The organism is Desulfonatronum lacustre DSM 10312, from assembly GCF_000519265.1.
GTDB classification, from domain to species: domain Bacteria; phylum Desulfobacterota; class Desulfovibrionia; order Desulfovibrionales; family Desulfonatronaceae; genus Desulfonatronum; species Desulfonatronum lacustre.
On sequence record NZ_KI912608.1, the window covers coordinates 3,324,770 to 3,440,112 of the forward strand.

Genomic DNA, 115,343 nt, shown 5'->3' on the forward strand with positions numbered 1-115,343 from the left:
CGTTCAAGGCCCAGAACATGGCCCTGAACTCCGGGGTCACTCCGGACGGCGGGGAGATCGGTCGGGCTCAGATCCTTCAGGCCCAGGCTTGCGCCCTGGAACCGGACCGACGGATGAACCCGATTCTGCTCAAGCCCAACTCCGAAACCGGTTCCCAGGTCATCGTCCTGGGCGAACCACGGGGCAACATGACCGTGGGGGCCTACATCCGGGCCAAGGAGGAACTGCGGGGCCTGGTCCACGATGGTTATGACAGTCTGGCCGCGGAGCACGACGTGATGGTTCTGGAGGGGGCCGGCAGTCCGGCGGAGATCAACCTCAGGCATCACGACCTGGTGAACATGGCCATGGCCCGCCATGCCCGGGCCGCGGTCTATCTGGTGGGGGACATCGACCGGGGCGGGGTGTTCGCGGCCCTGAGCGGAACCATGGACATGCTGGAGGAGTGGGAGCGGGATTTGGTCCGCGGGCTGGTGATCAACAAGTTTCGCGGTCAACGCTCTTTGCTGGACCCGGCCCTGGACTGGGTCGCTCGACGCACGGCCCGGCCCGTGCTGGGGGTGGTTCCTTATCTGGCGGACCTGGGGCTGCCCGAGGAAGACTCCGTGAACTTCAAGCAGGGGGCGCTGTTTCGCCCGGACCGGACGCGCGGGGCAGGCGGACAGGCCCAGGGTGAGGTCCAGGGTCTGGCCCAGGGTCTGACCCAGGGTGTGGCCCAGGGTGAGGCCCTGGACGTGGCCTGTCTGGACCTGCCGCATATCTCCAATTTCACGGATCTGGACCCCCTGGCCGCTGAACCGGGCGTGATCGTCCGCCTGGTCCGCCATGCCGGGGAACTGGGCGCGCCGGACCTGCTGATCCTGCCCGGAAGCAAGAACGTGATGGCGGATATGGCCTTTGTCCGCGAGCGGGGCCTGGCCGGGGCCGTCGTCAGGCTGGCCGAGAGGGGTACGACGCATATCCTGGGCATTTGCGGCGGATACCAGATGCTCGGCTCGCGGATCGAGGATCCTCACGGCCTGGAGTCCCCGGCCCGGGCGTCCATCCCCGGCCTGGGGCTGCTTCCGCTGACCACCCGCCTGGAACCGGACAAGACGCTGCGCCGGACTGTGGCCGAACATCGCGCCTCGGGACTGACGGTCGCGGGGTATGAGATCCATCATGGGCAGTCCATTCCGGAGCCCGGACGCGACGATCCGGCAGTCGCCCTGAAGACGGCCGATGGGCGGGTCATCGGCCTGGAGCTGCACGACAAGCCAGTCTGGGGCTCATATCTGCACGGCATCTTCGATGATGCGCCGTTTCGACGCTGGCTGTTGAACACGATCCTGACCGCCAAGGGCGAATCGCCCCTGACCGCCCTCGGAGTCTGGGATACGGAGGCGGCCCTGGACCGCCTGGCGGACCATGTTCGTCGGCACCTGGATATTGCGAGGATTTACAAAACCCTGGAGGTGCGTTGACATGGAACAGAATCTGTTGCTGGCCTTCGCTTTGACCACCTTTGCCGGACTGTCCACCGGGTTCGGCAGTTTTCTGGCCTTTTTCGCCAAACGGGAGAGCAAGCTCTTTCTGTCCACGGCCCTGGGATTTTCCGCCGGGGTGATGATCTACGTCTCCTTTGCGGAAATGCTACCGGAATCGCTGAAACTGCTGGAACCGGTCCATGGTGAGCCCGGGGCGGCCTGGCTGATGACCGCGGGGTTCTTTGGCGGAATTTTCTTCATCGGGATCATCGACCGTCTGGTCCCGGAATACGAGAATCCGCACCACGTGCGTTCAGCGGATGAAATCACGTCCCCGCCGGATCCCTCCAAAAAGAAGTTGCACAGGATGGGGATCTTCGCTGCCCTGGCCATTGCCATCCACAACTTTCCTGAAGGCATGGCCACCTTTTTCGCCACCCTGCACGATCCGGCCCTGGGCGTGGCTATTGCCGTGGCCGTGGCCCTGCACAACATCCCCGAAGGCATCGCCGTGGCCGTGCCCATCTACTATGCCACGGGCAGCCGGATGAAGGCCTTCTGGCTCTCCATGCTCTCCGGGCTGGCCGAGCCCTTGGGCGCGGTGATCGGCTATCTGATCCTGCGCCCGTACTTCTCGGACACCGTGTTCGGGCTGGTCTTCGCCGGGGTGGCCGGGATCATGGTCTTCATCTCCATCGACGAGCTGTTCCCAGCGGCCAAGGAGTACGACCAGGGCCACGCCCCGGTGTACGCCTTGATCGTCGGCATGGCGGTGATGGCATTGAGTTTGCTTTTGTTGATGTGATGATGACGTGAGGTTGATGTAAACATTGCCAACCGGTCTTTTCGCCTTACAGTAGACTTTACATCTCCGTGCGAACGGGGCATGGTAACGTCAACCTCATCGAAAAGTCGGGTCGGCATTGACGATCCCCGACTCAAGCCATAAGGAGAGGGCATGGAAAAAAACAGATGCAATCGAGACGTCAGCTGTAAGAGCAACCCCCCTGTTGCCGGCTTGAATCGTCAGCATTCCCCGAAGAACGGCTTTGATCCGGAATTGATGTTCGTGGAATGTCATCGTTGCGGTCGCCCGTTGGTCTGGAACCAGGGTGAAGCCAGTCAGATTATTGAACAGTCCGGAATCGACACTAAAAAGCTGGATGCCCAGTGTCTGATTCTGGCCGAGGGATGCCCGCAGTGCGCTCCCGGCGAAGGGGGCTATATGGTGCGCGTGGTCCGGCTCCGGGAAGACGGGTATCGCGACGTCAAGGAACAGGGCCATTAGCAGGCCGGTCACGGCATATTTTCCCACCAATCCCTGACTTCCTCTCAGCCGCACGGGGCGAACCAACGTTCGTCCCGTGTATTTTTTCCACCCATGCAAACCACCACGTCGTCAACCGTCGCAACGCCGATCGCCCAGCGTAAACCGCCGTGGCTGCGTCGGCCGCTGCCCCAGGACCGGCGTTTTTCCCAACTGAGCGAGGATCTTCGCGGCCTGGGTCTAGCCACGGTCTGCCGGAGCGCCCGGTGTCCGAACATCGGGGAATGCTTTTCCAGCGGGACGGCTACGTTTTTGATCCTGGGCGACGTCTGCACCCGGTCCTGTGCGTTTTGCAACATCCCCTCCGGCCAGCCCGGCCCGGTGGCCGGGGACGAGCCGTTCCGGGTCAGCCGGGCCGTGGCCCGGATGGGCCTGCGCTACGCGGTGATCACCTCCGTGACCCGCGACGACCTGCCTGACGGCGGAGCCGATCACTTTGCGCGGGTGGTCCGGCAACTCAAGGCCGAACTTCCCGGACTGGCCGTGGAAGTGCTGATCCCGGATTTTCAGGGCAGCCGGGCCGCTTTGGAAACCGTGCTGGAATCCGGGGTGGACGTGCTCAACCACAACCTGGAAACCGTGCCGGATCTGTACCCCCTGGTTCGTCCCCAAGCCGGATACGCCCGCAGCCTGGAACTCTTGGCCCGGAGCCGGGATTGGGCTAAAATCCGAAACCAGGTCGTGCACACCAAGAGCGGCCTGATGCTCGGGCTGGGCGAGACCCGTGAGCAGCTGCGTCGGGTTTTCGCCGACCTGGCCGCCGCGGGATGCGCCATCCTGACCATGGGCCAGTACTTGGCCCCGTCCGTGGCTCATCACCCGGTGATCCGCTATCTGCCCCCCGAGGAGTTCACCGAGTTGGCCGAACTGGCCAGGGCCGAGGGCATCGGTACGGTCTTTTCCGCTCCGCTGGTGCGCAGCAGCTACCACGCCTCGGAGGTGGCCCACGCGACATGCGCTTCAATGGCCAAATCGTGACCTCAGCTTCAATCCCAGCTTCAACCTCAGCCTGAATCCGGAACGCCGCTCCATGAAAACACACGCCGTTTCCCCGTTCCTTGTCGGTCTGCCCCAGATTTCCATTCCCACCGATCCGGCCCAGAGCCTGGCCAAGGCCGAAGAGTTCGTGCATCAGGCCGCCCGCCAGGGTGCGCAAGTGGTCTGCCTGCCGGAGTTGTTCCGGTCGCCGTATTTCTGCCAGCACGAGGATCCGGAGTTCTTCGCCCTGGCCGAATCCATCCCCGGCCCATCCACCGAGGCCTTGGGCCGCGCGGCCAGGGAGGAAGGGGTCGTGGTCCTGGCCTCCCTGTTTGAGCGCCGCGGGCCCGGGGTCTATCACAACACCCTGGCGATCATCGACGCGGACGGGTCGCTGCTCGGCGTGTACCGCAAGATGCACATCCCGGACGATCCGGGCTATTACGAAAAATATTTCTTCGCTCCCGGCGACACCGGGTTCAGGGCCTTCGACACCCGCTTCGGCCGTATCGGCGGTCTGGTCTGCTGGGACCAGTGGTACCCGGAAGCGGCCCGGCTCACGGCCTTGCGCGGGGCCCTGGCCCTGTTCTACCCCACGGCCATCGGCTGGCATCCCGAGGAAAAGGACCGCTTCGGAGCGGAACAGCAGGATGCCTGGGTCACGGTGCAGCGGGGGCACGCCGTGGCCAACGGCGTCTACGTGGCCGTGGTCAACCGCGTCGGGCACGAAATCCCGCCCGGCGGTGGACCGGGCATCGAGTTCTGGGGCAACTCCTTCGTCGCCGGTCCCATGGGCGAGCTGCTCTGCCGGGCCTCGACGGACAAGGAGGAAATCCTGCTGGCCGAAATCGACCCCGCCCGCCTGGAAACCGTCCGCCAACACTGGCCCTTTTTCCGCGACCGCCGCATCGACGCCTACGGCGGGATCGCGAGCCGCTATTTGGGGGATGAGGCATGACCGTCCGATATCGCCTGCCCGCCGAGTGGGAGCCCCATGCGGCTACCTGGCTGGCCTGGCCGCACAATGCCCGGGACTGGCCGGGCAAATTCGCGCCCATTCGATGGGTGTACGCGGAAATCGTTCGCCATCTGGCCCTGTCCGAGCCGGTGCGGATTCTGGTCCGCTCCCCGGAGCAGGAGCGGGAAGTCCGCAATTTGCTGGAACGCTCCCATGCGGACCTGGGCCAGGTGACGTTTTTCCCCATACCCACGAACCGCGTCTGGACCCGTGACTATTGTCCGGCTTTTGTTCATGTCCACGACGGCCAGAACAAACGGACGCACGCCGTGCGTTTCGGCTTCAACGGCTGGGCCAAGTATCCGGACCATGAACTGGATGCCGCAGTGCCGGAACACATCGCCCGGGCCTTGGACATCCCCCTGACTCCGCTCCGCCACGGCGACCGGACGGTGGTCCTGGAGGGCGGAGCCATCGACGGCAACGGGCGGGGCTCGCTGCTGACCACCGAGGAATGCCTGTTGGACCAGCAAACCCAGGTCCGTAATCTCGGCCTGAGCCGCGAAGACCTGGAAGCGACCCTGCTTGAGTATCTGGGCGTGACCAACGTGATCTGGCTGGGGGACGGGATTGCCGGGGACGACACCCACGGCCACGTGGACGATCTGTGCCGGTTCGTGAATCCGACCACCGTGGTCCTGGTCCAGGAGGACGACCCCAAGGACGCCAACTACCGTGCCCTGCGGGAAAACCGCGAACGCCTGGAGTCGGCCCGGCTGGAAGACGGCTCCCGGCCCGAGGTCGTGGCCCTGCCCATGCCCGCGCCCCTGTACTTCGAGAACACCCGCCTCCCGGCCAGTTACGCCAATTTCTACATCAGCAACACCACGGTCATCGTGCCCACGTTCAACGACCCGCAGGACCGGATCGCTCTGGGCATCCTGGCCGACCTGTTCCCGGACCGGAAAGTGGTGGGCGTCCATGCCGTGGATCTGGTCTGGGGCTTCGGGACACTGCATTGCCTGACCCACGAACAAGCCGCGGAGTAACCTCCGGGCGAGATCATCCCGCCGTGGTCACCGGCAATCCGACGGGCGCCGTTCCTTCCGCCGTTTACCGGGCGGACCGGAGCCTGATCGTCCAGGAATTGGGCATCAGGCCCTATGACCAAGCCCTGGACATCCAGGCCGAGGCCGTGCGGGACGTGGCGATCGGAGGAGCGGAGCGGCTCTTGGTGCTGGAGCATTCGCCGGTAATCACCCTGGGTCGCAACAGCGGCGCGGAACACCTGCTCGTTTCCCCGAAAATTCTGGCCCAGCGCGGCATCCAACTCGTCCACGCGGCCCGCGGAGGCAGTGTGACCTGCCACTTCCCCGGCCAACTCGTGATCTACCCCATCCTGCGCCTGAACCAGCGCCCCGGAGGACTGCGCCGTCTCGTCTTCGACCTGGAGGAAGCCGTGATCCGGACCCTGACGCCCTACGGCCTGCCCGCCGTCCGCCAGTCCGGCCGCCCCGGAGTCTGGATCCGGGACCGCAAAATCGCCTCCATCGGCCTGGCCCTCAAACACTGGGTCACGTTCCACGGCCTGGCCCTGAACGTGACCCGGAACACCAGCCTGTTCGACCTGATCACCCCCTGCGGCCTGTCCGGGGTCCGGGTCACCTCGGTCCATGGCGAGTTGGGACGCGAGAAACCGAAGATGGCCGAGGTGAAGGAAGCCCTGGTCGCCGCTTTGCGGGAAAAGCTTGCATAGACGTGGAGAATGGGGGATGTTTGACGAAGGTTGTTGAGCAGGAAGGGGCTGTGAGGGAATTGTCATGGTGATGGGTACAAAATCAAAGGAAGGTGCGGCATGACGACGGTCACTGTCACGGATCATGATTTTTCCAACAATTTTTCGATGTTTCTTGAAGACGTTCAGAAAGGAAAAGAGATTGTGATTTCCGTCTCAGGGAAGCCAATGGCTCGACTGGTTCCGTTTGCCAGTGACGAGAATACGATCCGCTTTGGTGTGTTGCGCGGCAAGGTTCGTATCGCCGAAGATTTTGACGCCCCCTTGCCGGACGAGGTTCTCGACGCATTCGAAGGTCGAGTATGCGGCTCTTGATCGATACCCAGATATTCATCTGGACGGTAATTGGAAGTGGGTTCTTGTGCGATCAGGCGCGTCGGACCATGCTTGAAGCGGAAAGAGTTTGCGTGTCTGCGGCATCAATCTGGGAAATCGCGATCAAAACGAAAATCGGCAAGTTAGAGGGCAACCCTCATGATTTTTGCAAGGCCATCCGGCAAAGTGGATTTCAAGAGCTTTTCGTAACCGCTCGCCATGCTGCAACCGTGCATGACTTGCCACTTTATCACCGGGATCCGTTTGACCGTATTCTTGTCGCACAAGCGATTTGTGAAGAATTGTGGTTGCTGACTGCCGATAAATTGCTGAAACAGTATTCAACGCGGATTATAACCGTTCCCGGATAGATTATAACGCAGCCAAATTGATACCATTGCATCGAGGTGAACCATGTCGCGAATGATGAGCGTTCAGGTCCAGACCGGGCAGCTCCGGTCTTCCCCGTCCTTTTTGGCCGGGATTGTCGGGGAGGTGGCGTATGCCCGGCAGGTTCAGGTGTTGGAAGAGCGGGCCGGATGGGCGCGGGTGGCTGTTTCCGGTACGTCGCTGTCCGGCTGGATGCACGGCTCGGCCTTGAGCAGCAAGCGGATCGTGCTCCAGGCCGGGGCCGAGGACGTGGAGCGGGCGGCCACCACCGGCGAGATCGCCCTGGCCGGGAAAGGATTCAATGAGGAGGTGGAACGGGAGTTCCGTTCCCGGAATCCGAACCTGGATTTTCGCAGGATCGATCAAATGCAGGCTTCAAGCCCGACCATGGCCCAGATCCGGCGATTCGCCCAGGAAGGGCAATTGCGCTTGGCCTAGAGGAGGTTCTGTTTATGAATTCTTGGTCCAGACGAGATTTTTTGGCGTGGTCGGGCAAGGCGGGATTGGCCGGGGCGTGCGCCGGGCCATTGCTGGCAGGGTTGCTGTCCGGGTGCAAGACTGCGGAAATTGCCGCGGATCTGGGGCGCGCGGCGGGGGTGTTGGACGAGCAGCAGGCTCAGTCCGTGGCCCGGGTGGGCACGGCCATCGGCCGGAGCTTCGAGGACATCACCCCGGAGCAGGAATACTACATCGGCCGGACCGTGGGGGCCACGATCCTGGAATCCTACAAGCCCTACGCCGACCAAGGGGCCAACGCCTACGTCAATCTGGTGGGCACCCTGGTCAGTCTGTCCTCGGACATGCCGGAGACCTTCGGCGGCTATCATTTCCTGATCCTGGACTCCGACGAGATCAACGCTTTTGCCGCGCCGGGCGGGCTGATCTTCATCACCCGGGGCATGCTGCGCGGCTGCGCCACCGAGGACGCGGTGGCCGCGGTCCTGGCCCATGAGGTCGGCCATATTCAGTACCGCCACGGCATTCAGTCCATTCAGCGGGCCCGCCTGACGTCGGCCTTTACCATCCTGGCCGCCGAAGGGGCGCGAACCCTGGGCGGCGCGGACCTGGCCCAGCTGACGGATATTTTCGAGGAATCCGTGTCGGACGTGGTGAACACCCTGGCGGTCAACGGCTACTCCCGATCCGCCGAGCGCGAAGCGGACCGGGCCGCGGCGGTGATTCTCGACCGCGCCGGATACGACAGCGCGGCCCTGGTGAGCATGCTGGAGGTCATGGACACGAGGCTGACTCCCGGCGGTCCGGACTTCGCCCGCACCCATCCCTCGCCCGCAAGCCGGATCCGGGACATCCGTCCGTCTCTGCCCGCGGCTCGGGCCTCGGACCCGGCCCTGCGGCAGCAGCGCTTTCTGGCCGCTCTGCATCGGATTTAGCTGTCCCCTCATGGCCTTCCCAGCCGCCAAGGTTCTCCGTCAGGCCGCGATCACCGGCCTGGCCGCCGCGTTTCTGGCGCTTCTGCCCTGGAGCCTGGGGTTTTGGGAGCAATGGGAGGCCAAGACCTGGGACATGCGCGTGGCCTGGCTGGCCGCTCCGGGGTCGGCCACGGAGGACATCGCCCTGATCCTCCTGGATCAGCAGAGCCTGGATTGGGGGCACGAGCAAGGCGGTCTGGGCTGGCCCTGGCCCCGGGAGGTCTACACGGCGGTGGTGGATTTTTGCCGCCGGGGCGGGGCGGCCTCACTGACCTTCGACGTACTCTTCCTGGAGCCCTCGGCCTACGGGGTTGAGGACGACGCCGTGCTGGCCGAATCTCTGGCCTCCTTCGGCCCCACGACCCTGGCCCTGTTTCTGAGCCGTGCCGCCACCGGCGGCCTGCCCGCCTGGCCCGAAGGACTGCCCGAACCCGGCTGGGCCGTGGTCGGCCTGGATGAGTGGTCCGGCGCGGCCCCCCATCTTCAACCCACCCGGATCAGCCCGCCGCGCCCCGAACTGGCCGCGGCGGCGCGCACCCTGGGCAACGTGCAGGTTCAGCCGGACCTGGACGGCGTGTTCCGTCGGATGCGGCCCCTGGATATCTTCGACGGCCGGGCCGTCCCTTCCCTGGGCCTGGCCGCGTTCCTCGCCGCCACTGACACAGCTTCTGGCACAGCCACTGACATAGCTTCTGACACAGCTCCTGACGCCGTCATTGATGCCACTTTGGGTTCGGACCACTCACCCCCTGCCGCGAAGCTGGACCGTCGCGGTCTGACCCTGTCCGACCGATTCGTGCTCCTGGACGCCGACGGCGCGGCCATTTTGCGCTTTCGCGGACCTTCGGGCACCCATGCTGCCTTCAGCGCGGCGGCCGTGATCCAGTCCGAGCTGCGACTGCTGGAGGGCCTGCCCGGCGTGGTCGCTCCGGACGAACTGCGGGACAAGCACGTGTTTTTCGGCTTTTCCGCGCCCGGGCTGTTCGACCTGCGACCCACGCCGGTCAGCGGGGTCTATCCCGGGGTGGAGATCCAGGCCACGTTTCTGGACAATCTGTTGTCCGGGGATTTTTTGCGCGACCTGCCCGGCCCGGTCACGGTGGGCCTGGTCCTCGGCCTCTGCCTGCTCGCCGGTCTGGCCCTGGCCGTCTGGCGCTCGCCGCTGGCCGGAGCGCTGGCATACCTGGCGCTGCTCGCCGTGCCCGCGGTCCTGGCCTGGATTGCGTACCTGAACGGCTGGTGGGCGCCATTGGTGGTGACCGAGGTCGGCGTGGGCATGGCCGGGGTTTTGGGCCTGCTTTTCAATTACGCCACCGAAGGCCGACAGCGGCGGTTTATCAAGAACGCCTTTCAACAGTATCTCAGCCCTCAGGTCATCGAACAACTCATCGCCGATCCGAGCAAGCTCAAGCTGGGCGGAGAGCGCAAGGTGCTGAGCATTTTCTTTTCCGACCTGCAAGGCTTCACCACAATTTCCGAAAACCTGGACCCCGAGGCCCTGACCGCCCTGCTCAACGACTACCTCACGGCCATGACCGAGATCATCCATGAGGAGGGCGGCACGGTGGACAAGTTCGAGGGCGACGCGATCATCGCCTTCTGGAACGCGCCTCTTGACGTGCCGGACCATGCCTGGCGCGCGGTCCGGGCCGCCTTGCGCTGTCAGGCCCGGCTGGCCGAACTGCGGCCGGGGTTTCGGGAGCGCACCGGCCATGATCTGTACATGCGCATCGGCATCAACACCGGCGCCGCCGTGGTGGGCAACATGGGTTCCCATTCCCGCTTCGACTACTCCATGCTCGGCGACGCCGTGAACCTGGCCGCCCGCCTGGAGGGCGTGAACAAGCAGTTCGGCACCTTCTCCATGATTTCAGAGGCCACCCGCCTGGCGGCTTTGGAACAGTCCGGCGACGCGACGCCCATGCGCGAACTGGGCCGGGTGGCCGTGGTCGGTCGGGCGGAACCAGTGACCGTGTACGAGCCCCTGGATGAAGACTTCGTCCGTGCCAACGCCTCGATGCTGGAGCGCTTCGATGCCGGTCTGCGGGCTTTTTACAGGGCCGACTTCATCGAGGCCGCGCGAATCTTCGCCGACCTGGCCGAGGTCGATCCCGCCGCGGCCGGATACCTGGAAATCTGCCGCGACCATCCTCCGGTCGCGGCTGAGGATTGGGACGGGGTGCGCCGAATGCGGACGAAATGACGGGTTGGTTCAGAGCCTGTAGGCGATTTGAAAAGTGAACCGCCCGCTTCGCTCAGGACGCCAAGGTCGCAAAGAAGAGGTTTTTGAAAGCAGCTTTTTCCCTGCTTTCAAAAATGTTTTTCTTGGCGACCCCCGTGCCTTGAGCGAAGCGGGCGGTTGATTCGGACGAGACTATTTCGACGTCACGGTCACCAGGGAAGGCTCGTAGCCTTCAGGCGGAACGAGGCCCAGCAGGGTGCAGAGGGTCGCGGCGACGTTGGCCAGGCCGGGGTCCGGGACCTGGGAGAGGCGAATGGCGTTGCGGCCGCAAAAATCCTTGACGATGAACGGTACCGGGCTCAAGGTGTGGGCGACCATGGGGGAGCGGTTACCGCTTTTTTCGGTCCACATGCAGTCCGCGTTGCCGTGGTCCGCGGTGACCACGGCGATCCCGCCGGCCTGGGCCACCGCGTCCAGGATCCGCTCCAGGCAGGTATCCACGGTGGCCACGGCGATCCGGATCGCCGGCTCCACCCCGGTGTGGCCGACCATGTCGCCGTTGGCCAGATTCAGGCGAATGAAGCGGTGCCTGCCCTGGGCAATGACCTCCACGACCCGGTCCGTGATCTCGGCGGCCTTCATCCAGGGCCGCAGGTCAAAGGCGATCCTGTCCGAGGGGATCTCCTCGTAGGATTCGAGATTTTTATTGATGTATCCGGACTTGTTGCCGTTCCAGAAGTAGGTCACGTGGCCGAATTTCTGGGTTTCCGAAATGGCGAAGGACGTGATCCCGGTGGCGCAGAGGTGCTCGCTGACGGTTCCGATGATGGTCGGCGGTTCCACGAGGAAGTTCTTGGGGATCAAGGCGTCCCCGTCGTACTGCATCATCCCGGCGTAAAACACGTTCGGACGGCGGACCCGGTCGAACTCAGCAAAGTCCGCCTCTTCGAATGCCCGGGAAATCTCGATGGCCCGGTCCCCGCGGAAGTTGAAGAAGACCACGGCGTCGCCGTCCTCGATGGTTCCCACCGGCCCGTCGGAATCCACGATCACGAAGCTGTCCATGTATTGGTCGGTCATCTTCGGGTCTTCCTTGTAATAGGCTGAAATGGCCTCCGAAGCCGACCCAAATGCCCGTCCCCGGCCCAGGACATGGGCCTGCCAGCCCTTTTCCACCACCTGCCAGTTGGCGTTGTAGCGGTCCATGGTCGTGACCATTCTGCCCCCGCCCGAGGCGATCCGGTAGTCCCTTCCCTCCGTTGACAGCCCGGCCAGGCGGGCTTCCAGGGGTTCGATATAGCGCAGCGCGCTCTTCTGATCCACGTCCCGGCCGTCCAGCAGGGCATGCACCCGGACCCGGCGCACTCCGGCCCTGACGCAGCCGTCCAGCAGGGCGTGGAGTTGGTCGATATGGCTGTGCACGTTGCCGTCGGAAACCATGCCGATGAAATGCACCGTTCCTCCGTCCAAGCCAGCCCGGATCACACGCCGCCACGCCTCGCCCTCAAAGACCCGGCCCGAGACGATGGCCTCGTTGACCAGTCGGGCACCCTGGGGAAATATCTGCCCCGCGCCCAGGGCGTTGTGCCCTACCTCGGAATTGCCCATATCCTCGTCCGAAGGCAGCCCCACCGCGGTTCCATGCGCTTTGAGCCGGACCATCAGCGGTTCGCCCAGCAGCGCATCCAAAACCGGCGTGTAGGAAACGAAGACGCCGTCGCTGGCGTCCCGAGGGCCAAGGCCGACTCCATCCATGATCACGAGGACCACGGGGCCGGAACAGTGTTGAACTCCGGGAAGGGGAGCGAGAGGTGTCTTGATCATGGTTATGTTCCTTTGCTTGAAGTTTTGTATCTACTCAGCACATTTTATATCCGCCCTTGCACCGGCAATCGGTGTCGGGGTTGGTATCGGAATCGGAATCGGAACAGGAAGAACTTAGAACGCATCCCAGCGTTTTCGATCCCGATACCGACCCCGATTCCGATTCCGACAACGGCATTACTCTATGCTGAATAGTTACGAAGTTTTTTCGAGAAGACCGCGAATTGCGGTTTCACGTTCCAGGAAGAGCGTATCAGCGGAACTGGCCGGATGCAAAACAGGGAGGGCTGGCCCGTGCGGGTCATCTCCCGCGCCAGATATTCCAGTAATACCGAAGTCTCGGTTTCCAGAGCGCCCCCAGGGGGCCGCGCTCGTCGTGCAGTCCGTCGCCCTGGAGCCGGTAGAGCGGGCCGCCGCCGGGGTTGCGCCAGCCGTGGTTCAGGGCCGCGCCGATGCGCATCCGGTAGGGGTAGTGGCGGGCCGTGAGGCGGTCGATCCGGCGGTTCACCAGGCCCGAGGGGTAGACATAGGTGTTCGGGAATCGGCCCAGATGGTCGGCGATAATTTGTCCGGCGCTACGGATTTCCCGGTCCAGGTCCACGCCCGGGCCGGTCAGATCCTGGTGCCCGGCGGAGTGGCAAGCTGCCAGGGCCGTTCCGCTGTCCTGCATTTCCCGCAGCTCCCTCCACGTGCAGAAACAGGCCGTGTTCCCTTTGCGTCCGGCTTGGGAAGAGACGCGCAGGCGGTCGTGTATCGGGGCGGTGGTTTCCTCCCGGATCACGTCCGTGGACACGCCGACCACCGCCCTCAGCCCCAACTCCCGCAACAGCGGATAGGCGAAATGAAAGAAGCCGACGTGGGCGTCGTCAAAGGTCAGGCAGACGTTCAGCTTGCCCGGCTGGAGCGGCTCCCCCGGAAGGACAACGGGGTGGTTGGCCCGCACGTATTCGAGATGAGCGCGGAGCAGGTCCGGGTCGTTGGCGTACTTGCCGCCGCCGGGGACCACGTCATGGTACATCAGGACGGCGAGCACGCTGGTTGGCCTCGTACAGCTTGAGATACTTGTAAAACGCGGTGTGGCCGTTGTAGGCCGAGATGAGCAGGCCTTCGTAGCCTTGGAGAAACCCGCGCTGGAGCAGGTAGGACTTGAAAAAGGCGAAACCGCCGCGAAGCGCGGCCTTCAGGGGGCTGGAGGATTTTTTTCCGGCATGCTGGGCCGCGAACTGGTCGGTGTAGCGCTGCATCTTGGTCAGGAAGTCCGCGACGCGGGCGTAGGAGTAGTGCCGGACCGGATGATTGAGACGGATCTCGCGCAGGCTGGCGGTGATCACGCCTTCATGTACTGCCGCGTCCGTGAACCGGGTCCGCCGGCGATGGAACAGCCGGACGTGGCGGTCCGGATGCCAGCCGCAGGTGGTGATGCGCTTGCCGTTGAAGTAGTTTTCCATGGAAAAGGAGTAGACGCAGCCCGGGTCCAGGGCTTGAGACGTGATCTCGGCGAAGAGTTCCGGGGTGACGATCTCGTCGCTGTCGATGGACAGAATCCAGTCGTGGGCGGCCAGTTCCGAGGCCCGGTTGTGCAGGGGGCCGAAGCCCGTGAAGGGCTCCTGGAAAACGCGGACATTGGCGAAGGTCGCGGCGATGTCCAGGGTGGCGTCGGTGGAGCCGTTGTCCAGGACGACTACGTCCGGAAAGCCGGAAACGGCCCGCAGGCATTCGGCGAGCAGGCGCTGGGCGTCCCTGGTCAGGATGGTGACGCTGATGGGCGGGGCGAGGGGAGTGGTCATGACAACTTGGCTGGGGGTGACCGGTGAGGGCGAGGGCTGAAAAACGTCCTTCCAACGCTGGACGCGGCGCGCTGCATCCGGCAAAAAACTCCCTTGCCCAAGCAAGCCGTGAAGTCAACTCCAACCCGACCACAAACATGCAGCACACCAACTCTTCCGCTTCCCTGCCGACACACCTTCGCGACCTGAAGGGCGTTCTTGTGGATCGTTCCGTTTTGGATGCGCCCATGACCAGGCGGGTGTTGGGGCGGCTGGCTCATCTGCCCGTGGAGGTCCGCGACCATGATGAAGGGGCGGCAGGTTCGCTTCGGATCGGGCGGCACGGGAGAGGCGCCGGGCACGACGCGGACGAAGCCGAGGCCGGACAGGGTGTGGTGTACCTGAAGCACTACAAAGGCCGATTCCTGCGCTCCTGCCCGGGCACGCGGCACTACCATTGCTGCGGCTACCGGATCGTGCACATTGGCGAGAACTGCCCCTTGTCCTGCTCCTATTGCATTCTTCAGGCCTACTTTCAGGACCGGGTGCTGAAGGTCTGGGCCAATCAGGCGGATTTGTTCGCCGAGCTGGAGTCGGCCTTTAGGGAGCGAACCGGGCGGCGTTGGCGACTGGGTACCGGGGAATTCACCGACTCTCTGACCCTGGAACCGCTGACCGGCTACAGCCGCGATCTGGTCGGGTTCCTGGGCGCATATCCGCAAGCCTGTCTGGAGCTGAAATCCAAGGTCGTGGATCTGAGCTGGATGGACCGGGTGGCCAGGCCGGACCGGGTCCTTCCGGCCTGGTCCATGAACGCGCCGGAGATTCAGGCCGACCAGGAGGGCGGCAGCGCGTCCCTGGAGGATCGCCTGCGCGCCGCCCGGACCTGCGCCCAGGCAGGCTTCCGCGTTTGCCTGCACTTCGACCCGGTGATCCCCTTTCCTGGTTGGGAGCGCGGCTACGCGCGAACCGTAGAGATGATCGCGGACCATCTCCGACCCGAAGACGTGGCCTACATCAGCCTGGGATCGCTGCGCTTCATGCCGGAACTCAAGCAGCGCATCGAGCAAAACCACCCCCAGGCCCGCTACATCTACGCCGAATTCATAACCGGTCTGGACGGCAAGCAACGCCTGCTCCGCCCCCTGCGGGTCCGCCAACTGCGCCATGTGGCCGAGGCGCTGCGCCGCGCCGGATTCCAGGGCCTGTATCTATGCATGGAGTCCGACGAGGTCTGGAACGCGGTGTTTGGAACCGCGCCGAAGGAACTGGGCGGGCTGGGTCGGTATTTGATGCAACGGGCGTTCGGAGAGTGAGAGAAACGCGACGAAAGCGCTCTTTTGATCCCCATGCCTCACGAATCACGACGCCTCGAACAGCTCCCGTCGGCCCTCGCACATGCAACGCAACGTGTTATCCAGAACCGTCATTTTCCGCTTTCCATTCGCTCACATTGCGCTTCCGCGTGTCAAAGTTGATCCCCAGCAGGATGATCTGTTTACCCAGGCCTCGATAAGCCTGGGCGTACCCCTTGTCCTTGATCTGGGCCAGGGCCGCGTCCGCGCTCTGGTTGCACTTGAATTCGATGATGTAGATCCGCCGCCCCACATGCACCACCAGGTCGATCCGTCCGTCGCAGGTCAGCACCTCGCTGCGGGCGTCCACGCCTGAGGCGCTGACCATCAGGTAGAACACGGTGTGGAAATAGGCCTCGTCACGTTTGGTTTCAAGGGTGTAGGCGATGTCCTTGAAGATGGCCGTGACCGTGTCCATGAAGGCGGTCAGATTGTCGGCAAGCAGGTGCTCCGCCAGCAGCACGAACCTGGACTGGTCGCGGAGGTTCTGGGCGTAGGCGTGGAGCAGTTTCTCTAAAAAAGCGGTTTTCACTTCCTGATTGGGGTAGTCAAAGGTATACAACCGACCGGAAACATCCTTGATGGTCACGTACCCTGTCTGGAACATCAGGGCTTCGGGTTGCAGGCGCTCCAGTTCATAACTGCTGAACATGGCCTCCGTGGCTTGCATGTTCTCGATCTCCGGCAGATACCAGTTCTTTTCCCGAAGCAGGTTGATCAGGAATGTGGGTGTTCCGGTCTCGAACCAATAGTTGCGGAAATTCTGTTCCTGGAGAGAACTCAAGACGGAAAAGGGGTTGTAGACCCGGACATCCTTTTCGGAAAAGCGGTATCCATTGTACATCAACCGCAGCTTGTCCAACACCTCTTGGGCCGTCTGGTCAGTCTCCCGGGCGAAATGGGTCACGTACTCCACGAAGCGGGTTTCCAGTTCCTCCTGGGTGTAACCAAGCATCTCCGAGTAATGGCGGCTCATGGTCAGGTCCGTGAGGTTGTTCAATTCCGAAAAGATGGACACCCGGCTGAACTTGGACACCCCGGTGATGAACACGAAACGCAGAACGTCGGCCACGTTGTTTTCCTTGATCACCCCGAAAAACTGTTTCAGTTTGTCACGGTTGCCCTTGGCAATGTCCAGTTCCACCTCGCCCCTGCCCAGGTGATCAATGAGCGGCTTGTCGTATTCATCGACAAGGATCGCGACTTTTTGGCCGGTCTTTTGATGCAGGGCGATGATCAACTCCATGAACTGCCCTTTGAGCATCGTTGTCTGAATCGATATCTCGTTGGCCCCCGCGACCAGGCCGATGTGCTCTTGCAGGCTGGCCATCAATATTTCCGGCGTCTCGTGGCTGATCCCGTTGAAATCCAGCAGGATCACCGGATGCTCGCGCCACTCCCACTCCCCGTGTTCCGCGATCCACAAGCCCTCGAACAACTCCCGTCGGCCCTCGAACAGACAGCGCAACGTGGACACGGTCAGGGACTTGCCGAAACGCCGGGGCCGGGACAGGAAGTAGTATTCGCCCCGGCTGGCCATCTGGTGGATCCATCGGGTCTTGTCCACGTACAGATCCTTGTTTTCGCGGATGCTTTCAAAGGAAGATTTGCCGACGGGCAGATTGGGCAGTCTGGACATGAAGGGCTCCTGTGACGTTTCGGGGCACCACGATGGACAGTTCGTTTTTCGAATGGGCCGTGAAGAGGACGATACCATCGTTTTCGAGTCAATCATTGATCTCCGTGCGTGAACATGCCAGATTTGAGCGTCATTGTGAACGTCGGCATTCCGGTCGAAAATGGCTGATCACGCCAGGAGGGAGGTGTCCATGGAACCGGAACAGACCATCGAATCCTTGCGCGCGGAGTTGGAGGCGGCGCGGGCGCGGATCGTGGAGTTGGAGGAGAAAATTGGAGGGTGCGCGACCGGTGGGAAATGCCGAGCGTTGCTCCTTGAGAGTCCCGCGCTGGCCTACCAATCCCTGGACGAGGACGGCAGGGTTGTGGATGTGAATGCGGCTTGGCTCAATTTGTTGGGGCATGAGCGCCGGGATGTCCTCGGGCGGTTGTTCAGCGATTTTCTGGCCGAGGAACACCGAGCCGTGTTTCAGGAGAATTTTGTCCGGCTCAAGGCTTCCGGCGCAACGCGCAACATCGAATACGACCTGGTCCACAAGGACGGATCGTTGCGGCACGTTTTTCTGGACGGCTGCATTTCCAGCGATGAACGGCAGCGATTCCAATGCACGCACTGCCTCCTGCGGGACATCACCGGCCAGAAAAGGATCGAAAGCGAATTGCTGTCCGTGGATCAGCAGCGTCGGATTATTCTGGACTCGGTTCCGGCTCTCATCTGGGCCAAAGATATGAAGGGGCGCATTCTGATGGCCAACAAGGCCCTCCTGGCGGCCATCGGGCTGGAGGAAGACGAGGTTGTCGGCAGGACAACCCACGACATATTCCCCCGTGAAATCGCGGATGCGCATGTCCTTGTGGACCGGCGGATCCTGGCCAGCGGAAAGCCTGATCTGGGTGTGGAGGAGCCATTCGTCACCAGTACCGGTGAAATGGGCTGGTGCATTTCAGACAAAATGCCTCTGCGCGACCTTCAGGGAAAAATCGTTGGAACTCTGGGCTTTTCCAGGGATATTACGAATCTGAAAATCTCTCAGCAAGCGCACATCAAAAGCGAGACGATCCGCAGCGGCCTGTTCGAGAACATGTCCAGCGGCGCGGTTATCTATTCTGTGTGGGGCGACGGGACCAGGGCCGCGGACTACGTCATCATCGACTACAATGCCGCCGGGCTGCGAATGGAGAACAAACCCAAGGAAAAGGTGATCGGTAAATCCCTCGAAGAGCTGTATCCGGGCATAGACGCCTCCCCCCTGGTGGGTAGGTTGCACCATGTCTGGAGCACGGGGGAGACCGCTTTTGTCCCCGCCTTCCTGTACCGGCGTGAACAGGAACCCAGCGGCTTCTGGTACGAAATCCGGATTTTCAGGCTGCCTTCCGGTGAAATCGTGGCCATCTACGACAACGTGACCGCCAGGGTCGAGGCGGAGCAGGCCTTACGGGAACGGGAAAAGCTGCTGCGCATGGTCGTGGAGAATGTCCGGGACGGCATCAACGTGTTGGACCTGAAAACCCGACGGTATATCCTGATGAGTCCCTCCCAGATAGCGCTAACCGGATACACCAGCGAGGAATTCCTAAATATTTCCGCTAATGAAGGCTATGCGAGGGTGCACCCCGAGGACCGGTATATTGCGATCAACCTGCATCGGCTGATTGCCGCCGGCGAGAACGACCTTGGCCTTGTGGAGTACCGCTGGAAGGTCAAGAGCGGGGAATACCGGTGGTTCAACGACAGCCGCAGGCTGATTCGGGACGAGCACGGCCGCCCCGTGGCCCTGGTCGGAGTCAGCCGGGACATTACCGATCGCAAGCAGATGGAGCTGGAACTGGAACGGACACGGCAGGAGTTGCGGAAGCTCTCCGAGCAGTTGATCCTGGCCCAGGAGGAGGAACGCAAACGGATCAGCCAGGAACTGCACGACGGCGTCCTGACCGACATCCTGGCCTTGAAGGTAAACCTGGAGACTGCCCGGATCGCCCTGAAGCGCCGGGGCGACGTCCCTGACGTGCCCGGGCTCAATGCCGCGGTACATTCCCTAGCCGCAATCGCGGAGGAGGTCCGACGGATCGTGCAGGGCATGCGGCCCATGGCCCTGGATGAACTGGGGCTGAAGGATGCCCTGGAGGGACTGACCAGCTTTTTTCAGAAGCGTCTGCCTGATGTGGGTGTGGAGTTCCGGTTTGAAAAATGGGCAACTCTGACTGTGCCTGAGGCCCAGTCCGTGGTCGCCTTTCGATTGATCCAGCAAGCCCTGGACAATATCGCTTCCCATGCCCAGGGGGCGCGGAGGGTCGGCGTTATAGTCCTGGCTGACGCCGATGGACTGAGGGTTGAGGTGTCCGATGACGGGTGTGGGTTTGACGTGGGCCGACTCCGGTTCTCGCCGGACCATGACGGGGGGCTCGGACTGCGGGGAATGCGCAAGCGGGTGGAAATGGTCGGCGGGAAACTGGGCATCGAGTCCGCGGCCGGGCAGGGCACGACAATCAGGGCATGGCTGCCGCTGTCGGATTAAGGGACAAAATTGGAAGCGAGATCAACCTCCTAAAGCACCAACTCCGAAGCCATCTCCGCCTTGATCACCTGCAACATGGCCCGCATTTTGGCCCGATCATCCGCGCCGAGCTTTCTCATGGCGTTGTGGCGATGCTTTTCCACGGTTTTGATGTGTAGGTCCATTTTTTTGGCGATTTCCGAATTCTTCAACCCATTGACGGCAAACCCAAGCACCTCCTGCTCCCGATCCGACAGTGCATCTCGCCATGAAGGGACGCTCCGCACCGACGAGTTGCTCAGAATCATGCGTTTGACCAGCACGTGGAGCATGGACGTGCTGAGGTAAAACTTGCCGTCCAGCACGTTGCGCAAGGCAAAAAGCATTTCCTCGGCCGGGTCCGCCTTGACCACATAGCCATTGGCCCCGAAACGAATAGCCTTGAGCACGTATTCCTCCACGCGATGCACGGTCAGGACCATGATCCTGGCCTGCTCGTCCTTCCTCAGAAGTTTCTGGATCAAAACAAAGCCATTCACTTCCTGCAAGGACAGGTCCACAATCACCGCACCGAACTTCCGGCGCTGATAGACGTCCAGGGCATCCTGGACCCCGCGGGTCTGGACCACGGAAAAGCCGTCCTGCTCCAAAAGCCCCGTCATTCCTATCCGAAAAACGTCGTGGTCGTCGACAATGAGGATGGGCTTGGTGGGCGTGTTCACTGACTGGAATTGTCCGTCCGAAAAGAGAGGTTCCATTTGGTACTTCTAACCCAAATACTTGCACCTCGTAAATCTTATCTTCATCATCACAAAAACCCTACACAGGTGAAAAACAAGGTGCCGTGAAGTCAATGTTTTCAGGGTCGATCCGCACTGCAAACCCTACCACAACCCCTATTGCGATTCTGATTTTGCGGGTTTTTCCGTCTCTTTTTGCGACGGCCAAGGGTTGAAATATGCCGCTCATGTGGGAATACCATAGATATAGAGGTGCCGCGTGTTCGTCGTCTTTCCGGTGTCCGGATGGACCGACGATGCCCGGGACAACACTCCTTGCCGATACGATCTGGAATGAATCGACAAAGCAACGGCTCGGATATCATGCGCAATATTACCATTCGACACAAGCTGTTGATCCTGATCACCCTGCTGACCATTGTGCTGGTGTATTTCGGGACCAGGGAACTGCAAACAAAGACGGCCCTGAACCGGGAAGTGGCCACGTTGCGGGTCTTGATCGAGCTGCAATCCCTGGCCGGGCTGGTGATTCACGAGTTGCAGCGTGAGCGAGGCATGAGTTCCGGGTATTTGGGGGCCAGGGGAGTGCTGTTCACCGAGCAATTGGCGCTTCAACACGCAAGAACGGACAGACAGCGGGCCCAACTGGCTCACTGGTTCATGGAGGTCTATCCAGGAGCGATTCCGTCTGAAATTGACGAGCACCTGGAACAGATTCGAGAGAAGATCATTGGGTTGGAGGATATTCGAGCCAAAGTTTTGGCATTGGAAACGAATGTTGACACCGTTGTCCAGTACTACTCCCAGTTGATCGAGATCCTCATCCAGGCTTCCTATTCCTTCAACGGATTCAGTTCCGACGCCCGATTGGCCTTGCTGGGGCGAGCCTACTCGGTGTTTCTGAGCACCAAAGAGCTGGCCGGTCTGGAGCGGGCTTTGGGATCCAACGCCCTGGCCGAAGGGCGATTTCTTCCAGGCAGGAAGACGCATTTCACCACGTTGATCGAACAGCAGAAATACGGCTTTGCGCTTTTTCTGAGCATGGTTCCGGAGGACGCCCGCCGGCTGTACCTGGAAACGGAACAGTCTCCCGCCGCCCTGGCTGTAGACGCCCTGCGGGCGCAACTGCTCAACCCTTCGGTGCATGGCATGGGGTTTTCACCGCTGCGCTGGTTCGACATCATCACCGACAAAATTGACCACTTGCAACGGGTGGAACTGGAGCTGTCCGTCAAAATGGACGAACGGGTCTGCAAGCTCCAAGAAGAAACCCAGGCAGCGCTGAAACAGTTATGGACCCTGTTGGCCGCGGCTTTGTTCGCCTACCTGTTGCTGACCCTGACCATCTTCCGGAGCATAGTCCGTCCGCTCTCCCTCCTGGTCGACTATGCCCGTGATATTTCCGCCGGTCGACTGGATCGAAAGCTCAATCTCCAAGGCCAGGACGAGATCGGTCAATTGGGGGAGGCCATGCAGCAACTGGTCGCGGATCTGCAAACGAACATCCAGAAGGCTGAAAGCCGCGGGCAAGAGGCGCACAGGCTTTCCGAAGCCCGCCTGGAAGCCGCCCGGCAGCTTGAAACAGCCCTGGCCCTGGCCGAAGACGCACGGGACAACCTTTCGGCCATCCTCGCTTCGGTCAACGACGGCATCGTGGTCACGGACAGGGAAAACCGGATTCTGTTGATGAACAGGGCTGCGGAAGAGGTTCTGGGCGTCGAATACGAAAAAGTCAGGAATCAGCCCATCCATTACGCCATCCAGGACGGAACCCTGCGCGACAGCTTCAAGAACTGCCTGGTCAAGGCTCAAAGGCTGGCCTCCTATACGTTCGACTTTTCGTGCGCCCAATCTGAACACTCGACCTGCGAACAAGTTTTCCAGGCTCGGACCTCCGTAAACCACGACACCCAGGGCAATCAGACCGGAATCGTGACCATTATCCAGGACGTGACCAGAGAACGAGCCTTGGATCAGATAAAGAACGACTTCATCTCAACCGCGGCCCACGAGCTGCGGACCCCGCTGACCTCCATTCAAGGTTTTTCGGAAATTCTGCTTGCCCGCAAGCACTTGTCCGAGGCGGAGCGTAAGGAGTTTCTCATCTATATCAACGACCAGGCCGTATTACTGGGCCGATTGATCAGCGACCTGATGGACATTTCCCGCATCGAGTCCGGTCTGAGTTTTTCCCTGAACAAGAAGGAACAAGACCTTCGTCAGCTTTTGCGGCAAAAGCTGAAGGCATTTCGCGCCGGCCTGTCCAGACATGAACTTTCCGCCGCTATTCCGGATGAACCCTGCATCACGTCGGTGGATGGGGACAAATTTCTTCAAGTATTGGAAAATATTCTGAGCAATGCCTCAAAATACTCTCCGGATGGCGGAACCATCCACGTTGCCATGCAGTGCTCGGAAACCGAAGTGGCCATCACCGTCACGGACCAGGGTCTAGGCATGACTCCGGAACAAGTCTCCCGAATTTTCGAAAAATTCTATCGGGCCGACACTTCGGATTCCGGCATTCCCGGGACCGGCTTGGGCATGGGCATTGCCAAGCACATCATGGACGCCCATGACGGTGAAATCCATATCCAAAGCGAAATCGGACAGGGCACCACGGTGCGGCTGACTCTGCCCCGCCCGAAGCAGCGCAAGAAAGGCTCGTGAACTGTGACGCGCTTGTCGTGTTCACCAGGAAGGATAGGCAAGGAGATGGAAATGTTGCAAAAATCCTCCGACGACCGTGAGCAGCTCTTGCGATATGCCCAGGATCTGGCCGTAATCGTCAGACGGGAGAAGGAAAAGAACGCGGCGTTGCTGAAGATTGTTGGTGATCTGGAGGAAGCCAGGCAAAAACTGCTTCTGGAAATCGAACAGCGCACGGCCTTGCAGCGAGAGTTGGAGCAGGCCAAGGAGGCGGCAGAAGAGGCCAGTCAGTTCAAGACGGACTTTATGAACAACATGAGCCATGAGCTGCGCACACCTTTGAACGGGATCATGGGCATGTGCTCGCTTCTGGAAATGACCTCGTTGGACGCTGAACAGCGCGATTTTCTGGCCTTGCTGAAAAAGTCGGCCCGGCGACAGCTCCGGCTGGTGGACGCTCTGCTCAACGTCGATCTCCTTAACAGCGACGCCCTACAACTTGAGCTGGAAGAGTTCGACCTGGCCCAGGCCGTCAGGACGACGCTGGCTCCCTTGCGGGACATTGCCGATTCCAAGGGCTTGAACTTCAAAATAGACCTGGACAAGGCCCTTCCGAAAATCGTGAGTCAGGACAGGACCTATCTGATGCAGGCCGTGTTCAATCTGGTGGACAACGCGGTCAAGTTCACGGCCCAAGGCGAAATCCGCGTGGCTGTAGAGGTTGAAAGTCGTTCCAATGGCCACTGCTTGATACGGTTCACGGTGCGGGATACGGGGATCGGGATATCTGAAGCGTCCGTAGGTAAAATATTTCGAAGTTTCGTCCAAGCGGAGCGCTCCTATACGAGATCCTTTGAAGGGGCCGGACTGGGCCTGTCCATTGCTCGGAAAATTTTGGAGAAAATGGGCTCGGAAATCCAGGTCGATTCCGAGCCCGGACGGGGAAGCACCTTCTCTTTCTCCCTGAACGTTCCGCTTGGAAAGGCGGACCGAAGTGATCGCCCCCCATGTGACGCCCAACTCCTCCCGTCTCTGCGTATCCTCGTGGTTGAGGACGAAGCCGTGAACCGATTCCTGGCCTCCCACTTTTTGACCAATAAAGGACATGCGGTCACCCAGGCGATCAATGGCCGGGAAGCTGTAACCTTCTGCCAGGAGCAGGGCTTCGACCTGATCCTGATGGACATCTCCATGCCGGTCATGGACGGGCTGCAAGCCACCCAGGCCATCCGCGAATCCCGTGACTTCATGGTCCGTCCGGACATTCCGATCATCGCCCTGACCGGGCATGTCTTGCCCGGGGATCGCGAACGCTTCCTGGCCTCGGGCATGGACGGTTACCTGGGAAAGCCCATCGACGTGCCGCTCCTGTTTGAGGAAATCAATGCCGTGATGCGCAAATGCTTTTCCATGGCGCGAGCTTGACCCGCGGATGTCGTCTCAACACTCGAAACCAGTCTTTATCGTACCAAATGCCGCCATGCTCATCTTCTGAAACCATCTTTTTCGCCACCGGGCTGAGCATGAGCATTGATCGCCACACCATGGAAATCCACTGCGGGCGGATTGCCGTGCAAAGCCAACCGGACCTGGGGATATCGGCCATCCCGCAGCTGCAGAAGATGTAACCGAGAGCAATAGCAAACCAAACGGAGCAACCATGAAAAAAATCCTCATCGTGGACGACCAGCCCGAGGTCCGTCGACTCGTGGACGTCACCTTGCGGTTTGACGAATACCAGATTTTGCAAGCCGCAAATGGCGAAGCGGGCGTGGCCATGGCCCAGGAACACAAGCCGAATTTGATCATCATGGACGTGATGATGCCCGGCGAAATCGATGGACTGGAAGCTACCCGCCGGATCAAGACCAATCCGAAAACAAGTGGGTGCACCGTGATAATGCTCACGGCCAAGGGACAACAGGCGGACCAAGATGCCGGACGTAAGGCCGGGGCGGACGACTACTTCATCAAGCCATTCAGTCCGTTGGACTTGATCCGCAAGGTGGAGGACGCCTTGTCATGAGAACGTTCGGGGTTGAGTGCGCTGATGGGCAACAGGGAGAATCCGTTGACTGCGCTGACCCGCAACTTTTCCGCTACGCCGAAGACCTAGCCCAAATGGCCCGGGTCGAGCGCTTCACCACCGGTGAACTGCGGCTGGCCATGGACCAACTGGCCACCTACGCCCAGGAGCTGAACGTCACGGTGCGTGAACTGAAGGATTCCAAGCGCGAACTGGAGGAATCCTATCTGGAGACCATGCACATGCTGGCCACGGCCGCGGAGTTCAAGGACGAGAACACCGGGAACCACATTTTGCGAATCGGCCGATACAGCGCTTTTCTGGCCGATAAATACGGGCTGAGCGACCATGACACGCACATTCTGCTCAACGCCGCACCCATGCATGACGTGGGCAAAATCGGCATCCCGGACCAGATACTGAACAAACCGGCCCGACTGACCGCGGAAGAGTTCGCCGTGATCACGACCCATACCCGGATCGGGGCGCGCATCCTGGGCGGCTCCAAGGCCAGGATTCTTCAGGAAGCCTCGACCATCGCCCTGCGGCATCATGAAAATTGGGACGGCAGCGGATACCCCGACGGACTGCAAGGCGAGGCCATTCCCTTATCCGGGCGGATCGTCAAGCTGGTGGACGTGTTCGACGCCCTGACCACGGACCGTCCATATAAGAACGCCTATCCGGTGGACGCAGCCCTGGAGATCATCCGCAAGGGCACGGGCACGGAGTTCGACCCGTCCCTCGTGGAACTGTTCCTGGCCCATCTGCCGGACATCCTGGCCATCAAAACCGACATGCTCCGCGACGAGACGCAAACGGATCGGCCTTATGTACCGAGCCAGAGGGACGGAGGGTGACCAGAATGGAGACATCATCCACCGCCCACCAGCAATCCATGAAATACGCCGAGGATATCTCCCGGCTCTATCACCTGGAACGCCAACGGGCCGAGGATCTGCGTCTGGGCGCACTGATGCAGAAACGTTTCCTGACTCCCGTGGAACAGGTTCCCGGTTTTTTTGCCCCTACGGCCTACGAGGCCCTGGTCTACAATGCCGCGCCCATGTCGGTTTCCGGGGATTTTTTCTGCCTCAAGCCCATGGGCGGGCAGTTGCCGGAAGATGAGGGGCCTCGGACAGAGACTGAAGCTGCCACAGGGCTGAAATCCGAAGCGGACTTGGGACATAACTTCCGGCCAGCGGGTTTTTTGCTGGCCGACAGTTGCGGACACGGTCTTTCCGCCGCGCTCATTTCCATGCGCATTTCCAGCCTGGTCCAAACCTGCCCCGCGCCCCTGTCCGCGCCGGAAGAACTGATCCGGAGCATCGACCAGGATATCTGCGGCCTGATGCCCCCGGGTCGCTTCGTGGCCGCCAGCTACGCCATCCTGCACCCGGATCGCTGCCTGCTTTCCAATGCCGGATTGCCGTTCCCCATCCATGTTCAAAACGATCGTGTCGAGGAAATCGCCGTGTCCGGGCCACCCATGGGCATGGCCTGCGGAAATGTGTTTCGATCCGTGGAGCGGGAAATCCGGCCCGGCGACCTGCTGGTGATGTTCACGGACGGCCTGACCGAAGCCGGCAACGGGGAGGATGCCCCCTACGGCGTTGACCGCCTGAAAATCTGCCTCGCCCAGCACGGACGACATCCCCTGCACGAACTCATGGCCGCCATCCTGACCGATCTGCGGGCCTATATCGGCAATCTGCCCCTGGACGACGACGTGACCGTGGCCCTCTTCCGGGCAAAAACAGATTAGCCGAACCGGTGGACAACGATGGGGGATGCATGACGATCATCTTTCGAGACAAACGGATAACCGGGGGCGATGCGGAACGCGACGTGCTGTTTGAGGACTTTGCCCGGGACATGGAAACCGGCCAATACCGAAATGAATTCCAGGACCTGTTGCTTCTGGCGCTGGTGGAGGCCGTGAACAATGCCGTGGAGCACGGCAACGGCAATGACCCGCGCAAACAGGTCCATATCCGGTATCTGGTGCGACCGGAGTTGGTTTTGGCCTCGGTCGGGGACCAGGGGGCCGGCTTTGAGCCGCGTTTTCCTGATTTACGGCGTGTGACTGGAGCACGCGGCAGGGGACTGGGCCTGATCAGGGCCAACGTTGATCACGTTTTTTTCAATCTTTCAGGAAATCACATCTTTTTTTGCAAGGGAGATCAATCAATGACCGAACACCTCGTTCAAGAGCAATGGCGAATCAGCACCTACCCCAACGGAGTCGTCCTGGTCACGGACCTGGACTTCGGCCCGGCCAAACTCTCCATCGTCAAAGGCATCGCCGAAATCCTGGACAAGGTCGGAGCTGTTCCGGACCGAACCGTCTTTCTGGATCTGAAAGGAGTCCGCATCCTGAGCAGCCTGACCTGGGGCAGCATCTTTGCCGAGGTCCAGAAGGACGCCGTTCGCCAAGTAATTCTGTTCAACGCCGGCGAGGCCATCCTCCAGACCGCGAACCAGATGGGGCTGACCACGCGCGAAGAAGAAACCTATAAAAAGATCGTCCTGCTGCCGGATGCTTCCCAGGCCATGCACCTTTTGGCGGAAAAACTGACGGAATAGTTTTCATCCGAAACGATCCGCGACATGAACCGAATCCACACAAGAGACGCAGATGCACAACAATTTCGATGACGACGAGGAACTGTTTCAGGGGTTTTTCCTGGATGTGGAGGAGAGCTTTTCGCCCCAGGTGGCCGAGGCCTTGAGTCTGGTGCGCTCCGGTCAGGTTGAGGCGGGCATCGATATGATGTTCCGGCCGCTGCACACCATCAAAGGCACCTCGACCTTCATCAATTTGAGCGACATCTCCACCTACACCCACAAGGTGGAAGACTACATGAAAGCCATCCAGTCCGGGCGTATCCCGCGTACAGACCAGGCGGTTGACTTGCTGATCCAGGCAGTGGACATGGTCTTTTCACTGTTGGACAAGGCCAAAGTCCGGGCGTCGTTGGACCAGGACGAAATCCGCCGCATGGAGGCCAGGCTGGCCGGAAACGCCTCATCTCCCGTAGAGTCAAGCGGGCCCGTCGGCTCCGAACACCTGATGGTCGAGCATGGGGAAGACAACGTTCTGATCCGGCTGCTTCTACCCCGCATCCATCTTCCCGGACATTCCGAACCGCTTTTGGCCGCTCTTCGCCAGTTGCCCAAGGGCCAGCGGGTAGTCCTGGACCTGTCAAAGGTGCGCACCATGAACTCCACCACCTGGGGCGCGATTTTCGCGGCCTCCCAGATCCTGGACATTTCGGTCACGGGCTTGACCGGGGCCTGCCGGACCACGTTCTACGCCTGGGGCTTTGAACAGCGAATCAGAGAAATTCCGCCATCCCCCCCAACCACCGGGTAAAGTGCATGCCAGCCATTGATCCGTTCACGCAAATCAATCGATGCATGGAAGAGGTCGAGGCCTCCATCCTCGAACTGGAAAAGTCCACGGGAAACAGCGCCCTGATCGAGCGCATCTGGAACGCCCTGGGCCTGAACGCGCTGCGGCTTTCCTCCCCCATGCCCGCTTCCCTGCTGGATCTGCTCAAGGACGGGGTCGTGCAGCCGGACCAGAAAACCGTGGATGTCCTTCTGGAACTCAGCGACGTGGTTCAGAGGCTGCTGCACCATGTAGCCGAGACCGTGCACGGCCCGCGTAGCCCCGAACCCTCGGCCTCCACTCGATCCGCCACGGAGGAACCGCTTGAGGAACGGTTTGAGAGTTCTCGGGAGGAAGAGGTATCCCCGGACATCCATCCAACACCGGATTCATCCCAGGCAGAAGCGACCGAAAACTCTATCGTCTCCGTCCCGGCCACGGCACCCGCCAGGCAGGAAACCGCGGTCCAGACCATGAAAGTCAGCACCGGCAAGCTGGACCGGGTAATGCAGCTCGTTTCGGAACTGGCGGTCTCCCGCACCGTTTTGTCCCAGCACCCGCATATCCACTGCGCCGGAGGGAAGGACGTGGAAGTCGGCCTGTTGGAGATGGCCGGTTTTTTGGACAATCTGCTGGTGGAACTGACGGATATCCGCAGGGTCCCGCTGCACTCCACGTTCGTGCGCATGACGCGACTGGTCAGGGAGCTGGCCGGGCAGACCGGCAAGCAGGTTGAACTGACCTGCTTGGGCGGGGAGGTGGAACTGGATAAGACCATTGTGGACGAACTTAACGATCCTTTGCTCCACCTGCTTCGCAACGCCGTGGATCACGGCATTGACCCTCCGGAACAGCGTCGAGCCCTGAACAAGCCCGAACAGGGACGCATTGTGCTGCGAGCCACCTATCAGGACGACGCGGCGATCATCGAGATCCAAGATGACGGCAAAGGCATTGATGCGGACAAGGTGCTCCAGAAAGCCAGGGAAAATGGGCTCATCGACGAGCGCAAAAACTACTCCTCCAGAGATATTTTTAGCCTGATCCTTCTGCCTGGCTTCTCCACCGCCGGCACGGTCAGCAACATCTCCGGCCGCGGCGTGGGCATGGACGTGGTGGCCCAGGGACTCAAGGCCATGGACGGGGAACTGGAAATTTCCAGCGAAAAGAACCAGGGAACCACCTTTAAAATCCGGATTCCCAAACGGCGCAACCTGACCGGCATTTTCAAGGGCATGGAGGTCAAGGTCGGCGGACACCTTCTGCTCATCCCCTCCCAGGTGGTCTCCGAAATCCAACATATCGACGCTGGCAAGGTGTCGACCATGGCCGGGGGGCGGGAAGTGGCTACGATCCGGGGCCATGTCTATTCCCTGGTGCGCCTGGATGTTGTCCTCGGCTGTGACGCAATATGCGGTGATGCTCAGGATGTGTACGTGGTTCTCGTGGAGGTCGGCGGGGAACGGGTAGCCTTCGTGGTGGACGAAGTCCTCGGCGAAGGCCAGGCCGTGGTCCGATCACTGGTCGGCTATCGGCGGATTTTCGACATTCCTTTGTTTTCCGGAGTGGCCCTGATGGGGGACAGAATGGGGCTGGTGCTGGACGTGGACCACTTGATGGCCGAGGCTTTCAAGAGACCTCCGGTGCGGTGCCGCATGACATGCTGATGAGCCTGGTCCGTGTCGGATCGGCGTTCTCTTGGTGAATCCGCTAACCCTGGAGGGACATTTCGACGGTCCCATCAAGGCGAGCTGAGTGAAAAGATCGGGTCGTTGGCCTGCCTGCGGTTACGGGATATTCCTGGCTGGCGTGTTGTTGTTGGTGATGGAGGCCAAGGGCGTAGAAGGTCAGATGTAGCTTCGCAAGAAGATCGGGCCAAACAAGCGCCATTGTGCTTTGAATGCCGATATTGCCGCTGGATGTGCTTCGCTTGTTCAGCCTACATCAAATGTGTGGCCAGTAATCGCTATGTAGGCCGGATAAGGCGACAGTCTCATCCGGCACTGTGAATCGACATAGTGAATCGGCACGTCAACTCAGTTTTTTTGTCACCGGCTATGATCCCGAAACCACTGTTCCAGTGTGGTGCAGTGGCGGCAAACGCCGCGTTTTTGGAAAACCCGGACCAAGGCCATGCCCATGATGAACCCCCCGATGTGCGCCCACCAGGCGATGCCGCCGCCGATGCCTTGGAATACCAGGGAGAAGAGGCCGGAGACGATCTGGATCAGGAACCAGATGCCCAGGAAGATCACCGCCGGGATTTCGAAAAAGAAGGGCAGAAAGAAGATGGGGACGAAGGCCACCACCCGGGCGTGGGGGTAGAGCAGGAGGTACGCGCCCATGACCCCGGCGATGGCCCCGGATGCGCCGACAACGGGAACCGTGGAGTCCAGGTTGAAGAGTAAATGGGCCAGGATCGCCCCCAGTCCGCAGAGCAGGTAGAACAGGATGAACCGGACCGTGCCCATCACGTCTTCCACGTTGTCCCCGAAAATCCAGAGCATCCACATGTTCAGCAGATAGTGCAGCCATCCGCCGTGCAGGAACATGTGCGTGACCAGGGTCATGGTCCAGTCCGGAGAATAGCCGACCCACTGGGCCCAGGCCGGGTCCGTGGCCCGTGCCGGGACCATGCCGAAGATGTGGGTGAAGCGGAGCAGCTCCCGGTCGGTCATGGTCAACTGGAGGATGAAGACCAGAGTGTTGGCGATGATGATCAGCCACATGCCGTAGGATGGGCTTCGGCTGGGGATGTTGTCGCGAAGTGGGAACATGCTCTCCTCTTAGTATCTACTCAGCACATTTTGTATCCGCCCTTGCTCCGACAATCGGAGTCGGGGTCGCTATCGGAATCGGAATCGGAATCTGAACAGGAAAAATTTGAACGCTTCCCAGCGTTTTCGATCCCGATCCCGATCCCCACTCCGACCCCGACAACGGCATTACTCTATGCTGAATAGTTACTCCCCTTATTCCATTATCTATTTCAAAGCATCTCTTTCGGTGTCGGAATCGGTATCGGGATCGAATTAGGGTTACAGGCGATCAAACATAATCGATCCCGATACTGATTCCGACGCCGACCGATACCTGCATGTTTTGGCGAATAATGTGTTGCCGAGGGAGAGTCGACGTTATGCGGGGTTGCTGTCAGAAGCCTGTTCCGGAGTGACCAAGGCGGTGATCCGGGCCAGAACGCGGCGGACGGCTTGGCGGCGCAGCCATTGCAGGACATCGACCAGGCCGCGTGCTCTCCTGGCGAGTTCGTCTCGCGTGCCCGGGTTGGCCACGACGAGGTGGCAGGCCCGGATTTTTTTTGCTTCGGGCCACTGCCAGGACTCCACATCCGCCAACAGATTCGCGTCCCATCCCCGGTTGGTCAGCAGCCAGTTTCGGCGGCGGTCCGGGTCGCAGGCCAAGCCGACGATCAAGTCGAAGTCCGAAGGCCAGCCGGTTTCCAGCAGCAGGGGCACTTCGGCCGCGGCGACCCTGTGTGTGCGGTGGGTTTGCCAGAAGCTTTCCAGATGGTGCCTGGCCAAAGGATGGATCAGGGCTTCCAGCTCCCGGCGCAGGCGTGGCGTCTCCCGCAAAGCGTTCAGCAGGGCGTGCTTGTCCACCGGGCCTTCGGGATCCGGAATAAAGCGGTCCCCGAAGTTTCTTCGCAAGAGTTCCCAACCATCCCTCCTCGGCTGATACAATTCCGCCACGGCCTTGTCCGCGCTCCAGGTCTGTAAGCCCAGGGCCGCCAATTCGGCCAGGAACAGGCTTTTGCCGCAACCGGGCATCCCGGTCAGGCCGACGCGCTGGGTGGTTCGGGAGCCGGCCAGGATCACCCGGAGCATGTCCTTGGGCGGAGGGAGCACGAAGGATAGAGGCTGGTGGGTGCGCGGATGGGGCAGGCCGAGTTTCCAGGCGTGCAGCATGGGGCGACGGAGCAGGGCGCTCAAACCGGGAACTTCGTCCTGCCAGCCCGTGAACGACGCCGGGCAGTAGGTCGGGTCGCCGAGCAGCGGGTGGCCCACATGGCGCATATGCACCCGGATCTGGTGCGTCCGACCGCTGGCAATGCGCACCTGGACCAGGCTGAAACGGTCTTCGGGCGCGGTCCAGAGCACCCTGTACGCGCTGTGCGCCGGTTTGCCGCCCTTTTCGGTCACGGCCATGCGGGTCTTGGAGGTCGGGTGCCGACCGATGGGAGCGTCCACGACGCCTTCGGCACGAGGGCGGCCATGAACCAGTGCCAGATAGACCTTTTCCACCTCCCGCGCCGCAAAGGCCGAGGCCAGGCGCAGCCGGGCCGGTTCGTTCAGGGCCACGGCCAAGAGGCCCGTGGTGTCCTTGTCCAGACGATGCACGATGCCGGGCCGGGCCGTGTCCATTCCCCCGGCTTGTTTTCCGGCGAGTTCCGGAAAATGATGCAGCAGACGGTGGACCAGGGTGCCTCGGTTTAGCCCGGGCGCGGGATGGACTACCAGATCAGCGGGCTTGTTCAGGATTGCCAGGTCGTCGTCGTGGTAGAGAACGCGCAGTTCGCGATTTTCGGGGGTCAGGCCGGGGCTCGGGACGGCGGCCCGCAGCTCCAACCGGTCCCCGGGGGCCAAGCGGCGACCGGGTCGCAGGCAAGGACTGCCGTTGATTAGGGCCAGGCCGTTCTTGATCCAGGATTGAATGCGGGAGCGGGCCACGCCCAGATCCTCTGCTTGGCCCATCCAGAACTGGTCCAGCCTGACGCCGCCCTGATCCTGAGCGACTATGGCGGTCAGAGGGGCGGCCTGAGCGGCGACCAGAGGAGACGTGCTCGTGGTTGGGTCGGCGGACGAGGACACAAGTGGGGGGAGGGCGAAAGGATCAGCGAGGGGAAAGTCCGCTGGATGTCTCACATGAGACGTCCAGCGAACCTGAAAACTCACCTGTTCGCTACTGGTCCAGGTAGTATTCCACCGTGGTCACCACACGCAGGGTCTTGTTGATCTGCTTGTGTTCCTGCATGTCCGGCGCATTGTCCCGGGGCAGGATCTGGAACAAGCCCTGGTTGGCCCGGCGGATGCCGCCGAGCCGGCTGCCGGAGTCCGCGGCGAACTGTTCCGCGGCCAAGCGAGCGTTCACCGTGGCCTCGGCGATCATTTCCGGTTTGACGTTGTTGAGCCCGGTGAACAGGTAGACCGGACCGCTGGCACCGTATTCCGCGCTGAGCACCACCCCGGCGTCCACCAGTTCGCTGACTCTCTGGCTGGCCGAGGCGATGAGGTCCACGTTTTCGGTGCGGGCCACAAGGATCTGGGTCAGGATGAATCTGGAGTCCACAGGGCCGGAGCGATAGGCCTGGGCCAGCAGGTCGGTGACCTCCAGGGATTGCATTTCCACGGCCTCCCTGGGCAGGCCGTTGCGGACCAGGAATTGGACGACTTTTTCCGCGTCAGCGGCCAGTTGGGCGTGGACCCTGGTCAGGTCGTCGCCCGTGGCCACGAAGCGCATCGGCCAGATGGCCAGATCAGCCTTGACCTCGGTTTCGGCCAGGCCCCGGACCGTCACGAATCGGTCGCCAAGCCGCCCTTCCACGAATCCCTTCCCGATGAAAAAGCCTCCCAAGGTCAATCCAACGGCGACAAGCAGCGCGGCGACGAACAACTTGAGCGGGGAATCGGACATGGTCAACCTCCTTGGGATGACGGGACGAGGGAATTGGTCGCGGCGACGGTGAAAGAGCGTCAGCGCGGCGCGGGCCGCAGGACGTCCTGGCGCAGGATTCGAATTTCAGCCTTGCTTTGCAACTCGGCCACAAAGGCCTGCGTGAACTCGCGTTGCCGGGATTGGAGCAGGGCTTCGCGCCACTCGTCCTGCTCGTCGAGCCACTGCTCTTCCGGGGGGGCGATGCGTTCCTGGACTCGGGCGACGATGAACGCGTCCTGCATCTCGTAGACCTGGGGGAGCCAGTCGCCCACCGGTGCGGCAAAGGCGTCCGCACCCAGGTTCGGATGAAAGCCCAGGCCGGGAATGAAGCCCTGGCGACCGAAGGGAGCGCTGGTTCGCAGCTCTTCGGAGATCTCCGCGGCTTCGGCGGTGATCGACTCCAGGGCCTGTTCGGCCTTGGTCCGGGCGGCTTCCTTGGCCTTTTCCAGGCGCAGTTGGGCCACGACGCGGTCCCGGACCTCTTCCAGAGGACGAACGCGCTGGGGTTCGAAGTCGATGCGCTGAGCCAGCAGATATCCTTCGGCCATGAGGATCGGGGTCTGGGTGATGGCCCCGTCCTGGAGTCCGAAGAGCACGGCCACGGCTTCCGGGGACAAGTCCAATCCGGAGGGGGATTGACCCATGGGAAAGAATTCCGAGGTCCGGAGTTCAAGGTCGAGCTTTTCAGCGGCCTGTTCCAGGGATTCCCCGACAATAATCTGTTCCATGGCCAGGTCCAGGGTTTCGGGCAGTTGCTCCAGAGCGTGCTCCTCAGCCAATCTGATCCGGATGGTCGCGGCCACTTCTTCCAGGGGCACGACGCCGTTATCCCGGCGATCCTCGACCTGAATCAGATGCCACCCGAACGGGCTGCGCACCGGCTCACTGAGCTGACCGGGTTCCAGGGCAAAGGCCGCGTCCTCGAACTCGGCGACCATCTCTCCGCGCCCGAACCAACCCAGGCTTCCGCCCTGAGCCGCCGTGGCGTCCTGGGAGTACTCCCGTGCCATGTCGGCGAAGGACTCCCCGGCCTGAATCCGGACCAGTATTTCCAACAATTCCTCTCGAGCCCTCGCCTGGGCCTCCTCCGTATCGTCCTCGGGCGTGACCAGGATATGCCGGGCGTTGACCTGCTCCGGCAGGGCGTATTCATGGGCCATGGCGGTGTAGTAGGCCACGATCTCTTCCTGGGTGACGCGGGTGGGGTCGGCCAGTTCGGACGGGCTGATGTTCAGGTAGGCGATGCGAATCCGGGCCGGCACCTGAAAGGTGTTCAGTTGCGACTGGTAACTGGCTTCCACGGTTTCCTCGTCGACATCGAAGCCGTCAAGCTCCGTGGTCCAGGGGAACGAAAGATATTCCAGCACGGTTTCTTCTTGCGCGAAGGTGAAAATATCCCGGACCTCCTGGTCGGAAACCGCGGCCGGCAGGGCGATGAAGTCCTGAAGACGCTGGATGATTAGGTCGCCCCGGAAGTCGCGCTCGAACTGGGAAGGAGTCAGGTTGTGGGCCCGCAGAACCGCCTGGTACTGGGCCGGGTCGAAGCGATCCTCCAGGTCGAGGAATACCTGCATGCCGGTAATGGCCTGACGCAGTTCCTGGGCGGAAATATTCAGGCCCAACCGGGCGGCCTCTTGCTCCATGAGCTTGGCATTGACCATCTGGCCGAAAATTTGTCCCCGAAAATCCATCCGCTCCAGTTCGTCCACGCTGACATTGGGGTTTTCCTGGCGTAGGTTGTCCAGCGTCTGCCGGTAAACCCGTTGAAAATCCTCCAGAAACAGAGGACTCCCGTTGATTTCGGCCAGGACGTCGCCCCGCTCGCTACGGAAGCTGCCGACCCCCCAGAAGACGAACACCAGGATGATGATCCCGAATATGACCTTTACGCCCCAGGACTGGGCGTTGCGACGAATGGCGTCAAGCATTGCTGCTCCTTGCGTGATGCCCCGCGGCGAGAGCGCGGGAATAAAGTTTGATTCTATTTCTTGCGGGCTTTGATCAGGTTCAAGAGACCGCCGAATTTGATAATCTCAAGTTCCTTGGGGGTCAAATCATGCCGGACCGGGATGCCCGTGCCGTCTTGCGTTTGCAAGGTTGTTTCCGGGCCCGCGATCAAGGAAGCGCCGGTCAACTCGATCTCCTGCCCCAGGAGCATCCGTCCGTGGTCCTCCGGGTTGGAGAAAACCAAAGGTAAGATGCCGAAGTTGATCAGGTTGGCTTTGTGAATCCGGGCAAAGGATTTGGCCAGGACGACCCGGACCCCCAGGTGGCGGGGGCCGAGGGCCGCGTGTTCACGGCTGGAGCCCTGCCCGTAATTCTCGCCGCCGACAATGATCCCGACCTGGGTCTTTTTGGCCCGGGCCACGAATTCCGGGTCCACGCGGTTGAAGATGTACGCGCTGATGGCCGGGAGGTTGGAGCGCAGGGCCGTGACCGCCGCGCCGCCGGGCAGGATGTGGTCCGTGGTGATGTTGTCCCCGAGAACGATCAGCACCTGGGCCCGGATCGTTTCCGGCAGAGGCGGGAATTCCTCCAGAGGGACGATGTTCGGGCCGCGGAGGATCTCCACGGACGCCGCCTTCTCGGGAGAATCCGGCGGCATGATGAACTGGCGGCGGATGGAGGGCACGTCCGGAGGGAGAAGCGGCTTGTCCGGAGCCGGGCCCCAGGTGGAAGGGGCGGTGATTCGACCGTGCAGGGCGGCCTGAGCCGCGGTTGCCGGTCCGACGAGATAGACTTGGCCGTCCTGGGTGCCGCTGCGACCTTCGAAGTTACGGTTGAAGGTCCGCAGGCTGACCCCTTCGGACGTGGGCGAGCCGCCCATGCCGATGCACGGGCCGCAGGCGCACTCCAGGAGACGGGCCCCACTGTCCAGCAGGGCATCCAGTAGGCCTTCGCGGTTCAACAGTTTGAGAACCTGCTTGGAGCCGGGCGCGATGAGCAGGTCGGTGGTCCGTGCGGCATGCTTGTCTTGCAGCACCAAGGCCGCGGTCTTGAGATCCGTATAGGATGAGTTGGTGCAAGAGCCGATGGCCACCTGATCCACGACCAGTCCATCCAACTCCCGGATAGGAACGACCAAGTCGGGCATGTGCGGCCTGGCGGCCATGGGTTCGATGGCGTCCAGATCAATTTCAACGACATGATCATAGGCGGCGTTCGGGTCTGCTTCCAACGGGGCGAAATCCGTGCTCCGTCCCATGCGTTCCAGAAAGTCGCGGGTCTGGTCGTCGCTGGGGAAGACCGAGGAGGTCGCGCCCAGTTCCGCGCCCATGTTGGTGATGGTGGCCCGCTCCGGTACGGTCAATCCGGCGACTCCGGGCCCGGAGTACTCCAGGACCGCGCCGACGCCGCCCTTGACCGAGAGCATCTGGAGCACGCGAAGAATGACGTCCTTGGCTCCGGCCCAGCCTTGCAGCCGACCGGTCAGGTGAATCCGGAAGACCTTGGGCATGGGAATGACATAGGGTTCGCCGGCCATGGCCAAGGCCACGGACAACCCTCCCGCGCCCATGGCCAGGGAGCCGACTCCCCCGGCGGTGGGGGTGTGGCTGTCCGAGCCGATCAGCGTCTTGCCGGGTTTGGCGAAGTTTTCCAGATGCAGTTGGTGGCAGATTCCGGTGCCGGGAGGGGAGAAGATGATCCCGTAGCGGGCGGCAACGGTGCGCAGAAAACGATGGTCGTCAGGGTTTTGAAAGCCCATCTGCAGCGTGTTGTGGTCCACGTAGCTTACGGAAAGCTCGGTCCGGACCCGATCCAAACCCATGGCCATCCACTGGAGGTAGGCCATGGTACCGGTGGCGTCCTGGGTCAAGGTCTGGTCGATGCGCAGGGCGATCTCAGCTCCGGGCGTCATTTCGCCGGAAACAAGATGTTCGCCGATGATTTTCTGGGTCAGATTGCGTCCCATGGGGGTCCTCATGTCAGGGTTGAAGAGCGGCGTCAGGACGGATGGCTTTGCCTTTCGGCGTCAAGTCCGAACAGACGAATGCGGTTGATCTTGTTGCGTCGGCAGTCGATTTCCACTTGCAGGCGCAGTTTGTTCTGCTGCAACCGGAAAATTTCCTGGGCATGGACGATACCCTCTGAAGGTTTTTCACTGAACAGCAATTCCTTGATCCTGGCGGCGCAGGCGATTTGCTGGGCCTTGAAGTCGTCCAGCTCGACCTCCAGGGCGGCGATGGCCTCGGCCTCAGAGCTTGACGCGGCGTTTGGTGCGTTGGACGTCATTGACTGGAATATCTCCTCTCGCGTCCGACCCGGCCGGACGGCTTTGTCCAGTGGGGCGGCTTGAATTGGTTGCGGCGTGTTTTGGTCGTTGCGCCAGCTGCTGTTCTGGTCGCTGTTCCGGTCGCTGCCCTGGTCGTTTGGCGGATGCCGTGAGAACATGATTGTAGAGCGTCCAGAATCCGGGCCACGACTCGGTCAGTTCTCCAGGGCTTGTCAGATGGATGCCGGGGTGTCTGAAGGCAAGCATGGCCGCGGCCATGGCCCATGCGGCATCCGGGGGAGCGAAGCGCGGGTCGTTGCGCTCGGGTCCTTGCGGCATTGGCTGAAAAAACAGGGATGAGCCCTCCTGACGCCAGGTTCGTCCGGACCAGTTCGCCAAGGCGTTGATCGCGTCTCGGTCGTACTCCAAGGGCAAGCCTTTAAGCATAGCTGCTGCGGGAGCTCCCAAGGCCAGGGCCACGGCCAGGGGCATGGACTGGCAGTGGCCTTGGATGTCGAGGATCGGTTCAGCGGGCCATGGTCCGGCTTGGGTTTGGATTCCTTGCGGGTCGATGGTCACGACGAGTCCGCAGGACCGGAGCAGGGCAAGAAGCGGATCAGTGGTCGGATCGCCCTTGGGCCACCGACCCTCGAGGCGCATGGCCCACCCCGTGATGCGCGACCAGATCAGCAGCATGGCGCACAGGGTGCGGTCCAAGGGGACTTGGAAGAGAGAGGGGGGGGCAGATAAATCACCTGGCGAGGCATCAGGTAGTCCATCGCGTGAGAAATCTGGTGAATGGTTCTGGGGATGGCCGCCGGGCAGGCGAGGCAGGGCGTGGGAAACCGTGATCGCGTCGGGCTGAACGCTGTAGGGAACTCCGTACAGGTCGTACATCTCGGTGATGGCTTCCATTTTGTGCCTGAGTCCGGAGAGTCCGTCAGGTCTGTCCCAGGTTAGGCGCAGTCCTTGTGAATAAAAGGGAGCGGCGACCAACAGAGCGATAGTCAACTCTACGGGCGTTTCGCCGTCAATCTGCGCGTGTTCGGGGTTCCCGTTGCATTCCAAGCGGACCGGAAGCCCGGGAGCGTGCGGGTTGAGCTGGTGCAACCGGGCTCCAAGACGGGGAAGGAACTGCTGCCACGGTTTGAGGGCGAGCATCTTCAGTGAGCCGGAGCCGCTGAATTTGGCGATCCCTGGGCGGGCCAGGGCCGAAGCGAGCAGCAGAGCCAAGGTGAAGGGGCTTTGCCCGACATGAACGGTTTTTTGGTCGAAGTCCAATTCGGATACCCGTCTCGGGGTATGGGTCACGAGGTCGCGTTCCCAGGCCAGAGCGGCTCCTACCTGGTTCAGAGCCTTGATCAATTCGATCACGTCGTCGTTGGTCCGCACCGGGCGTGTCCGAGCGGCGGCATTGGCCGCCGTTGCCCAGTATATCGCGATTTCGGCCCGGAGAAGGTCCGTCGGTCCGGGAAGCGCCACGGGAGCTTTGGGAGAGCCGGGGCGAAGAATCCAGGGCTTGGCGCTTCGAACGTCTTTTTGTTCGCCCAGGATGTAACCGAGATTGTTGCACTGAGAGAGCAATTGATGCCAGTGTTTGGATCGACCGCCCTCCTCCGGCTGGAGCACGTTCTCCCAGGCGGCCCACAAGGCTTTTTCCAGGTTTTGGAGGGCGGAACGATTCGAAGCGGCGCGTGAAGAATCCCCCTTTCGCCGGGCGGCAATTTCAGCAAGGAGCCTGGATCGGCGCAGCAGCGCGGCGGCAACGTTGCGTTCTTCTCGCAGCAATCGCTCCTCAAGGCGGTAAAGAGGTTCCCGCCTCTCCGCGCCGCCGTCAGGCGCAGTGGGGCTGGGTATGGCCCCGGAAGTGTTTTCGTGCGGGCTTCCGATTTCTCTATCAGGGTCGCTTTGTTGGGAGTAAGAAGGGCGGTTGTTCATGGTTGTCCTTTCGTGAAACGCTCGTATTTATCCAGATTTGCATCGGGATACAAGTCTTGGAATCAATATGAAATGCCGAAGCATTTCGGCGAGACCGAGAAAAACAAAAAAAGGGTTGAAAAAGGATTTCGCATGGGGTAGACAGTCCGCAATCATTAAGAAGAAGCTGGCAAAATGCAAGGTTTGGCAAACGGCCCAACCAGCAAGCCCAGCCAGCAAGCCCAAATTCTTCTTGCTCGGAACGCGAATCGTTTGCAGTGGATGCTGATTGATTGGTTCGGCGAGCTGGTGGTTACAGCAAAGTCAGTGGCCATCCCCCTCGAGTGACCGACTCCGAGTTTAAATTTTCGAAACTCACTGGAGTTTCCCGCATGGACAGTTTGCCTAAATGATTCGCCTTGCTTTCTTTTCGTTTTTTTCATTAGCCTCCGCTATACGGCCCGCTCCACGTTGCCCGTCAGCGTCCGCGTGGTTGTTTTGGACTTTGTCGGTTGACACTTTTAGAACCGCTTGTTAAATATTGCACAAGCGCTTCGGTATTATAGCGAGTACCCCGTTTTCGGCACGCGACGGAGCACGTCTGCAATTGTTTTGTTGTGGCGCACCGACGCCTACCGGGGATGTCTTAAACCATAACCCAAACAACTGGAAAAGGAGACAAAACTATGTCTGGATTGGTTCCGCCGCATGGAGGCAAGGGATTGACGGAATGTCTGCTTCAGGGCGCTGAGCTGGAAGCGGAGAAGAAAAAGGCTCAGGGCTTGAAGAAGATCGAGCTCGCTCCTCGTGAGAAGGGCGACGTTTTGATGATGGGCATTGGTGCCTTCAGCCCGTTGACCGGGTTCATGTCCAAGGCCGATTGGAAGGGCGTCTGCGAAAAAATGTTGCTGACCGACGGGACATTCTGGCCCATCCCGGTGACCCTTTCCGTTTCCCAGGAAGATGCCGCCGCCATCAAGGAAGGCGACGAGATCGCTCTGTACGATTCCAAGTATGATGAAATTCTGGCCACCATGAAGGTCGACGAAAAGTACGAGTTGACCGAGGCCGAGAAGAAGTTCGAGTGCGAAAAGGTCTTCATGGGCGAGGGCACCAAGACTCCCGAAGACTTCTGGAAGGTGCACGCCGAGGATCCGCATCCGGGCGTGGACATGGTTCTGGGCCAGAAGCCGGTCAGCCTGGCTGGAAAGATCAAGGTTCTCTCCGAGAGCCACTATCCCAAGACCTATCCCGGCGTGTACATGCGCCCCTCCGAGTCCAGGAAGATCTTTGAAGAAAGGGGATGGAACACGGTTGCCGCCCTGCAGTTGCGCAACCCCATGCACCGCTCCCATGAATTCCTGGCCAAGATCGCCATTGAAGTCTGCGACGGCGTGTTCATTCACTCCCTTGTGGGCAACCTGAAGCCCGGCGACATCCCCGCTGAATGGCGCGTGAAGTGCATCGACACCCTGATCAAGGGCTATTTCGTGGAAAAGAACGTAGTTCACGGCGGCTATCCCATGGACATGCGCTACGCCGGTCCTCGTGAAGCTCTGCTGCACGCCACGTTCCGCCAGAACTTCGGCATCTCCCACATGATCATCGGTCGCGACCACGCCGGCGTGGGCGACTATTACGGCATGTTCGAAGCCCAAACCATCTTCGACAAGATCCCCTATGCCAAGGAAGCTTGCCCCACTCCCGGTCAGGCCCTGGTCTGCAAGCCGCTGAAGATCGACTGGACCTTCTACTGCTTCAAGTGCGACGGCATGGCCTCTCTGCGCACCTGCCCGCACACCAAGGAAGACCGGGTCATCCTGAGCGGCACCAAGCTGCGCAAGTTGCTCTCCGAGGGCGGCGACGTGCCGGATCACTTCGGTCGCGATGAAGTCTTGGTCATCCTGCGCGAGTACTACGCCAGCCTGACCGAGAAGGTCGAGATCAAAATGCACAAGGCCGCCGCTGGTTGATCGATTTTGATTCATTAGCCGTACAGCCGGGAGACCGACGTCTCCCGGCTGTTCATATAGGCTTGGTTGTTTTTCAACACTACAACACCTGAGGAGGACGAATTATGCCTACTTTTGTCAATCCGGAGAAATGTGACGGTTGCAAGGGTGGTGAAAAGACAGCATGTATGTACATCTGTCCGAACGACCTGATGATCCTGGATGCCCAGGAAATGAAGGCGTTCAACCAGGAACCCGATGCTTGCTGGGAGTGCTACTCCTGCGTGAAGATTTGCCCCCAGGGCGCCATTGAAGCCCGTCCCTACGCCGACTTCGCCCCCATGGGCGGCACCAGCATCCCGCTGCGTTCCGGCGACGCCATCATGTGGACCATCAAGTTCCGCAACGGGAACATCAAGCGCTTCAAGTTCCCCATCCGGACCACCGCTGAAGGCTCCATCAAGCCCTATGAAGGTAAGCCCGAGCCCGGCGATTTGGAAAATGAACTGCTCTTCACCGAGACCGAGCTGAAGAAGCCCGCCGAAGTGGTGAACAAGAAGTTCGAGTTTACCAACGCCGACTACACCCAGTGCTGGACCGAGCCGACCTGCGGCGCCTAGCGCGTGCAAGTCTTCACTGACTCATTTTAGCAACCCCCAAAAATCTCTCAGGAGGATTTCGCATGACCACAATTCCTTCAAAAATCGCCCCCCAAGGGGTGCCGATCGCTGAACCGGAAGTTGTTACGATCGAAAAAGACGTGCTGATCATCGGCGGCGGCATGGCCGCTTGCGGCACCGCCGTTGAAATCAAGCCCTGGGCCGACAAGCACGGCGTGAGCTACATCATGGTCGACAAGGCCGCTCTGGAGCGCTCCGGCGCGGTTGCCCAGGGTCTGTCCGCCATCAACACCTACCTTGGCGACAACACCCCGGACGACTATGTCCGCATGGTCCGCACCGACCTGATGGGCGTTGTCCGCGAAGACCTGATCTTCGACCTGGGCCGCCACGTGGACGATTCCGTGCACCTGTTCGAAGAGTGGGGCCTGCCCTGCTGGGTCAAGGAAGGCGATCACAACCTGGACGGCGCTCAGGCCAAGGCCAAGGGCCTGTCCCTGCGCACCGGCGCCAAGCCGGTTCGTTCCGGTAAGTGGCAGATCATGATCAACGGCGAATCCTACAAGGTCCTCGTGGCCGAGGCCGCCAAGAACGCCATCGGTCAGGACAACTACCTGGAGCGCATCTTCGTGGTGAAGCTGCTTCTGGACGCCAACACCCCGAACCGGGTCGCCGGCGCCGTGGGCTTCTCCCTGCGCGACAACAAAGTATACGTCTTCAAGTGCAACGCCTGTCTTGTTGCCAGCGGCGGCGCTGTGAACGTGTACCGTCCCCGCTCCGTCGGCGAAGGCAAAGGCCGCGCCTGGTATCCGGTCTGGAACGCTGGTTCCGGCTACACCCTGGTCGCTCAGGCCGGCGGTGAAATGACCATGATGGAAAACCGGTTCTGCCCGGCCCGCTTCAAGGATGGTTACGGTCCGGTCGGCGCGTGGTTCCTGCTGTTCAAGGCCAAGGCCGTCAACGCCCTGGGCCAAGACTACTGCGTGACCAACGACGACATGATCAAGGGATACCGTGAGAAGGGCTATGCCAAGGGTCACATCATCCCGACCTGTCTGCGTAACCACATGATGCTGGAAGAAATGCAGGCCGGACGCGGTCCGATCTACATGGACACCGCCACCGCCCTGCAGACCACCTTCGCCACTTTGGACAAGAAGCAGCAGAAGCACCTTGAGTCCGAAGCCTGGGAAGACTTTCTCGACATGTGCGTCGGCCAGGCCAACCTGTGGGCCTGCATGAACATCGAGCCCGAAAAGGTCGGCTCCGAGATCATGCCCACCGAGCCCTATCTGCTGGGTTCGCACTCCGGTTGCTGCGGCATCTGGTGCTCCGGTCCGGACGAAGAATGGGTTCCGGACAGCTACAAGATCAAGGCCGACAACGGCAAGGTGTACAACCGGATGACCTCGGTCAACGGCTTGTTCATCGCCGGTGACTGCGTCGGCGCTTCCGGCCACAAGTTCTCCTCCGGCTCCCACGCCGAGGGCCGCATTGCCGCCAAGCAGCTGGTGCGCTGGGTCGTGGACCACAAGGACTACAAGCCCGCGATCAAGGAAACGGACGATGACCTGAAGAAGATGATCTACGCTCCGTTCTACAACTACGAAGCCGGCAAGTCCGCCTCCACCGACCCGGTGGTCAACCCGATGTACATCACTCCCCGCAACTTCATGGATCGTCTGATGAAGGCCACGGACGAGTACGGCGCGGGAACCTCCACGTACTACCGGACCTCCGCGAAGCTGCTTGAGACCGGTATGACCCTGCTGGACATGCTGGACGAGGACTCCAAGAAACTGGCCGCCCGCGACCTGCACGAACTGCTGCGTTGCTGGGAGCAGTACCACCGCCTGTGGACCGTTCGTCTGCACATGCAGCACATTCAGTTCCGCACGGAAACCCGGTACCCCGGCTTCTACTATCGCACCGACTTCCCCGAGTTGAACGACGACGAGTGGAAGTGCTTCACCAACTCCAAGTACGATCCGATCAAAAAGGAAACCACCTTCTATAAGGTGCCTTTGGTTCAGATCATTCCGTAAATCACGGAACATCAGCTGCGGGCCGCGAGGCCCGCAGCTTTTTCTTTCCCTCCACTGGACAAAAGAGGGTATCCCTGGTTTAATTCTCTGTTGCAGGCGTGAATTCGGGTGAATTCACGATTTCAGCCGAGGTTTAGGCCAATTCAGGACCTGGGGCCCAGTGTCAGGCAAACTGTACGGAGGAAACTTATGGAACATTCAGGAATACTTGTCGTAGGAGGCGGCTTCAGCGGAATCACTGCCGCATTGGAAGCAGCCGAAGTCGGACATTATGTGTATATCATCGAGAAAAATTCGTGTCTTGGGGGACGCGTTTCCCAGTTGAATCAATACTTCCCCAAGCTTTGTCCTCCTTCCTGCGGATTGGAAATCAACTACCAGCGAATCAAGAACAATCCCAGGGTTAAATTTTTTACTCTTGCCGAAGTCGTCTCCGTTACGGGTTCTCCTGGTAATTATACGGCCAAGATCAAGCTCAGCCCGCGGTACGTGAACACCAACTGCACCGCCTGCGACAAGTGTTCTCAGGTCTGTCCCGTGGAAACGGATTCCGAGTTCGAACTCGGTCTGCAAAAACGCAAGGCCGCGTATCGTCCGCACTTGAATTCATTTCCGTTGCGCTACGTGATCGATCCCGAGGTCTGTCTCGGAAAGAGCTGTTCCAAGTGCGTCGAGGCCTGCGCCTACGATGCCATCGACCTGGACGACCGGGAAAAGGAAATCACCCTGAACGTGGGCGCCGTGGTCTGGGCCACGGGCTGGAAGCCGTACGATGTGTCCAAGCTGGAAATTCTTGGCGCGGGCAAGGTCAAGAACGCCATCTCCAATATGCAGATGGAACGGTTGGCCAGCCCCAGCGGGCCCACCAACGGCAAAATCGTCCGCCTTTCCGACGGCAAGGCTCCGGAACGGATCGCCTTCGTGCAGTGTGCCGGATCGCGCGATGAGAGCCATCTCTCCTACTGTTCCTACATTTGCTGCATGGCTTCCTTGAAGCAGGTCACCTACTTGCGGGCCCAATATCCGGATGCGCAGATCGTGATCTACTACATCGATATCCGAACCCCCGGACGGTACGATAAATTTTTGCAAAAGATCCGTGAGGATGAAAAAGTCCTGATGGTCAAGGGCAAAGTCGCCCAGGTCGTGGAAGACGGCGCCACCGGCGACGTTCTGGTGACCGCCGAAGACATCATCAAGGGCCTGAAGAAAGAGGAGCGGTTCGACATGGTGGTCTTGGCCACTGGAATGGAACCGAGCGTTGCTGGACAGACCCTTCCGGCGGGCTTGCAGCAGGACGACGATGGATTCTGTATTTCGCAGGAAGCCGGAGTGATCGCGGCGGGGTGCGCCAAAATGCCCCTGGACGTCATGCGCTCGGCCCAGACCGCGACTGGTGCGGCGCTGAAAGCAATTCAAACCGTGGTAGGGAGGTAAGCAATGTCCAGCAAAATTGGTGTATATATTTGCGAAGGTTGCGACATTGGCCCTCAACTGAATGCAGGGCAACTCGCGGAATTCGTGCAAAGTGAATACGGCGGCAGCTGCCCGGTGATCAAGACCGCTCCGGTGCTATGCAGCCAGGAAGGCAAGTCCATGATCCAGGCGGATATTGACGCTGAAACCATTGATGGCGTCGCTGTCTGTGCATGCTCTCCCCGAGTGAAGTGGGACATTTTTCAGTTCGGTGAAAAGGCAGTTGTGGAGCGCGTCAATTTGCGCGAGCAGTGCGCCTGGACGTATGCCCGTCCTGAAGCCGACACGACGGCCGAAGGTGAAGTGCCGGAAACCCTGCGGATGATGGCTCAGGACTATATTCGGATGGGCATTATCAAGTTGCAGAAGTACGTTGTTCCGCAACCTGAGATTCCGGAAGTTACCAAGACCATTCTGGTGGTCGGTGGTGGGAACACCGGTCTGACCGCCGCCCTGGGCGGCGCCAAGCTGGGCTACGATGTGGTCCTTTTGGAGAAGCAGGGACAATTGGGCGGTTTCGCGGCTCAGATGTACAAGCAGGTGCCGTACACCTACCCCTACACCCAGGCTATTCCGACAGGCGTGGACAAGAAGATCAACGACGTTTCCGCCAACGACAAGATTCGTGTATTCACCGGGTCTACGTTGAGCAAGCTTGAGGGCGCTCCCGGTCAGTACACCGCCGTGATCGCCACCGGCAACGGCGAGGAACGCATTCCCGTCGGTTCCGTTGTCCTGGCCACCGGATGGAAGCCCTTTGATCCCGAGGCTCGAGTCGTGGAGACCGAAGCCCCGAAGGAGGAGAGCAAGGAAGGCGAGGAGATCGCCGTCGTAGATACTCCGGAAATTCAGAAGGGCGAAAATGTTTTGGCCCCGCTCGGGCACGGCAAGTTCACCAACGTGATCACCAACGTGGACATGGAGTTGATGGCCAAAAAAGGTGAACTGCTCCGGCCTTCCGACGGCCGTCCCGTTCAGTCCGTGGCCTTCATCCAGTGCGCCGGGCAGCGTTCCACCGAGGAAGGGCACCTGCCGTACTGTTCCTCGGTCTGCTGCATGGTTTCGCTGAAGCAGGCCGGCTATCTGCGGGAAAAGAACCCCAACGGCAAGGCCTTCATCATCTATAAGGACATGATCGTCCCCGGTGTTCAGGAGCTGTACTACAAGGCCGCTCAGGACGATCCCGGCATTTTCCTGACCAAGGGCGACGTGATCGAGGTCAAGGAAGATTCGGACGGGGGGATCATCGTCCAGGCTGAAAATACTTTGCTTGGCGAACCCTTGGAGATCAAGGTCGACGTCCTGGTGCTGGCCACGGGCATGGTGCCCACGACCCTGGCCGAGCCGATCATGAACTTCGCCTATCGCCAGGGACCGGCATTCCCGGATTTGAATCTGTTCAACGGTTTTGCCGATTCCAACTACATCTGCTTTCCTTACGAGACTCGACGGACCGGCGTTTATTCCGCCGGCTGCGTCCATCAGCCCATGCTCATGGGTGCCGCGGAGGACGACGCTTCGGGGGCCGTGCTCAAGGCCATCCAGTGCCTTGAGTCCATCAATCGCGGCATGGCCGTCCATCCGCGGTCCGGTGACATTTCCTTCCCCAAGTTCAACATGGTCCGGTGCACTCAGTGTAAGCGCTGCACCGAGGAGTGCCCCTTCGGCGCCCTGGACGACGATGAAAAGGGTACGCCGCAACCCAACCCGACCCGCTGCCGCCGTTGCGGCACCTGCATGGGCGCGTGTCCGGAGCGCGTGATCTCCTTCGAGGAGTACAACGTGGACATGATCGCCTCGATGATCAAGGAAAACGAAGTTCCGGACGACATTGACGAAGGCGGTCCCCGGGTCATCGTGTTCGTCTGCGAGAACGACGCCTATCCGGCTCTGGATATGGCCGCGTTCCAAGGCAAGAAATGGTCTCCGTACGTCAGGTTCATCTCCGTCCGTTGCCTGGGCTCCATCAACAGCATCTGGGTTGCCGACTCCATGTCCAAGGGCATTGACGGCGTCCTGCTGCTGGGCTGCAAATACGGCGACGACTACCAGTGTCACTTTGCCAAGGGCAGCGAGCTCTGCAACAAGCGGATGGAGAACATCGCCGAGACCCTCGGACGCTTGCAATTGGAACCGGAGCGGGTCCAGCAGAAGCAGGTGGCCATTGACGAATACGACAAGGTCCCGCAGATGATCGACGACTTCATGAATCACATCATCGACGACATCGGCGCCAACCCATACAAAGGCTTCTAGGAGGTGACGGAATATGGCACAAGTTAAACGCATTGAGCCCGATCTGCAGTTCATTCAGGAGATGCAGGCCGCGGGCGGAGAATCACTCAAGAAATGCTATCAATGCGCCACGTGTTCCGTGGTCTGCCCCCTGTCGCCGGAGGAAAATCCCTACCCGCGCAAGGAAATGATCTGGGCACAGTGGGGATTGAAAGACAAGCTGGTGGGCGATCTGGACATGTGGCTCTGCCACAATTGCGGTACCTGTTCGGACCAGTGTCCGCGCGGCGCGAAACCCGCTGACCTGATGGCGGCCATGCGCAACATGGCCTACCAGAACATCGCGCAACCGACGATCATGGGCAAATTCATGAGTTCGGCCAAGTACCTGCCGATCCTGGCCGGTATCCCCGCTCTGATCTTCCTGGTCGCTTGGTTCGTGACCTCCGGCTTTTTTGGTACGCCGGTGGATGAAAATGGTCAGGTGCTGTACCGCTTGGTCTTCCCCCAAACGGCCTTTATTGACCCGCTATTCGGCTTGATCGCCGTGGCAGTGCTCGTGATTTTCGCCAGGGGCGTGCTTTCCCTGATCAAAATCTTCAATGATTCACCACAAGCGCCCATGGGCGGGGTACCCGTATTGACCGTGCTCAAATCCACATGGCAGGTGATCATCGACGAGATTCTCTCCCACACAAAGTGGAAGGAGTGCGGTGGAGACAATACTGACCGCTACTACGGGCATATGGGAATATTCTTTGGCTTTGTCGGTCTGTTCATCGTGACGGCCTATGTGGGTGTTGCTTACTGGCTGGGCGTGTTCACCGGCTGGGACTTGATGACCCCGTTGAGCCTGTGGAACCCTTTTAAGATTCTGGCGAACATTGCTTCCATCGCCTTGCTCGTCGGCTTGGTGCTGGTGACCAAACGGCGCTTGAACCTGGACGACGCGAAATTCAAGTCGTCCTACTACGACTGGTACCTGTTGGGCGTGATCTGGGTCGTGGCCCTCTCCGGCATGTTCAGTCAGCTGTTGCGCTTGGCCAATGTCCCCGGCGCAGCCTACCCGATGTACTATATTCACTTGGTGAGCATCTTCATGCTGTTCGCTTATCTGCCGTGGTCCAAATTGGCTCACCTGGTCTACCGAACAGTGGCCTTGGGCTATGCGCGGCACATCGGCAGGTCGCCCAAACCGCAAGCTTAGAGCCTCGTCTCTTCGCGTGATGATCAAAACCAGGGTCGTGAGACCCTGGTTTTTTTTAGGTCGAGCGTAGCCCTTGTCAGAACGAGTCGTTCAAGCTATATTTTCTGTTTCCGCAAATACACCAAGGAGTCATTTCCAATGAAGAAAGAGATTCATCCTGAAATAAGCAAGCGCAAGATCCACTGCGCCTGCGGACATGAAATTGAGGCTTTGACCACCCAGCGCAACGACGTCCAGATGGAAATCTGCGCCAACTGCCATCCCTTCTACACCGGCAAGCAACGTTTCGTGGACACGGCCGGGCGGATCGACCGCTTCAAAAAGAAGTATGCTTCCGTCGCCGGCGGCAAGGCCTGATTTGGAGAGCCTCCCCAACTGCGTCCATCCTCCCAAGCTTAAGGAATACGCCTGCGCGTTCACGGGCATGACCCAACGACGATGTAGGCGTTGTTCTTCTGCCGAGGCTTCACCCGGTGCCTCTTTTGGGCCGATGCCCTTAGGACTTGTTTGAACTTCCCGGTCACGTAATTTGCATTTCCAAGATGGACTGACTCGCCATGTTCGCCAAGCTCGAAAGCTTGCAGGAAAAATACCAGGAATTGGAACGTGAACTCAGTTCCGCCGAGGTCTTCACCGATCAGGAGCGCTATCGGCAACTGACCAAACGGCATGCCGAGCTGGGCGAGATCGTTTCCGTCTATCGGGAATTCACTCGTCTTTCGGCCGATGCACATTCCAACAAGGAACTGTTCAGCGATTCAGACCCGGAAATCCGGGAAATGGCTCGGGCCGAGGCGACGCAGTTGGAGGAGCAGTTGGAGACGCTGCGGCTCCGGTTGCAGATTCTTCTGCTTCCCAAAGATCCTTTGGACGACCGGAACGTGATTCTGGAAATCCGAGCCGGAACCGGCGGCGAAGAGGCGGCTCTTTTTGCCTCGGATCTCTTCCGAATGTACATGCGGTATGCGGAGCGAGTCGGCCTGCGCACGGAATTGATTCAGGCCAGCGAGAGCGGTACCGGCGGGTTCAAGGAAGTCATCGCCGCCATATCTGGAGACAAGGTTTACAGCCGGCTCAAGCACGAGTCCGGGGTGCACCGGGTCCAACGCGTCCCGGCCACGGAATCCCAGGGCCGGATCCACACTTCCGCCGTGACCGTGGCCATTTTGCCCGAAGCCGAGGAAGTGGACGTGCACATCGATCCAAGCGACGTGCGCGTGGACGTGTATCGCTCTTCAGGTCCCGGGGGGCAAAGCGTAAACACCACGGACTCCGCCGTGCGCGTGACCCACATCCCCACGGGGCTGGTGGTCATTTGTCAGGACGAAAAGTCGCAGCACAAGAACCGGGCCAAGGCCATGAAAGTCCTCCGCTCCCGACTGCTCAAGGCCAAGCAGGACGAACAAAAAGCCTCCTACGATCAGAACAGAAAGAATCAGGTCGGCAGCGGAGACCGTTCCGAGCGGATTCGAACCTACAATTTCCCACAGGGGCGAATCACGGACCATCGCATCAACCTCACCCTATATCGTTTGGAATCCGTGCTGGAAGGGGAGATGGACGAGTTGGTGAACGCCCTGGTCCAGCACTATCAGACTGAAGCCTTGAAAGCCGAATCCGACGACGGATATTGAACATGTCGCCGTCGCGACCCACATTGCGTGAAATCCTCGCCAAAAGCACCCAGTTTCTTACCACGAAGCAAGTAGACTCGCCTCGCCTGAGTGCGGAACTCGTCACCGCGCATGCATTGGGGCTGAATCGACTCGATCTTTTTCTGGATCTGGACAAGCCTCTGAGCGAACCGGAGCTGGCCCGAATTCGTCCGCTCCTGGCGAGGCGGGGAACCGGCGAACCCATGGCCTATATCCTGGGGCGTCGCGAATTCTACGGGCTGGACTTCCATGTCTCTCCCGAAGTGCTGATTCCTCGTCCGGATACCGAGTTGGGTGTCGAGCTTGCACTGAAGCTGTTTGACCGGGAGCAATCCTTTTGTTTTGTCGACGTCGGTACCGGCAGTGGGGCGCTTTGCGTCACTCTGCTTAAACTTTTTCCCCAGGCTCGGGCCGTGGCGACGGATATTTCTTCTGGCGCACTGAACGTCGCGACCGGAAATTTGCGGCGACACGGCGTGGATCACCGCTGCTTACGGATCAGGGGGGACTTGTTGCGGCACGTGAAAGGACGCAGCCTGGATTTGATCGTGGCCAACCTGCCGTATATCGGGGAGAAAGAGGCAAAGAGCCTGAGCCGGGAAGTCGTCGCCTTCGAGCCCAGCCTCGCCCTTTTCGGAGGATTGGAAGGCGATGAACTGTTTCCTCCCCTGTTACGTGACGCTCAGGAAGTCCTGGTCAACGGCGGGGTTGTGCTTCTGGAAGTCGGAACGGGTCAGGCGCCGGGCCTTTGTGAGCGAATTCGGGATATGTCGCCCCGATGGGCGGACATCGCGATTCATAACGATCTCGCGGGTCATGAGCGATATGTCCAGGCCCGGTTGCGATGGTGACGTTCGTGGTTTCAGTGTTGTGAAAAGAAAACGCCATTAGTTGCGAAAGCAACGAATTCTGAAAGGCGGTCGAGAATGAAAGCTAGGTATTTCAGGGTGTAACTGAATGTCATGGAGCGGTACGTTCATTGCATGGTCGTGACGCAGAAGGAGTGCGCATGATCTGTCAAAAAACAATTAAAAAATCCATCCAGTGTTCAGGCATCGGCTTGCACAAGGGCCGCAAGGTCCGTCTTGTATTGCGTCCGGCTGCCGAGGATACCGGGATCGTCTTTGCCTTGCACGGCGAGGACGGTGTTCGCTTCCACAGGCCGTCCGCGGATGCCGTGGTGGAGACGACCATGGCCACGACTCTCGGGTTCGGCGGCCAGCGACTCGCTACCGTGGAGCATCTCCTGGCCGCCGTCCGTGGCTTGGAAATCGACAATTTGTTCGTGGAAGTGGAGGGAGACGAAGTGCCGATCATGGACGGCAGTTCGGCCTCCTTTATTTTTTTGCTTCGTGCAGCCGGTTTTCGACGTCAGAACAAGCCTCGAAAGCTGCTGACCCTGAAGAAGCCCATTGAGTTTCAACAGGACGGCAAGTGGATCAAGGCGCGCCCCTCGAAGCGGCTGACCGTGGATTATACCATCAACTTCAATCACCCCATGGTCGGAACGCAGAAGTTTTTCGTGGAGTGCAATCCCGAAACCTTCACCCGGCATGTGGCCAAGGCCAGGACCTTCGGCTTCATGCGCGAGGTCGAATATTTGCGGCGTAACGGGTTGGCCCTGGGCGGCTCCTTGGACAACGCGGTGGTGCTGGATGAATACGGCGTGATCAATCCGGAAGGGCTGCGCTATCCCGACGAGTTCGTTCGGCACAAGGTGTTGGATTTCATCGGGGATCTTTTCGTTCTCGGAATGCCCATGACCGGCGACTTCGAGGTATATTGCTCCGGCCATGCCCTGAACAACGCCTTTGCCAGATACATCGTGGAGCATCAGGCAGATTATCTGGAAGTCGACGTTTGCGGCGAGCAACCCGTGCCTGCCGAGATCGTTCTGCCCTCGCTGTCCGAGGTCCCTGTGACCTCCCAAGTGTGGAATTAAACCCGTCCCTCCTTTCGTCGTATCAGCGGCGTTTTGCCCCGTTCGATTTCGAACGGGGCTTTTTTTATGGATTTCGGGCGACTATTGACACTTCTGATCCGTGCTTGGCATTATCCCCCGCTGGTCAGCACCGACGCCGGGCGTATGGCGGGGCCGGCGGATTCCATGCCGGGTCTTCGGCGAAAAATGTAACCGTAGAGATAGCAGTTTTATGGACTCCCATCACCTCCAAAGCATTTTTACACCGCAACGGCTGGAGCGGATTTTTCCTGCGCAACGAAGCACGGATTTTTTCGAGGCCCTGTACGGCGACGCCGACGAAGCGGCTTTTGACGTCAAGTTGGCCTTTAACGGCGATGCGGCGGGTCGGTTGAACTTTCAGTTTCAGTTGGTCCAGCGGCCGGGCAAATGTCTGGCTTGCAACCTGACCTACGGCCTGCCCAAGGTCTTCATTCGTCATCCGGTGATCAACATGACCGGTCTCGTCGCGGACATCGCGGCGGCCTTGGACCTGCCCGCTTCCCGCCTGCAATGGAACCTGGACCAGACCGAACCCCACCGTCAGGATCTGCACGTTATTCCCCTGCCTATTACGATCCTGCCGGAATAACCGCCTCGTTCGCGTTTGCTCATTGAGCTGCTTCATCACCCAGAACGCACTTCAGGCCCCAATCTCGGCCCTTGAGCGTCGCACCCACGGGACGAACGCGGACTAATTGCCGTGTGGCGAGTACGCGTGTTTTGCCGTCCGTCCCGCCTGCGTTCTCCTCCGGTCCTTCCGACTGCTGGACCAGTCGGCACGGCACGTAGTACTCGCATTTGCCCCGAAACGGGGCGGTTCCTTCCACAACCATGGTCACCGCGGCGCACTCGGCCAGAGCGCGAAGAAAGCCTCGACGCTTGGTCCCGGTCAGGGCACGCAGTTGTCGGGCGCGATCCCGGCGAGCCTCCTCCGGCACCTGGTCCAGGCGATCCGCCGCCGGAGTTCCGGGCCGGGGAGAAAAGGGGAAGACGTGGGCGTAGGTCAGGGGTAAGGCGGAGCAGAACTCCAGGGTTTCCCGAAAATGGACATCCTGCTCGCCGGGGAAGCCGGTGAGCAGGTCCGCACCCAGAGCGTAGAGGCCCAGCCGATGCTCCAGTCGGTGGCAGAAGTCCAGGATGGTCTCGGGCTGGTAATGGCCCCGGCCCATGGCCTTCAAGACCGCCGGACTGGCGCTCTGCAGGGAGAGGTGCAGGTGCGGACAAAGCAGCCGCGACCCGGAGATTACGTCCAGGGCCTTGCTTCCCAGCATGGCCGGATCCAGGGAGCTGAGCCGCAGCCTGGCCCGTTGGCCCCACATCGGCGCGAAAGTCCGGTCCAACGTCAGAACAAGGTCCCAGAAGTCGCATCGGGGCTGAAGATCCTGGCCGTAGAGCCGGAGATTGACGCCGATCAAGCTGATCTCCCGGAATCCCGCCGCAAGCAGACGCCGGACCTCTTCGATCACCTCCCCCGGCTCCCGGCTTCGTCCCGGCCCTCTGGCCAGGGGCACGATGCAATAGGTGCAGCCATGCGAACAGCCGTCCTGGACCTTGACCTGGGCCCGGGCACGCCGAAAGTCCGAGACGCCTGCCAACATGTTCACTATGGGCTTTGAGCCGGAGGACAGTTCCTCTGCGGACTGTTGCAGCAACGGCTCCGGTCCTTCCAGAAGTCTTCCTCGATCCTGCGTTCCGATAACCCCGACCACCCCGGGAAGGCCGCGCAACTCCGGACCAAAGGTCTGGGCCGCGCATCCGGTGATTACGATCCGGGCCTTGGGCGCGCTCCGATACAGAGCCGCCGTGGTCTTGCGCAGCTCGGCCACGGCCTTGGCGGTTACGGCGCAGGAATGGATCAGAATCACGTCAGCCTGAACAGCTTCCGCAACCTGTACATGTCCTTGACCAGTCCAGTGCTCCAGAATGACCTGGGATTCGTATTGGTTAACCTTGCAGCCGAACGTGGTCAGGTGGAAGCGCATGATTCGAATGTTCTTCAAAAGGCGAAAGTTCAGGAACTGATCACCCCGCCGGCCAGGACTTGCCCTTCGGCGGAGTAGATCACTCCGATCTGGCCGGGGGCGGCGGGTTCTCGGGGTTCGGGATAGGTCAGGACGAGCGTGTCGGGGCTGGATGATTGCCTTGCTTCCGGGGCCGAACCCAGGCGGGCCGATTCGGGGCGTTGGCGGTAGCGGGTTTGCAGGCGGAGGTCCCGGGGCCAGGCGGTGGTGGGGACGAGGAAATTGATGGATTCCAGGCGGCATGTGTCGCTGTACAACCGGGCCCGCTCGCCCACCACCAGGATGTTGGCGGCCAGATCCTTGCGCAGTACGTAGAGCGGCTCGCTCCAGGCTACGTCCAGGCCTTTGCGTTGGCCGATGGTGTACTGCCAGAGGCCCTTGTGCTCGCCCACGGTCTCTCCGCCTTCGAGAACCATGAGGCCGACCGGCGGCAGTTTTGAAAGCCGGGAGGCCAGGAAATCCCGATAGTCGCCTGAAATGAAGCAAACCTCCTGGCTTTCGCCGGGCAGGGGCGGAGCGAGGCCCAGGCGCTCCAGTTCCGGCAGCACGTCCTGCTTGCGGCGGTCGGCCAGAGGGAAGGCGGCCTGGGCAAGCTGGTTCGGGGTGAGCAGGGCCAGGAAATAGCTCTGGTCCTTGGCCGGGTCCGCGCCTCGCCAGAGGGCGGGGCCGTGATCCGTGAGGGTCAGGCGGGCGTAGTGACCAGTGGCCAGGGTTCGAGCACCCTGTTCGCGCACTGCGTCCAGGAGCAGGCCGAATTTGATCCGGGCGTTGCACCAGGCGCAGGGATTGGGCGTGCGGCCTTCCAAATAGCTTTGGATATAGGGCGCGACCACCAGCTCTTCGAACCGGGAGCGCAGATCCAGGACTTGGAACGGAACATCCAGAACACGGCAGTTTTCCCGCAGTCCGTCCAGGACTTCGGGCGGGGTCGTGTCGGCCAGCTGGGCATGGATCGCGACAAGGTTGCGCTCCCGCCGGAGTAGGGCCAGAGCCATCAGGCTGTCTCGGCCTCCGCTGACGGCAACGGCAACGGTCACGGGGCCTGTTGGGCTATCCCGGTGGGCAGGGGCAGCCGGGGCAGGCGCTGTTCCAGAACATGGCCGACCTGGAGGAGTACATCTTCCCGGAAGGCCGGTCCCAGGATCTGCAACCCCACCGGCAGGCCGCTGCGCTCACCCAAACCAACAGGCAGGCTCAGGCCGGGGAGGCCGGCCAAATTCAGGGAGATGGTGAAGATGTCGCTCAGGTACATCTGCAGCGGATCGGCTGTTTTCTCGCCCATGCCGAAGGCCGTGGTGGGCGTGACCGGGCCGCAGATCACGTCGCAGCGTGCAAAGGCCTCCAGGAAGTCCCGCTGGATCAGGCGGCGGATCTGGGCGGCCTTTTTGTAGTAGGCGTCGTAGTACCCCGAGGAGAGCACGTAGGTGCCGAGCATGATGCGGCGCTGGACTTCTTCGCCGAAGCCCTTGCTGCGGGAGTTGCGGTACATCTCGATCAGGTCGCGGGCATCCTTGTCCCGATACCCGTAGCGCACCCCGTCGAACCGGGCCAGGTTGGAGCTGGCTTCGGCGGAGGCCACGATGTAGTAGGCGGCCACGGCATAGGACGTGTGGGGCAGGGTGATCGGGACGCAGGTCGCGCCCAGTTCCTCGGCCAGGGTCATGGCCTGCTTGCAGCGCTGGGCCACGTCCGGCTCCAGGCCGTCCTCGCCCCAGAACTCTTCGGGCATGCCGATGCGCAGGCCGGAAAGGTCGGGCCGCTCGGCCAGCAGGGCCGGGTAGTCCGGCACGGGCAGATCCGCGCAGGTGGAATCCTTGGGATCATGACCGGCGATGACCCGCAGGAGCAGGGCCGCGTCCTCCACGGTCAGGGTCATGGGGCCGATCTGGTCCAGGGAGGAGGCGTAGGCCACAAGGCCGTAGCGAGAGACCCGACCGTAGCTGGGCTTGAGCCCGACTACACCGCAAAAGGCAGCAGGCTGACGGATGGAGCCTCCGGTGTCCGTACCCAGGGCCGCGAAGCCCATCCGCGCGGCCACGGCCGCGGCTGAACCGCCGCTGGAACCACCGGGAACGACGTTGAGGTCCCAGGGGTTGGCCGTGGGGTGAAAGGCGGAGTTTTCCGTGGACGAGCCCATGGCGAACTCGTCCATGTTCACCTTGCCCAGGATCATGGCCCCGGCTTCACGCAGCCGGGTTACGACCTCGGCGTCGAAGCAGGGTGTGAAGTCGGCCAGCATCCGCGAACCACAGGTGGTCCGCATGCCGCGAGTGGTCAGCACGTCCTTGAGGGCCAGGGGGACGCCCCACAAGGGTTTGGTTGCCAGGATGTCCGGCGTGGGGCCGACGCGGTCCATTTCCCGGGCTTGGCCAAGGACTTCCTCGTCGGCCCGGGTAAGAAAGGCGCGGATGGAGGGCTCCAGGGCGTCCATCCGGTCCAGGCAGGACCGGACCACGTCCTCGACCCGGACCTCGCCGACGGCCAATCGTCGGCGAATCTCGGCCATGGTGTGGAAAGAAAGTTCAGACATGCTCTGTCCTTCAGTGGGTATTTTGATTTGTCGAGAACGTGAAGCGGTGATGCGTTTGGGCTGCGAAAATCAACCGACGATCCGGGGGACGATGAAGTAGCTGCCGTCGGTTTCCGGAGCGTTGCCCAGGAGTTCCTCCCGGCTATATTCCATGCGGACCTCGTCGTTCCGGAACACCGTTTCGTGGGTCACCGGAGAATACAGCGGCTCCACCCCGGAAGTGTCCAGTTCGTTCAGCTTCTGCATATAGCCGAGGATATCGTTGAATTGAGCCGCGAACTGCTCCACTTTCTCCGGCTCCAGGTTCAACCTGGCCAACCCGGCTACTTTTTCTACTTCATCAGTACTGATGCTCATGCGTTCTCCTTGTTCATGCTGCTCACGTTCCGAGTGATTATTCTGATTCGCATCTGGATCAATCTAACACGATGACGGATCTCCGTCCGGCCATCACCTTGCGAACCGCTCCCTGACTCGGTCCAACTGATTCCGTAGCGCCATCGGATCGATGAGGTTTAATCCTTGGCTCGTGGGTTGGAACAGGAAGAGGTCTTGGCGGGCTTGGCCTTGGTCGTTCCAGGAGAGGGGGGCCATGCTCCAGTCGAAATCCGAGAACGCGGCCAGGTGGGCGTTCAGGTGGTCCGGGGAGCTGGTCTGGGCGGTTTGGCTGATCCGGGCGGCAAAGCGGATGAAGTCATAGCCCAGGGCCATCCAGAAATCCGGGGTTTGATCAGAAGCGTGCGCGACTTCAGTCAGGGCGCGAGTCGCGGGCGAGGGGTTGTCCGGCCACCAGGCACCGGGCATCGCGGCCAGGCGGAAGTACTGCAATTCCGTGTGCCGAGGGCGTTGCAGCCAGGCTTGGCTCCAGAGTTCCGGGCCCAGGATCAGCAGGCGCGGCTCGTCGTAGTAGAAGAATTGAGGCAGGAGCACCTCGGCGTCGCTCAGGCTGTCCGGGATGAATACGGCCTGGAACGGGGGCCTGGGGAGGACGGCTTCTTCCTGGCGGCCTCGGCGTTGTTGGGCCGGAACACCCAGCAGCGAGGCCACGGCCTCGCCCCACTCTTCATGTTGGCCGGGCTGATAGCTTTGGTGGCCGGTAATTTGACCGCCCATGCGGATAACTTCCCGTGTGAACATCTCTCCCATGTGCTCGCCGAAGCGGTCTTGGGGAAAGAGCACGGCCAAGCTGGAGATGCCCATTTGGCTCAGGGCCAGGTTGGCCAGAGTGCGGACCTGGTCTTGCGGGCCGGCGAAGAACCGCCATGCCTGTTGGCCCTCCGTGGCTTGGCCCATGGTGGGCATGAAAGTGAAAAAACGGCGCTGGGACGAGAGGTTCGTTCCATGCAGCCGGTCCCAGGCGTCACGCTGGATCGGACCGCCGATCATCCGGCATTCCGGGGCCATGGTCGACAAGGTCTCCAGAATGTCCGCGGCTTGGGAATTGGCGATCTCCAAGCGCACCGGATAGCCGTTCTTTTCAAGCGCGGCGCGTCCGGCTTCTGCTCCCCGGACCACCTTCCAACCGGTTTCGGCCAGTGGGCCGTCCAAGGGAAGAAGAAGGCCGACGCAGATACCGGGCGTCCCGAAGTGCTCCTGCAATTCGTCGAGGTCCTCGACGAAAGGCCGGGGATCAGTCCACACACCTTGCTGCAGGAGGCGCTGCATGGCCGCCCAGGTCTCAGGCCATTCTCCCGGACGTTGCCGGGCTTCGCGACGGCGCTGTTCCCAGGCGAACACGGAGTTGGGAAAGGCGGTCGACTCCGCGGATGGGACTCGCTCTACAAGCCGTTGGAGCGACGCATCCGGGATTTCCCTGACGATTTGGACCACGACCCGTTCCAGTTCGGCCTTGGCCTGGGCGTCCGGGGCAGCGGCGTGCAGGTCGGCGAAGAGAAGGGGCAAGGGGGCGTAGTCCCTGTGCTGGCGGTATATTTCCGAGAGTCGGATCCCGGCGGAGGACCGCAAGGACCACGGGGATTCCGGTTGCCGCAGGATCTGAAGCAGATAGTCCTCGGCCTGATCCTCCTTGCCCTGCCCCAGCAGGGCAAGGACCCGGTAATCGTGCCAGAACCACTCCAGGCGCAGTTTCGGGTCCAGCAGGGCCCAGCGGATCAGGGCGTCCTGGGCGCGGACGTAGTCCTGGGTCTGCAGGGAACTGATGGCCAACCGCTCCCAGGCCAGGTCCAGTTGGCGATGATCCAGCGGCTCGGACACCAGGACATCGTAGAGTTGTCGACTGCGTTGGTAGTCCCTGGCCTGCCACGCTGCGTCGGCTTGCAGGAGCAGCCCCTGAACGGTCTCTTCCGCGGGCGGCGGGGCAATGGGGGGCAGGCGTTTTTTCTCAATGCAGCCGCCGGCGAAAAAGACCGGGATGATCAGGAGAAGGATCAGGATTCCGCGTAGAGCAAGTTGGTGAACCATGCAACCGCCTTGAAAAGGAGACTCTGGGGCATCTTGGATATTGGACGAGATAAAGGCAGCGGGCGTCGCGTACAAAAAAAGCCTGACCCGCGTTAACGCGGGTCAGGCTTGAGGTATAGGGATACGGCAAACAGCCTGTCAAGGCGACGGCATCCCGGAGTGCTACTTGACCTCGGTGTAGTCCGCGTCCACGACGTCGTCGTCCTTCTTCGGACCGTCCTGCTGGCCGCCCGGCTGCGCTCCAGGCTGGGGACCGGCTTGGCCGCCCTGTTCTCCACCGCTTTTCTGGGCGTAGAGTTGTTCGGCCAGCTTGTGCGAAGCCTGGGCCAACTCCTCGGAAGCACGGCGGATTTCAGCTTCGTCGTCGCCTTCCATGAGCTTCTTCAGGCTTTCGATCTTGGTTTCGATTTCGCCGCGCAGCACGGAGTCCAACTTGTCGCCCAGGTCGTTGATGGACTTCTCCGTGGCGTAAATCAGAGAGTCAGCGTGGTTGCGGGCTTCGATGAGCTGCTGTTTCTTCTTGTCCTCGTCCGCGTGGGTCTCGGCGTCCCTGACCAGGTTCTGGATTTCGTCCTCGGACAGGCCGCTGGAAGCGGTGATCCGGATGGACTGCTCCTTGCCCGTGCCCAGGTCCTTGGCCGAGACGTTGACGATCCCGTTGGCGTCGATGTCAAAGGCCACCTCCACCTGGGGCATGCCCCGGGGAGCGGGCGGGATGCCGGTCAACTCGAAGCGGCCCAGGGTTTTGTTGTCCCCGGCCATGGGCCGTTCGCCCTGGAGCACGTGAATGGAAACCGAAGGCTGGTTGTCCGCGGCCGTGGTGAAGACCTGGCTCTTGCGGGTCGGGATGGTGGTGTTGCGCTCGATGAGCTTGGTGCAAACTCCTCCCAGGGTTTCGATGCCCAAAGACAGCGGGGTGACGTCCAACAGCAGCACGTCCTTGACGTCCCCGGCCAGAATTCCGCCCTGAATGGCCGCGCCCATGGCCACGACCTCGTCCGGATTCACGCCCTTGTGCGGTTCGCGTCCAAAAAAGTCCTGGACTTTTTTCTGCACCAGGGGCATCCGGGTCATCCCGCCGACCAGGATCACCTCGTCGATGTCCGAGGTCTTCAGTCCGGCGTCGGCCAGGGCCTTTTTGCAGGGCTCAATGGTTCGGTCCACCAGGTCTTCCACCAACTTGTCCAGCTTGGCCCGGGAGAGCTTGATCAGCAGGTGTTTGGGGCCGTTCTGGTCCGCAGTGATGAAGGGCAGGTTGATTTCCGTCTCCATGGAGGTGGAGAGTTCCTTCTTGGCCTTTTCTCCGGCTTCCTTGAGCCGCTGCAGAGCCATGCGGTCCTTGGACAGATCAATTCCGTTGTCCCGCTTGAATTCGCTGACGAGGTAATCGATAACCCGGTGGTCGAAGTCCTCGCCGCCAAGAAAGGTGTCGCCGTTGGTGGCCCGGACTTCAACGACGTTGTCGCCGACTTCCAGAATGGAAATGTCGAAGGTCCCGCCGCCCAGGTCGAACACGGCGACCTTTTCGTTCTTTTTCTTGTCAAAGCCGTAGGCCAGGGAGGCCGCGGTGGGCTCGTTGATGATCCGCTTGACTTCCAGTCCGGCGATCCGTCCGGCGTCCTTGGTGGCCTGGCGCTGGCTGTCGTTGAAGTAGGCCGGAACGGTGATTACGGCCTCGGTCACGGTTTCGCCCAGATAGGCTTCGGCGTCGGACTTCAGCTTCTGCAGGATCATCGCCGAAATTTCCGGAGCGCTGTACTTCTTGCCGTTGATGTCCACGTAGGAATCGCCGTTGCTCCCTTCGACGATCTTGTACGGGCAACTATCCTTCCAGGACGTGATTTCCTTGGCGTCGAAACGACGGCCCATCAGTCGCTTGATGGCGAATACGGTCTTTTCCGGGTTGGTGACGGCTTGGCGCTTGGCAATCTCACCGACCAGCCGTTCCTTGTCGGTGAAGGCCACGATGGACGGAGTGGTTCGTCCGCCTTCGGGGTTGGTGATGCATTTGGGCTCCTTGCCCTCCATCACATAGACGCAACTATTCGTCGTTCCCAGATCGATACCGATGATTTTTCCCATGTTTTTGATTCCTCCTGAACGCAATGGATATTTTTCGATCAAGTTAAGGTTGATTGTCCGCTTGTAAAGGGGCGGATGAAAAAATTATACGGCGCACTCCATACTGACCAGCACTTTGGCCGGACGGAGCAGCCGTCCTTTGAGGCGATAGCCTTTTTGAACCACGTGGCAGACCTTGCCGGGCTCAAAGTCCGGATGCGGCTGCTGGGCCAAGGCTTCGTGCCAATTGGGGTCGAAGTCCTCGCCGGATTGGCCCAGAGGCTCCAATTCGTGGCGGGCGAGAATGTCCAGAAACAGTTTGCGGGTCATTTCCACCCCGCTGAGCAGCTCCTTGCTCGTGCCGGTCTTTCCGCCGTGCTCCAGGGCCAGGTCCAGGTTGTCCAGGATCGGCAACAGGTCTTCCAGCACGGATTCCGTGGCGAATTTGCAAAAGTCGTCCTTTTCCCGTTGCAAGCGCTTCTTCAGGTTTTCAGTGTCCGCGGCCATGCGCAGTTTTTCATCCTGGACCTGGGCCAAAAGTCGACAGTTGGGACAGACTTTTTCCTCGCACAGCCGGGTCAGCTGCTCCTCATCGATCATATCGGCAGTCATTTTCGGCGTTCCGGTCTCCTCCGATCCGTTCGCGACATCCTCGACATCGATGTTCTCGCCCACGGTATGGTCCGCCCGATGTGCCGCCTCGGCATAGGGATTATTCTTTTGAGACATGTTCTCCTCCTTGCGTATCTAGGACCCTTTATATCTAGGGCCCTTTAAAAACGATTTCTCAAGAGCTGGCTGATCACCTGGGCCGTGAATTCGACCAGAGGGACAACCTTGGCGTAGTCCATGCGGATCGGGCCGATGATGCCCACCACTCCCAGGGGGTCGTCCTGTCCCAGGTAGGGAGAGGAAATCAGCGTGAATTCCTGCAAGCCTTCCTGATCGTCTTCGCGCCCGAAGATGATGGAAATACCATCGGGCTTGGCCACCTTGTCCAACAGTTCCAGCAGTTGGGTGCGTTCCTCCAGCATGCGCAGTAGTTCCTGAAGCTTGGCCGGGTTGGCGAACTCCGGGTGGGTAAAGAAGTTCACCGTGCCCTCGACATAGACTTCCCGCTCGTTTCCGCCGGAGAACACCTGCTGGGCCAGGACCAGGGCCTGTTGACTGACGGCCTGATACTCACGCTGGACCGCGTCCATTTCCTGGAGCAGCTTGGTCCGGACCTGGGCCAGGGTCCGGCCTTGGAACAACTGATTCAGATAATTGCTGTACGTGACCAGATCGTCCGTGCCCAACTCGGGCTCCACGGAGACGATCTTGTTGCGGACGATGCCGCCCTCCACCACCAGAATGGCCATGGCCAGGCCGGGCTTGAGCAGGATGAAGTCGATGTGCTTGAAGCCGATGTTCGTGGCCTTGGGCGCCAGGACCATGCTCACCTGCCGGGTGTAGGCCGACAGGAGCCGGGAGGCGTTGCGCAGCAGTTCGGAGACATCCCGCCTGTCGTCGCCCATGTGCTCGGTGAGCTGGGTCCGTTCCTCCGGGGTGAGCGGGTGATATTTCAATAGGGTGTCCACGTAAAAGCGGAAGCCATGCGCCGAGGGTATCCGTCCGGCCGAGGTGTGAGGCTGTTCCAGATAGCCCTTGTCCGTCAGGTCGGCCATGATGTTGCGGATGCTGGCCGGGCTGAGGTTCAGATTGGATTTTTTGGCGATGGTCCGGGACCCCACGGGCGCGGCCGTCTGGATGTAATCCTCGATGAGCGTCGTCAAAACGCCGATTTCGCGTGGCTGAAGTTCCATGGTGGTATCCTGTCTAGCACTCGATAAGAGAGAGTGCTAGACCCCATAAATATGCCGGAAGGTTCTGTCAAGGAAGGAGGGGGCGATACTCACCCGCTATCTGAATCGGTATCGAAAACGAAATCGTGATCGAAATCGAACCTTATGTCCAAGAAGATTTCGTAATCACGGAGTGATGCACAGCATTCTTAATTCCAGGTTCAATTCCGATTTCGGTAGCGATTTCGATTTCGAGGGCATGGCCCGATGCAGGCGTGAAACACCGCTCCATTACCTGCATCAGCAGACGTGGCAGAACACATATTCCCGCAGCCCGTGCAGCCAGGGGCGGGGCTTGACACCGGTAAGCGCGGTGAAGGATTCGCTGTTCAGTACGGAATAGGCCGGGCGGTGGGCTTTTTGCGGATATTGGTCCGAGGTGATGGGGTGGACGTCGCATTGCAGGCCCATGGCTTGCACGGCGGAAGCGGCCAGTTCGCACCAGGAGGCGCAACCGCCGTTCACGAGATGAAATATCCCGGTCCCCCCGGCTTTGAGCAATTCCACGGAATATTCGGCCAGGTCCGGGGTGTAGGTCGGAGAGCCGATCTGATCGTGGACCACGTTCAAGGAGGCGCGCTGGGAGGCAAGGGTGAGAATCTTGCTCACGAAGTTGGTCCGTCCCGGTCCGAAGAGCCAAGCCGTGCGGACGATGCTCAATCGGTCCAGAGCCAGTTCCCGCAGCGCGTTCTCTCCGGCCAGTTTGGTCTTGCCGTAGATGCACAGCGGATTGACGGCGTCGTCGGGCCGGTAAGGCTCGCAGCCCTGGCCGTCGAAGACAAAGTCCGTGCTGTAATGTACCAACTGGATGCCGCGCTGCTTGGCCAAGCGACCGAGCTTGACGGGCAGGAGTTTGTTCACCTGCATGGCCAGTTCCGGCTCGTCCTCGGCCAAGTCCACCTGGGTGTAGGCCACGGTGTTGCAGATCACGTCCGGCTCGTGGCGGTCCAAAAAAGCGGCGAGTTGATCCGTGTCGAAGAGATCTACGTCTTCCCGGCCCACGGGCAGCGCGGTCCAGCCCGCCTTGGTCAGGGCGGCGCAGAGGGACTGGCCCAAGAGGCCGGTCTTGCCGCCCAGGACCATGACGTTTTGGGGTGTCCGCCGCGTCGTGGAATCGGTTTGCCCGCTCATCGCCGCTCTCCGTACCAGGCGTCCATGAAGTCGCGGTAGCTGCCGTCCTGGACCCGGCGCAGCCATTCCCGGTTGTCCTCATACCATTGGATGGTTTCCCGAAGCCCTTGGTCAAAGGTGACGGATGGGGCAAATCCCAGCTCCCGGCCGGCCAGGGCGAAGTCCATGGCGTAGCGTCGGTCGTGGCCGGGGCGGTCCTGAACAGAGCGAATCAAGGAGTGGGGCTTGCCCAGCAGGTCCAGGATGGCCGTGACCACTTGAATGTTGGTGCGTTCGGCGTCGCCGCCGAAGTTGTAGACCTCCCCGGGGCGGCCCCGGTCCATGGCCAGTTCCACGCCGCGGCAATGGTCCAGGACGTGAATCCAATCCCGGACGTTGGTTCCGTCGCCGTAGACCGGCAAGGGCTTGTCTTCCCAGGCCAGGGTGATCATCAGGGGGATCAGTTTTTCCGGAAACTGGAACGGTCCGTAGTTGTTGGAGCAGCGGGTGATCACCGTGGGCAGACCGTAGGTCTCGTGATAGGCCCGGACCAACAGGTCCGCCGAAGCCTTGGAGGCGGAGTAGGGGCTGTTGGGAGCCAGGGGGGTCTGCTCGGTGAACAGGCCCTCCGGGCCGAGGGTTCCGTAGACCTCGTCCGTGGAGACCTGCAAGAAGAGTGTGATTTTTGCTTTGCGGGAGGCCTCCAGCAGGTTGTGCGTGCCCTGAATGTTCGTGGTGATGAACGGCGAGGAATCGTGGATGGAACGGTCCACATGGGACTCCGCCGCGAAATTGAGCACGGCCTGGATCCGGTGTTCGGCCAAAAGTCGGGGAACCAACTCCGGATCGGCGATGTCTCCATGGACGAAAACATACCGGGAGTCCTGACCTTGTTCCAGGGGCAGCAGGTTCATCCGGTTTCCGGCGTAGGTCAACTTGTCCAGGTTGACGACGAGCAGATCCTTGCGGCGCTCCATCAGGGACAGGATGAAGTTGGAGGCGATGAATCCACATCCTCCGGTGACCAGAATGCGGCTGAGACGGCGTTGCATGCGTGATCCTCTTGAATATGTGCGGGCACCGAGGTTCCCAAAGCCCTCGGATGTCCTTTAAGCGGAAATGGAGAGCGACAGGCGAAAGAAAATATTGGGTCGCGGGCAAAAGCGTGAACTTGTAGCCCCGGCCCGCGGCAAAGGTCAAATATCGGTTCGGGAGCCGGTCAACCCCGTCAGGGTCTGGAGCACTTCGACCATCAGGTGTTTGTCCCGGGGCAGGACCTTGTCGATGGCCACGTTTCGCGGGACGGTTTCCGGGTTGCTGGTCAGGAGGATGAAGGGGATTTTGGCGTTGCGGCCCTGGGAGGCGCGGATGGCCGCGACCACGGCCACGCCGTTGAGCCGGACGAGTTCACGGGCCAGGACGGCGACCTGGAATTTGTGACGCATCAGCAGTTCGATGGCCGCGATTCCGTCGTCCACCATGGTGATCTGGACGGGCTGGTCCGCCAGGGCCTTGCGCAGGACCTGCTGCATGATGTTCGAGGGTTCGGCCATCAGCACTTCAATACGCCGTTGTTTCTCCGGTTCCCGCAAGCGTTCCAACTCGGCTTCCAGGGACGCATAGTCCGGATCGTCCGCGCCGGCCACCTGTTGCACTTTGCGCAGCAGATCAATGTAGGCCAGGGACTTGGAAATGCAGTTGTCGCTGAAATCGCACGCCCCGGAGGCTTCGGTAAGAAGGTTTTCGAATTGGTGGCAAATAGCGGTGATGATGTGCAGGCCATGGGTTCCGCCAGAGCCTTTGAGGCTGTGCACGCCGCGATACAGTTCCTCGAAAACGTCGCGGTCGGCGGGGGTCCGTTCCAGTTGGATGATTTTTTGCTCCAGGCGATCGCAACGCTCTCCCATTTCGTTTAAAAATGCCCGCCGCATCTGCCGCAGCAGGGCTTCAATCTTGTCCATGTTTATGCGTCCTTTTGCATAGCGCCGCCGAGATGAATACGGTCCCGGCCGCTGCGTTTAGCGTCATACAAGGCCTCGTCCGCGGCCACGAGCATGGCTGAAGCGTCCGGATACTCCTCGGCCATGACCGCTCCAGCACTCAGGGTCACGGTAAAATCTTCGTTTTCGGCGGTAAACCGGATTTCCTTGAAGCGTTTACGAATGTCGTCCAGCAGCTCTCGAGCCGCTTCGGGTTCACACCGGGGCAGGACCACGGCAAATTCCTCCCCTCCGTACCGTCCGATGCCGTCGGTCTTGCGCAAGCGTTGTTTCAGGAGATGGGCAAGGGCCTTGATCACTTGGTCGCCCACAACGTGTCCGTAGGTGTCGTTGACTTTTTTGAAGTGATCGATGTCCAACATGGCCACGCACAGGGACGTCCGTTCGCGCTTGGTTCGGGCAAATTCCAGGGCGATCTGTTCCTTGATGCGAGAGTGCTTGAGCAGGCCGGTCAGGCTGTCCTTGACCATCAGTTCCGTGAGCTGGCGCATTCGGGCGGCCCGGACCGAGATCGCTGCGGCTAGGTGGTGGTCGGAGATGGGTTTGGTCAGAAAGTCGTCCCCTCCGCTGCTCAAGGCCGAAAGTTGTCGGTCCTTGTCCGTCTCCGCGGAGAGGTAGATGATGGGCATGCTCACCCATTCTTCATGCATCCGGATCACTCGGGCCAGGTCCATCCCGGTATAACCGGGCATGGCCACGTCCATGAGGATCAATTCCGGCTGGAATTCCCGCAAAACGTGCAGAATGCCCTGGGGTTCGCTCAGGGTCTTGGCTTCCATTCCGTCCGCTTTCAGCACCAGTGCGTAGTGCTTTGCCAACTCCTCGTCGTCGTCCACGATCAGCAGGCGATAGGGAATGTCTTGCTTGCGACGAATGGACTGCTCGACTCGGTCGATGAGTTTGGGGACATCCACCGGCTTGGGAAAGAACCCTTCAGCCCCGATGCGGGCGGCTTGGACCCGGATATCAAAGGTGTCCCGGTCGGAGAGAAAAATGATCGGCCGCCCCAGGTCCGTGAATTCCGGGGAAAGGACTACCTGTTCGATGGTGTTCAGGCCGTTTGATTCAAAGGCCACGTCCAGGATTATAACATCCGGCTTCCGGTGGTGGAGGGATTGGGCCGCCTCAGCCAGCAAGGTATAGCGATGAATCACGTAACCGAAGTGCCCGAAGATTCGCTTCAATTCCTGGGCCAACGGTTCTTCGTCCTCCACCAAGCATACCACGACTTCGCCGTTTATTTTCGAAGGACGGTCCGTCGTTTGCGCGGCGTCGTCGGAAGGTTCATCAACGGGCTGATGTTCCGTCAGGTATCCGCGCAGAGCATGCACGTCGCGACGGAGATCATGTAGGTCTTGCGCCGGGGGCATTGTCGGCCGGGAATTTTGCACCCAACCTTGAAGACGGACTTCAAGGCTTCTGGCTGCCGAGCCCAATTCCGGGAAGCCAAAGGTACCGGCGGAACCGGCCATTTTGTGCAGGGCGCGTAGCATTTCCTCCAGGCGAGGAGCCGTGTCGGAATCCGAGGCCAGAGCGTCGGCCAGTCGCTCTAGTTGTGGAATCTCGCTGTCCAGGCGCTGGCGGAACATGTCTCGCAAGGCTTGCAACTGGTCTGCTATGGCCGACGATTTATCCTCACTCATTTTTCCGTTCCCAGATCGCACGCACCTCGTCGGCCAGTTTCATGGGGTCAAAGGGCTTGGCGATTACTCCCCGAGCCCCGAGGGCCAAGTACTCGGAAACTTCTCCCGGCTGGACCTTAGCGGTCATGAAGACCACGGGAGTGTGCTCCAGGTCTGGCAGTTTTCTCAATTCACCCATGGTTGTCGGACCGTCCATGCCCGGCATCATCACGTCCAACAAGATCAGGTCCGGAACGAACGTCCGCACGGTCTCCAGCGCATCCCGGCCGGAGGAACAAACCTTCAAGGTAAAGCCACCGACCATCTCCAGGGCGATCTGAGCCACGGCCTGGATGTCCGGTTCGTCTTCCACGTAGAGAATATTTTGGAGGGTGCTCATTTGTTGTGTGGGGAGGGGTCAAGATTCAGAATGACGGAAGTCGTCTACCACCCGTTCAGCCTTGGTCGCAACTAGCGGCAAATCCACGTAAAATATTGATCCCTGTCCATGCTCTGATTCAAAGTCGACGCGTCCGCCCATCTTTTCGGCCAGTTCCTTGGCAATAGCCAGTCCAAGGCCGGTGCCACCTTTTTGCCGGGTGTCCGAGGAATCCGCTTGGGAGAATTTTTGGAAAATTCGACTCCGGAATTCCGTGGGGATGCCAGGACCGTCGTCGCTGACCCGGATGCGGACCTGTCCGTCCAGTTTTTTTACTCCGACTTGGACAGAGCCGTCCTTGGGAGAAAATTTGGCTGCGTTGGAAAGAAAGTTTGTCAGAATTTGTTGCAGACGCTGACCGTCCACCCGGACTTGAACTCCATCGGCACGTTCAACCAAGCTCAGCTTGACCTGGTATTGGGCGGCGTGGGGCTGGCTGAGGTGCACGGCCTGCTCCACCATGGGCATTACCTCTTGGGTGCTCAACTCAAAGGGCATCTTTCCAGCGGCGATTTTTTCCATGTCCAACAGGTCGTTGATCAGGTTGGCCAAGCGAAGGCTGTTTTTGTGGGCTACTTCCAGCATCTTGCGGGCCGACTCCGGCAGTTCGCCCAGCGCCCCGCCCAGGAGCAGGCTGATGGGGCCGCTGATGGACGTCAGGGGGGTGCGCAGTTCATGGCTGACAGTGGCCACAAATTCGTTTTTCATCCGCTCCATGCGCTTGCGCTCGGTGATGTCCCGAACCATGCCGATGAAGACCCTTTTCCCATTGTGGGATATTTCCGAAACGGACAGTTCCATGGGAAAGGTCCGTCCGCTTTTTCGACGGGCTTCGACCTCGCGCCCGATACCGATGATCTTCGTCACGCCGGTCTGCAGGTAATTGTTGACGTAGCCTTCATGCTCGCTGTGATACGGCTCGGGCATGAGCATGTTCACGTTTCGTCCCAGCACTTCTTGCGCGCTGTATTCAAATATGCGCTCCGCAGCGCGGTTGAAGGAGGTCACGACGCGATTTTCGTCAATGGTGATGATCCCGTCGATGACGTTGTCCAAAATGGCCTGAGTCTGGCGGGCGTTCTCGGCCAGGGCCAGCTCGGCCTGTTTGCGCGGGGTTTGATCCAAGAGATAGCCTTGAATCCGAACGATCTGTCCGGAATGATTGTATACCGGCCGGGTGTAGTCATGAATCCAGCGGTACGGTCCGTCCTTGTGCCGCAGTCGATAAAACTGTTCGAATTGGCTTGCATTGTTCTTGAGGTGGTTGTGGATGTCGTTCGCGGTTCGCTGGAGGTCGTCCGGATGGAGCAGGTCGATGAAGTAGAAAGCTGGTGAGAGAATTTCGGTGGGACTATAGCCGATCAGGCCGGCGACATTTCGGGAAACATATTCCACGGGCCAGCCGGGTTTCGGCTTCCAGACAAAGAGGACCACCGGTCCGTCGGAGAAAAGTTCTTCGACGTTGGGGCCGGGCGGGCCGGCAACCTCGGAAGCCACGGAAGGCTTCTCATTGACGGGCATGAACTAACCGAGCCAACGCTTGCGTCGGCGGTAGTGCTTGACGTCGCGGTAGCTGCGTTTTTCTCCGCCGTGGCCCAGGCCGAGGTAGAATTCCTGAACGTCAGGGTTGTTGAGCAGGGATTCCGAAGTGCCGTCCATGACGATCCGTCCGTTTTCAAGAATGTAGCCGTGCTGGGCAATGCTTAAGGCGGCGCGGGCGTTCTGTTCCACCAGGAGGATAGTTACGCCTTCTTCCTGGTTGACCCGCTGGACGATGGTGAAGATTTCCTCCACCAGCAACGGGGCCAGCCCCAGAGAGGGTTCGTCCAGCAAGAGCAGTTTCGGTTTGGCCATCAAGGCTCGGCCAATGGCCAGCATCTGCTGCTCCCCGCCTGAAAGGTATCCGGCCAACTGTTTACGGCGCTCCTGGAGTCGGGGAAAGTATTCATAAACCCGTCGTAAGGACTCCGGATACTCTGAGGCCGGGCGGGTGAAGCCGCCGCAACGCAGGTTTTCCTCAACGCTGAGGTCCTCGAAGACGCGCCGACCTTCCATGACCTGGAAGATGCCCTCGCGGACGATCTTTTCAGGCAGGGTCTTGTGGATGGGGCGGTCCTGATACATGACCGCGCCCTCGGTGATCTCGCCGTCCTCGGTGCGGATCAGTCCGGATACGGCCTTGAGGGTGGTGGATTTGCCCGCGCCGTTGGGCCCCAGCAGGGCCGTGATTTGGCCCTGGCGGACCTTCAGGGAAAGGCCTTTGAGCACCAGAATGACGTCGTTGTACACGACTTCGAGGTTTTCGATTTTAAGCAGGTCCATGGTGGGGAGGTTCAGGGGGTTACGGTTCACGGTTCAGGAGACCAGGGGGGAAAGGAGGGGCGGTTTGCGAACCGCCCCTGTACTCCTAATGTCCAAACCACTCCGGACGTCGCTCCAACTCCTGCTCAGCCACCAGTTCCATGCGATCTTCGAAAAGCTGGTAGAGATAGACCACCATGTTCGGTCGGTGATCATCTTCGAAAAAGCTGATCGGCGGCGTCAGACCCATGGGATCGAAGTCGCGCAGGGTCCGGGAGGCGTCCCGAATGGCCGGCCCGGTGACCTTGCCCTGCTCCGCGGCGACGCGGATGGCCTCGGCCATGGTGTACATGGAGGCGAAGCCGCGGATGTAGTGGATATTCTGGTGGCGGCCACCGGTGAGTTCTTCGATGACCTTCATGCCCGGCACCTCCGCGCCGTACACCGCGGAGGTGTGCAGGCCGTAATGGCCGTTGACCGCGGAACCGGCCAGTTGCAGGAGTTGCTCGTCGCTGCCCCAGATGTTGGTGATGAATTTGGCCTGCATGCCGATCTTCTGAGCGTCCTTGAGGATCACCGCGGTGGAAGAGATGGTCCCGCCCACCCAGACGTAGTCCGGGGCCAGGCGCTGCATGCGTAGCAACTGGCTGGTGGCGTCCATGTCTCCCAGGCCGACGTTGTCTTCGCCTACCAGCTCGAAGCCCAGCTCCTGGGCAAAGGCCTTGATGGCCGGAATGGGCGCCAGGCCGTAGGGGTGGTTGGGGTAGAGCAGGCCGAGCTTGATGGGGCGGTCTTCGGTCCAGTTGTCATGGAAGTACTGCAGGGCGGCCCGGGCCTGGGTGGAATAGTCCGCGGCGATGAAGAAGTTGTAGGGCGCTGTTTTCGGGTCGGTCAGGTGCGCGGAATAGGAGGCCGAGTAGGTCGGGATCTCGTCCCGGGCCACGAACCGGACCAAGGCCTCCGTGTCGGCCGTGCCCCAGCCTTGCAGCGCAACCATGCCCTGGCCCTTGAAGCGGTTGTAGGCCGCGATGGCCTGCTGAACGTTGTAGGCGTAGTCCACCTGGAGCAATTCGATGCGCTGCCCGGCAATGCCGCCCTGCTTGTTCAGATACTCGACGCAATGCCGGATTCCGTCGGCATACGGCCGACCAACATCGGACGTGGGGCCGCTCAGATCGGACAACACGCCGATCTTGATCTGGGCCGATCCCGGAGATGCCGCGAACAGCATCAAGGCCGCCGCCACTAAGAAAAGTCCTCGTCTCATCTTCATCCCTCCTTGGAATATGTGGGGAAATCATCCGGAAACAGCAAATGCTGGGGCTGAAGACGTGTTGGACGGTCGCGTGGTGAAATGGTGTTCATCGTCCAACATCTGCGTTTTCCCGAGCAGTCCGTCAATGGAAATGTCTTCATCAAGAAGCGGCCAGTGGAGCCCATATCCCGAAGGCGTGACTTCAAAAGCCCGCATCTCCAGTTCAGAAGCATTGGCAAAGGCGGACGACACGTCGCGAAGGTTCACCTCCAAATCGTATCCGTCCACGGTCAGATGGAGGACGCCGTCCACGATGCAACGATTCGTGATTATATGATGTTCGTTCATTGCCGCCGCCTTTTTTGAAAATTGTTCCATTCACTCGTTATAAGATCGAAGTGGTCGAATATGATCTTGCGAATTTCCCGCTCATCCTTCGGACTCATGCCGTAGGCATGTGCAAGCCGAATGTCGTACCCTACCTCATCGATCCAAAATTTGCACTCCATTTGCCCTTTTCTGCAGTGGACGTGCATCGGTTCGTTGCTTTCATTGGAATAGAAAAAAAGACGCCATCCAAGAAGCTGTAAAATTGTCGGCATGTTGTCAATGCGCGAACGGATACAGCTTCCAGTATGCCTTGATCAGTCGCCAGCGATGAGCCAGGCCTTCGGGCTCGAAGATCAGGAACAGGACGAGGATCAGGCCGAAGATGCCCTCGCGCAGGGCCAGGAAATACATGCTGATGTTCGGGAAGAACGTACCGGCCAACTGGGCCAAAGCGCCTAGAAATTCCGGGAGCAAGGTTACGAAGACCGCGCCGAAGATGCTGCCCAGCACGCTGCCCAGGCCGCCGATGATGATCATGGCCAGGTACTGGATGGAGAGCATGATGTCGAACTGCTCCGGGGTGATGTACATGGTGTAGTGGGCCCAGAGTCCGCCGGCGATCCCGGCCAGGAAGGAGCTGACGGCGAAGGCTTGCAGCTTGTAGGCGAAGAGGTTCACCCCTACGGACTCGGCGGACTGGTGAAAGTCCCGGATGGCCACGAAGGCCCGCCCGTGGCGGGTGCGCAGGATATTGGCCACCAGCAGGACGCTGACCGCGGCCACGCCGAAGGTCAGGTAGAACATCTTGGCGTCGTTATCCAGGGATATGCCCAGGATAACCGGCGCGTCCAGCCCCATGCCGATGGAGCCACCGGTGACCGACTCCCAGTGCAGGAAGACGTAGCTCAGGATCAACTGGGCGGCCAGGGTGGCGATGGCCAGATAGATGCCCTTCAGGCGCAGCGATGGGATGCCGAAGAGCATGCCCACCACGGCCGTAACCAGCCCGCCGAAGAGCAGGGCCGCGAAAAACGGCCATCCGGCCAGGGTGCAGATGCCCGTTGTATACGCTCCCACGCCGATGAACGCGCCGTGGCCCAGGGATATCTGGCCGCAGCACCCGGTGAGCAGGTTCAAGGCCACGGCCCCGATCACCGCGATGTTGATCATGTTCAGCATCGAGACCTGATAGTTGCTCAGGAAAAACGGGGAACAGAGCAGCAGGGCCAGGAAGACGCCCAGGCTCAGTTTCTGAAATCCGGTCTGGAAGAACCGGGTTTCCGAGGCATAGGAGGTGTGAAACAGTCCGCATTTACCGCGCATGGCCGACCTGCTTGAATGATATATTCTTAAAATTCATGTGTCTAAACTCTTTCGATCTCATGGGTGCCGAACAACCCATAGGGCCGCAGCATCAGGATGATCACCAGGACCACGTAAGCGGCGACTTCCTTGAAGCCGGGCAGGCTGAAGACCTGCTGCATGAAGCCGTCGGCCACGTTTTCCAGGACGCCGATGATCAGTCCGCCTAAGGCCGCGCCCAATAAACTGTCCAGGCCGCCGAGGATGACCGCGGGAAAGACCTTCAGGCCCAGGTGCCCCAACTGGGCGTTGATTCCGTTGATGTTGCCCAGGATGATCCCGCCGATGCTGGAGACCACCGCGGCGATGCACCAGGACAGGGCGAAGATGTTCTTGACCCCGATGCCCATGGACTGGGCGGCCTGCTGGTCCATGGCCGTGGCCCGCATGGCAATGCCGGTCCGGGAATATTTGAAGAACAGTGAGAACACGGCGAACAGCAGGGCGGAGAGGACAAAGGCCGCGATGTACACCGGGGCCACCGGCACGCCGGCGATCCAGATCGGGTCCGTGGGCAGGATGGGCGGATAGACCCGGATCTGGGTGCCCCAGAACAACTGGACCAGGGATTTGAGCACCGTGGACAGCCCCACGGTGACCATGATCACGCTGATGATCGGCTCGCCGATCAGCGGGCGCAAAATCACCCGCTCGATGCACAGGCCGAGGATCACGGAAAACACCAGGGTCATCAGAAAGGAAACCAGAAACGGCAGCCCCATCTGCACGGTCAAGGCGAAACAGATGTACGCCCCGACCATGACCATCTCGCCCTGGGCGAAATTGACCACCTTGGTCGCCTTGTAAATGATCACGAAGCCCAGAGCCACCAAACTGTAAATGCTTCCGACCACTAAGCCGTTCACGAAGAGTTGAAGATAGTATTCCATGGTTGATTCAGGCTGAAGGGTTCACGGATGGGGCAAGGACCGTTTAGTCCACGGTAGCAATCTGAATACTCCCGCACATTTCCCGCGTCCGCCCGTCCTGGTACTGGATGGAAGCGGTCAGGTTCATGCAGACGTCCGGGCCGTAGAGGGATTCGATGAGCGGCAGGTAGCGCTCCTCCACCACCTTGCGGCGCAGCTTGCGGGTCCGGGTCAGTTCGCCGTCGTCCGCGTCCAGTTCCTTGAACAGCAGGGCGAAGCGCTTGATCCGAGTGGTTTCCGGGAGGCCGGCGTTGATTTCGGCGATTTCGGTCCGGATCAGGTCGTAGATTTCGTTCTTGGCGGCCAGATCCTGGTACGTGGTGTAGGTGAGCAGCCGGCTTTCGGCCCATCGCCCCGCGATTTCCGGGTCGATGCTGATGATCGCGGCCAGATGGGGACGCTCCTTGCCCAGAATTACGGCTTCTCGGACATAAGGCGAGAACTTGAGCTTGTTCTCCATGAACTGCGGCGAAAACTGGGTTCCGTCGGCCAGGTGCATGACGTCCTTGAGCCGGTCGATGACCACGATCTGCCCGTTGCCCTTGAAGAATCCGGCGTCTCCGGAGCGCAGCCAGCCGTCCTGGATGGTCTCGGCCGTGGCCTCGGGGTTGGCGTAGTAGCCTTGGAACACGGCCGGAGAACGGGAGAGAATTTCGCCTTCCTCGGAAATGATGATCTCGGTTTCCGGGATGGGCTCGCCCACGGAGTCGAAATCCACCCGGCCGTCCGCGTGGATGCAGGAGATCCCGGCGATTTCCGTCTGGCCGTAGATCTGCTTCAGGTTTACGCCCAGAGCGTGAAAAAAGCGAAAGGTGTCCGGCCCCAAGGCCGCGCCGCCGGTAGTGGCGGAGCGAATCCGGGAAAAGCCCAGCCGGTCGCGCAGGGCCCGGAACAGACCGGCGTCGGCCAGGACCTTGCCCAGACGCAAGGCCGGACCGGGCTTGGTTCCGGCAAGCAGGCATTCGGCGTAGCGCGTGCCCATGGGCAGGAAGAGGTTATATAGAAAGCGCTTCAGCGGGCTGGTCTCCATGATCTTGACTCGTACCCGGGCGGCCAGATTCTCCCAGACCCGGGGAGGGGAGAAGATCAGGTGCGGCCCGATCTCCCGGATGTTTTCCTGCACCGTGTCCGGCTCCTCCGGAAAGTTGACGCAAAAGCCGAACAGCAGGGCCGAGGCCACGGCCATCATCTGCTCGCCCATCCAGGCCAGGGGCAGGAAAGAGACGAACTCGTCGGTGTCGTGCTTGGGGTCCACCCGGCCCAGGTTGGTGGCCATGGACAGCAGGTTGCGGTGGGAGAGCATGGCCAGCTTGGGCCGTCCGGTGGTTCCGGAGGTGGTGGCGATCAAACAGGTGTCGTCGGGCTGAAGCCGGTCCACCCACTGGGCGAACTGGCCCGCATCGGGGCGACCCTGTTCGCAAATCCGTTCAAAGGGGTGCAGGCCGTCTTCCTTGTACCCGGACAAGCCCTTGGCGTCATGGTAGACCACGTATTGGAGATGGGGCACGCGCTGTTTCAGGTCCAGCATCTTGTCCACCTGCTCCTGGTCTTCGGCCACGACCATCCGGCAGTTGGTGAGCGAAAAGATGTACTCGATCTCCTCCACCGGTGCGTCCTGGTACAGCCCCAGGGCCATGCCGCCCAGGGACTGGATGGCCAGCTCGGCCCAGAGCCATTCCGGACGGTTGTCGCCGATGAGCACCAGCACGTCGCCCTTGCCCAGGCCGAGCTTCTTCATCCCCGCGGCGAATTCCGAGGTTTTGCGCAAGTAGTCGGTCCAGGAATACGGCTGCCAAACGCCCCATTCCTTTTCCCGCAGAGCCGTCTTGGCCCCGAATTGCGCGGCGTTGTCCAGCAACAACCGGGGCAGTGTTGTATCATAAGGGCGTTGGGAACGTTGTTCTTCCTGCATTGCGTCTTCCGTGTCGTTCTAAGGCGATTCTTTCTTCGTAAAGTTCAAGGGGGGCGCGTGGCTATCTTCCGACAAACGACGCGTTGTCGCTGCCCAGGTAGGCGGCGATGACGTTCGGGTCTGCCTGGACCTGGACCGGGGTGCCGGTGGCCAGGACTTGGCCGAAATCCAGGACGATCACCTGGTCGGAGATGTCCATGACCACGCCCATGTCGTGCTCCACAAGAAGGACGGTGATGCCCCATTCCTCGTTGATGTCCAGGATGTAGCGGGCCATGTCCTCGGTTTCTTCCAGGTTCATCCCGGCCATGGGTTCGTCCAGGAGCAGCAGTTCCGGTTCTCCGGCCAATGCCCGGCCCAGTTCGACCCGTTTTTGCACCCCGTAGGGCAGCTTGCCCGCCACCTGATGGCGGTAGGGGGACAGGCCGAGAAAGTCGATGATTTCCTCAATGCGCTTGCGGTGCAGATCCTCGCTGCGCCGAGCCTTGCCCCAGTAGAACAGGGACGAGAGCAAACCGTAATTCAGGCGGATATGGCGGCCGACCATCAGGTTGTCCAGCACGCTCAAGCCCTTGAACAGGGCGATGTTCTGAAAGGTCCGCGAAAGTCCGGCCATGACCCGGTCATGGGCTGCCATGGGGAGCAGGTCTCGTCCGTTCAGGGCGATTTTGCCCTCGTCCGGATGGTACCGCCCACTGATGCAGTTGAGCATGCTCGTCTTGCCTGCGCCGTTGGGGCCGATGAGCGAGGCGATCTGGCCCTGCTCCACGCTGAAGCCGACATTCAGCAAGGCGGCCAGGCCGCGAAAGGTCAGCGTGACGTCGCGGACTTCCAGCATGGCCATTGCTAGCACCACTCCTTGGCGAAATCGCAGGGGCCGACGACATGGTAGCCGCGTTCCAACAAGGCCTTGAGAACCGGTCCCGGATCGTCCATCTGGATCCGGATGACGACCATCCGCTTCGTATTGTGATAAAACGTGGCCGTGGAGATGATGCTCACGTTCATGGCCGCGATGATGTTCGAGACTTCGGCGATGACCCCGGTGCGCTCCACGACCTCGAAGACGATTCGCGACCCGCCCTGGGCCAGCCCCATTTCCTCCACCAGAACGTCAAGCATCACGTTGCGGTTGATGTACCCCAACAGAATGTTTTTGGAGTCCACCACGGGCAGCCCGGCCAAGTCCTTGTCGTACATGATTTTGGCGGCTTCCTCGATTTCCATCTGCGGAGGAACGGATGGGACATCCTTGAGGATCATTTTTTCCACCGTCAGCTTGGACATCAGGTAATTCAACTCATGCCGACTCAGGGTGGTCACCGGGGAGGGCAGGGCCGACCGGACGTCCTCCTTGCGCACCGCCCCGATGTAGCGGCCCTTTTCGTCAACGGCCATGAGCATCCAAAGGCGGCCTTTTTCCATGATCTTGTCCGCCTCCATCACCAAGGTCTTGGGGGTGATGGTGGGCATGTCCGTGAGCATTTTCAGTCCGACATACATGGCGGGATTCTCCTTGGGCTTGCGGGGAACATGGGTTGTGAATTTTCGAACTCAACGGAATGGAGCAGGCGATGGAGTTTTTGTCCAATACTTGCTCCGTCAACGGCGATATGAAGGCATGAACGGAGTGTTTGGCGTGCCGATGTCGGCACTGATAGCCGCTCAAGCCGTTGGAGTCCAGCGGAGGTTGCGCAGGCAAGGAATTTGGGGAGTGGGCGGGTGTTTTTCCTCCCTGGACGATACCGGAGGTTTCCAGTATGGGGGTCCCCATGCACGAAATGTCAATTGCCGAGTCCTTGATCCGGATCGTGGAGGCCGAGATGGCCAATCATGGTCTGCGTACCGTGCAGCGGATAACCATCCAGCACGGCGCGCTGTCCACCATGGTCCCGGAGGCCCTAGATCTGGCCTTTGAGGCCATGACCCTTGGCACGGCCCTGGAAGGGGCGGTGCTGGAGTATGAAAAAGTGCCGCTGTCTTTGCGATGCTCCAAGTGCGAAACGACGTTTTCACCTGAGGTGCGCAGCCTGCACTTCGCCCCCTGTCCCTCTTGCGGCGAAGAGTTCGCGCATACCGTGCTCACCGGCAAGGAACTGAACATTGCTCATATCGAAGGAGACACTTGATATTATGTCCAAAACCATTCCCGTGATCCGTAATATTCTGGATGCCAACAACCGCTTGGCTGATCAGCTTCGCAACGTCTATGCGGAAAACAGCCTGCTGGCCCTGAACCTGATGAGTTCGCCGGGAGCCGGCAAGACCTCACTTCTGGAGCGCACTTTGAGCGATCTGCGCGATGAACTGCGCATGGCCGTAATCGAGGGCGACCTGCAGACGGACAACGACGCCCGGCGCGTGGCCGCCACCGGGGCCCAGGCCGTGCAGATCAACACCGAGGGCGGCTGCCACCTGGATAGCTCCATGATCCTGGAGGCCTTGAAGCAGATGGACCTGGCGGCCCTGGACGTGCTGTTCATCGAGAACGTGGGCAACCTGGTCTGCCCCGCGGAGTTCGACCTGGGCGAAAAGGCCAAGGTGACCCTGCTCAGCGTGACCGAGGGCGACGACAAGCCGGAGAAGTATCCGATGATGTTCGCTCAGTCCAAGGTGCTGTTGCTGAACAAGATCGACCTGCTACCCTACGTGGATTTCGACCTGGAAAGGGCGACCCGCTTCGCCCGCGCCCTGAATCCGGAAATCGTCGTCTTCCCGGTTTCCTGCCGCACGGGAGAAGGGCTGGAACCCTGGTATGCGTGGCTCAAGGACGCAGCGCTGGCGGAGCGCCGGTAGCATTACGGGGCGATCATTTCAGTCGATAGCATTTAGTCGATGACATAAAAGGCGGGCTTTCAGCCCGCCTTTTTCTTTCCCCGCGCAAATCGTGCATAAGCGTCCGGAAACAAGGTCACGTCATCAATACGCACATCCACGTACGCCTCGCCGTTGCCCGGCCCATTGCCTGGGTCAATGAGCACCGTGGCCATGCCGAATTCCTTGGCCGTCTTCAGGTTCACGGCCATGTCCTCCACCATCACGCACCGCGATCCCGGGACGCCGAGTCGACGCAGCGTTTCCCGGTACGGTTCGGGGTAGGGCTTGGGCCGGTAGGCCGCCAGCCGGACGTCGAATATTTCGGTAAACACCTCCCGGAGCCCCAGAACCTTCAGAACTCGCTGGGCATGGGCCAGCGAACCGTTGGTCAGGACGACCTTGACACCGGGCAGGGCCGCCAGGGCCAAGGCCAACTCCGGGCAAGGCCGCAGGACCGCGGCCACGTCCACGTCGTGGACGTATTCCAGGTAGTCTTCCGGGTCCACGCCGTGGTGCTTGGCCAGACCGACCATGGTCAGCCCGTATTCCCGCCAATACAGGCGGCGCAGCGCGTCCACCTGTTCTTCAGGAATACCGGCCCGTTCGTGCATGTATTGGTTGATCCGGGCGTCGATCAGCGGAAATAACGAGTTCGACGCCGGATAGAGGGTGTTGTCCAGATCGAAGATGAACGTATCCATGAGAATCCTTGGTTCGGCTTGTTTTGTGGGGAATGGTCGCTGGAAGGAATTGGCGCAATCCGCAAAAGACGACGCGATGGGGCTTGTCAGTTTCAAGCGGAATTGACACTATGACATAGCCACTCAACCGGCGAACCTCAACCCGCTCAGGAGATCCACACATGCGCATGCCGCGATTGACGCTCCACGTCTTGTTTGCCGTGGCCGCTCTGTTTATCTGGCTTAGTCCCGCCCAAGCCGCTTCCGTGGAAGAACAGCGAAGATTGTTTCTCCAGGCCGAGGAGGCGTTGCGCAAAGGGCAGCGTCAAGCCTATCTGGGCCTATTGCCTCGCCTCGACGGCTACCCGTTGACGCCCTATCTGACCGCCACTGACCTGGAGCGAAGGCTCGGGTCCGGATCGACAGCGGAGGTCCGGGCTTTTTTGAAGGCCTACGGCGACATTCCGGCATCGGATTCCCTGCGTCGGAAGTGGCTGCGTGAGCTGGCCAAACAGGCTCGCTGGGCGGATTTTCTTCAGGACTATACTCCCCAGACCAACGAGGACCTTCTGTGCCTCTACGGTCAGGCCTTGCTGGGGGCCGGAAAGACCGGCCCGGCCATGGAGCATGCCAGGGAGATGTGGCTTTCCGGCACATCCCGTCCCAAAAGCTGCGACCCGCTCTTCGCGGCATGGAGAGGTAAGAATCTTCTGAGCCCGGAACTGGTGGCGGAACGGATTCGGCTGGCCATGAACGGGGGACAGGCAGGGCTGGCCCGGTATTTGACCCGGTATCTCCCCCCGGAAGAGCGCCCCTGGGTGGAGTACTGGTGCAAGGTGGACGAGAGCCCCGGTTTGGTGCTGGAGCGCAACTGGAGCGGCGTCCGAAGTGATTTCGCCCTCCCGGTGCTGGCTCACGGCATGCGCAAATTGACCCGCGTTGACGCTACCCGGACAGCCGGGGATTGGGACCGGCTCCGCTTGCGGAACGGTCTGGAACGGGAGCGATTCGCCGATATAGAAGTGGATATTGCCTTGTTCATGAGCCTGCGTTTCGAGGACGGGGCCGTGGAGCGGATCGGGGCTCTTCCAGTGGACCTGAGAAGTGATCGGTTGCGGGAGTGGGGTGTTCGGGCGGCCTTGCGCCAACAGGACTGGTCGGCGGTACTGACCAAGGTGGACGGGTTGACCAAAGGCCAGCAACAAGAACCGCGCTGGCGCTATTGGCGGGCCCGGGCCTTGGAGCAGACCGGCTGGGCTGAACAAGCCCTGGCCCTGTACAATAATTTGGCCAGTGAGACGCACTATTTCGGCATGCTTGCCGCGGACCGTCTCGGACAGCCCTACAAGGTGGAACACCAGCCCGTGGCCGTGACCGCGGAGATGCTGAACACTGCCAAGCAAGATATTGGCCTACGCCGGGCCGTGGAATTTTTCGCCCTGAAGCGCTACGGCCCGGGGCGCAGCGAATGGCAACGGGCGCTGCCCCGGCTGGATGAAGGCGTTAAGTTGGCCGCGGCCATCTGGGCCAGGGATATTGGGTGGCACGATCGGGCCATCACGGCCGTCGTGGCCGCGCGTCACGATACGGACTTGGAAATCCGCTTCCCCCTGCCCTATTCATCCCAGATCATGGCCCAGAGTACGGCCAAAAACCTCAATCCGGCCTGGGTCTACGGTGTGATGCGCCAGGAGAGCCTGTTCATGGAAGACGTGGGCTCGTCCGCCGGCGCCCTGGGGCTGATGCAGATCATGCCCCAGACCGGCCAACGCATTGCCGGATGGCACGGAGAACGGCTTTCCAGCTCCCGGCTGCTGCTCCAGCCCGAGCGGAACATCCGCTTCGGAACCACGTATCTGCGTCGCCAGTTGGATGATCTCCAGGACCATTACGCCCTGGCCACCGCCGCCTACAATGCCGGTCAACACCGGGTCAAAGGCTGGCTGCCTCAGGGCGTTGAACTCCCCGCGGACATCTGGGTGGAGACCATCCCGTTCAACGAAACCCGCAACTACGTGGAACGCGTCCTGTCCTACACCGCCATCTACGAACACCGCCTCGGCCAACCGTTGACCCGGGTCAGTCACCGCCTCCCCCCGGTCCAGCCCTGGGACGGGGGAACTCGGGTGGCGGAAAGCGGGTATTGATCAATATCTGGTATCTACTCAGCATATTTTGTGTCCGTTCTTGCTCTGGCAATCGGGGTCGGAGTCGGTATCGGAGTCGAAATCGGAACAGGAAGAATTGAGAACGCATCCCAGCGTTTTCGATCCCGATCCCGATTCCGACCCCGGCAACGGCAACGCCATTACTCTGTGCTGAGTAGTTACAATATCTGGGGAACAGGAGAGCGTTATGATGGGAAACTACACGGTCAGGGCGTTTTGGGATTCGGAGGCCGGGGTCTGGGTGGCGGAAAGCGACGATGTCCCTGGATTGGTCACTGAAGCGGAGACCATGGAACTCCTGGTTGAAAAACTCCATGGTCTCATTCCGGAGCTTCTGGAGGAAAATGGAGTCCTGACCGCTGGGATACGTCGGGAAATTCCGTTTTGCATTTACGGCCAACGCATGGAAACATTGGCATATGGCTGACTTTGCCGAAAGCGTGCGACGTGTTTTGACCAAGGCGGGCTGTTTTCTTATCCGCCAGGGCAAGGGGGACCATGAAATTTGGTACAGCCCGATTTCTCATACCCGATTTCCCGTGGATGGGAAAATCAAGTCGCGTCACACAGCCAATGGCATTCTGAGACAGGCAGGATTACCGAAACAGTTTTAGCGGTGGTGATTCAGGCCTTGCGGGGCAACGCGCAGGCGGGGTTGGCGAAAAAAGCGGTGTGGATGGCCGTGACGGCTTTGTGCAGGTCGGTTTCGCGGACGATGAAGTAGAGGGCGGCCGGGGAAGGGCCGAAGGCGATCATTTCGATGTTTACCTGGCACTGGGCCGCGGCGCTGAAGCAGGCCGCGGCGATGCCGGGCTTGGAGGACAGCCCCTTGCCCACCACGGCGATCAAGGCCTTGTTCGTGTTTTTTTCGAGCTTGCGGTAGGGGCGGGGATGCAATCCGGCCAGGGCCTGGGCTGCCGGTTCCAGGTCCCGGCGGGACAGCAGCAGGCTGATGCAGGTCTGGGAAGTGACCACGGACTTGATGTTCACCCCCCGGGCGGCCACGGCCGCGGCCACCTCGCCCAGGATGCCGCGGCGCTTGCCCACTCCCGAGGCATGGACCTTGAGAATGGCGATGTCCGTGGTGTGGGCCACGCTCTTGATCACTCCGGGAGCGGCCTTGCCCCGGGCCGTGATCCTGCTGCCGATCTTGTCCGGCCGGAGCGTGTTGGTGATGACGATGGACAGGCCTTTTTTGCGTAGGGGCTCCACGGTCCGGGGATGCAGGATTTTCGCCCCGAAGTAGGCCAGCTCCGCGGCCTCGTCGTAGGCCAGCTCCGGGATCAACCTGGCCTGGGGCACGAATTTCGGGTCCGCGCTGAGGAACCCGTCCACATCCTTCCAGATTTCCAGCACCTCGGCCCCGGAAATGGCCGCGAACACGGCCGCTGAATAGTCGCTGCCCCCGCGTCCGAAGGTCGTGGTTTCCCCGTCCGCGTTGACGCCGTAAAATCCGGGAATGATGGTGATCTGCCCGCCGTTGAGGTGGCATGCGAGCCGCTCCTGGAAATTGTTTTCCGACGGAGCCAGAAGGGCCGTGGCGTCTCCGAACTTGCCATCCGTGATCACGCCGATCTCCTCCGGCAGTCGACAGGACGCCTTGCTGCCCCGGGCGTTGAGAATCGCGGCCAGGAGTTGGGCGCAGATCTTTTCGCCGAACCCGCTGATGGCGTCGACCATCCGCGGGGTGACGTCCTTGGTGTAGTGCAGGCCGTAGAACAGCCGTTCCAGGCGGGCCAGGGTTTTGCCCAGCTCGCGGGAATAGACGCGGACGTCCTTGTCGTCGCGGATCAGATGCCGGGCCACCAGCATGTGCTTGTGCTTCAGGCGGTCCATGACCCGGCCCACCGCTTCCTCCTCGGCCACGGCCTGGGGCATGGCCTCCAGGAGCAGGTCCGTCACGCCGCCCAGAGCCGAAACCACGATGAGGTTGCCCCGGCCGCGGGTGACCAGCAGGTCCAGGATGGCGGCGATGGTTTCCTTGCCGTTCAGGCATCCGCCGCCGATTTTGATGACTTTCATGCGGACGGGTCCGGAGGCGTCGGCTCGAAGCGACTGGTGCGCTCCACCGGGGTGAAGCCGGCCTGGGTGATGATTTCCATGATCTGGTCCCGGGTCATGCCCTTGGGGGTCTGGGCTCCGGCGGCGTGACCGATGCGTTCTTCGACGATGGTTCCGTCCAGGTCGTCCGCGCCGTACCACAGGCCCATCTGAGCCGTCTTGATCCCGGTCATCACCCAGTAGGCCTTCAGATGCCGGACATTGTCCAGGACGATGCGGGACACGGCCAGCATCCGCAGGATGTCCAGGCCGTCCGGACCTTTGGCCTGGAGGTCGTTATGCCCGGGCTGGTAGGGCAGGGGGATGAAGCACATGAAGCCGCCGGTGCGGTCCTGCAGGTCGCGCAGGGCAATGAGGTGGTCCAGACGGTCGGCCCAGGTCTCAATGTGGCCGAAAAGCATGGTGGCGTTGGAGCGGATGCCCAGTTCGTGGGCCAGTTGGTGGATTTCCAGCCACTGTTCGCCGGAGACTTTTTCCGGACAGAGCTTGGCGCGCAAAGCCGGGGAAAAGACCTCCGCGCCGCCGCCGGGCAACGCGTCCAGGCCCGCGACCTGGAGGCCTTCCAGGACCTGACGCGGGGAAATGCCGCCGCGCTGAGCCAGAAAGGCCACCTCCACCGCGGTGAAGGCCTTGACCGAGGCCGTGGGGCGGGCCTGTTTCACCGCGCTGACCAAATCCAGGTAATACTGGTAGGGCAGCTCCGGGTTCAGGCCGCCGACAATGTGGATTTCCCGAACCGGCTCGTCGCCTCGGGAGCGGACCCGCTCCGCGGCTTCGTCCACGGTCAGGGTGTAGGCGTCTTCGTCCCCGACCCGGCGGCTGAAGGCGCAGAACCGGCAGGCGTTCTGGCAAATGTTCGTATAGTTGAGGTGTTGGTTGTAGACGAAATAGGCGTTTTGGCCGTGCAGCCCGGAGCGTCGGGCCAAGGCCAGCCGTCCCAGGACATGGATGTCGGCCTCCCGGACCAGGGTCAGGGCCTCGTCCCGGCTGAGCCGGACATTGTCGGCGGCCTTTTCAACGATGTGATCAAGCACGTGGGATTCTCCTTGCTTCGGCGTTTTCCCGGGCCGTTCAACGGAAGACCCACAAAGGACCTTGAACGCGCAGCTCTTCTTCCACCGAGCCGAGAATTTTTTTCCAGAGCGACTGGTCTCGCTTCGGGTCTTCGATGAGGTCGACATACTCGTCGATCTCGGCAATGGACCGCAACAGGTCCAAGGCTTCCTCCTGCCCGCCGAGGGCGTCGATCAGCCCGAGTTCCAGGGCCTGTAAACCGGTCATGATCCGGCCGTCGGCGAGTTTCTCCACTTCCTCCAGAGGCATGTCCCGGCCCTGGGCAATATCCCGGGTGAACTGGCCGTGCATGTCCATGACCACGGCCTGGAGATAGGCCCGTTCCTCGAGAGTCAGTTCCTCAAAAGGCGTTCCGGTGGTTTTGAACACGCCGCTGGACACGGACTCCCGGCGGATGCCCAACTTTTCCATCAGCCCCTGGAGGTTGGTCAGCTCCATTTTCACGCCGATGCTTCCGGTGAGGGTCCCCGGGTTGGCCACGATCTTGTCTGCGGCCACGGCCACGTAATAGCCGCCGGAAGCGGCCACGGCCCCCATGGAGACGACCACCGGTTTGTGCTCTGCCAAACGTTGCAGGCCGCGGTGCAGTTCTTGGGACGGCCCGACCACCCCGCCGGGCGAGTTGACCCGGACCAGGACCCCCAGGACCGTGGGATCCTCGCGCAGTCGGCGAATCCAGTTCAGGGTATCCGTGGGATCCAGAATCATTCCCTCAACGTGAACCACGCCGACCTTGGGGCTGGAAAAGGCCAGGAACGCGCCGGGGTGTTTGTCGGCGTAAGAACGCCAAACGGCCATGGCCCCGGAAACCAGGGCCACGGCCGTGAACATCAACAGTAATCCAAAGAGGAATGGATGACGCTGACTGAAGCTGGGATTAGTCTTCAGATGTTCCTTCCTCGATATTTTGCCGGATCAGGTCGCCCAGGTTGGTGCTGGCGGCCTGGGTGGATGCTCCGACATTGCCGTGGAATTCCCGGCCTTTCTTCAACTCGTCCTCTTCCAGGGCCTTGATGGACAGGCCCAGGCGGCGTTCATCCGCGCTGACGTGGATGACCCTGGCCTGAATGACCTGACCTTCCTGGAACAATTCGCTGGGCTTCTTGATCTTCTTCCGACTGACCTCGGAAACGTGGACCAAGCCTTCAATCCCTTCCTCGACCTCAATGAACAGGCCGAAGTCCGTGATGTTGGTCACGGTGCCGGAAACGGTGGAGCCCACGGGATAGCGCTGGGGCACCAGGGACCACGGATCTTCCGTGAGCTGCTTGACGCCCAGGGTGAATTTCTCGCTGTTCTTGTCCACGGTGAGCACTTTGGCCTGGACCACGTCGCCGACCTTGTACATCTCGCTGGGATGGCGGACTTTCTTGGTCCAGGAAATGTCCGACACGTGGATCAGGCCGTCGATGCCGTCTTCGATGCCCACGAACATGCCGAATTCGGTGATGTTTTTGATGGTGCCCTCAAGCACGGTGCCGTCCGGATATTTCTCGCCGACCACGTCCCAAGGATTGGGCGCGACCTGCTTCATGCCCAGGGAGATGCGCTTCTTTTCCTGGTCCACGCCCAGGACGATCACGTCCACGGCATCGCCGACTCGGACCATCTGGGAGGGATGGCGCAGCTTGCGGGTCCAGGACATTTCGGAGATGTGCACCAAGCCTTCAACGCCCGGCTCCAGCTCCACGAACGCGCCGTAGTCCACCAGATTGGTGACTTTGCCGGTCAAGCGGGTGTCTTCGGGGAATTTGGCCGCGATGTTGGTCCACGGATCCGGGACCAACTGCTTCAGGCCCAGGGAAACTTTCTGGTTCTCCTTATCGAAGTTGAGGACCATCAGTTCCAGGTCGTCGCCGATCTGAACCATTTCCTTGGGATGACGAATGCGCTTCCAGGCCATGTCCGTGATGTGCAGCAGACCGTCCAGGCCGCCGAGATCGACAAACACGCCGTAGTCGGTGATATTCTTGACCTTGCCCTCAATCGTCTGCCCTTCCTCAATGTTCTGGAGCAGGCTCTGACGCATGCTGTCGCGTTCTTCCTCAAGCAGGACGCGGCGGGACACGATGACGTTGCTGCGTCGGCGATTGACCTTCAGGACTCGGAATTCGAAGTCCTGCCCGACCAAGGCGTCCATGTCCGGTACCGGTCGCAGATCCACATGGGAGCCGGGCAAAAAGGCCTCCACGCCGTCCACGTCCACATGATAGCCGCCCTTGATGCGTTTGGTGATCGTCCCCGTGATGACTTCATTGGAATCCAGGACGCCCTCCAGCTTGTCGAACAGCTGCATGCGTTTGGCCTTTTCCCTGGAGAGGAGTATCGAGCCTTCTCCTTCGTTTTTCTTGATCACGTAGACGTCGATCTTGTCGCCCATCTTGATTGTGAGACAGCCGTCCTGGTCCTTGAATTCCGCGGCCGGAATCTGACCCTCGGACTTAAAGTTCACGTCCACCAGGATGTGATCCCCGTCGATTTTGACGACCTCACCTTGAACGATGCTCCCTTCATCGACATCGCCGAAGTCGTCGTTCAAATACTGCTCCAGCTCCGCCTCGAAGTTGAGTTCCATCTCCTGGTCGAACTGATCCTGCGTCTCTTCTGTTGTGTTGGTCATTGTGTTCCCCCTGAACCTTGTCCTACGACAAAAATTTTTTGCTACGCCCTAGCAGAACAATCCAGCGTTGACAACTGTTGCACTTTCGTCGCTCGGGGGGGAAGCATGCAGGGAGTTGGGTTCCGCCTCGGCTTCGCTCAACGTTCCGGCAGACCTTGCTTCTGGAATATCAGGTTTGTAATGCACTGAAACCATTCGGCTAGTCGTCTGTGCTTTAGGCGCCGTGGAGCTCGGGCGCTAGAGACTGGATCAGGGAATGGACCGTGGGTGGCTGGAAAGGGCCACGCTATAAAGATTTCGATCAACAAGAATCAACCGCCCCTGCTCCAGCCGATACACCCGCTCCATGTATTCCAGCCCCGCCGGACGATGGGTGATCAGCAGCACGGAACGGCCCTGCATCAGAGGGAGCAGTTCCGCCCACAACTCGGCCTCGGTCCCGGCGTCCAGCCCTTCGGTGGGCTCGTCCAGGATCAGGATCGGGGCGTCCTTGAGCAGGGCCCGGGCCACGCTCAACCGCCGGGCCTGACCGCCGGACAGCCTGGCCCCCAACTGACCGACCCGGGTGTTCAGCCCCTCTGGCAAGGACGCGGCGAACTCATCCAGCCGGGCCGTGCGCAGTGCCTCCCAAAGCTGGGCCTGCGTGGCTTGGGGACGCCCCAGGCGCAAGTTCTCGGCAATGGTGGCGTTGAACAGGAACACATGCTGGGAGACCACGGCCATCCGGGCCCGGACTTCATCGCCGGATACGCTCCGCAATTCCCGCCCGGCAAGCCGGATCTCGCCGTGGTCGTACTCCCAAAATCTGAGCAGAATCTGCTGCAGGGTGGTCTTGCCGGACCCGGCGGATCCCACGATGCCGACCCGCCCGCCCTGAGGCAGGTCAAGATTCAAGCCGCGCAGCGTCGGTTTATCGCGGTCTGAGGTTCCTCCTGGATAGGTGAACCACAGATCGCGAATCACCAGATCTCCTTCCGACGGCATTTCCCGCGGCTCCAGAGGTTCGGTCACCGGAGCCCTGGCCTCGGTGATCTCCAGGATGCGTCCCGCGGCCATCCGGATTTGGCCCCACATCCGCCACGCTCCGGGCAGGGGCAAAATAGCCTCGAAGCTGACCAGAGCCAGGACGGCCAGCATGGGCAACGTGGCCGGGGACCAATCTTCCGAGCCCACCAGGGAAATGCCTGACAACAACACCAGCCACATGGCCAGCCCGGAGGCCAGCCCCACCATGCCCTGAGCCATGCTCTCCAGCCGGGCCGTCCGGGTTTGCAGCCGGATCAGCCGGTCATTCTCCCGCTGAACCAGTTCCCGGTGCCTGGGTCCGGCTCCGTAGACCAGCAACTCCTCCATGCCCCGCAGGCCGTCCACCACCAGGCAACGCAGCCGGGAGGCCGCCTGCACCTGTTCCGCGCCGTCCGCCGCGCCCCGATACAGACAAAATGCCGGCAGAACGGCCCCGGCCAGCAGCCAGAGTCCGGCCACGCCCAGAGCCAGGCCCGGATCAAAGAAAAAGAAAAAAACGAAAGCGACCCCGGCCACGCACACCGCCGTCCCGGCGGGCAGGAGCAGGCGCAGATAGAAGTTGTCCAGCAGGTCGATGTCCGCCCGCAACCGGCTGAACAAATCCGCGCTGTGCATCCCGCCTCGTCCGTCTTCCTTTTTCAGACCAGCGGGCGCCAGGGGAACCAGACGCTGGAAAAACCGCACCCGCAGATCGGCCAGAAGGCGCAACGTGGCGTCATGGCTGACCAGCCGTTCGAAATAGCGCCCCACGCTGCGAACAATGGCCAGGGTCCGGATGGCGCCGGCAGGCAGGAAATAGTTGAACAACACTCCGCTGACCCCGGCCAGGGCCATGGAGGCCAGAAACCAGGCCGCCAGGGCCAGCAAGGCCATGTTGGCCAGCACCGTGACCACGGAACAGAGCAGACCCAGGAGCAGCCAGGGCCACTTGGCCCGAGCCATGGAGAGCAGGAGTCGAAAAACGCGCATCACCCACCGTCCCGGCATGCTTCTTGTGAACGCGCATCCTTCGGCGACGCGAGTTCCACCACCATGTCCGCGAACTCCCGAACTCTGGAATCATGGGAAGCGACAATCACGGTCCGTTTGCCCGAAAGTCCGCCCAAAAATCCGCCTGAAAGTCCACCTGAAAGTCCACCGGACACTTTGCCCAGTGCGTCCAGCACCATCCCGGCGCCCTGGTCGTCCAGGTGCGCCGTGGGCTCATCCAGAAGCAGCAACGGCGCGGGTTTGGCCAGAGTTCTGGCCAAAACCCGGGTCAGGGCCAAGCGCTGGCGCTGCCCACCGGACAACCCGGCCCCGCCTTCGCCCACCCGGGTTTGCCAGCCCTGGGCCATGGCGGTCAGGTCGCGATCAAGGCCGGTCAGCGCGGCGATCTCGTTCAGGGCCTCCCAGTCCAGCGTGTCCGCCATTCCAGGCTGCCCAGTCGGTTCGAAAGAACCGCCCAGCAGGACGTTCTCCCACAGCGAGGCCGGTGCGATATACGGATTCTGAGGCATCCAGGCCACATGCCGCAGCCAGTGTTCCAGGTCCACGTCCGCCAGATCCGTCCCGTTGGCCAGGATGCGTCCGCCCTCCGGGCGGGCCGTGCCCAGAAGCAACCGCAACAGGGACGTCTTGCCCACGCCGCTGGGCCCGATCAGGGCCACACGGCTTCCGGGCGCAACGCGCAGGGAAAAGCCGCGCAACACCGGTCGGTCCGGTGCATGGCTGAAATCCAGATTCTGAATGTCCAGGTCCACGGAGGACCATACCGGGCAGCGCTCAGATTGGCGGCCAGACACCTGAGGCTGCTCGGCCAGCAGGGCCGTCAACCCCTCGGAAGCGGCCATGGCCGAAAGCCGGGAATGATAATGAACGCCCAGGGTGCGCAGAGGGAGATAGAATTCCGGGGCCAGCAAGAGGATGAAGAACCCGGCCTGGAAAGGCATGGTCCCGGAGAGCAGCTTGAAGCCGATGATCACGGCCACCACGGCCAGACTGACCGTGGAGAAGAACTCCAGGACCAGGGCGGAGAGAAAGGCGATCCGCAGCACGGACAACGTCGATTCCCGGTAATCGTCGGTGATCTCGGCGATGATCCGGGCTTCCCGACGGGTCGCGTTGAACAGCCGCAGCGTGGTCAGGCCTTGCAGGCTGTCCAGAAACCGGGCGCTCAGCAGCGCCAGCCGCCGCCACTGGCGCTGGTTCAGCTTCTCGGCCCGGGAACCGATCAGGAACATGAACAGGGGGATGAACGGCGCGGTGAACAGCAGGATCAGCCCGCTGATCAGGTCCATTGGAAAGACGAAGGCCAGGACGGCCAGGGGAAGCAAAGCAGCCAAAGCGGCCTGCGGCAGATACCGGGCGAAATAGGCCTCCAGCCCTTCGATCCCGTCCACCACGTGATGGGCCAGATCGCCGCTGGAGCGCCCGCGCAGCCGTTCCGGACCCAAAGCCGCCAAGTGGTCCATGACCCGCATCCGGAGCCGGCTCTTGACCCGCATCGCGGCCCGAACCCCGAACTGCTCCCCGCCCCAGACCAGCCCGGCCCGGATCAGCATCAGTATCGGCAGGGCCACCAGCGCTCCGAAGACGTCCTCCAGCCCGGCCGCCTCAAACAGGACCTGATGCACCACCCAGGCCAGCAACCCGGCCTGAACGATCAACAAAACCCCGGCCGCCGCCGCCAAGCCGATCCCCGCCAGCAACAGCCCGCGCACCGAACGTGCATTCGCGCGCAACCAGTCCTTCGGAGCCGGATGGTCGGCCCTTGTGTCTGTTTTGGAAGCGATCACGAGGGGTCAAACGGTCAAACGGAAAGGTTCGATGAAGGATGGACTGGCTGAAGATCGAGGGCGACTTCTCTCAGGACTTCATGCAAGTCAGCCCCTTTGGAAGGCAAGACATCAATTACCCCATCACGAGCAACGTGCTTGTGGTGAGGAAAAGTGGCGACGTCAGGCCAATGTTTCGCGTTGTCCCAGCGGATGATCAAGGCATCACCCTGTGTCTGCCAATGGTAGGCATATTTGAGCATGGCCCCATTGACCACCACCTGACGAATAAAGAGCAAACTGCCGTCTATAAAAACTATCCTCGCCTTCAATCGAAGGTTTGCGCCTTCCCTGTCGAAATGCGTTACTGTCCAGGATGCGACAATCTCCTTGTGCTGTTCGACGATGTCAGCCAACATGACGAATTTCTTCCAACTTGTCTTTCCACCAGGACAGGGCGGTGTGAGCGAATTCCCAATCCATCAAGTCGTCATCCATCTGAAAGTCTTCTTCGTTCAGCATCGACCGAACACGTTCCTTGAAGGCATGGAATGGTTCTGCGTATTTTTCCTCGAACAGCGCACATTCTGCTTCATATCGACTCATTTTAGACAAAGCCAGTAACGTCGCGTGCTCTCTCAAGACATGATCCTCACGCTCTCCGGCTTGCTTCAAAATTTCCACGACAGTCATGGTCTTCTCCGGCAGATGATTAAGGATTTTATGCCCCCGCCACCTGCCCGGGCAACAGCGGCGGCATGGGGCATTCCAGGGCGTCGCTCACGGCCCGCAGTATTTCGGCCTGGGCGATGGAGACTTGGCCGTCGGCCACGATGACCGCGGCGCAGGCCGTGATCAGGTCGCGCTTGGAGGATTCGCGCAGGCGGACCAGCTTGGTCAAAGCCGTGTCCAGGGCCTGGATGCCGCACTGCTCCCGGGTGCGCAGCCCCAGGCCGGGCAGGCGCAGTTCCTTGGCCCCGGCCTCGAAGGCCATGGCCGTGTCTTCGGCCCGGGCTCCCACATGGGCCAGGGCGGAGAGGATCAGCGAGGTCTGATCCACGGCCTGGTGCAGGGCCACGTGACCAAATGCCGAGGGCCGACCCGGCTCGAAGGACGGCTCCAGGTGGCGGAGTACGGCCCGGTGTACGGCCCACTCAAACAGCCCGACCCGTCCATCGGCCTGAATCATCCCGTGCAGCGCGGAACGAAACGCCGGATAGCGATCAAACGGCATCCGGCGCAGGGCCGGGAAGCAGATATCCATCAACGGGAGGCGCAGTTCCCTGGGCAGTTCCAGGCGTGCCAGATTGGCCACCTCCCGGGCCAGGGACGGCCCGAAAATCTTGTCCAGCAACGCGAACTGCGCCCTGGCCACGCTCTGCTCCCGACTGAGCAGCATAGCGAACACCACCCACTGGGCCTGGCCCGTGTCGTGGGCAGCGTCCAGCAATACGGGAGGAATTCGCTCCCGGAGCCCTCGGGCATGAGCCACATGGGCATCATCCAGTCGGCCCACGGAGGCGGTCAGGTCAATTGCTTTGGGCGTGCCTGACTGGACAGCGGGTCGCGACGAAGGACCGGGGCGTTCCTGGTGCTGTTCCTGGTACTGTTTTGGGGTCAGACCGGAAAAACCGAACTCATTGGCGGCAGCGTCTTTCGCGGTTCGCACATGTGGCCGGGGAAAGTCCGATATGACCGGATACGTTCCGTCCCAACCCGGCTCCACCCGCCGGATGCGCTCCTCCAAGGGGGGATGGGTGGCGAACAGGGAGGTCATGAGCACGTTCACGCCCTGGGCGAAAAACATGTGGCTGGCCTGGGCCGCGTTGGCGTGCTCCAGTCGCGACCCCTGGGAAATCGCGCCGATCTTCTTCAGCACCTCGGCCATGGCCCGGGAGTCGCGGGTAAACTGGACCGCCGAGGCGTCGGCCAGGTACTCCCGTTGCCGGGAGACCGCAGCCTTGATCATGCTTCCGAAAAACATCCCCAGGGAGCCCACCAGGATGAAGCCCACGCCCAGCACCAGGGGCAAGGCAGCACCCCGACGATCCCGGGACCGCCCGCCATAGACGGTCATCCGCAGGATCACCCGCCCGGCCAGCCCCAGGATGATCAGCCCGTGGATCACGCTCATCAGCTTGATGTTCATGCGCATGTCCCCGTTCAGGATATGGCTGAACTCGTGCCCGATCACGGCCTGCAACTCCGAACGGGTCAACAGCCGGGCGGCCCCGCTGGTCAGTCCCACCACCGCGTCGCCGGGGTTCTGGCCCGCGGCAAAGGCGTTGATGCCGCTCTCCTGGTCCAGCATGTACACCGGAGGCACGGGCAGACCCGAGGCGATGGCCATTTCCTCCACCACGTTGAGCACCTTGCGCTCATCCGGGTTGGCGCTGTCCGGCATCACCAGCCGCCCGCCCAGCAGTTCGGCCACCGCGGCCCCGCCACGCCGGAGCTGGACCATCTTGAAAATGGTCCCGAACCCGATAATAGCCAGGATGATCGCTCCCAGCATGGCCAACAGGTCGGCCATGCTCTTGAACTCCCTCCAAGCCTGGGTCGCGTTGGGCGCATCGGTCAGCAGCAACAGATAGATCAAGGCATAGACCGTGAACACGATGCCGATGGTGGCCAGAATGAACAGCACCACCAGCACCGCGCTCTTGCGTCGAGCCCGTTCCTGGCTCTCAAAAAAATCCATGATGTACCCAGCCTAGAATTGAACTTTGGGCGCTTCCCGAAACTCCCGACCCTCGAACTCCAGCAACGTAGCCTGCTCGAACCCGAACATCCCGGCAAAGATGGTCTGGGGAAAGGACTCCCGGTAGGTGTTGTAGGTCATCACTCCGTCGTTGAAGGCCTGCCGGGCGAAGGCGACCTTGTTTTCCGTGCTGGTCATCTCTTCGCTGAGCTGCATCATGTTCTGATTGGCCTTCAGGTCCGGATAGCTCTCCACCAGGGCGAAGAGCTTCCCCAGCGCCCCGGACAGCATGCCCTCGGCCCCGGCCAAACCGGCCATGGCCGCGGCCTGCCCCGGATTGGCCGACGCTGCCTGCATGGCGCCGTAGGCTTGGTTCCGGGCCGCGATCACGGCTTCCAGGGTCTCGCGTTCATGGGCCATGTAGGCCTTGGCCGTTTCCACCAGATTGGGAATCAGATCGTAGCGCCGCTTGAGCTGCACGTCGATCTGGGCAAAAGCGTTCTTGTACCGGTTCCTGAGGGCGACCAACTGGTTGTAGATGCGCACCACCAGAAAGCCCAGGGCGACAATCAAGACAAGGGCGACGATCAGTGACGTGGACATGATGGATTCTCCTGTTTGAAGGGCGAAAAGGAAGCGGCAAGCGTAGCCAATCGGCTGCTTCGGCAAACACCTTGTGAAGTTGATGAAAACGACGGGATTGTCAACGGCTGGGATTGACCGCCCCTCGGAGTCTTTCGCCGGGATGCCGATCCGGCCTCTTTCCAGTCATGTCCAGTCGAGCGCTCCCACACCCGACTGGACATACCTCAACGTCACTGTCGGGCAGGGATGAACGTTGACGCGAGCAAAGGCCATGTACTATATCTTGTACATCAACCAGGAGAAAGAACCATGCGCATCGTATCCTTTTCCGAGGCCCGCAACGGATTGAAAGCCGTGCTCGACACCGTGATCAACGACGCGGACTGCACCATTATCAGCCGGCGAGACGCACCTGCCGCCGTGATCATGTCCATGGACTCCTACAACAGTTTGATGGAGACCGTGCATTTGCTGAAATCTCCGGCCAACGTCGACCATTTGCGGGAATCCATCCAGCAGTACAGGGAGGGTCGGCTGGTCGAGAGAGAGACGACCGATGAATAGGCGCCTGGCCTGGACCATCGCGGCCTGGACTGACTATGTGTTTTGGCAAACCCAGGATAAAAAGACGCTCAAAAGGATCAACAAACTCATTGCCGATGCGCAACGCTCTCCATTCGAAGGAATCGGCAAGCCTGAAGCACTCAAGGAAAACCTAGCCGGATTCTGGTCACGGCGGATCGATGAGACGAACCGCCTGGTTTACGCGGTGGACGACACCTCCATCACGATCATTTCCTGCCGGTATCACTACTGAGACGCACCGCAAGGTCAAGCTGCCTATCGAGCAGGTCGTTTACACCGCGAAACTGCTTGACGGCCCAACTTCAGGGGCCTAAAATCGGGCTTGATTTTGGCCTCTCAAGACAACAAAGAAGGAGGAAAAATGCTTCAAGCCAAATTCAGTCTGGACAAGCCGCAACATCGTTTCATCCAGCAATATAGAGACTTGGGATTCAAGGACAAAAGCCAGATGGTCCGGGTTGCCCTGGACCGCCTGAGCAACGACTTGGAGCAGCAGCGACTGCGGGAATCCGCGGCCCTGTATGCCGAGGTCCATGCCCAGGATACGGAAACACCTGAATGGAGCGATGATGTGGTGGCAAAGTGGCCGGAGTGATGCTTTTGAAACGAGGGATGGTCATCGACGTCAACCTTGATCCCGTCAAAGGTTCGGAGACCGGCAAGGTTCGCCCCTGCGTCATTGTCACCAACGATACCTACAACGCCCGCGTCCCGGTGATTCAGGTCACTCCGATCACGGCGTTCACCGAGAAAAAAGGGCGCATCGTCACCAACGTGATCATCGAACCCACGAAACAAAACGGACTGTCCAAGCAATCCGTGGCCGACTGCCTGCAAACCCGTCCCATTGATCATCAATCTCGTTTCGTGGCCGTTCGCGGCGAACTGGCCGCGGAGGTCATGGCCCAGGTCGATCAGGCTTTGCGGCGGGTTTTCAGCCTGGCCTGATCGCGATTTCCGCTCACCTCCCTCACTCCACCTCGTACCGCTCATCCCGTTCATCAGCGTCTGATAGCTCTTCAATATCCAAACCGCCAACCGCGTCACCGTACTTTCTCGAAACCTGCCCTTCCAGAAACGACCGCAACCCCTCCACATACCTCGCCCCGGAAGTCAGAAAACCCGCATTGTGCCCTCCGGAGATTTCCAGGAACATCTTTGGTTCGGGCGCGGCGGCGAAGAGGGCCTGGCCATGGGCGTAGGGGATGATGTCGTCTCCCGGGCTGTGCACCACCAGCACCGGTGAATGGACGTCGCCCAGTCGGCCCAGGGTGTTGTAGCTGTATTTGGCCAGCCAGCGCACCGGAAGGAAGGGATAGAGCCGGGCGGCCATGTCCGGCAGGGAGGTGAAGGTGGATTCCAGGATCAGAGCGCCCGGAGCCTTCTCCCGGCCCATCTGCGCGGCCAGGTACGCGGCCACGGCCCCGCCCAGGGAGCGTCCGAAAAGAATGATCCGCTCGGGCTCGACGCCTTTTTCCTCGACCAGAAAGGCCCAGGCCGCCTGAGCGTCCAGATAGGTGCCGGCCTCGCTGGGTCGTCCCTCACTGCGCCCGAAGCCGCGGTAGTCGAAGATCAGCACGGACAGGCCCAGGTCGCGGAAGATGCGGATGGAGTCCAGGCGATGACCGATGTTTCCGGCGTTGCCGTGGCAAAAAAGCACCACGCCACGGGCGTCCTCGACCGGAACGAACCAGGCGTTGAGGTTCACCCCGTCCGAGGCGGTGAGGGTCAGATCCTCATAGTCCAGGCCATAGATCGCCGGGGTCTGGGTAATCTCGGCCATGGGATGATAGACCAGGGCGTCCTGGCGAACATAGACCCATCCGGCCAGCCCCAGGTAGAGCAGAACCAGGATTACGGCGATGGTCAGGGTTGAATGCATGGCCGACTCACTAGTCGCAGGGTTGGTGGGGAAGGCCGCGTCGGAATTCTGATTCGTTTAGGCGATTCGTCCAGTATCCGGAACAGAGACCGAAAAGCCGCCAGGCCTCCAGTTCGGCCCGTTCAAACAACTTCGACCAGTTCACGGCATGAAAGTCACGCCAGAAACCCTCCCTTCCGTCGTGCCCCGGGTCCGTGAAACCGGGCTCTCGGTCCAGTTGCGCGTAGCACAGATTGAGCAGAACCGAGAGATCCAGCACCGGCGGATGGTGCAGTGCGCGGACCAGGGCGTGGGCGGTACGCCCCTGGACGAGTCGATTGACCAGGAGTTGAACGGACAAGGCCGCGTGGAGGTCGCCGCGTCGCAGGCCGACCTCCGCGGCCAGGCGATGCAGCACCCCTACTCTTTTGGCCGGATAGGGCCAGATAATCCGCGGATAACGGCAGCAGCGGTTGATTTGCTGATCCAGGGCTGTTTCCACCAGCCGGTGCAGGGCGATGCTTTGTCCGGTGGAAGCCTGGCCGGGACGCTTGCCGGACAGGGCGTCCACCACGGGATGCATGACCCTGTCCAGGGCCACGTGGGACAGGTAGCCCAGAATAAAGGCCTTGTCCCGTCCGAGCTCGTCCTGTTGCGCCCAGGCCGCCATGCGGCCAAAGGCCTCGGTCCGGGTCCGCGGATCCGATCCGTGCAGCACACGGGCCATCCGCCGCCCGCGAGAGAGGGGGTGATAGAAAAAGGCATCCGGGATGATCGAGCCTAGGGAGAAGAACAAGGGGTAGGCCTGGACCAAGGCCTCGGCGGATCGAGCGCCCTCGCCTGTTCCAGCCGAGCGCCAAAGCCGTCGGGCGAACCAGAGATGGGTGTTTTCCTTGGGCATGCGATACCTCCGCGGCGCATCGAAATCGCAGGTTCCAATCGCGCGGCTGAGCAATTACGTGTCAGGTCAGCAAATGCAGTCCGTACTTTTTGGACACCAGGGCCTGAAATTCCGTCACGGTGGCGAAGCAGGCCTTGAGCCTCTTCCGCTCCGCCGCGGAAAGCCGATCCGGCATGATGAAATTGTCCGGCTTGTCCCTCTTTTCGATCATTTCGGCCTGATTTCCGGTGCGCAGAACGTGAAAAAAAGCATAGGCCTCCCGCATCCTCGCCCCAAATTCGGCGGATAATGCCCCTGCCTCCAGCAGACCCGTGATTCGTTCCTCGGTGGAGGTCGACAAAACGCCGTGCTCCGCGGCCAAGGTTCGGATTCCCTGGGTCAGGGGAAAAATTCCGCCTTTTTTTACGTCCAGCCCCCCCTTATGTGCCCCGCTCTTCTGAACGACGAAATTGTTGAACAAGCCCAGGGGCGGGCTGAAGCGCACGGCTTCGCGGGCCAGGTAGCGCAAGATCAGAGGACGTTCGGCGATCCGCCGGAGCAAATGCCGCCGGAGCTTCCAGCCCGGTTCCGGGGCTCCGGCCACGGGGCGCATGTCCAGCAGCACGGACATCTTCAGGATGCCCTGCCCATCGATCTCGTCGCTCATGTGGTCCACGGCCCGCTCCCACTCCGCGACGCTCAAACGCCATTGCGCGGCGTTGATCATCACGCCGTGCGGGCAGGGAGGAACGCCCAGTTCCAGAAGCATCCGGACGAATCGATGGGCGAAGACCTCGAAAAAAATCGCCGCCTCGTCCCCCTCTTCATCGTCATAAACCAGGGCGTTGTCCTGGTCCGTGGCCAAATATTGCTCCTTACGCCCCTCGCTGCCCAAGGCCAGCAGACAAAAAGCCGCCGGAGGCGGTCCGGTCCCGGCCAAAACCAGGTCATGCACCCGGATCAGGATCTTGTCGCGCAAATCGGCGATCAGCCGACCAAGGGCAAAGACGTCGTCTCCACCGTCGGAGAAACGGCCAAGGCAGTGGCCAGCGGAACGGGCCGCGAACTCCTGGACCGAGCCGAAGGCCCGGGCCAGGTCCGCAAGGCTTTCGGCCCGGGCGATTTCGCCGGACAGGCTGTCCGGGTCATCGCTCCGAGCCGAGAGCCGTCGTCGTTTTTCGTCGCTGTCTGTGGGTTCGTGGGTCATTCAGCTCCGACGCCCAGATAGTTCCTGATCTTCTGTTCCTCGTACCTGCGCGACGCTTCCGGGTCGGGCCTGAGCTTGGAGCCCAGATATCCGGCCGCGAATGCCGCGGTCATGGAAATGATGGCCGGGTTGCGCAAGGGGAAGATTGCCATGGGATTATCAAGGATGTCCACCCAGACCGTGGGGCTGATGATGATCAGGCCCACGGCCAGCGTGGTGCCCGTGCCGATGCTCAGGGCCGCGCCGAAGGTGGAGAAGTTCCGCCAGAGGATGGACAGCAGCAAGGCCGGAAAATTGGCGCTGGCCGCGATGGCAAAGGCCAGGCCGACCATGAAGGCCACGTTCTGGCCCTTGAAGGCCAGGCCCAGGGCAATGGCCACCACGCCCAAGCCCAGAGTGGCGATCCGCGCCACCTTGACCTCCTCTTCCTCGGAGGATTTCCCGGAGCGGAAGACGCTGACGTACAGATCGTGGGACAGCGTGCTGGCCCCGGACAGGGTCAGCCCGGCCACCACGGCCAGAATGGTGGCGAAGGCCACGGCGGCGATGAAGCCCAGGAAGACGGTTCCGCCGGTGGCCTCGGCCAGCAGCAGCGCGGCCATGTTGCCGCCGGAATCCATGGCGGCGATGACGTCCTGGCCCACGATGACCATGGCTCCGAAGCCGATGGTGAAGGTCAGAATGTAGAAGTAGCCGATCAATCCCGTGGCGTAGAACACGGATTTCCGGGCCTCTTTGGCGTCGGGCACGGTGTAGAAACGCATCAGGATGTGCGGCAAACCCGCCGTACCGAACATCAGGGCGATGCCCAGGGACAGGGCGTCCCAGGGATTGGTCACCAGCCCGCCCGGAGACAGAACCCCGTCGCCGTAGGTCAGGGCCGCCTGCTTAAACATCTCGCCGTAGCTGAACCCAAAATGGAGCAGAATCAGAAAAACCATCAGCGTGGCCCCGCCCAGCAGCAGGACCGCCTTGATGATCTGCACCCAGGTCGTGGCCAGCATGCCCCCGAACAGCACGTACATGATCATGACCATGCCCACGATGACCACGGCCAGCTCATACGGCATCCCGAAAATCAGCATGATCAACGAGCCGGACCCGACCATCTGGGCGATGAGATAGAAGCACACGGTCATCAACGAGCCGATGGACGCGGCGATGCGGATCGGCTTTTGGGACAGCCGATAGGCCACCACGTCCACGAAGGTGTACTTCCCCAGGTTGCGCAGCGGCTCGGCGATCAGGAACATGATGATCGGCCAGCCCACCAGAAACCCGATGGAATAGATCAGGCCGTCGTATCCCCGCAGGGAGACCAGGCCGGCAATGCCCAGAAACGAGGCCGCGCTCATATAATCCCCGGCCAGGGCCAAACCGTTCTGCCAGCCGGTCACGCTTCTGCCCGCGGCGTAGAACTGGGAGGCGGAGCGGCTTTTCTTGGCCGCGTAATAGGTAATGACCAGGGTGGCGCAGATGAAGAAAAGGAAAAAGACGATGGACGTGATGTTGGGCTGGCCGATGGAGGTGACGATCTGGTCCATTTTAGTCCCTCCTCATGCTTTTCAACACGTCCTTGACGGACTTGTCGTAGGAGGAGTTGGCCCAGAACACGTAGACGCCGGTCAGGACCCAGGCCAGGACAATGAGCAGCATCCCCACGGGAATGCCGATGGTCAGATGTTCTCCGATCTTATACGCCAAAACGTCCTTGGCGAATGCCAGGACGAGAATGAATCCATAGTACGCGACCAGCATGATCGCGGCCAGAGTGAGGGAAACCTTCCATTTGCGGACGACCAGTTTCTGGAACTTTTCGGCGTCCAATGAGCCTTTGGGACGATCAGTGGGCATGGGCAATCTCCTTGAGAGGTGAAATACGAACAGGATTGTTCGGGTACAAAACCCGCGAACCATGAACCCCCTTGTTCGATTTTGCACATGCTCCTCGCCGAACGGCGCGATTGGGAAGGTCAGGGAACGGGAGACCATAAACCTACCGATCCCGACTCCGACCCCGACAACGGCATTACTCTATGCTGAATAGTTATAGCTTATTTTGATACAAGAATATCTCTCTCGTCCGTGGATAGCATGCTGGGCAATCACCATGCCGTAATGATGAATTTGCCTCGCCAGGCCTCTCTTCCAGTCCGTTCGTTTGTGGTGTACACGCCATACCATGGCTGCGCCGATTCTCATCTCCTTCACCGGTCTGACCAAGGCCTTTACCGCCCACCCGCTGTTCACCGGCATCACCCTCGGCCTGTTCGAAGGCGAGCGCACGGGACTGATCGGTCCCAACGGCTCCGGAAAATCCACCCTGCTCAAAATCATCGCGGGGTTGGAAGAACCGGACCAGGGCGAGGTGCATCGGCGCAAGGACGTGCGCGTGGTCTATCTCGCCCAGGAAGAGCGCTTCGCTCCTGGAAGCACGGTGGAACAGGTTCTGCTGGAAGCCCTGACCGAAAAATCGCCTGAAAAATCGCCTGCCGAATCATCTGCCGAATCATCTGGAGGGTCAGTCGAAAGACCTTCTGAGCCACTCATCGAAAGCCATTCAACCCCAGAAGCCTTTCAGCGCGTCTGGGAGATATCCAGCCGCCTGCATCTGCCCGACGGCTCCACCCCGGTGGACACCCTGTCCGGAGGCTGGCGCAAGCGCCTGGCTCTGGCCCGGGCCCTGATCCAGGAACCGGACCTGCTTCTGCTGGACGAACCCACCAACCACCTGGACCTGGAAGGCATCCTCTGGCTGGAAAAGCTGCTGCTTCAGGTTCCCTTCGCCTTTGTCCTGGTCAGCCACGACCGGGTCTTTCTGGAAACCGTCACCAACCGGATCGTGGAACTGAACCGCGTTTACCCCGAAGGGTTCCTGCGGGTGGAGGGCAACTACAGTACGTTTCTCGACAAGCGCGAAGCTCTCGTCGCGGCCCAGGAGGTCCAGGAACAGGTTCTGGCCAACAAGGTTCGTCGGGAGATCGAATGGTTGCGGCGCGGGCCAAAGGCCCGAACCATCAAGGCCCGGGCGCGCATCGACGAAGCCCATCGCCTCCAGGACGAACTGGCCGATGTCGGCGCCCGCAACGCCCTCAAGCAGACCGTGGATATCACCTTCGACGCCACGGGCCGCAAGACCAAACGGCTGTTGGAGGCCCGGGATGTGAGCCTGTCCATGGGAGGGCAAGTGCTTTTTTCCGACCTGGATATCCTGCTCTCCCCCGGAACCCGCCTGGGAATCATGGGACCCAACGGCGCGGGCAAAAGCAGTCTGATGCGGCTGCTGCACGGTTCGCTTCAGCCGGGCCAAGGGACGCTGCGCCGGGCCGACGGTCTGCGGATGGTCTACTTTGATCAGAAGCGCGAACAGCTCGATCCCGAAGCCACCTTGCGCCAAGCCCTGGCGCCCACCGGGGACACCGTGGTCTTCCAGGACCGCGCCCTGCACGTGGTCACCTGGGCCAAGCGCTTTCTGTTCCGGCCGGACCAACTCGGGCTGCCGGTGTCCCTGCTTTCCGGCGGGGAACGGGCCAGGGTGCTTATCGCCCGGCTGATGCGCACCCCGGCGGACGTCCTGCTCCTGGACGAACCCACCAACGACATCGATATTCCGACCCTGGAAGTGCTCGAGGAAGGGTTGCGGGAGTTCCCCGGGGCCATCGTGCTGATCACCCACGACCGCTATTTGCTGGATACCCTCTGCGACCGGTTGTTGGCCCTGGAGCCGGGAAAAGACGGACACGGTCAGACGCGCTATTTTTCGGATTATGCTCAGTGGCTGACGGCGCGTTCATCCTCCGCCGTATCCGCCGTATCCATCGAATCAGGCGACAAACCCGTTGCTGCCAAGCCGTCCGCCCCCAAGCCGCGGCGTCCGGTCAAGCTTTCCTACGGCGAACAGCGGGAACTGGACGGCATGGGGGAACGGATTCGGGAGGCCGAGGTTTTGGAGCAGGAGCTGCGCCAGGCTTTGGAAGCTCCCAAAAACGTCTCCAACGCCGAGGTTCTGGCCGACCTGGCCGCCCGACTGGACCGGGCCGAGGCCGGCCTGCTCGGCCTTTATGAACGTCTTGACGAACTGGAAACCAAGCAACGGGAATATGAACATGCCCCGACGTGACCAATTCGCAGTACCGCTGTACCGGGCCGCGCGGGTCGCTTTTGCGACGGCGCTTTTCCTGTTCTTGAGTCTGCTTCCGGGACTGCTTCCGGGACTGCTTCCGGGACTGAGCGCCGCCCAGGCCCAGGGTTTCGTCCCCTCGTCCTCCGCAGCGGCGGCCGCCTATCTGCTCATGGACGCGGACAGCGGGCGACTTCTGGTGGCCCAGGACATCGACGCCCCGAGGGAGCCGGCCAGCCTGACCAAAATGATGACCGTCTACGTGGCCGGACAAAAGTTGCTCCAAGGGGCCATCTTCATGACCGACGAAGTCCGGGTGAGCCAAAATGCCTGGCGGATGACCGGATCCCGGATGTTCCTGGATCTGAACTCCACCGTGTCCGTGGCCGCGTTGCTGCACGGGATCATCGTCCAGTCCGGCAACGACGCCAGCGTGGCCCTGGCCGAACACGTCGCCGGCACCGAGGCCGAATTCGTCGAGTTGATGAACCGCACCGCCCGGGAACTGGGCATGACCCGGACCACCTTCGCCAACGCCACCGGGCTCCCGGCTCGGGCCGCAGTCCAGACCACGGCCCGGGACATGGCCACCCTGTCCCTGGCCCTGATGCACGACCATCCCTACCTGTACAGCCTGCATTCCATCAGACACTTCGAGTATAACAACATCAACCAGACCAACCGGAACCGCCTGCTTCACCACGACCCCACCGTGGACGGCATCAAGACCGGCTACACCCGAGCAGCGGGCTATTGTCAGACCACTTCGGCGATGCGCGGCGAAATGCGGCTCATCGCCGTGGTTCTTGGCGCGGGCTCCACGGCCGCCCGCACCCGACTGAACCAGGAACTTCTGGACTACGGTTTCAGCCACTACGAAACCCATCGGCTGCATACTCGCGGAGAGCCCCTGGGCGCGATCAGGGTCTGGAAGGCGCGTCAAAGCGAGCTGCCTTACGGCCTGGACACGGACATCGTGGTGACCATCCCCAGGGGACGACTTCCGGATCTGGACCGACGCGTCTCCCTTTCCCTGACCGAGCCGGTGCTCGGCCCGATGCTTCGGGGCCAGAAGGTCGGCGAACTGCAGATCGTCCTGGGCGATCAAATCCTGGCCAGAGAGGACCTCTTCACCCTGGCTGAGGCGGCTCCCGCCGGTTTTTTCAGCCAAGTGGTGGACTCCGTCCGCCTGCTTCTGTTACGCACCAATCTGCTCTGACTCCGCTGACCACATCCCCGCCAGCCATGGACCAGGACCACGCATCTCACCTCCAAGCCGCCTTGGATGAAGCCCACGCCGAAATCGCCCGTCTTCGCGACCAGCGGAAAGACGACCGGCGCGAACTGGAAGCGTTGCGTGAAGCGCGGGACAACCTGCATGCCCTGTTTCACCACGGTCCCGACGCCATATTCATCTGTTCCTCGGCCGACCGAATCATCGACCTGAACCACAGGGCCGCGGACCTGTTCGGTTTGCCCCGCATGGAACTCATGGCCCTGAGTCCGCGCTTGGATCTGCTTCGCCCCCGCGGCCCGTTGGACAAGTTCGAGGACATCCGGGCCAAACTCCCGGACGGGGACGTCCTGAACTTCAACTGGGTGGCCAAGCGCCCCGGAGACGGCAAACTGTTTCCGGTGGAAATCTCCCTCGCCAAGACCATCTGGGACCGCCAAGACGCCATGCTGGTCTGCCTGCGGGACATCACCCAGAACCGCCGGATCAAGAATCTGCTCCGTCGACGACGCAAATTGCTGGCCGTGATCCTGGACGGCACCCCCATCGCCACCTTTGTGATCGATACGGAGCACCGGGTGATCTTCTGGAACAAGGCCTGTGAAATCCTGACCGGCGTGCCCAGGAGCGAATGCCTGGGCAAGCCGGTGGACTCTCGTATTTTCTATCCCGAGCCGTCCAGGCCGGTATTGGCCGATCTTGTTCTGACCATGGACCGACCAAAAATTGCCGCCCTCTACCGGGATAAAAATCTTTCCCCCAGCGCGTTCATCCCGGAGGCTTTCGAGGCCTCGGACCGGTTGGCCATCCAGGGCGCGGCGCGTTCCATGTACTTCCTGGCCGCCCGGTGCCGGGACGAACGCGGCGAAATCGTCGGAGCCATCGAGACCATCCAGGACATTACCGAACGGACCCAGGCCGAAGCCGAGCTCCGGGCCAGCAAGCGCCTGCTCACGGAGATCACCGCGAACATCCCCGGAGTGGTCTACCAGTATCAGGCTTCCGGCGAGGAACAGGGGAGTTTCACATTCATCAGCGAGGGCATCTGGAACCTGTTTGGGCTGCCCGCGGAAAGTACGCTCCGGAAACCGGAACTGTTTTTCGAGCGCGTCGATCCCGAAGTTCGCAAGCGCTTTTCCACGTCCCTGACCTGCTCCGAACCTCCCGAGCACCCGGTGGAGTTCGAGTTCTCCATGCGTCGGGACGAAGGCGGGATACGCTGGTTCAAGAACAGCTCCCTGGCGTCCAGAAACCGGGATGGAACGGTGGTCTGGAACGGGATGCTCACGGACATCACGGAAATCAAGCGCGTCGAATCGTTGCGGGCCGACGTGGAGCGGATGGTTCGCCACGACCTGAAGTCGCCCCTGACCGGCATAGGCGGACTGGCCAAGGTGTTGCTGCGCGAGGAACTTCCCGACCGCCAGCGGGAGATCGTGTCCACGATCTACCAGAGCGCCATGAAGCTTTTGCACATGCTCGGCCATTCCATGGCCCTGTTCAAGATGGAGGAGGGCGCTTACGAACTTCAGCCGGAACCCTTCGATCTGATCCGGATGCTGCATGGCCTGCACGAGGAGTTTCTGCCGTCGGCCATCGCCAGGTCCCTGGAGTTCGTCTATCTGTTGGACGGCAACCCCCTGCCCTGGGACGACCGATACATGCTCTCCGGAGAGGCGATCCTGCTCGAATCCCTGTTCGCCAATCTGATCCAGAACGCCGTGGACGCCGCTCCGGAAGGCACCCGGATCACCATTGCCGTTCGTTCTCCGAAGAACAACGGATCAGACCGCCATCAAGGGAGTCTCCGAGGTGCGATGCATGAAATCGACATCCACAACTTCGGCGCCATACCGGAAGACATCCGCGATCATTTTTTCGATCGCTACGTAACCTACGGCAAGGAGCACGGCTCCGGCATTGGAACCTACAGCGCCATGCTCATCGCCAAGACCCACGGAGGGACCATCCGGTTCACCACCTCCGAAGCCGAAGGGACCCACCTGGTCGTCTCCCTGCCCCGGCGCCATCCCGCCTGACGTTCTTATCTGTTCCACGTTTCTTGTCGCGGTTCTTGGTCGAAATGCCCGGCAACAGGCGTTTCCATGTCCACGTAGGGTTGCAGCAGCAGGTCGACCTGGGTGCCCTTGCCGGGTCGGCTGCTCAGGCGCAGGTCGCCCCCCAGGTCGCTGATGATCTTCTTGGTCATGGCCAGCCCCAGGCCGGCTCCGGACCCGGTTTGCTTGGTGGTGAAGAAGGGGTTGAAGATCTTGTCCTGGATCTCCACCGGAATGCCGTGACCGGTATCCTCGATGCTGATCAGGACCTGGCGGCGTTCCATGGCCGTGGTCACCGTGAGCCGCCCGCCATCGGGCATGGCCTCCAGGGCGTTCTTGATCAGATTGATCAAGCACTGTTTGAGCAGTTCGGCGTCGGCCCGGATCCTGGGCACTTCCTCCCCGAGCCGGACGTCCAGGATCACGCCGCGTTCCTGACTGCCGATCCCGAGCACCTGCACGGTTTCGGCGACGACCTGATTGGCGTCCACTTCCGCCAGTTCCGATGACGTGGGGCGGGCGAAGTTGATGATGTTCTTCAAAATTTTGTCCAGGCGTTTGGACTCTTCCAGAATGATCCGCACCTTTTCCCGGCTGTTCTCGGTCAGTTCCTGAGAGCGCAGCAGGGAGTTGGCGAACCCGCCGATGGCAAACAAGGGGTTGCGGATTTCATGGGCGATGTACGTGGACAATTCACCGATGGCGGCCAGCTTTTCGGCCTGCTGCAAGCGCTTCTCCATTTCCGTGCGCAACGTGACGTCCCGACGCACTTCGATCATCCGGTGCACCCGCCCGGTTTCGTCGAACACCGGGTAGGCGGTCACCTGGTAGTAGTGGACCCGGCCCTGCTCATCCATCCAGGTTTGCAGCGTCTCCTGCTCCCGTCGATGCGCAAGGGTCGTCAACACCGGCCAGTCCCGGCGCGTCGGACCGCAGGCCACCTGGCCCGGTCCGGCGGGAACCGTGCTGCTGGATTGATGCAGCAACGCCTGCTTGTCCACGCCGTGCCGCTCGCAGACCTGTCTGTTCACGTCCAGAATGCGTCCCTGGTCGTCCAGAAAGAAAATGTCGTCCGGCAGTTCGTCGACAATGGTGTTCAGCAGGGTTCGGCTGCCGCGCAGATCGGTCTGGCATTTACCGGAAACCTCGTTCATCACCAGCAGACAACACAGAAAGACCGCGCAGGCGCGGTCCAATAAGGCCACCGAGGGCGGCAATATCCGGCGCAGGCTGCGCACGGTTTCCGAGTCACCCGATAGATTCACCACCAGATTGATGTCCGGATGGGCCGCCATCATGGCCGCCGGGTCCGTGAACCGGAGGATGCGCCGCTTCGTCAGTTCCTGCTCGTGCGCCGCCGGAACCTGACCTGTGCACGCCGCGAGGCGCATGCGGGGAAGATGCGTTTCGTGCGCCGCATGGTCCAGCAGTCCCAGGATCGCGGCAAAGATCGACGAGAGGGCCGCGTCGTCTCGCCGAACCGATCCAGCCTCCGGGCAGACCAATCCGACCAGGAAGTCTCCTTGGGCCGCTTCCAGGACGCGAACGGCTTCATTGTAACCTGCTGAAAGATGCATGGATTCCTCGTGGGGTTGACGAGCCATAACAGTCCGTTGAAAAATACCCAATTGCTGCGTCGCTGCAAAAAGTTCAAACTCTCACGTATGAATAAATACGCTTCGACCTTGAACTTTTATTGCTCCTTGCACTTGGGGTTTTTGAACGGACTGTGACGAAAGACTTTTTCAACACTCAGACAAGTTCCGTGCCAAGCGCTGGGCGCAATTCCCGAAAGTCCTCAAACCGCGAGCAACGGACCCGAATGTCAAGCCATACCCTCAATCCCATTCCGACTTCAAGCGACCCCGCGGACCCCGCCGGGCCGGGCGTCTGGTGCGTCAGCCTGGGCTGTCCCAAAAACCGCGTGGATACGGAGCGCATGCTCGGAGCGCTCGGCCCCGGGCGGGTGGTGCAGGACATCCATCAGGCCCAAATCGTGTTGATCAACACCTGCGGCTTCATCGCCCCGGCAGTAGAGGAGTCCACCCGCGTGATTCTGGAAACCGCGCAGGACATCGCCGACCTTCACCCCCGGCCCCTACTGGTGGTCGCGGGGTGCCTGGTTTCCCGGTTCGGGGCGGAACTGCGCGAAGCCATCCCGGAGGTGGACCTCTGGCTGAACGTGGCCGAGGAGGACCAATTGATTCCACGGCTGGCCGACCTGGGCCGCGCGCTCCCCCTAGCAACGCCGCCCGGCCGGGTCGTCAGCACCAAGCCGGTCTACGCCTATCTGAAAATCGGCGAAGGCTGCGACCATCGCTGCCGCTTCTGCACCATCCCGTCCATCCGCGGCCCGCTGAAAAGCGCGCCGCCGGACCTGATCGTGGCCGAGGCCCAAGCGCTTCTGGGGCAGGGCGTCCGGGAACTGATTCTGGTGGCCCAGGATCTGACGTCCTACGGCCGGGACCTGGGCTCACGAAACGCCTTGGAATCCCTGCTCGCCCGGTTGGCCGGACTGCCTGGACTGGACTGGCTGCGGCTGATGTATCTCTATCCCGCCGGCCTGACGCCGCGCCTGCTGCGTTTTCTGGCCGAACTCGGACCGCCTCTGCTGCCCTATTTCGACATCCCCTTGCAGCACGCCCACCCGGACATCCTCCGGGCCATGGGCCGCCCCTTCACCGGAGATCCGCGCTACGTGGTGGACCGGGTCCGGGAGCATTTTCCGGAAGCGGCCCTGCGCACCAGCCTGATCGTCGGCTACCCCGGCGAACGGCCCCACCATTTTCAACAGCTCTCCGATTTCGTCGCCGAAACCCGGTTTCACCATCTCGGAGTCTTCGCCTTCTGCCCGGAGCCGGGAACCAAGGCCGCGGCCCTGCCCGGCCAGGTCGGCGCCAAGACCAAGGCTCGACGCCGTGAAGGGCTGATGAAGCTGCAAGCCGACATCAGCGCCGAAATCCTCGCACAATACCAGGACCGGGAAATGGACGTGTTCGTGGAACGTCCCAGCCCTGAATGGCCGGGACTTCATGAAGGCCGGGTCTGGTTCCAGGCCCCGGAAGTGGACGGCATCACCTACGTCAGCGGCGAAACCATCCGCCCCGGCGAATTGGTCCGGGCCGAAATCACCGATACCAAGACCTATGATCTGGCGGCTTTGGTTTGATAAGGAGGCGTCAATCTCGCGCTTGTTCCCACGCCCTGGGAAAAATCATGGCGACCCTGGCGCCTTTGCCCGGTGAACTCGTGATCTCCAGATTGCCTCCGTGCAGGGCCATGATCCTCTGCGCGACAGCCAATCCCATTCCGGTCCCCACCGCCTTGGTGGTGAAGAACGGGTCGCGGACAAAGGGGGTATCCTGCTCGGAAATTCCTCGTCCTTTGTCCACAACGAGCACGACGAGGGCGTCCTCGTTTGCCCGTGCTTCGATGGTCACAATCTTGTCTTGATCGGGCGCTCCGCCATAGGACTCGAAGGCGTTTTCCAGGATCGCGTCCAGGGCCGCGGCCACTTGTCCGGAGTCGGCCTGGATTGTCCAGTCCGGGGAAAGCGAGTCGGATGCTTCGAGTATTCTTTCGGGATGCGCGGCGCACTCGCGAACACGTTGGACGGCTCCGAGCAGTACGTCTTGCACGGCAAGACGCTCGAGCGTCCCGGGGACGATGGAGACGTACTCCCGGACGGCGGCGGCCATCCGCTCCAGACGCTGGGCCGACTCCATCACGCTTCGGAGATACTCCGCGACCTTGTCCGGGTTGTCCGTGTGCTTTGCGGCGAGCCCCGCGAACCCGCCGATGGTCATGATCGGATTGCGGATTTGGTGGGCAATGGACAGGGCCAGGTTGTTCAGGCTGTCGGCCCGCTGCTGCTCCGCGAGACGCTTCTCTTCCAGAGCGGCCTTTTCCCGCTGGTGCATCAGGTGCAGCTCGGTCAGGTCCTGAACCAGGACGACCAACCTCCAGTCGTCCCCGCCGAAACGCAGGAACGAAGAGGTGATCTTCAAGAAAAACCACTGGCCGTCCGGCCTCGCGTACCAGACTTCCCGGCTCTCCCGAACCCGCGCCTCCTGAATCACGTCCAGGATCGCGTCGTTGAACTCGTTGTTCTCGGGATGGCCGATAAACAAAACGCTCCATCCCTGCTCCAGCAGCGTGTCTTTGGAGAAGCCGAGAATGGCGGCCAAAAGAGCGTTGACCTGAAAAACCCGTCCTTCCTTGCCCACGATCATCAAACCGGCGGGCATGCTTTCCAGCACGTTTTCGACAACGCTCTCCCGGATCAACTCATTCGGATCGTTGTCCGGGACGACGCTCCGCTTGCCGGATTCTTGCCAGACCTCGGAGGGAGACGTTTTCGGCTCCAATGGGGATTTTCGAGAAGGAGGGGGCATCGGGAATTTCTCCATTCGACTCGTCCAAGATCGGCAAGCCGCGGTGAAGGTCGAAGTCGACCCTATATCGCAACCTCGGCGTTTGCCAAGACAATGCTCGGGGAATGTTAGGGGAAGCGTCCTCGAGCCTTCTTTGTGGAGCAGCGCCTTCAACAAAATTGCCAGGGCCACATGACGTTTCTAAAAACGGCGCCGTGCCGCGCGGCACCGTCAGGGTCATTTTTGTTTTCTGGAAAATCAATATAATTTCAGATATTTAGGTTGCAGCATATTCAAAGGGAACCCCCAGGGTGGGCCAGCAACCATCGAAATCGCTATCGAAATCGCTATCGAAATCGCTATCGAAATCGCTATCGAAATCGCTATCGAAATCGGAAAGTTTCCAGAAATCGATTTCGATCACGATTTCGATTTCGATACCGATTCAGAGCCCCCGTAGTGCGAGAACAAATCTGTCCTGCCGGCGCCGTGTCGCCCGCTTGCCCTCCAATCCGGCACGGTGTAGACAATTCCATTTTTTGCCGTGCTCAAAATGAACTGCTGCCCGGCTTCATCCCTCTTTCCAGAACCAAATCGAATGCACCCAGAACCATCTTCCCCGTCATCTCCCTCTGTCGAAGCGGCCGAAACCGGTCAACAGGCCCAGGTCCTTGAACTTCCGTCCTGCGTGAAGCACGTCCGGGTGGGCGGGAAGGACGTGTATCTCGTGGGCACGGCCCATGTGTCCAAGCAGAGCGTTGAGGACGTCCGGACCACGGTGGAGATGGTTCATCCGGACACCATCTGCGTGGAACTGTGCCCGTCCCGGCATCGGGCTTTGATAGACCGGGACGGCTGGCGCAAGATGGACATCATGCGGGTGATCCGGGAGCGCAAGACGCCGTTTCTGCTGGCCCAACTGGTCCTTTCCTCGTTCTACCGCAAGCTGGGCGACCAACTGGGCATCCAGCCCGGAGCGGACATGGCCGAGGGCGTGCGCTTGGCCAAGGAGACCGAGGCCCATCTGGTCCTGGCGGACCGGGAGGTGGAGATCACCTTGAAACGGACTTGGCGGCATCTGGGCTTTCTGGAAAAGTTCAAGATGGTCGGGCAGTTGCTGATGGGCCTGATCTTTGCCGGCAAAATCGACGACGGCGTTGTCGAATCCCTGAAGCAGAAGGACCAGATGGAAATCCTGATGGACGCCTTTGCGGACGAATTCCCCCAGGTCAAGCGCCGGCTCATCGACGAGCGCGACCTGTTCCTGGCCCAGAAGATCCGCGAGGCCCCAGGCCAGACCGTGGTCGCCGTGGTCGGGGCCGGGCACATGGCCGGGATAGAAAACCACATCCACCAGGATACGGACCTCGGCCCCCTGACGGTCCTGCCGCCCAAGTCCAATATCGGCTCGTTCCTGAAGTGGGCCATTCCCATCGCCATCGTGGTCCTGATCGCCTGGGGATTTCTCAAGGAAGGCCAGGCCCACGCCATGGAATCGGCCATCATCTGGGTCGCCCTGAACAGCGTTCTTGCCGGGCTGGGCGCGGTGCTGGCCTGGGCCCATCCGTTGACCGTACTCACGGCCATGGTCGCCTCGCCGTTCACCAGCCTGAATCCGATGATCGCCGCCGGATTCGTGGCCGGATTCGTCCAGGCCCTGATTCGGCGGCCCACCGTGGCGGACCTGGAAGACCTGCCCCAGGCCATCACCTCCCTGAAAGGCTTCTGGACCAACCCCTTGTGCCGGATTCTGCTGGTGGTGGCCCTGGTCAACCTGGGCAGCTCCCTGGCGGCCTTCATCTCCGGCGGCTGGATCGCGGCCCGGACATTTTGAACAAAGGCCGCCACCCCGGCGGCCTTTTCGCTTTTCCGCTCCCTTTCGACCCGGCACGTATCCAGTCCGGTCCGGACAATCATCTGCCCAGCCCACCGACATCCGCCGAACCCTCGCCAGGGCAATTTTGTTCTCGAGCTATGGGCGCTCTGGATCGGTATCGAAATCGAAATCGTGATCGAAATCGATTTCCGGCAATGTTCCGATTTCGATAGCGATTTCGATAGCGATTTCGATTTCGATGAGTTATGCTCCACCCAGGGTGTTCCCCCCTTGAACGTCATCCTGTCTATCACTCTGAAATCATGAAAATTTTTCAGAGAACAAAATAGCCCTGGAGCCCTCCCTTTTAGGGGTTCAAGAAGCACTGTTTTCCTGCTACCTCATTTCTTCCATCAAACGCCTGGCCGCACCGTCGCGCGGCATCGCCCGCAACCATGTCACCGCACGGAGGTTTCATGAATATCCCCGAGGAAAAGCAAAAGGAAATGCTCTGGACCATGCTGCTGTCCCGCCGGTTTGAGGACGAACTGGCCGAGTTGTGCAAGATCGAGGGCAAAATCCCCGGAATGACGATCCTCAGCACCGGACAGGAGGCCGTGGGCTCCGGGGCTTGCGCGGCCCTGGCCCCGGAGGACGTGATCATCTCCAACCACCGCAGCCACAATCACCTTCTGGCCAAGGGGGCCGACCCCAACGCCCTGATGGCCGAGATCTACTGCAAGCGCACCGGCTGCAACAAGGGCAAGAGCGGCACGCTGCACCTGGCCGTGCCCGAGGTCAACGCGCCCTGTACCTCCACCGTGGTCGGAGCCGGGCCGCCCATTGCCGTGGGTCAGGCCTTTGCCCAACAGTACAAGGGCGAACAGCGGGTCACGGTCTG

The 115,343-nt window shown here is 60.9% G+C and carries 101 protein-coding genes (2 of these 101 running past the window's edge); 48 read left to right on the forward strand and 53 right to left on the reverse strand.

What is annotated here, in order from left to right; translation table 11 throughout:
* The 12 genes from DESLA_RS0115695 to DESLA_RS20940 all read left to right on the forward strand — a co-directional run.
* Positions 1-1,463, forward strand: the 3' portion of a protein-coding gene (locus DESLA_RS0115695; RefSeq protein WP_028573200.1) for a cobyric acid synthase. Its footprint begins 1,291 nt before the window's first position; the window shows 1,463 of its 2,754 coding nt (coding positions 1,292-2,754); the start codon falls outside the window, past its left edge; the stop codon is at positions 1,461-1,463.
* Between the two features lies 1 nt (position 1,464).
* A complete protein-coding gene (gene zupT / locus DESLA_RS0115700; protein WP_028573201.1) occupies positions 1,465-2,271 on the forward strand; it encodes a zinc transporter ZupT in 807 nt (268 codons plus the stop codon).
* 153 nt (positions 2,272-2,424) lie between these two features.
* Positions 2,425-2,754 carry a hypothetical protein gene (locus DESLA_RS20930; protein WP_245590080.1) on the forward strand — a complete coding sequence of 110 codons (330 nt, stop codon included), beginning with the start codon at positions 2,425-2,427 and terminating at the stop codon, positions 2,752-2,754.
* A 93-nt stretch (positions 2,755-2,847) separates the two neighbouring features.
* Positions 2,848-3,771, forward strand: a complete 924-nt coding sequence (lipA, locus tag DESLA_RS0115710) for a lipoyl synthase (RefSeq protein ID WP_051434751.1) — start codon at positions 2,848-2,850, stop codon at positions 3,769-3,771.
* Between the two features lie 52 nt (positions 3,772-3,823).
* Entirely contained in the window at positions 3,824-4,729 is a 906-nt protein-coding gene (locus tag DESLA_RS0115715) for a carbon-nitrogen hydrolase (RefSeq protein WP_028573203.1), read from the forward strand.
* Entirely contained in the window at positions 4,726-5,778 is a 1,053-nt protein-coding gene (locus tag DESLA_RS0115720; protein WP_028573204.1) for an agmatine deiminase family protein, read from the forward strand. Before DESLA_RS0115715 ends, DESLA_RS0115720 begins: the two co-directional genes overlap by 4 nt.
* Positions 5,748-6,485: a lipoyl(octanoyl) transferase LipB gene (lipB, locus tag DESLA_RS0115725; protein ID WP_245590081.1), complete on the forward strand. Its 738-nt coding sequence runs from the start codon at positions 5,748-5,750 to the stop codon at positions 6,483-6,485. The genes DESLA_RS0115720 and lipB overlap by 31 nt, the downstream gene beginning before the upstream one ends.
* 99 nt (positions 6,486-6,584) lie before the next feature.
* Entirely contained in the window at positions 6,585-6,839 is a 255-nt protein-coding gene (locus DESLA_RS0115730; RefSeq protein ID WP_028573206.1) for a type II toxin-antitoxin system Phd/YefM family antitoxin, read from the forward strand.
* Positions 6,827-7,210 carry a type II toxin-antitoxin system VapC family toxin gene (locus DESLA_RS0115735; RefSeq protein ID WP_028573207.1) on the forward strand — a complete coding sequence of 128 codons (384 nt, stop codon included), beginning with the start codon at positions 6,827-6,829 and terminating at the stop codon, positions 7,208-7,210. The genes DESLA_RS0115730 and DESLA_RS0115735 overlap by 13 nt, the downstream gene beginning before the upstream one ends.
* Positions 7,211-7,253: 43 nt before the next feature.
* Positions 7,254-7,667 carry an SH3 domain-containing protein gene (locus DESLA_RS20935; protein WP_051434752.1) on the forward strand — a complete coding sequence of 138 codons (414 nt, stop codon included), beginning with the start codon at positions 7,254-7,256 and terminating at the stop codon, positions 7,665-7,667.
* Positions 7,668-7,681: 14 nt separating this feature from the next.
* Positions 7,682-8,620 carry a M48 family metalloprotease gene (locus tag DESLA_RS0115745; protein ID WP_028573208.1) on the forward strand — a complete coding sequence of 313 codons (939 nt, stop codon included), beginning with the start codon at positions 7,682-7,684 and terminating at the stop codon, positions 8,618-8,620.
* 10 nt (positions 8,621-8,630) lie between these two features.
* A complete protein-coding gene (locus tag DESLA_RS20940) occupies positions 8,631-10,862 on the forward strand; it encodes a CHASE2 domain-containing protein (RefSeq protein WP_051434753.1) in 2,232 nt (743 codons plus the stop codon).
* 171 nt (positions 10,863-11,033) lie between these two features.
* Here the strand turns inward: DESLA_RS20940 and gpmI are convergent, their stop codons facing one another.
* The 3 genes from gpmI to DESLA_RS0115765 form a co-directional block, all read right to left on the reverse strand.
* A complete protein-coding gene (gene gpmI, locus DESLA_RS0115755) occupies positions 11,034-12,665 on the reverse strand; it encodes a 2,3-bisphosphoglycerate-independent phosphoglycerate mutase (protein WP_028573209.1) in 1,632 nt (543 codons plus the stop codon).
* 301 nt (positions 12,666-12,966) lie between these two features.
* Positions 12,967-13,698 (reverse strand): polysaccharide deacetylase family protein, encoded by a 732-nt coding sequence (locus DESLA_RS0115760; RefSeq protein ID WP_028573210.1) that lies wholly within the window; start codon positions 13,696-13,698, stop codon positions 12,967-12,969.
* Positions 13,673-14,452: a glycosyltransferase family 2 protein gene (locus DESLA_RS0115765; RefSeq protein WP_035263366.1), complete on the reverse strand. Its 780-nt coding sequence runs from the start codon at positions 14,450-14,452 to the stop codon at positions 13,673-13,675. The genes DESLA_RS0115760 and DESLA_RS0115765 overlap by 26 nt, the downstream gene beginning before the upstream one ends.
* Before the next feature lie 137 nt (positions 14,453-14,589).
* Here DESLA_RS0115765 and DESLA_RS0115770 point away from each other — a divergent pair, with 137 nt between their 5' ends.
* Complete coding sequence (locus DESLA_RS0115770) at positions 14,590-15,747, forward strand: SPL family radical SAM protein (RefSeq protein WP_028573212.1); 1,158 nt, start codon at positions 14,590-14,592, stop codon at positions 15,745-15,747.
* A 97-nt stretch (positions 15,748-15,844) separates the two neighbouring features.
* Here DESLA_RS0115770 and DESLA_RS0115775 read toward each other — a convergent pair whose 3' ends face one another.
* Positions 15,845-17,425, reverse strand: coding sequence for an ATP-binding protein (locus tag DESLA_RS0115775; RefSeq protein WP_028573213.1), 1,581 nt, complete (start codon positions 17,423-17,425; stop codon positions 15,845-15,847).
* Between the two features lie 190 nt (positions 17,426-17,615).
* Between DESLA_RS0115775 and DESLA_RS0115785 the strand changes: the two genes are divergently transcribed.
* The gene (locus DESLA_RS0115785; protein ID WP_028573214.1) at positions 17,616-19,940 is read left to right on the forward strand and encodes a PAS domain-containing sensor histidine kinase; all 2,325 of its coding nucleotides are present in this window, start codon (positions 17,616-17,618) and stop codon (positions 19,938-19,940) included.
* A 29-nt stretch (positions 19,941-19,969) separates the two neighbouring features.
* Here the strand turns inward: DESLA_RS0115785 and DESLA_RS0115790 are convergent, their stop codons facing one another.
* A complete protein-coding gene (locus DESLA_RS0115790; protein ID WP_028573215.1) occupies positions 19,970-20,677 on the reverse strand; it encodes a response regulator in 708 nt (235 codons plus the stop codon).
* Between the two features lie 315 nt (positions 20,678-20,992).
* Here DESLA_RS0115790 and DESLA_RS21975 point away from each other — a divergent pair, with 315 nt between their 5' ends.
* The 8 genes from DESLA_RS21975 (at position 20,993) to DESLA_RS0115835 (ending at position 30,395) form a co-directional block, all read left to right on the forward strand.
* Positions 20,993-23,329: a nitrate- and nitrite sensing domain-containing protein gene (locus tag DESLA_RS21975; RefSeq protein WP_051434754.1), complete on the forward strand. Its 2,337-nt coding sequence runs from the start codon at positions 20,993-20,995 to the stop codon at positions 23,327-23,329.
* Between the two features lie 51 nt (positions 23,330-23,380).
* On the forward strand, positions 23,381-24,733 hold the full coding sequence (locus DESLA_RS20950) for an ATP-binding protein (protein ID WP_051434755.1): 1,353 nt from the start codon (positions 23,381-23,383) through the stop codon (positions 24,731-24,733).
* A gap of 235 nt (positions 24,734-24,968) precedes the next feature.
* The gene (locus DESLA_RS0115810; protein WP_028573216.1) at positions 24,969-25,334 is read left to right on the forward strand and encodes a response regulator transcription factor; all 366 of its coding nucleotides are present in this window, start codon (positions 24,969-24,971) and stop codon (positions 25,332-25,334) included.
* On the forward strand, positions 25,331-26,194 hold the full coding sequence (locus DESLA_RS20955) for an HD-GYP domain-containing protein (RefSeq protein ID WP_051434756.1): 864 nt from the start codon (positions 25,331-25,333) through the stop codon (positions 26,192-26,194). The genes DESLA_RS0115810 and DESLA_RS20955 overlap by 4 nt, the downstream gene beginning before the upstream one ends.
* A 5-nt stretch (positions 26,195-26,199) precedes the next feature.
* Entirely contained in the window at positions 26,200-27,099 is a 900-nt protein-coding gene (locus DESLA_RS0115820; protein ID WP_028573217.1) for a PP2C family protein-serine/threonine phosphatase, read from the forward strand.
* Positions 27,100-27,128: 29 nt separating this feature from the next.
* Complete coding sequence (locus DESLA_RS20960; protein ID WP_035261944.1) at positions 27,129-27,920, forward strand: ATP-binding protein; 792 nt, start codon at positions 27,129-27,131, stop codon at positions 27,918-27,920.
* A 52-nt stretch (positions 27,921-27,972) separates the two neighbouring features.
* Entirely contained in the window at positions 27,973-28,710 is a 738-nt protein-coding gene (locus DESLA_RS0115830; protein WP_028573218.1) for an Hpt domain-containing protein, read from the forward strand.
* A 5-nt stretch (positions 28,711-28,715) separates the two neighbouring features.
* Entirely contained in the window at positions 28,716-30,395 is a 1,680-nt protein-coding gene (locus DESLA_RS0115835; RefSeq protein ID WP_084032125.1) for a chemotaxis protein CheA, read from the forward strand.
* 381 nt (positions 30,396-30,776) lie between these two features.
* Here the strand turns inward: DESLA_RS0115835 and DESLA_RS0115840 are convergent, their stop codons facing one another.
* The 7 genes from DESLA_RS0115840 to DESLA_RS0115870 all read right to left on the reverse strand — a co-directional run bounded on the left by DESLA_RS0115840 (position 30,777) and on the right by DESLA_RS0115870 (position 40,552).
* Positions 30,777-31,505: a rhomboid family intramembrane serine protease gene (locus tag DESLA_RS0115840; RefSeq protein WP_028573220.1), complete on the reverse strand. Its 729-nt coding sequence runs from the start codon at positions 31,503-31,505 to the stop codon at positions 30,777-30,779.
* Between the two features lie 360 nt (positions 31,506-31,865).
* Positions 31,866-33,611 (reverse strand): dephospho-CoA kinase, encoded by a 1,746-nt coding sequence (locus tag DESLA_RS20965; RefSeq protein WP_156932995.1) that lies wholly within the window; start codon positions 33,609-33,611, stop codon positions 31,866-31,868.
* A 37-nt stretch (positions 33,612-33,648) separates the two neighbouring features.
* Positions 33,649-34,380 (reverse strand): SIMPL domain-containing protein, encoded by a 732-nt coding sequence (locus DESLA_RS0115850; RefSeq protein ID WP_028573221.1) that lies wholly within the window; start codon positions 34,378-34,380, stop codon positions 33,649-33,651.
* A 59-nt stretch (positions 34,381-34,439) separates the two neighbouring features.
* Positions 34,440-36,329, reverse strand: coding sequence for a SurA N-terminal domain-containing protein (locus tag DESLA_RS0115855; RefSeq protein ID WP_028573222.1), 1,890 nt, complete (start codon positions 36,327-36,329; stop codon positions 34,440-34,442).
* A gap of 53 nt (positions 36,330-36,382) precedes the next feature.
* Positions 36,383-38,314, reverse strand: a complete 1,932-nt coding sequence (locus DESLA_RS0115860) for an aconitate hydratase (RefSeq protein WP_028573223.1) — start codon at positions 38,312-38,314, stop codon at positions 36,383-36,385.
* Positions 38,315-38,346: 32 nt separating this feature from the next.
* Positions 38,347-38,634 (reverse strand): hypothetical protein, encoded by a 288-nt coding sequence (locus DESLA_RS0115865; RefSeq protein WP_028573224.1) that lies wholly within the window; start codon positions 38,632-38,634, stop codon positions 38,347-38,349.
* Entirely contained in the window at positions 38,597-40,552 is a 1,956-nt protein-coding gene (locus tag DESLA_RS0115870; protein ID WP_156932996.1) for a hypothetical protein, read from the reverse strand. The genes DESLA_RS0115865 and DESLA_RS0115870 overlap by 38 nt, the downstream gene beginning before the upstream one ends.
* Before the next feature lie 665 nt (positions 40,553-41,217).
* Here DESLA_RS0115870 and sat point away from each other — a divergent pair.
* The 11 genes from sat (at position 41,218) to DESLA_RS0115930 (ending at position 54,273) form a co-directional block, all read left to right on the forward strand.
* On the forward strand, positions 41,218-42,504 hold the full coding sequence (gene sat / locus DESLA_RS0115880; RefSeq protein WP_028573226.1) for a sulfate adenylyltransferase: 1,287 nt from the start codon (positions 41,218-41,220) through the stop codon (positions 42,502-42,504).
* Positions 42,505-42,608: 104 nt separating this feature from the next.
* Positions 42,609-43,103, forward strand: a complete 495-nt coding sequence (gene aprB / locus DESLA_RS0115885) for an adenylyl-sulfate reductase subunit beta (protein ID WP_028573227.1) — start codon at positions 42,609-42,611, stop codon at positions 43,101-43,103.
* A gap of 62 nt (positions 43,104-43,165) precedes the next feature.
* Positions 43,166-45,148 (forward strand): adenylyl-sulfate reductase subunit alpha, encoded by a 1,983-nt coding sequence (gene aprA, locus DESLA_RS0115890; protein WP_028573228.1) that lies wholly within the window; start codon positions 43,166-43,168, stop codon positions 45,146-45,148.
* 189 nt (positions 45,149-45,337) lie between these two features.
* Positions 45,338-46,585, forward strand: a complete 1,248-nt coding sequence (locus tag DESLA_RS0115895) for a CoB--CoM heterodisulfide reductase iron-sulfur subunit A family protein (RefSeq protein WP_028573229.1) — start codon at positions 45,338-45,340, stop codon at positions 46,583-46,585.
* A 3-nt stretch (positions 46,586-46,588) separates the two neighbouring features.
* Positions 46,589-48,880: a hydrogenase iron-sulfur subunit gene (locus tag DESLA_RS0115900; protein WP_028573230.1), complete on the forward strand. Its 2,292-nt coding sequence runs from the start codon at positions 46,589-46,591 to the stop codon at positions 48,878-48,880.
* 13 nt (positions 48,881-48,893) lie between these two features.
* Positions 48,894-50,066 (forward strand): quinone-interacting membrane-bound oxidoreductase complex subunit QmoC, encoded by a 1,173-nt coding sequence (gene qmoC / locus DESLA_RS0115905; protein WP_028573231.1) that lies wholly within the window; start codon positions 48,894-48,896, stop codon positions 50,064-50,066.
* A 138-nt stretch (positions 50,067-50,204) separates the two neighbouring features.
* On the forward strand, positions 50,205-50,423 hold the full coding sequence (gene rpmE / locus DESLA_RS0115910; RefSeq protein ID WP_028573232.1) for a 50S ribosomal protein L31: 219 nt from the start codon (positions 50,205-50,207) through the stop codon (positions 50,421-50,423).
* Between the two features lie 200 nt (positions 50,424-50,623).
* Positions 50,624-51,700 (forward strand): peptide chain release factor 1, encoded by a 1,077-nt coding sequence (gene prfA, locus DESLA_RS0115915; protein WP_028573233.1) that lies wholly within the window; start codon positions 50,624-50,626, stop codon positions 51,698-51,700.
* 2 nt (positions 51,701-51,702) lie between these two features.
* Entirely contained in the window at positions 51,703-52,572 is an 870-nt protein-coding gene (prmC, locus tag DESLA_RS0115920; protein WP_035261946.1) for a peptide chain release factor N(5)-glutamine methyltransferase, read from the forward strand.
* 161 nt (positions 52,573-52,733) lie between these two features.
* On the forward strand, positions 52,734-53,663 hold the full coding sequence (gene lpxC, locus DESLA_RS0115925; RefSeq protein WP_028573235.1) for a UDP-3-O-acyl-N-acetylglucosamine deacetylase: 930 nt from the start codon (positions 52,734-52,736) through the stop codon (positions 53,661-53,663).
* Between the two features lie 211 nt (positions 53,664-53,874).
* Positions 53,875-54,273 carry a hypothetical protein gene (locus tag DESLA_RS0115930; RefSeq protein WP_028573236.1) on the forward strand — a complete coding sequence of 133 codons (399 nt, stop codon included), beginning with the start codon at positions 53,875-53,877 and terminating at the stop codon, positions 54,271-54,273.
* Positions 54,274-54,292: 19 nt separating this feature from the next.
* Here the strand turns inward: DESLA_RS0115930 and DESLA_RS20970 are convergent, their stop codons facing one another.
* From DESLA_RS20970 to DESLA_RS0116045, 23 genes are all read right to left on the reverse strand, one after another.
* On the reverse strand, positions 54,293-55,666 hold the full coding sequence (locus tag DESLA_RS20970; RefSeq protein WP_156932997.1) for a MiaB/RimO family radical SAM methylthiotransferase: 1,374 nt from the start codon (positions 55,664-55,666) through the stop codon (positions 54,293-54,295).
* A gap of 29 nt (positions 55,667-55,695) precedes the next feature.
* Positions 55,696-56,742, reverse strand: coding sequence for a tRNA 2-thiouridine(34) synthase MnmA (mnmA, locus tag DESLA_RS0115940; protein WP_028573237.1), 1,047 nt, complete (start codon positions 56,740-56,742; stop codon positions 55,696-55,698).
* Positions 56,739-58,235: an Asp-tRNA(Asn)/Glu-tRNA(Gln) amidotransferase subunit GatA gene (gene gatA, locus DESLA_RS0115945; protein WP_028573238.1), complete on the reverse strand. Its 1,497-nt coding sequence runs from the start codon at positions 58,233-58,235 to the stop codon at positions 56,739-56,741. The genes mnmA and gatA overlap by 4 nt, the downstream gene beginning before the upstream one ends.
* A 69-nt stretch (positions 58,236-58,304) precedes the next feature.
* Complete coding sequence (gatC, locus tag DESLA_RS0115950) at positions 58,305-58,592, reverse strand: Asp-tRNA(Asn)/Glu-tRNA(Gln) amidotransferase subunit GatC (protein ID WP_028573239.1); 288 nt, start codon at positions 58,590-58,592, stop codon at positions 58,305-58,307.
* Positions 58,593-58,685: 93 nt separating this feature from the next.
* On the reverse strand, positions 58,686-60,656 hold the full coding sequence (locus DESLA_RS0115955; RefSeq protein ID WP_028573240.1) for a penicillin-binding protein activator: 1,971 nt from the start codon (positions 60,654-60,656) through the stop codon (positions 58,686-58,688).
* A 162-nt stretch (positions 60,657-60,818) separates the two neighbouring features.
* The gene (gene dnaK / locus DESLA_RS0115960) at positions 60,819-62,738 is read right to left on the reverse strand and encodes a molecular chaperone DnaK (RefSeq protein WP_028573241.1); all 1,920 of its coding nucleotides are present in this window, start codon (positions 62,736-62,738) and stop codon (positions 60,819-60,821) included.
* A gap of 84 nt (positions 62,739-62,822) precedes the next feature.
* Positions 62,823-63,446: a nucleotide exchange factor GrpE gene (grpE, locus tag DESLA_RS20975; protein WP_051434758.1), complete on the reverse strand. Its 624-nt coding sequence runs from the start codon at positions 63,444-63,446 to the stop codon at positions 62,823-62,825.
* A 44-nt stretch (positions 63,447-63,490) separates the two neighbouring features.
* Positions 63,491-64,522, reverse strand: a complete 1,032-nt coding sequence (gene hrcA / locus DESLA_RS0115970) for a heat-inducible transcriptional repressor HrcA (protein WP_028573242.1) — start codon at positions 64,520-64,522, stop codon at positions 63,491-63,493.
* Between the two features lie 279 nt (positions 64,523-64,801).
* Complete coding sequence (rfbD, locus tag DESLA_RS0115975; protein ID WP_245590082.1) at positions 64,802-65,692, reverse strand: dTDP-4-dehydrorhamnose reductase; 891 nt, start codon at positions 65,690-65,692, stop codon at positions 64,802-64,804.
* Positions 65,689-66,723, reverse strand: coding sequence for a dTDP-glucose 4,6-dehydratase (gene rfbB / locus DESLA_RS0115980; protein WP_028573244.1), 1,035 nt, complete (start codon positions 66,721-66,723; stop codon positions 65,689-65,691). Before rfbB ends, rfbD begins: the two co-directional genes overlap by 4 nt.
* 144 nt (positions 66,724-66,867) lie before the next feature.
* The gene (locus DESLA_RS0115985) at positions 66,868-67,632 is read right to left on the reverse strand and encodes an ATP-binding response regulator (protein WP_028573245.1); all 765 of its coding nucleotides are present in this window, start codon (positions 67,630-67,632) and stop codon (positions 66,868-66,870) included.
* A gap of 2 nt (positions 67,633-67,634) precedes the next feature.
* Entirely contained in the window at positions 67,635-69,314 is a 1,680-nt protein-coding gene (locus tag DESLA_RS0115990; protein ID WP_028573246.1) for a diguanylate cyclase, read from the reverse strand.
* Positions 69,307-69,693, reverse strand: a complete 387-nt coding sequence (locus DESLA_RS0115995) for a response regulator (protein WP_028573247.1) — start codon at positions 69,691-69,693, stop codon at positions 69,307-69,309. The genes DESLA_RS0115990 and DESLA_RS0115995 overlap by 8 nt, the downstream gene beginning before the upstream one ends.
* Positions 69,694-69,711: 18 nt before the next feature.
* Positions 69,712-71,253 (reverse strand): sensor histidine kinase, encoded by a 1,542-nt coding sequence (locus tag DESLA_RS20980; protein ID WP_084032127.1) that lies wholly within the window; start codon positions 71,251-71,253, stop codon positions 69,712-69,714.
* Between the two features lie 3 nt (positions 71,254-71,256).
* Complete coding sequence (locus DESLA_RS0116005; RefSeq protein WP_156933052.1) at positions 71,257-72,054, reverse strand: ABC transporter ATP-binding protein; 798 nt, start codon at positions 72,052-72,054, stop codon at positions 71,257-71,259.
* 85 nt (positions 72,055-72,139) lie between these two features.
* On the reverse strand, positions 72,140-73,300 hold the full coding sequence (locus tag DESLA_RS0116010) for an ABC transporter substrate-binding protein (protein WP_028573250.1): 1,161 nt from the start codon (positions 73,298-73,300) through the stop codon (positions 72,140-72,142).
* A 30-nt stretch (positions 73,301-73,330) separates the two neighbouring features.
* Positions 73,331-73,636, reverse strand: coding sequence for a DUF2442 domain-containing protein (locus DESLA_RS20985; RefSeq protein ID WP_084032128.1), 306 nt, complete (start codon positions 73,634-73,636; stop codon positions 73,331-73,333).
* A complete protein-coding gene (locus tag DESLA_RS0116020; protein WP_028573251.1) occupies positions 73,633-73,890 on the reverse strand; it encodes a DUF4160 domain-containing protein in 258 nt (85 codons plus the stop codon). The genes DESLA_RS20985 and DESLA_RS0116020 overlap by 4 nt, the downstream gene beginning before the upstream one ends.
* A 4-nt stretch (positions 73,891-73,894) precedes the next feature.
* Entirely contained in the window at positions 73,895-74,941 is a 1,047-nt protein-coding gene (locus DESLA_RS0116025) for a branched-chain amino acid ABC transporter permease (RefSeq protein WP_028573252.1), read from the reverse strand.
* A gap of 41 nt (positions 74,942-74,982) precedes the next feature.
* Entirely contained in the window at positions 74,983-75,870 is an 888-nt protein-coding gene (locus tag DESLA_RS0116030) for a branched-chain amino acid ABC transporter permease (RefSeq protein ID WP_028573253.1), read from the reverse strand.
* A 43-nt stretch (positions 75,871-75,913) separates the two neighbouring features.
* Positions 75,914-77,821: an AMP-binding protein gene (locus DESLA_RS0116035; RefSeq protein ID WP_035261950.1), complete on the reverse strand. Its 1,908-nt coding sequence runs from the start codon at positions 77,819-77,821 to the stop codon at positions 75,914-75,916.
* A 61-nt stretch (positions 77,822-77,882) separates the two neighbouring features.
* Complete coding sequence (locus DESLA_RS0116040; protein WP_028573255.1) at positions 77,883-78,665, reverse strand: ABC transporter ATP-binding protein; 783 nt, start codon at positions 78,663-78,665, stop codon at positions 77,883-77,885.
* A gap of 2 nt (positions 78,666-78,667) precedes the next feature.
* Complete coding sequence (locus DESLA_RS0116045) at positions 78,668-79,324, reverse strand: CBS domain-containing protein (RefSeq protein ID WP_028573256.1); 657 nt, start codon at positions 79,322-79,324, stop codon at positions 78,668-78,670.
* 269 nt (positions 79,325-79,593) lie between these two features.
* Here DESLA_RS0116045 and hypA point away from each other — a divergent pair, with 269 nt between their 5' ends.
* Both hypA and hypB read left to right on the forward strand, forming a co-directional pair.
* On the forward strand, positions 79,594-79,950 hold the full coding sequence (gene hypA, locus DESLA_RS0116050; RefSeq protein ID WP_028573257.1) for a hydrogenase maturation nickel metallochaperone HypA: 357 nt from the start codon (positions 79,594-79,596) through the stop codon (positions 79,948-79,950).
* A gap of 4 nt (positions 79,951-79,954) precedes the next feature.
* Complete coding sequence (hypB, locus tag DESLA_RS0116055) at positions 79,955-80,617, forward strand: hydrogenase nickel incorporation protein HypB (RefSeq protein ID WP_028573258.1); 663 nt, start codon at positions 79,955-79,957, stop codon at positions 80,615-80,617.
* Positions 80,618-80,676: 59 nt separating this feature from the next.
* Here hypB and DESLA_RS0116060 read toward each other — a convergent pair whose 3' ends face one another.
* Entirely contained in the window at positions 80,677-81,339 is a 663-nt protein-coding gene (locus tag DESLA_RS0116060) for a pyrimidine 5'-nucleotidase (protein ID WP_028573259.1), read from the reverse strand.
* 161 nt (positions 81,340-81,500) lie between these two features.
* Here DESLA_RS0116060 and DESLA_RS20990 point away from each other — a divergent pair, with 161 nt between their 5' ends.
* The 3 genes from DESLA_RS20990 to DESLA_RS23735 all read left to right on the forward strand — a co-directional run bounded on the left by DESLA_RS20990 (position 81,501) and on the right by DESLA_RS23735 (position 84,100).
* Positions 81,501-83,465, forward strand: a complete 1,965-nt coding sequence (locus tag DESLA_RS20990; RefSeq protein ID WP_051434760.1) for a transglycosylase SLT domain-containing protein — start codon at positions 81,501-81,503, stop codon at positions 83,463-83,465.
* Positions 83,466-83,673: 208 nt separating this feature from the next.
* On the forward strand, positions 83,674-83,913 hold the full coding sequence (locus DESLA_RS0116070; RefSeq protein WP_211239065.1) for a DUF1902 domain-containing protein: 240 nt from the start codon (positions 83,674-83,676) through the stop codon (positions 83,911-83,913).
* Complete coding sequence (locus DESLA_RS23735) at positions 83,906-84,100, forward strand: type II toxin-antitoxin system HicA family toxin (RefSeq protein WP_028573261.1); 195 nt, start codon at positions 83,906-83,908, stop codon at positions 84,098-84,100. The genes DESLA_RS0116070 and DESLA_RS23735 overlap by 8 nt, the downstream gene beginning before the upstream one ends.
* Positions 84,101-84,110: 10 nt before the next feature.
* On the opposite strand, the gene DESLA_RS0116080 is transcribed toward DESLA_RS23735, so the two are convergent.
* The 10 genes from DESLA_RS0116080 to DESLA_RS0116125 all read right to left on the reverse strand — a co-directional run bounded on the left by DESLA_RS0116080 (position 84,111) and on the right by DESLA_RS0116125 (position 96,327).
* A complete protein-coding gene (locus tag DESLA_RS0116080) occupies positions 84,111-85,508 on the reverse strand; it encodes an aspartate kinase (RefSeq protein ID WP_028573262.1) in 1,398 nt (465 codons plus the stop codon).
* The gene (gene mqnE, locus DESLA_RS0116085; RefSeq protein WP_028573263.1) at positions 85,505-86,581 is read right to left on the reverse strand and encodes an aminofutalosine synthase MqnE; all 1,077 of its coding nucleotides are present in this window, start codon (positions 86,579-86,581) and stop codon (positions 85,505-85,507) included. Before mqnE ends, DESLA_RS0116080 begins: the two co-directional genes overlap by 4 nt.
* A 37-nt stretch (positions 86,582-86,618) precedes the next feature.
* Positions 86,619-87,452: a signal peptide peptidase SppA gene (sppA, locus tag DESLA_RS0116090; RefSeq protein WP_084032130.1), complete on the reverse strand. Its 834-nt coding sequence runs from the start codon at positions 87,450-87,452 to the stop codon at positions 86,619-86,621.
* A 46-nt stretch (positions 87,453-87,498) separates the two neighbouring features.
* Entirely contained in the window at positions 87,499-89,241 is a 1,743-nt protein-coding gene (locus DESLA_RS0116095) for a 30S ribosomal protein S1 (RefSeq protein ID WP_035261953.1), read from the reverse strand.
* A 249-nt stretch (positions 89,242-89,490) separates the two neighbouring features.
* Positions 89,491-91,236: a thiol reductant ABC exporter subunit CydC gene (gene cydC / locus DESLA_RS0116100; protein WP_028573266.1), complete on the reverse strand. Its 1,746-nt coding sequence runs from the start codon at positions 91,234-91,236 to the stop codon at positions 89,491-89,493.
* The gene (cydD, locus tag DESLA_RS20995; RefSeq protein ID WP_169732638.1) at positions 91,236-92,990 is read right to left on the reverse strand and encodes a thiol reductant ABC exporter subunit CydD; all 1,755 of its coding nucleotides are present in this window, start codon (positions 92,988-92,990) and stop codon (positions 91,236-91,238) included. The genes cydC and cydD overlap by 1 nt, the downstream gene beginning before the upstream one ends.
* 68 nt (positions 92,991-93,058) lie before the next feature.
* Positions 93,059-93,442, reverse strand: coding sequence for a toxin-antitoxin system TumE family protein (locus DESLA_RS0116110; protein WP_028573267.1), 384 nt, complete (start codon positions 93,440-93,442; stop codon positions 93,059-93,061).
* Positions 93,432-93,716 (reverse strand): hypothetical protein, encoded by a 285-nt coding sequence (locus DESLA_RS0116115; RefSeq protein WP_051434762.1) that lies wholly within the window; start codon positions 93,714-93,716, stop codon positions 93,432-93,434. Before DESLA_RS0116115 ends, DESLA_RS0116110 begins: the two co-directional genes overlap by 11 nt.
* A gap of 28 nt (positions 93,717-93,744) precedes the next feature.
* A complete protein-coding gene (locus tag DESLA_RS0116120) occupies positions 93,745-95,724 on the reverse strand; it encodes a M48 family metallopeptidase (protein ID WP_028573269.1) in 1,980 nt (659 codons plus the stop codon).
* Positions 95,725-95,736: 12 nt separating this feature from the next.
* On the reverse strand, positions 95,737-96,327 hold the full coding sequence (locus tag DESLA_RS0116125) for a LemA family protein (RefSeq protein ID WP_028573270.1): 591 nt from the start codon (positions 96,325-96,327) through the stop codon (positions 95,737-95,739).
* 291 nt (positions 96,328-96,618) lie between these two features.
* On the opposite strand from DESLA_RS0116125, the gene DESLA_RS0116130 reads away from it, so the two are divergent.
* The 4 genes from DESLA_RS0116130 to DESLA_RS0116145 all read left to right on the forward strand — a co-directional run bounded on the left by DESLA_RS0116130 (position 96,619) and on the right by DESLA_RS0116145 (position 97,842).
* Complete coding sequence (locus DESLA_RS0116130) at positions 96,619-96,873, forward strand: type II toxin-antitoxin system Phd/YefM family antitoxin (RefSeq protein WP_028573271.1); 255 nt, start codon at positions 96,619-96,621, stop codon at positions 96,871-96,873.
* On the forward strand, positions 96,866-97,126 hold the full coding sequence (locus tag DESLA_RS0116135; RefSeq protein ID WP_028573272.1) for a Txe/YoeB family addiction module toxin: 261 nt from the start codon (positions 96,866-96,868) through the stop codon (positions 97,124-97,126). Before DESLA_RS0116130 ends, DESLA_RS0116135 begins: the two co-directional genes overlap by 8 nt.
* A gap of 129 nt (positions 97,127-97,255) precedes the next feature.
* The gene (locus tag DESLA_RS0116140) at positions 97,256-97,489 is read left to right on the forward strand and encodes a hypothetical protein (protein WP_028573273.1); all 234 of its coding nucleotides are present in this window, start codon (positions 97,256-97,258) and stop codon (positions 97,487-97,489) included.
* A complete protein-coding gene (locus DESLA_RS0116145; RefSeq protein WP_211239066.1) occupies positions 97,489-97,842 on the forward strand; it encodes a type II toxin-antitoxin system PemK/MazF family toxin in 354 nt (117 codons plus the stop codon). The genes DESLA_RS0116140 and DESLA_RS0116145 overlap by 1 nt, the downstream gene beginning before the upstream one ends.
* Before the next feature lie 22 nt (positions 97,843-97,864).
* Here the strand turns inward: DESLA_RS0116145 and DESLA_RS21000 are convergent, their stop codons facing one another.
* The 5 genes from DESLA_RS21000 to DESLA_RS0116170 all read right to left on the reverse strand — a co-directional run bounded on the left by DESLA_RS21000 (position 97,865) and on the right by DESLA_RS0116170 (position 102,696).
* Positions 97,865-98,776 (reverse strand): alpha/beta hydrolase, encoded by a 912-nt coding sequence (locus DESLA_RS21000; protein ID WP_084032132.1) that lies wholly within the window; start codon positions 98,774-98,776, stop codon positions 97,865-97,867.
* A 10-nt stretch (positions 98,777-98,786) separates the two neighbouring features.
* Positions 98,787-99,656 carry a zinc dependent phospholipase C family protein gene (locus tag DESLA_RS0116155; protein WP_028573275.1) on the reverse strand — a complete coding sequence of 290 codons (870 nt, stop codon included), beginning with the start codon at positions 99,654-99,656 and terminating at the stop codon, positions 98,787-98,789.
* A gap of 61 nt (positions 99,657-99,717) precedes the next feature.
* On the reverse strand, positions 99,718-100,842 hold the full coding sequence (locus tag DESLA_RS21005) for a putative nucleotidyltransferase substrate binding domain-containing protein (RefSeq protein ID WP_051434763.1): 1,125 nt from the start codon (positions 100,840-100,842) through the stop codon (positions 99,718-99,720).
* Positions 100,839-102,386 carry a sodium:solute symporter family transporter gene (locus tag DESLA_RS0116165; protein ID WP_028573276.1) on the reverse strand — a complete coding sequence of 516 codons (1,548 nt, stop codon included), beginning with the start codon at positions 102,384-102,386 and terminating at the stop codon, positions 100,839-100,841. Before DESLA_RS0116165 ends, DESLA_RS21005 begins: the two co-directional genes overlap by 4 nt.
* Before the next feature lies 1 nt (position 102,387).
* A complete protein-coding gene (locus DESLA_RS0116170) occupies positions 102,388-102,696 on the reverse strand; it encodes a DUF485 domain-containing protein (protein WP_028573277.1) in 309 nt (102 codons plus the stop codon).
* Between the two features lie 328 nt (positions 102,697-103,024).
* Here DESLA_RS0116170 and DESLA_RS0116175 point away from each other — a divergent pair, with 328 nt between their 5' ends.
* Genes DESLA_RS0116175 through DESLA_RS21980 form a run of 3 tightly spaced genes read left to right on the forward strand, consistent with a single transcriptional unit; the run spans position 103,025 to position 108,235 of the window.
* On the forward strand, positions 103,025-104,962 hold the full coding sequence (locus DESLA_RS0116175) for an ABC-F family ATP-binding cassette domain-containing protein (protein ID WP_028573278.1): 1,938 nt from the start codon (positions 103,025-103,027) through the stop codon (positions 104,960-104,962).
* A complete protein-coding gene (locus DESLA_RS0116180; protein ID WP_051434764.1) occupies positions 104,949-106,181 on the forward strand; it encodes a D-alanyl-D-alanine carboxypeptidase family protein in 1,233 nt (410 codons plus the stop codon). Before DESLA_RS0116175 ends, DESLA_RS0116180 begins: the two co-directional genes overlap by 14 nt.
* Before the next feature lie 26 nt (positions 106,182-106,207).
* Positions 106,208-108,235, forward strand: coding sequence for a sensor histidine kinase (locus DESLA_RS21980; protein WP_051434765.1), 2,028 nt, complete (start codon positions 106,208-106,210; stop codon positions 108,233-108,235).
* 5 nt (positions 108,236-108,240) lie between these two features.
* Here DESLA_RS21980 and DESLA_RS21015 read toward each other — a convergent pair whose 3' ends face one another.
* The gene (locus DESLA_RS21015) at positions 108,241-109,830 is read right to left on the reverse strand and encodes a two-component system sensor histidine kinase NtrB (RefSeq protein ID WP_051434766.1); all 1,590 of its coding nucleotides are present in this window, start codon (positions 109,828-109,830) and stop codon (positions 108,241-108,243) included.
* Positions 109,831-110,075: 245 nt separating this feature from the next.
* Here DESLA_RS21015 and rimO point away from each other — a divergent pair, with 245 nt between their 5' ends.
* A complete protein-coding gene (gene rimO / locus DESLA_RS0116195) occupies positions 110,076-111,422 on the forward strand; it encodes a 30S ribosomal protein S12 methylthiotransferase RimO (RefSeq protein WP_084032135.1) in 1,347 nt (448 codons plus the stop codon).
* 10 nt (positions 111,423-111,432) lie between these two features.
* Here rimO and DESLA_RS0116200 read toward each other — a convergent pair whose 3' ends face one another.
* Positions 111,433-112,647, reverse strand: coding sequence for a two-component system sensor histidine kinase NtrB (locus DESLA_RS0116200; RefSeq protein WP_028573281.1), 1,215 nt, complete (start codon positions 112,645-112,647; stop codon positions 111,433-111,435).
* 577 nt (positions 112,648-113,224) lie between these two features.
* Between DESLA_RS0116200 and DESLA_RS0116210 the strand changes: the two genes are divergently transcribed.
* Together DESLA_RS0116210 and DESLA_RS0116215 are read left to right on the forward strand one after the other, a co-directional pair.
* Entirely contained in the window at positions 113,225-114,460 is a 1,236-nt protein-coding gene (locus DESLA_RS0116210; protein WP_084032137.1) for a TraB/GumN family protein, read from the forward strand.
* 458 nt (positions 114,461-114,918) lie between these two features.
* Positions 114,919-115,343, forward strand: the 5' end (the start) of a protein-coding gene (locus DESLA_RS0116215; protein WP_028573283.1) for a thiamine pyrophosphate-dependent dehydrogenase E1 component subunit alpha. The gene runs 541 nt beyond the window's last position; only the first 425 of its 966 coding nucleotides appear in the window; the start codon lies at positions 114,919-114,921; the stop codon falls past the right edge of the window.

Coding starts and splice junctions, on each gene's coding strand:
- DESLA_RS0115865 (WP_028573224.1), bottom strand. CDS start 38,634: ATGACGTCCAACGCACCAAACGCCGCGTCAAGCTCTGAGGCCGAGGCC.
- DESLA_RS20940 (WP_051434753.1), top strand. CDS start 8,631: ATGGCCTTCCCAGCCGCCAAGGTTCTCCGTCAGGCCGCGATCACCGGC.
- DESLA_RS0115735 (WP_028573207.1), top strand. CDS start 6,827: ATGCGGCTCTTGATCGATACCCAGATATTCATCTGGACGGTAATTGGA.
- DESLA_RS20990 (WP_051434760.1), top strand. CDS start 81,501: ATGCGCATGCCGCGATTGACGCTCCACGTCTTGTTTGCCGTGGCCGCT.
- hypB (WP_028573258.1), top strand. CDS start 79,955: ATGTCCAAAACCATTCCCGTGATCCGTAATATTCTGGATGCCAACAAC.
- DESLA_RS0116020 (WP_028573251.1), bottom strand. CDS start 73,890: ATGCCGACAATTTTACAGCTTCTTGGATGGCGTCTTTTTTTCTATTCC.
- DESLA_RS0115775 (WP_028573213.1), bottom strand. CDS start 17,425: ATGTCCAGACTGCCCAATCTGCCCGTCGGCAAATCTTCCTTTGAAAGC.
- rfbB (WP_028573244.1), bottom strand. CDS start 66,723: ATGCAACGCCGTCTCAGCCGCATTCTGGTCACCGGAGGATGTGGATTC.
- DESLA_RS0116155 (WP_028573275.1), bottom strand. CDS start 99,656: ATGCCCAAGGAAAACACCCATCTCTGGTTCGCCCGACGGCTTTGGCGC.
- DESLA_RS0115770 (WP_028573212.1), top strand. CDS start 14,590: ATGCAGCACACCAACTCTTCCGCTTCCCTGCCGACACACCTTCGCGAC.
- qmoC (WP_028573231.1), top strand. CDS start 48,894: ATGGCACAAGTTAAACGCATTGAGCCCGATCTGCAGTTCATTCAGGAG.
- DESLA_RS0116005 (WP_156933052.1), bottom strand. CDS start 72,054: ATGGACCTGCTTAAAATCGAAAACCTCGAAGTCGTGTACAACGACGTC.
- DESLA_RS0116135 (WP_028573272.1), top strand. CDS start 96,866: ATGAATAGGCGCCTGGCCTGGACCATCGCGGCCTGGACTGACTATGTG.
- DESLA_RS0115860 (WP_028573223.1), bottom strand. CDS start 38,314: ATGGGACGCAATCTGACCCAGAAAATCATCGGCGAACATCTTGTTTCC.
- DESLA_RS20960 (WP_035261944.1), top strand. CDS start 27,129: ATGACGATCATCTTTCGAGACAAACGGATAACCGGGGGCGATGCGGAA.
- DESLA_RS0116030 (WP_028573253.1), bottom strand. CDS start 75,870: ATGGAATACTATCTTCAACTCTTCGTGAACGGCTTAGTGGTCGGAAGC.
- DESLA_RS0115850 (WP_028573221.1), bottom strand. CDS start 34,380: ATGTCCGATTCCCCGCTCAAGTTGTTCGTCGCCGCGCTGCTTGTCGCC.
- DESLA_RS0116165 (WP_028573276.1), bottom strand. CDS start 102,386: ATGGACCAGATCGTCACCTCCATCGGCCAGCCCAACATCACGTCCATC.
- DESLA_RS0115810 (WP_028573216.1), top strand. CDS start 24,969: ATGAAAAAAATCCTCATCGTGGACGACCAGCCCGAGGTCCGTCGACTC.
- lipA (WP_051434751.1), top strand. CDS start 2,848: ATGCAAACCACCACGTCGTCAACCGTCGCAACGCCGATCGCCCAGCGT.
- prfA (WP_028573233.1), top strand. CDS start 50,624: ATGTTCGCCAAGCTCGAAAGCTTGCAGGAAAAATACCAGGAATTGGAA.
- DESLA_RS20980 (WP_084032127.1), bottom strand. CDS start 71,253: ATGCCCGTCAATGAGAAGCCTTCCGTGGCTTCCGAGGTTGCCGGCCCG.
- DESLA_RS0116035 (WP_035261950.1), bottom strand. CDS start 77,821: ATGCAGGAAGAACAACGTTCCCAACGCCCTTATGATACAACACTGCCC.
- DESLA_RS0116145 (WP_211239066.1), top strand. CDS start 97,489: ATGCTTTTGAAACGAGGGATGGTCATCGACGTCAACCTTGATCCCGTC.
- aprA (WP_028573228.1), top strand. CDS start 43,166: ATGACCACAATTCCTTCAAAAATCGCCCCCCAAGGGGTGCCGATCGCT.
- sppA (WP_084032130.1), bottom strand. CDS start 87,452: ATGTTCACGGCCGTGGCCCTGGTTTCCGGGGCCATGGCCGTTTGGCGT.
- DESLA_RS20930 (WP_245590080.1), top strand. CDS start 2,425: ATGGAAAAAAACAGATGCAATCGAGACGTCAGCTGTAAGAGCAACCCC.
- DESLA_RS0115870 (WP_156932996.1), bottom strand. CDS start 40,552: ATGAACAACCGCCCTTCTTACTCCCAACAAAGCGACCCTGATAGAGAA.
- DESLA_RS0115985 (WP_028573245.1), bottom strand. CDS start 67,632: ATGGACAAGATTGAAGCCCTGCTGCGGCAGATGCGGCGGGCATTTTTA.
- DESLA_RS0115835 (WP_084032125.1), top strand. CDS start 28,716: ATGCCAGCCATTGATCCGTTCACGCAAATCAATCGATGCATGGAAGAG.
- DESLA_RS0116010 (WP_028573250.1), bottom strand. CDS start 73,300: ATGAGACGAGGACTTTTCTTAGTGGCGGCGGCCTTGATGCTGTTCGCG.
- DESLA_RS0115820 (WP_028573217.1), top strand. CDS start 26,200: ATGGAGACATCATCCACCGCCCACCAGCAATCCATGAAATACGCCGAG.
- DESLA_RS0115785 (WP_028573214.1), top strand. CDS start 17,616: ATGGAACCGGAACAGACCATCGAATCCTTGCGCGCGGAGTTGGAGGCG.
- DESLA_RS0115830 (WP_028573218.1), top strand. CDS start 27,973: ATGCACAACAATTTCGATGACGACGAGGAACTGTTTCAGGGGTTTTTC.
- DESLA_RS0115790 (WP_028573215.1), bottom strand. CDS start 20,677: ATGGAACCTCTCTTTTCGGACGGACAATTCCAGTCAGTGAACACGCCC.
- hypA (WP_028573257.1), top strand. CDS start 79,594: ATGCACGAAATGTCAATTGCCGAGTCCTTGATCCGGATCGTGGAGGCC.
- DESLA_RS20955 (WP_051434756.1), top strand. CDS start 25,331: ATGAGAACGTTCGGGGTTGAGTGCGCTGATGGGCAACAGGGAGAATCC.
- zupT (WP_028573201.1), top strand. CDS start 1,465: ATGGAACAGAATCTGTTGCTGGCCTTCGCTTTGACCACCTTTGCCGGA.
- aprB (WP_028573227.1), top strand. CDS start 42,609: ATGCCTACTTTTGTCAATCCGGAGAAATGTGACGGTTGCAAGGGTGGT.
- DESLA_RS0116025 (WP_028573252.1), bottom strand. CDS start 74,941: ATGCGCGGTAAATGCGGACTGTTTCACACCTCCTATGCCTCGGAAACC.
- DESLA_RS0116110 (WP_028573267.1), bottom strand. CDS start 93,442: ATGTTGGCTGACATCGTCGAACAGCACAAGGAGATTGTCGCATCCTGG.
- DESLA_RS0116080 (WP_028573262.1), bottom strand. CDS start 85,508: ATGAAAGTCATCAAAATCGGCGGCGGATGCCTGAACGGCAAGGAAACC.
- DESLA_RS0115745 (WP_028573208.1), top strand. CDS start 7,682: ATGAATTCTTGGTCCAGACGAGATTTTTTGGCGTGGTCGGGCAAGGCG.
- DESLA_RS21975 (WP_051434754.1), top strand. CDS start 20,993: ATGAATCGACAAAGCAACGGCTCGGATATCATGCGCAATATTACCATT.
- DESLA_RS0116095 (WP_035261953.1), bottom strand. CDS start 89,241: ATGACCAACACAACAGAAGAGACGCAGGATCAGTTCGACCAGGAGATG.
- DESLA_RS0115840 (WP_028573220.1), bottom strand. CDS start 31,505: ATGTTCCCACTTCGCGACAACATCCCCAGCCGAAGCCCATCCTACGGC.
- DESLA_RS0115995 (WP_028573247.1), bottom strand. CDS start 69,693: ATGAGCACCCTCCAAAATATTCTCTACGTGGAAGACGAACCGGACATC.
- DESLA_RS0116130 (WP_028573271.1), top strand. CDS start 96,619: ATGCGCATCGTATCCTTTTCCGAGGCCCGCAACGGATTGAAAGCCGTG.
- DESLA_RS0116115 (WP_051434762.1), bottom strand. CDS start 93,716: ATGACTGTCGTGGAAATTTTGAAGCAAGCCGGAGAGCGTGAGGATCAT.
- DESLA_RS21005 (WP_051434763.1), bottom strand. CDS start 100,842: ATGACCCACGAACCCACAGACAGCGACGAAAAACGACGACGGCTCTCG.
- DESLA_RS0115955 (WP_028573240.1), bottom strand. CDS start 60,656: ATGGTTCACCAACTTGCTCTACGCGGAATCCTGATCCTTCTCCTGATC.
- rfbD (WP_245590082.1), bottom strand. CDS start 65,692: ATGAGCGGGCAAACCGATTCCACGACGCGGCGGACACCCCAAAACGTC.
- DESLA_RS21000 (WP_084032132.1), bottom strand. CDS start 98,776: ATGCATTCAACCCTGACCATCGCCGTAATCCTGGTTCTGCTCTACCTG.
- DESLA_RS0116120 (WP_028573269.1), bottom strand. CDS start 95,724: ATGGATTTTTTTGAGAGCCAGGAACGGGCTCGACGCAAGAGCGCGGTG.
- prmC (WP_035261946.1), top strand. CDS start 51,703: ATGTCGCCGTCGCGACCCACATTGCGTGAAATCCTCGCCAAAAGCACC.
- gpmI (WP_028573209.1), bottom strand. CDS start 12,665: ATGATCAAGACACCTCTCGCTCCCCTTCCCGGAGTTCAACACTGTTCC.
- DESLA_RS0115990 (WP_028573246.1), bottom strand. CDS start 69,314: ATGAGTGAGGATAAATCGTCGGCCATAGCAGACCAGTTGCAAGCCTTG.
- DESLA_RS0116045 (WP_028573256.1), bottom strand. CDS start 79,324: ATGTATGTCGGACTGAAAATGCTCACGGACATGCCCACCATCACCCCC.
- sat (WP_028573226.1), top strand. CDS start 41,218: ATGTCTGGATTGGTTCCGCCGCATGGAGGCAAGGGATTGACGGAATGT.
- DESLA_RS0116175 (WP_028573278.1), top strand. CDS start 103,025: ATGGCTGCGCCGATTCTCATCTCCTTCACCGGTCTGACCAAGGCCTTT.
- rpmE (WP_028573232.1), top strand. CDS start 50,205: ATGAAGAAAGAGATTCATCCTGAAATAAGCAAGCGCAAGATCCACTGC.
- cydC (WP_028573266.1), bottom strand. CDS start 91,236: ATGCGCGTTTTTCGACTCCTGCTCTCCATGGCTCGGGCCAAGTGGCCC.
- hrcA (WP_028573242.1), bottom strand. CDS start 64,522: ATGGAACTTCAGCCACGCGAAATCGGCGTTTTGACGACGCTCATCGAG.
- DESLA_RS21980 (WP_051434765.1), top strand. CDS start 106,208: ATGGACCAGGACCACGCATCTCACCTCCAAGCCGCCTTGGATGAAGCC.
- DESLA_RS21015 (WP_051434766.1), bottom strand. CDS start 109,830: ATGCATCTTTCAGCAGGTTACAATGAAGCCGTTCGCGTCCTGGAAGCG.
- DESLA_RS0115895 (WP_028573229.1), top strand. CDS start 45,338: ATGGAACATTCAGGAATACTTGTCGTAGGAGGCGGCTTCAGCGGAATC.
- DESLA_RS0115765 (WP_035263366.1), bottom strand. CDS start 14,452: ATGACCACTCCCCTCGCCCCGCCCATCAGCGTCACCATCCTGACCAGG.
- DESLA_RS20985 (WP_084032128.1), bottom strand. CDS start 73,636: ATGAACGAACATCATATAATCACGAATCGTTGCATCGTGGACGGCGTC.
- DESLA_RS0116140 (WP_028573273.1), top strand. CDS start 97,256: ATGCTTCAAGCCAAATTCAGTCTGGACAAGCCGCAACATCGTTTCATC.
- DESLA_RS23735 (WP_028573261.1), top strand. CDS start 83,906: ATGGCTGACTTTGCCGAAAGCGTGCGACGTGTTTTGACCAAGGCGGGC.
- DESLA_RS0116200 (WP_028573281.1), bottom strand. CDS start 112,647: ATGCCCCCTCCTTCTCGAAAATCCCCATTGGAGCCGAAAACGTCTCCC.
- gatA (WP_028573238.1), bottom strand. CDS start 58,235: ATGTCTGAACTTTCTTTCCACACCATGGCCGAGATTCGCCGACGATTG.
- DESLA_RS0115930 (WP_028573236.1), top strand. CDS start 53,875: ATGGACTCCCATCACCTCCAAAGCATTTTTACACCGCAACGGCTGGAG.
- DESLA_RS0116210 (WP_084032137.1), top strand. CDS start 113,225: ATGCACCCAGAACCATCTTCCCCGTCATCTCCCTCTGTCGAAGCGGCC.
- DESLA_RS0116040 (WP_028573255.1), bottom strand. CDS start 78,665: ATGGCCATGCTGGAAGTCCGCGACGTCACGCTGACCTTTCGCGGCCTG.
- gatC (WP_028573239.1), bottom strand. CDS start 58,592: ATGAGCATCAGTACTGATGAAGTAGAAAAAGTAGCCGGGTTGGCCAGG.
- DESLA_RS0116070 (WP_211239065.1), top strand. CDS start 83,674: ATGATGGGAAACTACACGGTCAGGGCGTTTTGGGATTCGGAGGCCGGG.
- DESLA_RS20935 (WP_051434752.1), top strand. CDS start 7,254: ATGTCGCGAATGATGAGCGTTCAGGTCCAGACCGGGCAGCTCCGGTCT.
- DESLA_RS0115900 (WP_028573230.1), top strand. CDS start 46,589: ATGTCCAGCAAAATTGGTGTATATATTTGCGAAGGTTGCGACATTGGC.
- DESLA_RS0115720 (WP_028573204.1), top strand. CDS start 4,726: ATGACCGTCCGATATCGCCTGCCCGCCGAGTGGGAGCCCCATGCGGCT.
- DESLA_RS0116170 (WP_028573277.1), bottom strand. CDS start 102,696: ATGCCCACTGATCGTCCCAAAGGCTCATTGGACGCCGAAAAGTTCCAG.
- DESLA_RS0116125 (WP_028573270.1), bottom strand. CDS start 96,327: ATGTCCACGTCACTGATCGTCGCCCTTGTCTTGATTGTCGCCCTGGGC.
- dnaK (WP_028573241.1), bottom strand. CDS start 62,738: ATGGGAAAAATCATCGGTATCGATCTGGGAACGACGAATAGTTGCGTC.
- grpE (WP_051434758.1), bottom strand. CDS start 63,446: ATGTCTCAAAAGAATAATCCCTATGCCGAGGCGGCACATCGGGCGGAC.
- DESLA_RS20970 (WP_156932997.1), bottom strand. CDS start 55,666: ATGCGCTTCCACCTGACCACGTTCGGCTGCAAGGTTAACCAATACGAA.
- DESLA_RS0116060 (WP_028573259.1), bottom strand. CDS start 81,339: ATGGATACGTTCATCTTCGATCTGGACAACACCCTCTATCCGGCGTCG.
- DESLA_RS0115855 (WP_028573222.1), bottom strand. CDS start 36,329: ATGCTTGACGCCATTCGTCGCAACGCCCAGTCCTGGGGCGTAAAGGTC.
- DESLA_RS0116180 (WP_051434764.1), top strand. CDS start 104,949: ATGCCCCGACGTGACCAATTCGCAGTACCGCTGTACCGGGCCGCGCGG.
- DESLA_RS20950 (WP_051434755.1), top strand. CDS start 23,381: ATGTTGCAAAAATCCTCCGACGACCGTGAGCAGCTCTTGCGATATGCC.
- rimO (WP_084032135.1), top strand. CDS start 110,076: ATGTCAAGCCATACCCTCAATCCCATTCCGACTTCAAGCGACCCCGCG.
- DESLA_RS0115730 (WP_028573206.1), top strand. CDS start 6,585: ATGACGACGGTCACTGTCACGGATCATGATTTTTCCAACAATTTTTCG.
- DESLA_RS0115715 (WP_028573203.1), top strand. CDS start 3,824: ATGAAAACACACGCCGTTTCCCCGTTCCTTGTCGGTCTGCCCCAGATT.